Consider the following 110,627-nt stretch of genomic DNA (forward strand, 5'->3'; position numbering starts at 1 on the left):
GGGCCGGGCGAGGCCCCGCCCGCCTCCATCAGCGGAGCTTGAACACTTCCTTCCAGACCTTTTCGTACTTCGTGTACTGCTTGAGGTCCTCGACGCCGACGGCGTAGATCACCTTGGGGCGGATGGGGTCTCTGGGCTCCACCTTCGGGTGCGCCGGGGTCCGCCCGCCCTTGGAGTAGACGGTCTGCCCTTCGACCGAGGCGGCCCAGCGGTTGAACAGCCAGGCGGTGTTCGGGTGCGGGGCATCCTTCATGACCGCGACCGCGATGATGCCCGCCGCCCCTTCCGTCAGCATGTAGTCCACGGGCGCTCCCTTTCGCTTGCGCCCCGGATAATGGTGCGAGTAGCAGGTAAAGCACGCCGCCGCCTGGCCCGCGACCAGGAATTCCGCGAGCTGCGAGTGGCCCCTGTGGAACTCGACGTTGTTATCGGCGATCCTGGCCAGCACCGCGCGCGCCTTCTCCAGGCTCTTGTGCTTGTGCGTGAGCGCGATCAGGATCTCGTAGTCGCGCGGCTCGGCGATCAGCCGGCCCTTCCAGCGGGGGTGGGCGAAATCGTCCAGGCTCTTGGGCTCCTCGTCCTTCTTGACCAGGTTGGTGTTCCAGGCGCCGACGAAGAAGATCAGGTTGTTCGCCGTCCAGAAGGACCCCCTGAGGTTGTCGGGGTAGTCGGCGGCCTCGGGAGGAGTTTTCTCGAGGATCAGTCCCTGGGCCTGGACCTTGTTGATGTCTTCGAGGCCGAACTCGAGGACGTCCGCGATCGTCCGGCCGCCCCGGGCCTCCGCGATGGCCCGCGCCGAGAGCTTGTCCGACGTGGCGTCGACATGATTGATCTTGATTCCCGGAAAGCGCTTTTCGAAAACCGGATAGATCTTCTCGGCGTTGATCTGCGCGAGCGAGCAGTAACAGTTGAGCACCCCGCCTTCCTTGAGCGCCTTCTTGTACAGCTCGTCGATGGTCTCGGCGGGCGCGGACGCGGCGAGCGCGGCGCGGACGCCGAGGGTCGCAAAAAGGAACAGCACTCCACTGGCTTTAGCGAACATCGGGCGACCTCCTTCCGTTTTCTTGTTCATCCCTGGCTATTTCCTGGCTCACTTCATGGCGCGCTACGGCCGTCCCCGCAGGTCCGGGCTCATGCCGAGAAACTCCGCGACCAGGCGCGAATACTGGTCGTAGCCGCCGGCGGCGGAGAATCCGACCACGATCCGGACGGTCTTGCCCCGGTAGAAGTCCGCGACCGTTCTTTCGTCGAAACGCCGCGCCGCGCCGTCCGTTTCGGCGCTGGGGAGCATGCCGCATGCCGCGGTCGAGGGCCAGAAAGAGCGCAAGACCGACCCGAACGCCGTTACCCGTTGCATGGTTGCTGCCTCCGTATACGAATTTGGTCGGAGAAACAAGAGGTCATTTCATTTTCCCGCCGGATCCTCCCTCCAGCGGCCTCGCCCGGTTCCCGCGAGCCTCCAAAGTTTTAGACGCGGTCGGCGAACGCCGATTCATCGGTCCCGCGGGCTCCCACTGGATGGCGAGAAAGGCACGGGCGGCGGGGCCTGCGGGAGAATTCCGCCAGCGCATATCACAAACCGGACGAAAATAAAGCCCTCCGGCGACCGCGGGCTCGTTTCCTCACCCGTCGCCGACGGCCGCCGCAGCAATGCCCCGAGAAACATGACGGGAATCCGCCTTGACGGATGCGAAAGCGAAGTGCTACTTTCGGCCCGTTTCGACGGCCCGCTCGACGGAACAGCGGCACGTCCGAAGAGATCAAGGGGGACATCATGCCGAAGCGCATCATGAAGGCGGTCGTTGCACTCGGGTTGGCTCTGGGCATACCTGCCGCTGGCCTGGCCCAGGAAAAGTTGCGGCTGGCGTGGGCGGGCTTCAGCCCGACCAACAGCCCGATCTGGGTGATCGAGGAGCGAAAGCTCCTGCAGAAGCAGGGCGTTCAGCCCGAGATCATCGCCATCAGCAACAGCCCCACCGTTCTTCAGGCGCTGCTTGCCGGCGAGATCGACGCGGCCAGCATCTCGGTGACGACGCTTACCAGCTCCCGGCTCCAGGGAGCCGATACCGTGATGATCGTCGGCGTGGTGCCGACTTTCGTCGATCACATCGTGTCGCTGTCGAGCATCACGAAGGTCGAGCAGCTCAAGGGGAAAGTGGGCGGCGTCAACCGGCTGGGAAGCACCTCGGACCTCGGGCTGCGGCTCGCTCTGCGGCGGCTCGGCGTCGATCCGGAGAAGGACGTCAGGATCCTTCCCGTGGGGGGAAACCCCGAGCGGTTCGCGGCCTTGTCCAAGGGGCTCACGCAGTTCACGATCATGCCCGAGCCTTTTCTGACGCAGGCGGAGCAGCTCGGCTTTCGCAACCTCTACAACGTGGCCGACCTCAAGATTCCATTCTGGTGGAACGGGATTCTGAGCCGCGAAGCGATCGTCAAGGCAAAGCGGCCGCTGCTGCTCAAGCTCACGCGCGCCATGATCGAAGCGATCCACATCATCAAGACCGAAAAGGAGTACGCAAAGAAGCTGTTCAAGAAAAATCTCGGGGTGGGCGACCCCGAGGGTCTGGAGCGCGCTTACCAGGACTATTCGAGGGTCTTTCCAGAAGCCCCCTACCCGACCCCGGAGGGCGTAAAGACCATGCTGGACGATCTGGCGCCGCGCAATCCCAAAGCCTCGGCGGCCGATCCCAGGGCTTTCGTCGATCCCAGCCTGGTCAAGGAATTCGAGGCCTCCGGGTTCATCAAGCAGCTCTACAAGAAATAGCCGAGGATCGACGGACCCGGCGCGCGCTTGCCGGGCGCTCCTTGCCCGTCCGCGGCACGCGTGCTAGCCAGTTAGTCAGCAGTGAGCGGGCGCCGCCGCTCCGCGGTATGGCTTGAACGCAGCCCGGCGGCTGAACGGTGGAGCCGCCTGAACACTTCAGTCGATTGAACGCGCGCGGTCCCTGCGACCGGGATATATGGTCCGCATTCTGAACATCGACGAGCCCATCGAGCAATAAACCCGGAGGATCTATGCAAGTCATTTCTGTTTTGTTCGCGGCCGCCGTCTGCCTGGCGGGCGCCTTTTTCGGCGGACAGGGATCGTCGGAGGCCCAGGAACGGTTGCGAATCGCGTGGGCGGGAGACAGCCCCGCCAACAGCCCGATCTGGGTCGTGCAGGAGAAAGGGCTGCTCAAGAAGCACGGCCTGCACGGCGAGGTGATCCGGATCACCAACAGCCCCACGGCGGTGCAGGCTCTGCTCGCCGGCGAGCTGGACGTGATCGTCACCTCGGTGACGACGCTTGTCAGCTCGCGCCTCGCCGGAGCGGACATCGTCATGATTCTGGGGATGGTCCCCACCTTCGTCGACCACATCATTTCCATTCCCTCCATCGAACGCGTGGAGCAGCTCAAAGGGAGGACGGGCGGCGTCAACCGTCTCGGCAGCACTTCCGATCTCGGGCTTCGGCTCGCGCTGAGGAGGCTCGGCGTGGACCCGGAAAAGGACGTCAAGATCATTACCGCGGGCGGTAATCCGGAAAGGTTCGCCGCGCTGTCCAAAGGAGTCGTGCAGTTTTCGATCATGCCCGAGCCTTTCGTGCGGGAGGCGGAAAAGCTCGGCTTCCGCGACCTGCTGGACATCGGCTCGTTGAAGATCCCCTTCTGGTGGAATGCGGTGCTCACCAAGGAAAGCACGGCCCGGGCCCGCCGGCCCGTCATGCTGCGCTTCGCGCGCGCCATGATCGAGGCGGTCCACTCGATCAAGACCGAAAAGGAAAGCAGCAAGGCGATCTTCAGCAAGAACCTGCGGCTGACCGACCCCGAGGGGCTGGAGCGCGCCTATCGAGCCTACAACGCGGTCTTTCCCGAAAACCTGCTGCCGACGCCGGAGGGCGTGAAGACGTTGCTCGAGGATCTGGCGCCGCGAAATCCCAAGGCCGCGACCGCCGATCCGAAGACGTTCGTCGATCCCAGCCTGATCCGGGAAATCGAGGGGGCGGGCTTCATCAAGCAGCTTTACAGGAGAAATTAATAATAAGGAGCTCGCCGTTCGCAGACATCCGTCGAAAGCGGGCCGGGAGCGGCCGGCCCTGCCGCGCGCGGGATACGCAATGGCGATCGACAGGGAGTGCGAGGGGCGGCCCCAGCGCAGCGGCGACGAAGGGTTGCCGCTTAGAAGGTTCGGAAACGGTTGAGGGGAGGTCCAGATGGCCGACGAAACCGAAGAGCATCCGATGCTCCGCCCGGGACGGGGCAGGCTTCAGGGCAAGGTGGCGCTGATCACGGGCGCCAACAGCGGGATCGGGCGCGCGACGGCGCGTTTGTTCGCAAGAGAGGGCGCCCGCGTGCTTTGCTGCGACATTCAGGAGGAGATCGCGCCACGCGTCGACGAGCTGATCGAGCGCGAGGGCGGCCAGGCCGTGTTCATGCGCGCCGACGTCACGCGGCAGGAGGATTGCGACCGGATGGTCGCCGCGGCGCTGGAGACCTTCGGCGACCTCGACATCCTGTACAACAACGCGGGCGGCGGGATCCGAAAGAAGCTCCACGAGCATACCGACGAAGAGTGGAGCTTCATTCTCAACCTCAACCTCAACGCCATGTTTCGCGGCGCCCGGGCGGCGCTCCCGCATTTCATCCGCAAGCGCAGCGGCAACATCGTGACAACGGCATCGACCTTCGGCCTGCTCGCCTCGCCCGATTATCCCGGCTATTGCGCGACCAAGGCGGCGATCATCAACCTCACGCGGCAGATGGCGCTGGACTACGGTCCGTACGGCATTCGCGTCAATTGCGTCTGTCCGGGAGCCGTGGAGACGCCTCGATTCCGCGGCTTTCCGCCGCGGCGAACGCTCGACGGCATGACCGAAGAGCAAAGGGAGAGGCTCGGCAGCAGCAACAAGGCGCTGCTCCGCATGGGGCGGCCCGAAGAAATCGCCTACGGCGTGCTGTTCCTCGTTTCCGACGAAGCTTCGTTCGTCACGGGCCACGCTTTGGTGATCGACGGCGGACAGACGATCGACGCGTAGATCTTCGCGCGCGCAGCGATCGCGGCGGGAGTCGACGGCGGGAGTCCGCGCAGCCTGTCGGAAAAGGCTTCCGCCCGGCGCCGATCGAGCTCCAGGGGCTGCGTGTCGTGCCCGGTGATCCTTCACGCTCGGCGAGGTCCCGGCGGCCGCTCAAAAAACGTTCGCGCTGTTCGACGGCTTCACTCCGTCGGCCTTCAGGGCTCTCGTTGCACTTTGGCGCGCAGCCTTTCCAGGAACTGCTCCGGGAAAGGCTCCGCTCTCAGCTCCTGCGCTCGTTTGGCTTTGGTCCAGGCCTCTTCGTATCTCTGCTGGGCGTAAAGCGAGATCGCCCATTCGCGCCAGCTCATGCCCAGGCCGGGATCGGCCTCGGCGCTTTCCGTAAAGCGCTGGTTGGCGGCGACGAAGTGGCGCGCCCGCTCGAGCTGCCGGTCCTCCCCCAGGCGCACGGCGTACTCCGAATGGAGCGCTCCGAGATCGGCCAGCAATCTTGCCCGCTGCTTCGGGTCGTCGATCAGCTCGCGCGCCCGCTCGAGCTGATCGATCGCTTCCCGCACCTTGCCGCGCTCGTTCAGGACGGCGCCCTCGCCCCAGTAGGCCTGATAGTTGCCGGGGTTGAGGATGCGGCTCTGGCGAAACCGCTCCATGGCGGCGTCGAGGGCGCCGCGGCGAAACGCGTCCCATCCCAGGCCCGCCAGGGCCCGGCTGGCGGCGGCGCGGCTGCCGTACTGGAGCACGGCGCCACGGATGAGCGCGTCGTCGTCGCGTTTGGCCTCTTCCGCCTCGCGGGGGCCGGCCTGCGGCGCTGCGGCGGGAGCGACCTGCGCGGCCCCGGCGTTCGACCAGAGCGCCAGGGCGATCACCCCGGGAATGATTTTACGCTGGACAAGGAGCATCGTACCCGGCAGAAGAGCTGCGATCGGGACCCGATCATAGCACACCGTCGCGAATTGGCCAGATCGGCGCGCGGAGCTTGACAGTTTTTCCGCTTCGAGTCTATGGTTGCCGCAGCTTCGAGCGAGGGAAACGACATGATCGACGGGCTCAAGGACAAGGTTGCGATCGTCACCGGCGGCGGGCACGGCATCGGGCGGGCCTACTGTCTCGGCTTCGGCCGTGCGGGGGCGCGGGTGGTGGTGGCGGACATCGACGGCCCGGCCGCGACCAGGGTCGCAAAGGAGGTCGGCGGCGAAACCGGAGCGTCGGCGGTCGCGGTCACGGTCGACGTCTCCGACGAAGGCTCGACGCAGGCGATGGCGCGCAGGGCCCTGGAGGAATTCGGCCGCATCGACATCCTGGTCAACAACGCCGCTGTCTTCGCGACGATTCCGATGAACCGCGGCGGCATCGAGTCGATCGATCCCGCCGAGTGGGACCGCATGATGGCCGTCAATCTGAAAGGGCTGTTTTTCTGCTGCCGCGCCGTGCTCCCCGCGATGCGGAAGCAGAAAGCGGGCAAGATCATCAACATCTCCTCCGGCACCGCTCTGAACGGCAGCCCGGGCAGGATCCACTACGTGGCTTCCAAGGCCGGCGTGATCGGCTTTACCCGCACGCTCGCCCGCGAGGTCGGCGACGACAACATCAACGTTAACGCGGTGGCTCCGGGATCGACGCTGTCCGAGGAAAATCCGACCGAGGAGATCATCAAGTACCGTCAGGCCCGTTTGGGCGACCGCGCCCTGAAGCGCGTGCAGGTGCCGCAGGATCTGGTCGGCACGGTCCTGTTCCTGGCCTCGCCGCTCAGCGACTTCATGACCGGCCAGACGCTCTCGGTCGACGGCGGAGTCGTGTTCCTGTAACGGTTCCGCCCGGCCCGCCCCCATGCCTTACGAGCACCGCACGGTTTTCGTCGGCGACATCAAGACTCATTTCCTCGAGGCGGGAAGCGGCCAGCCGCTCGTGCTCCTCCACGGCGGGGAGTACGGCGCCTCCGCCGAGATCACGTGGCGCGCCAACATCGATTTCCTCGCGCGCCGCTTTCGCGTGATCGCCCCGGACATGCTCGGCTGGGGCGGGACCGACAAGATCTACAGCTTTTCCGATCCGGCGGGTTTTCGCATCAGGCATCTCAAGCGGCTTCTCGAGACCCTCGGGGTCGAGGGGGCGTTCTTCGTCGGCAGCTCGAGCGGCGGGGGAACGATTCTGCGCGCCGCGGTCATGGAGCCGCCACCCTTCCAGATCCTGAAAATGGTCACGATCTGCGGCAACGCCAGCGTCTTCAAGACCAACTTCCAGGCGGACCTGGAGAACTACGTCCCGTCGCTCGAGAACATGAGGAAGATCGTCGCCCTGCTCTACCACGACCCGAAATGGCAGACTCCGGAGAACGTCGAGGAGCGGTACCAAAGCTCCATCGTCCCCGGGGCGTGGGAGGCGCTCTCCGCGGCGCGGCTCCGAAGCCCCGTGCATCAGCCGCGCTCGACCGTGGAAGAGTTCGTGCGCAGCCTTTCCCGGCTGCGGACCCCGCTCCTGATCATGTCCTGCGAGCACGACCCGCTCAACCAGCCGGACTGGGACGTGCGCTTCCAGGAGATCGTTCCCGGGTCGAAAGTGCACCGGTTCAGGAACTCCGCGCACGAGCCCCAGATCGAGGAGACCGAGGAGTTCCACCGCGTGCTGCTCGATTTCCTGGAGGGATAGAATCGGGCGCGGAGGCGAGGCCGCCGCCGCCCGGGCTCAGCGTTTCGGATCCAGGAAACCCAGGCGCTCCGCCATCGGCGTCTGCGGAAAGACCCAACCGCACTTCTTGCAGGTCCTCACCCGGGGGTCGGCGTTGAAGGCCTGGTAGATGCGGGAGACCTGCGCCGCGATATTCCCTTGCGTTACGGTTTCGGCGAGGACCTCCTCGTCGCAGCGCTCGCAGAACCACTGGAAGCGTTCGCTTTCGTCGTCTCGCCGCTTGCGCTCGATGACGAGGCCCCAGGTGTTGTCCGGGCGCCGGGGCGAGTGGGCCAGGCCGGACGGGCACAAAAAGACCTCTCCCTCCCGGATCGTGACGACTTCCCGCGCCCGGCCGGAGGGCTTGAGGTGCAGCTCGATGTCTCCTTCGATCTGGTAGAAGAACTCCTCCCCGGATTCGACGTGGAAGTCGAGCCGCGTGTTCGGCCCCCTGAGGATCATCACGATGAAGTCGCTATAATGCGCCAGGACGCGGTTGGTCCTGGCCGGCGGATCGAAGAGCGCGCGGTTCTCCGCCACCCAGCGCTTGAGATGGACCGGCGAAAGAAGATCCATGCGGGCCTCGCTTTTTCCGGCTCAGCGAGCGAGTTTCTCGCACTCGCGGGCCACTCCGTCGGTAAGAGCCCACCAGATCCCGAGGCCCTTGCGCAGCGCCCTCAGCACCCGGACCTGGAGCTCGTGGGTGGTCGCGAAGCGCTCCACCAGCTCGTAGCCTATGTTGCTGTGCCCGGTGTCCGCCTCGCCGTGCTCGGCGAAGAACTCGATGTCGCGCTCCGCGAGACCGTAGTGGTTCTTGAAGGCGCGGAAGAAACGGCCGCCGGTCAGCTGGTTGGAGAATTCGTTGCAGCAGTTGGTCGAGGCCACCTGCTCGAGGATATGCGGGCTCCTGAGCGCGATGTCGAGCCAGCCCGTCCGCGCCAGGACCGTCGTCGGCAGGAAGTCCTCTTCCCGCTCGCGGCGCTCCAGCTCGGCGGCCGGGATGCCGATGCTCTCGCCGAAACGCAGGAACAGCGCCCGATGGCCGGGAACCGGACGCGGGCTCCCCTCGAAGTACTGATAACCGACTTCGGAATGGATGACGTCGACGAACTTCTTGTGAATCTCCGGATCGTGAATGCCGGAAAGCTGGCAGCGGACGAGCTTCGCCGTGTTGATCGCAACGTTGCAAGCAAATATCCCCCAGGCCTCCCTGGCCCACACGCGGATCGCCTCCAGGGGAAGCTTGCCGTCGTAGAGAGCCAGGTAGAAAGGATGGTGCAGCCGGGCGTGGCCCTGCTTGACCTCGTTGATCAGGAGCTGGCAGAACTCCTTCGGAGGCAGTGGCCTGCCGTTCGATAACGCCTGTGCGGACATGAAGCACCTCGGAATCCCCGCCGCCGGCGCGGCCGGCGGGACAGCTCACGATCGATTTTTCCTCCTGTCGAACCCGAACTTGTGAGCGTTGCAGGCAACCTCGACGCGGTTGCCGTCCGGGTCGAGAAACGCGATTGAGCGGTTGCCCGCCACCTCCAGGTCCTCGGGCCCGCTCACGATGGCGACCTTACGCCTCCTGAGAAGGGGCTCCAGGGCGTCCACCTCCCCCGGACTCTTCACGTAGATGCAGAAGTGGTGCAGCTTGGGCACTCCCCCACCCGCCGGGTGGCTGGCTCCCGGCGGCAGCTCCATCAAGGCGATGTCGTGATGCTCGCGCCCGAAGCTCAGAAACGTCATCCGGGTGCGCCGGTTGCGGGCGGAAACCTTCATGCCGAGCACCGCTCGATAAAACCGCTCGGACCGCTTGAGGTCGCGCACGTTGAAAACGATGTGCCCCAGCGTCGCGCCCTTCACCCCCATTGCAAGCCGCTACTAAACAACGCCCCCTTTCTTCTGTCAAGCGGGCGCGCTGTTGACAGCAGCCGGTGCAAGCTTGTATTTGGCTATGCAGCCGCCGGCGGCGGAAAAGAGGTGCCCCACGCGATGAAGCACGCTTCGGCTCTGGCCTGGACGCTCGCGGTCCTGCTGCTGCCGCTCCCCGCGGCCTCCCAGGATCCCATTCCCTTCGTTCCCTCGCCGATGATCGTGGTCGAGAGGATGCTCGAGCTCGCCGAGGTCAAGAAGGACGACGTGGTATACGATCTGGGAAGCGGAGACGGCCGCATCCTGATCACGGCGGCGAAGAAATACGGCGCGCGCGGCGTGGGAATCGACATGAACCCCGACCTGGTCCGGGAGGCGACTCGCAAGGCGAAAGAAGCAGGCGTGGGCCACCTGGTGGAGTTTCGCGCCGGCGACGCTCTGGCTGTCGATCTGTCGGAGGCGACCGTGGTGACGCTGTACATGTTCAAATGGTTCAACAACGCGATACGACCCAAGCTGCAGAAGCTCCGGCCGGGCGCAAGGGTCGTCGCGCACGATTTCGACATCGACGACTGGCCGCCGACCCGGGTGGTTTACGTCAATCCGGGCGACGATCCTTCCGGGGAGCTGTACGACTCGCGCACGCTTTTTCTGTGGAAGATCGGCGCAACGCCTCCGGCGGTCCCCTGAGCGGACGGAGGAACCAAGATGGCGGATCTCGACCGGCTGAAAAGCGAGCTCGATCACATGGCGAACGCTCAATTCGAGAGCCCGGAGTTCCGGCGCCTCTTCTCGGTCCGGCTCACGCCGGAGCGGGCGCGCTTTTACATCATCCACAACGCGCTCTACACGAAGAATCGCAGGGACTGCTGGGGCTTCGTTCTCGGCGCGGCCCCGCTCGACGTGAAAAAGCTGATCTGGAAGCACGAGGAGGACGAGCTCATCAGCGACCGGCGCGAAGGGCTCGACCACTACACGCTGGTCGTGCGTCAGGCGGCGAGCGTCGGCGTCAGCGCGGAGGAAATCGAGCGGGCCGAGCCGATTCCGGGCGCGCGCGCCGCGCATTACGCCTGGCTGTTTCTGGCGAAGGACCGCCCCTGGCTTCAGGCTTTCACCAGCTCCACGATGCTCGAGAGGCGGAACAACGGGCGGATCGTCAAGGGCGGCGGCCTTTCGGCGCGCATCGCGCGGAAGTGGGTCGAGGAGCTGGGAATCCCTCTGGAAGAGGCGCCGTCCTCGAAAGTGCACTCGGTCGCGGACGTGGAGCACTCCGACATGATGTGGGGGGTGTTCGAGAAGCACGCGCGGACCGACGAAGCGCAGCGCGAGGTGCTGGCAGCCGCCCGCGAATGCATGGAGATCGATCGCGCCTACCGCGGCGCGCTCGCCGCCGCGATGGAGGCGATCGGTTGACCCGGGGCTCGCCTCCGGCAATCCGGCGTTTCAGCCCTCCCGCCCGAACAGGCAGTAGAGATAGCTTTGCGCGACCCCGGCGGGCGTGCGGTGAACCTCCCGAACGTGGCGCTCGAGCTCGAGTTCGGAGCCCATTTCTCCTTTCAGCTCGTCCGCCCCGTAACGCCGCACCGGCAGGCCGCTGCAAACGGGCGCCGCATCCGGGTGGGTGAGACAGTGGAACACGGCCCGGTCGTGCCACAGCGCGTAATAGCCGGCCGGCAGGTCCATCGCCGTAATGTCGCCCTCCAGCCATGTAACCGCGTCGGCCCTCTCTCCCAGCCGGGCTTTCGCCAGGGCGAGCGCTTTCGCCGACAGATCGACGACCGTGACGGCGCTGTAGCTGGCTTGCCGCAGATCGTCGACGAGCGTCGAGGCGCCGCCGCCGACGTCGATGATGGGGGCGGAAGAATCGAGGCCCAGCTCTCGGATCCAGCCGAGCGAGGTCTGCAGATGCGGCTCATACCAGCCGAGCTTTTCCGGCGCCGTATTCTCGTAGAGGCGTTCCCAGTGCGCTTTCGTGCTCATTGCGACCGCGCGCGAAGGCAGGGCCTGACGCAGTCTCAAGAGGAGCGCGCCTGGACGAGCGCTTCGCGGATCGCGTCCGATTCGAGCCCCAGCTCCAGGGTCTCGATCAGCTCCTCGTAGCGCGCGGGAGGGATCAGCGCCCTGAACTCGGGCTCGAAGACGTGATAGGCGGGCAGCTCGAGCGCGATTCCGGCGAGCGGCCCGGCGTAGGTCGGATCGCCGCGCGTCACGGTTTCGAACTGGATCAGCGCGGCGTCCGGGGTCGGCGCCCCGAGAAGCACCGCCAGCGCCTCACGCCCGTGCTCTTCGGCGAGCTGCTTGATTCGACCTTGAACCTCAAGGTCCACCGCTCCGGCGGCGGTTCAAACGAAGCACTGAGTGTTCGAGTAGACCACGTCCGCGCCCAGGCCGTCGATCGCCTGCTCGATCGTGTGGGCGGGCACCCCGTCCCGCTCGCCCAGGATGATGAGTTTCTTCCCGCGAAGCTCCATGTTCACTCTTCTCTCCCGCGAAGCCTCAGGGATGCCGCTCCAGCAGAACCGACATCCCGTCGCTCAGCTGCGTCATCTGTCCCAAAAACAGGCTCGCCCGCGCAAAGAGCAGGCAACGCCGGAGGCTCCCTCGGGTCAGCCCCCGCAGGGCGTGCGGCACGTAGCACAGGGCGGAGGCGATGTGGCCCTGCGTTGGCGCATATCCCGGCAGCCCTTTCTGTTCCACGAACGGCGCGATTTCGCTCCGGGCAATCTTCCCCGCCTTGGCCAGCACCGCGCCGAGCATCCGGTAATTGCGTTCGGCGACATCCCCGCCGTTGGCCGGGATCGTTACCTCGGGATTATGCAGCTCCGTGACAAACTTATCAATCGCCGACGGCTCGAGGCCGAGCCGTTCGAGCGGCTCGAGGACGAGATTCCTGAGCTGCTGATCGAGTGAAGCGCCCGCGGATACCGGATGGCGGCCGACCGAGTCGAGGTTGACCACGGGGCTGTGGCCGTCGTCGCGGCCGATCCAGACGGCGACCGCGGCCTGCACGTCTTCGAGCACCGGCATCTGCTTGTCCAGATGGTAGAGGAACTTCATGCCGAGCTTGGGCAGCGACGAGCCGCCGGCAACGACCACGTTTTGCGCGACCCCGGCCTGCACCAGCGCCGCGGCAGTGACGATCGCGGGAATCGGCGCGGCGCAGAAGTCCTTGATGTCGAATCCCGAAGCCTTCTCGCAACCGGCGAGTTCCGCGATCGCCTTGGCAAGATTCCCCCCTCCGCGCTGGTAGCGGTCGCCGACCGCCTCTTCTGAGCAGCCGAGCACGAGGTCAACCTCGCTTTTCCCGAGCCGGCCGTCGCCCGTGAACAGGCCGTTGACCGCGAGCGCGGCCGAGACCTTGCCGCAGAGGTTCTCGAGCAGGACCGAGGCGGAAAGCGACGCGTCCTCGGGGTGCCCGTCGGCGATCCAGCCTACCGGATCGGGGCTCGCGCCCGCAAAGAGCGGGAGGCCGCCGCCGCTCTCGATCCTGGCTCTCAGCGTGGCCGCATCGGCGAGGGGGGGCTCCGAGGCGGGAAAGTCCCCGCGAATCATCGCCTCTGCGGGCGTCGCCGCCAGGTCCCCCCAGAAGCGATCGAGAAGGCAAACGTGCTTGAAAGGGTCGGCGAGCGCGAGCAGCGCGAGAAAGCGGGCCTCGTCGACCATCTCGCCGAAGGCCTCCTCCCGCGGCTCCTCGCTGCGGCGAAACCACGGGCGCGGAGTCTCGCGCAGCGCGTCGGCGCCTCGGGCCCCCACGAACACCAGGTTGGGAAGATAGCTCTGCGCCTCCCGCGGGGAGCGAAGCCTTCGGTAAAGCTCTTCCAGCTTCGCCGGCTTCGCCGCGATCTCGCGCGCCGGCTTCGAGCCGTAACGCACCATCCCAGGCGTATGGATGAGGACGGTGCTTGCCGCCCTGACGACGGGGGTTGCGCTCGACATCTGCTCAGTTGCTCCTGCCGCTTCGCGGCGGCTCGATCGTTCGCAAGCTCAAAAGTGCAATGTAAAGGAACTCTGTACTAATACGCTTTGCAAATCCATTTTTCCCCGCCCCAGTTGTCCACGCCGCCGACGATCATGTCGCGCGCGTCCAGCGTCAAACGACCTCGGGCGTCCGCCACGGGCGCGCCGGGATAGCTCAGGATGCGGACCTCTTCGTACGGCCCCACGACCCTCTCCGCCTCGTCCAGCTCGAGCCAGCGGTCGCGGCTGCCCGTGCTCACCGTGGCGTCCGCCTCCGGCAGGTAGAAGAGCAGCGGCGAGTCGATGCCGTCCTTGCCGCCGTACTCGTAGGTCACCAGAACGGTCCTGATGCCAAGTCGCTCGCACGCGCGCAACGTCAGCATGACGTCGACGAAGGCGTTGCCCGAACCCAGCCACGCTACCAGGGCGCCATCCGCGCCGGTCGCGGCGGCGAGCTGGGCGGCGTTGTGCGCGATCACTTCCTTGCCGTGAAACGTTTCGTAGCGAATGCGCTGCAGGATCATCCCGGCGAAATTCAACCGGCGGCCGTGCTCGCGGCAGAGCCGCAGCATCAGCGGATGGTTCTGCCAGTCCCACGTGACCGGAAAATAGGCGATGCAGCGCGTCGCGTTGACGGCGACGGCGCCGTCGAGCAGCTCGTTGGGATGGACCAGCGTGGCGAGCGACTCCCGTATCGGCATGCCGTAATAGCTCACCCCCGAATGCGGGTTGTGGTCGTCGGTCAGGCAACCCTGGATCAGGGCGACGTTCGGCAAACCGGCGCGCCGCTCGGACAGGTCGAAGATCTCGACGCCCGCCGGCTTTGCCCCGATCGTCGCTTCCGCGAGTCGGCGTGCGACCTCGAGCTCCGCCCGCTGAATCGCCGCGTGGGCGTCCAGCTCGGAAAGCCTCTCGCGCAGCCGCATGATGAGCACCAGGTGAAGCAGCCGCCCGAATTTCGAGCTCTCGGCCCCCGGCCCCCACATATCGAGTAGCGCACTTCGCTGTACGCCGAGCCCGGCCCTCACGGTCCCCTCGTAAGCCGCGGCGGCGGTTACCGCCATTCCCGAAAGGCGGTGCGTTCGGCCCGCGCCCACGCCCTCCACCGGCCCCAGGATGCCCGGGAAGACCTGCCCGCTTCCTGAAACCTTCACGCGCGGCTCGACGACGTCGCGGATGCCGGTGATCCGGACCCGTTCGCCGGGGCGGACCACAGCCAGAGAAGCCCGCTCGAGGCGCTCGTCGCCGAGCAGCGTGCTTTCCAGAGCGCCTTCGTCGATCTCCAGGACGCCGGCGGCGTAATGGAATCGCTTTCCGCGGCGGATTTCGTGAACGGGGTAGTCGGCCAGCTCGAGTCGCATGTTTTTTGCAGGTTCGAGGTTCCCGGTTCGAGGTTCGAGATTCGAGATTCGAAGCCCTCGGGCTCGGAACACCGGGTCTACCGCTGACCGGGGGCCTCCCCGGCGGCGCCTGGCGAAAAGATCGTCGGCCTGTCCACCGGAGCTTCGAGCGCGGAAAGCGCCGTCCGGACGATTTGCAGGCGCAGACGCGCGTCGAGTTCGGCCGGCAGGCTCGGATCGCCGCACGGATGAGGGATGCTCACCCCCTTCACGATTCGGTTGGCTCTCACCTGTTCGGCGACGGGATACATGGCGGTGACCATCGCCACCGGAAGGCCCTCTCTTTCGAGCTCTTTGCTGATCACAGCGCCGCTGCGAGTGCAGGTCCCTCAGGTGGCGACCAGGAGAACGCCTTCGACGCCGTCCCTTTTCATGTCGGCGGCGATCTCCCGCCCGACCCGGCGCATGACGGACGGCGAGCCCTGGTTTCCCGGGATAACGTAATAGGCGGGATAGAGCTTTCCCGGCCCGATCGCGCCCTCGGCCTCGAGCGCGCGCAGCGCGTCGAGCGGCATGCCGTAGTGGGGATTGCCGTTCATGTAGACGACGTTGTATCCGCCGTGAATCGCTTCCCATTTGCCGCTTTCGAGCGCCTTGAGCTCGGCGAAGCTGTACTTCCGCCAGTGCGTGTTGCGATAGGTCTTGAAGCGATCCGGATTGCCCCATGGAACCACGCCGCTCGTGGTGATCACGGCGATCTTCCGGTCCCGGAGGCGCTCGAGCGGCGGCGCGGGTGGTGTCTCTTCCCATGCCTCGACCGGGATCTCGGTCGCGAACGGCTTTCCGGCGAGCTTGGCGAGCAGCATTTCGACGGCGCGTTCCGCCCCGGTGCAGTCGGTCGTTTCGAGCCGGCGGATGCCGCGCGGGATATAGCCCTCCTCGGCCGCCGGACCGATTGCCTCCCCTCGCCCGAGGCGGAGCGCGAGCCGCGCCATCGCTTTCAGTGCCTCCGTCATTCCCGCCGCCGTTTCGGCCGTGCGGAGGCAGAAAAGGCGCGGGTTGGCGAATTCCCGATAGGTCGCAACCGCCGGATTCTCCTCGTGCACGGCGGTCACGCAGGGGATTTGCAACGCCGCCGAAACCGCGTTGCCGATCTCGACGCAGCTCACGCCGTAGCGGCCCGCGTTGAAGGCCGGCCCGGCGACGACGACGTGCGGCCCGAGCGAGCGGACCGCCTCCACGATCGCCGCAAGCGCCTCGTCTCGATGCTCATGAAAGTAGTTGTCGCCATAGTAGATCGTGCAGAGGATTTCAGCCCCGCCCGTGAGCTGCCCCTGAAGACCCCGGGCCGCGCCCGCGGCGCCTTCGAGCTTTCCGACGGGCAGGTCCGCCTTCGCTTCGCCGCCGATCCCGGCAAAGAACTGATTGACGACGTGGACCACGTGGATCATCGCTGCCCTCCCCCGGTAAACGCCCGGGAGTCGTCGTTGTTTCCTCTCGCTCCCGGCCTCATGGATAGCACGTTCCGCTCTTTTTCAGTAGGCCCGGCAGGTCCAGGACTCCGTCCCCCAGTTGTCCACGCCGCCGACGACCATGTCGCGCGCGTCCAGCGTCAGCTCGCCGAGCGCGGCGACCACCGGCGCCCCCGGGTAGCTCAGGATCGAAAATCTCTCGTAAGGACCCACCACCCGATCGGGCGAAGGCAGCTCGAGCCAGCGATCCCGGCTGCCGGTGCTGACGATCGCATCCGCCTCCGGGACGTAGTACAAGAGCGGTGAATCGACGCCGTCCCTGCCCCCGAACTCGTAGGTCACGAGGACCGTTCGAATCCCCAGCCGCTCGCACGCGCGGAGGGTCAGCATCAAATCGACGAAGGCGTTCCCCGAGCCGATCCAGGCGATCAGCGCGCCATCGGCGCCGAGGGCGGCGGCCAACCGGGACGCGTTGTGGGCGGCCACTTCCTTGGCGTGAAAAGTGTCGAACTGGATCCGTTCCAGGACGACGCCGAGAAAATTCAGCGACCTTCCGTGGTGGCGGTACAACTCGCGGGCCAGGGCGTGATTCTGCCAATCCCAGGTGACGGGAAAGTGGCCGACGGCGCGGGTCGCGGCGATCGTGACGGCGCCATCGAAAAGCTCGTTGGGATGGACGAATGTCGCGAGCGAGTCGCGGATCGGAAGCCCGTAGTAGCTCACTCCCGAGTGCGGGTTGTGGCTGTCGGTGAGACAACCCTGGATCAACGCCACCTTGGGCAGCCCCGGCCGCCGCTCGTCGAGCGTCAGAGTCTCGACCCTCGGCGGCTTCAGTCCGAGCGTGGTTCCGGCAAGGCGCCGGGCGACCTTGAACGCCGCGCCCTGGATCGCCGCGTGCGCCTGCAGCTCGGAGAGACCCTCGCGGAGCTTCATGATTACGACGAGTCCCGAGAGGCGGCTGAAGCGCGACGCCTCCGCTCCCGGCCCCCAGAAATCGAGAATTGCGCTCCGCTGCACGCCGAGGCCGGCCCGAACGATGCCCTCGTACTCGGCCGCGGCGACCACCGCCATGCCGGACAAGCGGTGCGTCCGCCCGCGACCCACCGCCGCGACCGGGCCGAGCGTGCCGGGAAACACCTCCCCACCGCCCGATGCCTTCACTCTCGGTTCGACGAGGTCGCGAATTCCGGTCACGCGGACCTTCTCTCCCGGGTGAACGACCGCAAGAGAGACGTCCTCGAGCCGCTCGTCCTGCCTCGTCAGCTCGAGCAGCTCCCGCTCGGCGACTTCGAGGGTCTCGCCGCAGTAATGAAACCTGTCGCCCAGGCGAATCCGCTTTACGGGAAAATCGGCCAGCTCGAGCAGCACGGGGCTCGCCTCAGAACAGTCCTTCCTTCTCCAGCTTCCGCACGATGCGGTCGTCGACGATGTTCTCCGCCCTGAGCTGGCGGATCCTGTCGTTGCCGGCCCCCAGGAGGCGGATCGCGTTACGAATGCCGTCGGTGTTCGGATAGATCCTTCTTTCGTAGAGGGTCTTCATCAGCTCGTAGCCCTCCTCTGCGTCCTCGAAGCGCTTGAGGCGCAATCCTTTCCAGAGGCTTTGCATCACCGCCTTCTTGTTTTCGGGCCTGGCGATGAACTGCGTGGCCAGCGCCATCGCCCGGAGCACCTTCTCGACGACGTCCGGCGAGGAGCTGACAAAGCTCCGGCGCACGAGCACTCCCGTGCTCTGGTACGGAATCCCCAGCGTCGCGAGGTCGGCCAGCACGTTGAAACCCTGGCGCTTGAGGATGGAAGCGAAGGTATAGCCGAAGTACGATCCGTCGATCGCCTTGCTGGCGAGCGACTGAGCGAGCACAGCCTCGTCGCCGACGATGCGCAGGTTGAGCCGGTCGCGTTTCGGGTCGATGCCCCAGTGCTCCAGAACCAGCATCGTGATCATCCAGATCCCGCCGCCGATGCTCTGGACCCCGATGTTTTTTCCCCTGAGGTCGGCGGGCGTCCTGATGTGCGGCGCGGCGACGAAGGCACCGGTGAGGCGGTTGACCAGCCCGGCGACAAAGACGGCATCGAGGCCTCCCGCGATCGCTCCCAGCGTGGCGCCCGTGCCCGAGCCGAAATAGAACTGCGACTCTCCGGCGGCGAGCGCCGACAGGGCGACGGAGCCTGTGCGGACGTAGACGAGCTGCGCGTCGAGCCCCTGCTTCTGGAAAAATCCCTGGTCCTCGGCGACGAGAAGCGCCCCCGCCGTTCTCTCGTTGAAGCTCGCGTAGGACAGCACCGCCTTCGAAGCCCCCGAGGCGGGGGAAACGGCGAGCAGGACCCAGAGAGACGCCGCGGCCGGAGCGAATTTTCCTGGAAACATGGCTGCCTCCCGTCTGGCTGGCGACGCGGGCTCGGAAAGAGAGATGTCTGTTCGCCCGTCAGCAAGATGCCCGCGGCGGCACCTCGAAGGAAGCGGAAGACCTCGATCTCGACCTCATCGCCTTTTCGAGCCTTATACCGGCGTGCGCGACGAGGTGTCAACGGCGCGCGGGGTTCCAGCCCCCGGTTTGACTCCTGCGGGGGCCATTTGCTACTGCTCGAGGCGCCGGCGCAGCGCCAACGCGCCGGGAATTGCTTCCCGCGGAGGCTTCATGCAAATCGCCATAGGACTGCCGAGCCGCGTCGCGTCGGCTTCGGGCGACGTCATGCTCGAATGGATCGGGCGCGCGGAGCGCGGGCCGTTCTCCAGCGTGGCCGTAACCGATCGCGTCGTGTCGCAGTCGCTGGAGCCGCTTTCCCTGCTCGCCGTCGCCGCCGGCGCGACGCGGCGCCTCCGGCTGATGACGAGCGTGGTGATCGGGCCCACGCGGGAAACCACGCTGCTCGCGCGCCAGGCGGCGACGATCGACGTCCTGTCGGGCGGCCGTTTCACCCTCGGCGTCGGCATCGGCGTGCGTGAAAACGACTACCTCGCCACCGGCTTCGATTTCCACCGCCGGGGCCGCCGCTCCGAAGAACAGTTTGCGACCCTGCGCCGCCTCTGGGCGGGCGAGGCGCTGTCGGGGGAGACCGGGGCGATCGGACCGCGGCCCTGCAGGGCCGGCGGTCCGGAGCTCTTGATCGGCGGCTACGTGCCGGCGATCGCGCGGCGCATCGCGCGCTGGGGCGACGGCTACATGGCCCCGGGCGGCGGCGACCCGGAGATCCTGCTCCAGATGTGGCGGCGAATCGAGCGGGAATGGCAGGAGGCGGGACGGACCGGCAGGCCGCGCTGGGTGGGCGCGAGCTACTACGCGCTCGGCCCGAAGGCCGCCGACCACGCCGCGGCTTACATCAACGCCAACTACGGCTACAGTCCCGAGCTTGCCGCCCGGCGGCTGCGCACCCTGCCCGCTTCGACGGCGGCCGTGAAGGAGGCGATCGAGCGCCAGGCCGACATGGGCGTCGACGAGCTCATCCTTCGCCCGTGCGCGGACGATCTGGAGCAGCTCGATCGCCTCGCGGAAATCGCCGGTCGCGTTTCGTAGTCGGAGCGGGTACCGGAAGAGTCCGGACAATTAAATGATTTCCGGTCTCCGGTCCCTGCTTCTTGTCGAGCCCGGCTCACTGTTCTGACAATCAACTCCGTTGACATGCCATTCTCGCCAGCGTTAGCAGGTCCGGGACTTCGAGGTCCGGGTGCGCCCGGGCGGGAGGGGTGGCGCCGGGGCCCTGCTTGCCGCGACGGCGGTTGACCCAGACGGCGGAAAGGCCGAGAGCCTTTGCGGGCGCGATGTCGTGGAAGAGGCTCTGCGCGACGTGGAGGATCCTGCTCGTGGGCAGACCGATTCTCTGGAAGGCCGCCCGGAAGTTGTTCAGCGAAGGCTTGTACGACCGCACCTGCCGTGCGGTGACGACCCAGTCGAACCGGGCCTGGAGCTTTTTCGCCGAGAGCTCGAAGAGGTCGTCGTCGATGTTCGAGATGACGGCGAGCTTGTACTTTTTCCCGAGCGCGTGGAGCGCGTCGGCGGAGTCGGGAAACGCCGGCCAGTCCTTGACCGATTCGGAGAAGCGCCGGAGCTCGCTTTCGTCGGGCGCAAAACCCAGCCTGGAGCCCATCCCCCGGAGCACATTCTTCAACACCTCCCTGTACTCCCGGTATTCCCCGCCCTCGATCCCGGACTCCAGCTCGCCGTAGAGCGCGAGAACCTCCTCGGCGGCGGCCCGGACGCCGTGCCCGGCCAGAATGGGCTGCAGCGCCTTCCAGAGGCCGGTCTCCCAGTCGACCAGCGTGCCGTAGCAGTCGAAGGTCAGCACTTCGAAAGCGTCGAAATCCAGCATGGATTGTCCTCCGCGCCCGGAGAAGGCGCGCCGCTTTTCATTCCCTCCGGCGCCGCGTTCCAGAATACCGGGCCGGACGTTCGGCGCAAGACCAAGGCGCCACCCTCCCTGTCTCCGCCTTGATTCGATTCCGGCCTTTGGCTACTGTTCGGCTGAATCACGGAAAACGACGAAAGGAGCCGGCTCATGGGTTACAGGCTCGAGCACGTGGCGATCAACTGCAAGGACCTCAACGAATCGATCGAGTACTTCCAGAAATTCCTCGGCGGCAAACCGACCGCGATCCGCAAGGGCTCGGCCGGCTACGGCTTTTGTTTCATGACCATCGACGGCGCTCCTGCGATCCAGCTCATGGAATCGAACGGCGAGACCGGCGTGCATCATTACGGTTTCGTCGTCGACGACATCGATCACGTCGCTTCCGAGTTCCGGCGCAAGGGCGCCGAGATCGTCCGCGAGAACCGCGACGCTTCCGGGAAGCTCACCACGATCTTCGTCAAGGATTGCAACGGCCTGCAGATGGAGCTCAGGACCGCTCGCTGACAGCGGCCCGCGTCCGGGGTTGTTGACTTTCTCCGGAGCCGGCTCTAATTTGGACCTACAAGGTCATAGATCGAAGTCAGGAGGAGCCATGGCCAAAACGTTCCAGGAGATCATGGCCGAGGCGCGTAAAGAAGTACCCGAGGTGACCGCGCAGCAGGTAAACGATCTCTTGAAAAGCAACGGCAAAGCCCCCGTTCTGGTTGATGTCCGCGAAAAGGACGAATGGCGGGAAGGACATCTCGAAGGGGCGATCTCCCTGCCCCGGGGCTTTCTCGAGATCAAGGTCGAATCGACCATTCCGGACAAAAACACGCCGATCATCGCCTACTGCGCGGGCGGTGTGCGCTCCCTGCTCGCCGCCAAGGTACTGAAGGAGATGGGGTACCGGAACGTCTCCTCGATGGCCGGGGGATATGCGGCGTGGAAGAACGCCGGATACAAATGGGTCCAGGATTTCCAGTACACGCCCGAGCAGCTGATCCGCTACAGCCGCCATTTCCTCCTGCCGGAAGTGGGTGAAGAGGGTCAGGCCAAGCTGCTCCAGGCCAGGGTGCTGCTGGTAGGCGCGGGCGGGCTCGGGTGTCCGGCCGCCTTTTACCTCGCTGCGGCCGGCGTAGGCACGCTGGGCATCATCGACAACGACGTCGTCGACATCTCGAACCTGCAGCGGCAGATTCTCCACACCAACGACCGCGTCGGCAAGCCGAAAGTGGAATCGGCCAAGCTCACGCTCGAGGCCTTGAACCCCGACGTGACAGTGGTCCCCTACCAGGCGAAGCTCACGTCGGCCAACATCATGGACATCATCAAGGACTACGACATCGTGGTGGACGGCTCCGACAATTTCCCGACGCGATACCTCGTCAACGACGCGTGCATTCTCGCGAAGAAGCCGAACGTCCACGGAAGCATCTTCCAGTTCGAGGGCCAGGCGACGGTCTTCTACCCGGGCAAGGGCCCCTGCTATCGCTGCCTCTATCCCGAGCCGCCGCCCGCCGAGATGGCGCCGAGCTGCGCGGAAGCGGGCGTCCTGGGCGTGCTCCCCGGACTGGTGGGCGTCATCGAGGCCCTGGAGACGATCAAGCTGATCCTCGGCAAGGGCGATCCGCTGATCGGCAAGCTCGTGTGCTTCAATACGCTCACCATGGAGATCAACACGCTGAAGCTCCGGCGCGATCCGGAATGCCCGATGTGCGGCGATCGGCCGACGATCCACGAGCTGATCGATTACGAAGAGTTCTGCAGCCTCCGCCACTGAGCCGGCGGCGGGGGGAGGAGACAAACCGGGGATGTAGCGCCGCCCGCGCCGTGCGCGCGACGGCGCGGCCTAATCCTCCGGGAGGCCTACCGCCCTTCGCAGCTCGCGCACCTCTGCGGGAGTAAGCCGGCGTATCGCGCCCGGCTCGAGCCCTCCGAGGGCGACCGGGCCGACGCGAATCCTGATCAGCTTCTCGACGAAATAGCCGAGCGCGGCGAACATGCGCCGCACCTCGCGCTTCCGGCCTTCGCGCAGCTCGATCTCCACCCATGCGTTCTTCTTCAGCCGTTCGACCACACGGACCCGCGCCGGCGCCGTCATGCCGTCCTCCAGGCGGATACCTTTCCGCAGCCGTCCCAGCTCCTCTTCGGTCGGGCAGGCGCTGAGCTTGACCCGATAGACCTTGGGCACGCCGTAGCGGGGATGAGCCAGCCGCTGCGCCAGCTCGCCGTCGTTGGTCAGGAGCAGCAGGCCCGCGGAGTTGAAGTCCAGGCGGCCCACCGGGTAGACCCGCTGCTTTTCTCCGAGCCCGGACAGCAGAGCGGTCAGGTCCGGCCTGCCGCGCGGATCGCGCAGGGAGCTGACGAATCCGGGCGGCTTGTGGAGAGCGAAATAGAGCCGGGCGGGCGCGGGCCGGATCCGTTTGCCGTCGACCTTGATGCTGTCCTTTGAGGGGTCGGCGCGGGTGCCGAGCTCGCGAACGACCCGCCCGTTGACGGTGACCCGCCCGTCGAGGATCCACTGCTCCGCTTCCCGGCGGGAGGCGAGCCCGGCCCGCGCGATGATCTTCTGCAGCCGCTCCATCGATGAAGGGAACCTGTCACTCTTCGTCGGGCTCGGCGGGAACGTCGTCCCCCACTCCCTCGGGCGGGGCGATTTCCTCCAGCTCCTTGAGCGCGGGGAGCTGGCTCAGGTCCTTGAGGTTGAAAAGCTCCAGGAACTCCTGCGTCGTGCCGTAGAGGAAGGGGCGCCCGGGAACGTCCTTGCGGGCGATCGCGCGGATCAGGCCGCGCTCGAGCAGCGTGGCGATCACGCCGTCCACGTCGACGCCGCGGATCGCCTCGATCTCCGCCTTGGTGATCGGCTGGCGATAGGCGATGATCGCCAGCGTCTCGAGCGTGGCGCGGCTCATGCGAGCGGGCCTCCCGCGAAGGAACTTCTTGACCCAGTCGGCGTTGACTCGCGGCGTGCGCAGCTGGTAGCCGCCGGCGACTTCCACGAGGCGGATGCCGCGCCGCCCGCCTTCCAGCTCCGCGGCCAGCTCCTCGAGCGCGGCGCGGATGGCCCCGCCGTCCACGCCGTCGAGCGCTTCAGCGAGCCGCTGCAGCGTCACCGGACCGTCGGCGACGAAGAGCAGGCTCTCGAGGATCGATTTCAGCTCCTCACGTTCCATGCCGCTCTTCCTCGCCCGCTGCCTCCATTTGCGCCGCCGGCTCGATCAGGATCGGCGCCGCGATCGCCTCCTGGAAGATCCGGATGACGCGCATCTTCACCAGCTCGAGCATCGCGAGAAAGGTCACGACCACCTCCATGCGGGAGGCGGCCGCATCGAAGCAGGACTCGAAGAGGAGCCTCCCCTCCCGCCGGAGCCGGTCGAGCAGCAGCGTCATCTTCTCCCGGACGGTGATCTTTTCGAGCACCACCTCGTGCACCGCGTCCTTGGGGAGCCGCTCGAGCACGCGCTGCAGAGCGGCCACCAGCTCGATCACCGAAAGTTCGCGAAAGCCGGGAGGGCCGACCTCCTCGACGGGCGGAGCGGCGCGCGTGAAGACGTCGCGAGCGAGGATCTCGCGCCGCTCGAGCTGGTCCGCGGCCTCCTTGAACCGCTGATACTCGAGCAACCGACGCACCAGCTCTTCGCGCGGGTCGTCGCCCTCCTCCTCGTCCGGCTCCTCCTCGCCGGCCGGCAGAAGCATGCGCGATTTGATGTGAACGAGCGTGGCGGCCATCACCAGGAACTCGCCGGCGACGTCGAGGTTCAGGCTCTGCATCAGCTCGAGGGCGGCGAGATACTGCTCGGTGATCGTGGCGATGGGAATGTCGGTGATGCTGACTTCGTTCTTCTTGATCAGGTGGAGCAGCAGATCGAGGGGGCCCTCGAAAATCTCCAGCTGAACCCGCGTGCTCACAAGCCCAACGCCTCACGGACCTCGGCCATGGTCTCCGCCGCCTTCTTTTGCGCCGCCCGGGTGCCGTCGGCCAGCACGTCCCGGACCGTGTCGGGCCGGGCCTCGAGCGCGGCGCGCCGCTCGCGGATCGGCTGCAGCTCGTCGATCACGTGCTTGATCATCACCTTCTTGCACTCCAGGCAACCGATGCCCGCGGTCCGGCAGCCGCGGGAAACGTAATCGATCTCGTCCTCCGTGCAGTAGATCTTGTGGAGCTGGAACGCGGGGCATTTCTCGGGCTCGCCGGGGTCCGTGCGCCGTACCCGGGCCGGGTCGGTCGTCATCCGGCTGAGCTTCCGGTCGACTTCCTCCGGCGGGTCCGACAGGAAGACCGCGTTGTTGTAGCTCTTGCTCATCTTGCGGCCGTCGAGGCCGGGAAGCTTCTGGGTCTCGGCGAGGAGCACCTCGGGCTCGGGGAAGATCGGGCGGTAGAGCTGGTTGAAGCGCCTGACGATCTCGCGCGTGAGCTCGACGTGCGGCGCCTGATCCACGCCGACGGGGACCCGGTTCGCCTTGTAGATGGTGATGTCGGCCGCCTGCAGGACCGGGTAGCCGAGAAAGCCGTAGGTCGAAAGATCCTTTCCCGTGAGTTCCCTGATCTGCTCCTTGTAGGTCGGGTTGCGCTCCAGCCACGGCACCGGCGTGATCATCGAGAAGATGAGGTGCAGCTCGGCGTGCTCCTTGACGAAAGACTGGCGGAACAGCGTGCTCCGCGCCGGGTCGAGCCCGACGCTCAGCCAGTCCCTGACCATCTCGACCGCGTTCTCCTCGATGCCCTGGGGCGTCGCGTAGTCGGTGGTCAGCGCGTGCCAGTCGGCGACGAAGAAGTAGCAGCGGTAGTCGCCCTGGAGGCGCACCCAGTTTTTCAGCGCGCCGTGCAGGTGGCCGAGATGCAGCCGCCCCGTGGGGCGGGCGCCGCTTACGATCGTGTCCATGAGATCAATCCGTTTCTACAGGAGACCGAAGAAGAAATCCACCAGAAAACCGACCGGCGGCCCGATGATCCGATCGAGCATGTGCGTCATCAGCAGCAGGATCACGATCAGGAAGCCGAACGGCTCCACCCGCGCCAGCGTCGAGGAATGCGGCTCGGGCAGGAAGCCGACCAGCACCCGGCCGCCGTCGAGCGGCGGCAGCGGAATCATGTTGAAGACGGCGAGCACGACGTTGATGACGATGCCGTTCCGGGCCATCAGCACGATCGGCGAGAAGAAATCGGCGAGCGCGGAATCGTGCGCCCCGGCGAACAGCGGCAGCGTCGCCTTGAGCAGGAAAACACACGCCAGAGCCAGCAGCAAGTTGGTGGCCGGGCCGGCGGCGGCGACCCAGATCATGTCCCGCTTGGGGTTGCGCAGGTTGAAGAAGTTCACCGGCACGGGCCTCGCGTAGCCGAAGAGGAAAGGCGCCTGCGCCACGATCAGCAGAACCGGGATCAGAATCGTCCCGACGGGATCGATGTGGGCGAGCGGGTTCAGCGTCAGCCGGCCCATGCGCGCCGCCGTCGGGTCGCCGAAGCGATAGGCGACCCAGCCGTGCGCCACCTCGTGAAAAATGACGGCGGCCAGCACGGGCAGCGCCCAGATCGCGATCTGTCTGATGGTATCTTCCAACGTCGGCAACCGCAGCCTGATTTCCACCATGAATACGGCAAGGCGCCCCAAAACACAAGTTTTCCGGCGCGCCTCGCTACCCCGAAGCGGGATCGCCGCTCCCGCGTTCGCGCGGGTGGTGGCGCCGGTGGGCCTCCTTCAGGCGCGAGGCGGTCACGTGGGTATAAATCTGCGTCGTGGAGATATCGGCGTGGCCCAGCATCGACTGCACGGAGCGCAGGTCCGCGCCCCTTTCGAGGAGGTGCGTCGCGAACGAATGTCGCAGCGTATGCGGCGAGATCTTCTTCTGGAGGCCGGCCGCGCGCGCGTAACCCTTGATGAGCTTCCAGAATCCCTGCCGCGTGAGCGGCCGCCCCGAGCGGTTGATGAAAAGCGCGGAGCTGCTCCTTCCCTTGAGAAGTCGCGGTCGGCCTTCGGCGAGGTAGCGGAGCAGCCGCTCCTTGGCCCATCGGCCGAACGGCACGGCCCGGACCTTGGAGCCTTTTCCCTGGACGACGAGATAGTCGCCCTCCAGGTCGAGCTGCGGCAGGCGGAGCGAGATCAGCTCCGAGACCCGGAGCCCGGAGGCGTAGAGCAGCTCCAGCATCGCCTGGTCGCGCAGGCCGAGCGGCCGGCGCGGGTCCGGCTGGTCCAGCAGCAGGCGGATCTCTTCTTCCGAGAGCGCGTGGGGCAGCTTGCGCCCGGCCGCGGCGGAGCGGAAGGCGAGGCGCGGCAAGGCCGCGATGGACCGCCGCTCGGCGAGAAAACGGTAGAAGCGGCGGATGGTGACGATCTGGCGGGCGATCGATCGCGGGCCGAGCCCCCGGGCCCGCGCGGCGGCGGCATAGGCGCGGACCTCCGCCGCGCCGGTGTCGCTCCAGGATGTGATCCCGTTTCGCGCCACGAACGCCGAGAACTGGGCGAGGTCGCGGCCGTAGGCTTCCAGCGTGTTGCGCGCCAGCCCCTTTTCCACCTCCATGGCGGCGAGGAAGGCGTCAACGGGCGGGCTGAGCGAGTCCTTCATCGGGTTGCGGCGCCAGCGTTTCGTAGAGGGACCGCCGGATCGCCTCCAGGCGCCCGGCATCGTGGATCTTTTCCCCCCGCTCGTCGGTGACGTAGAAGACGTCGGCGACCTGATCGACGTTCGTGGAGATCTTGGCGACGTGAATCGAGAGGCCCAGGCGGTGGAGCGCGTAGGTGATCGTGAACAGGACGCCGATCCGGTCCTCGGTGTAGACCTCGACGATCGTGAAGCCGTCGGACGCCTCGTTGTCGATTTCGATCGAGGTCGCGACCTTCGGCACGCGCTTGCGGAACAGCGCCGAGCCCGGCGACGACGCCACCAGACGCGCGACGTCGATTCGCCCTGCGAGCACCCCGTCGAGCGCCGCCCGGACGCGCTCCCATTTCTGCGCGTCCATGACCGGCTCGGACCTCCCCCGGTGCGCCACGCGGAAAACGTCGAGAATACGGCCGTCGCTCGCGGTGAAGATGCGGGCGTTGAGGATGTCGAGGTTCATCGCCGCGAGGACGCCCGTGATGGCGGCGAAGAGGCCCGGGCGATCCATGGCGCAGACGACGAACGAGCTGCAGTCTTTTTCGGGGAAATGTTGCACGGCGGTCACGGCGCCCTTGCCGGTGAACTGTTCCATCAGCTCGAAATGGGCCGCGATCTCGTCCTCCGGGGTGGCGAGGAAATAGCGATCCGGCATCGTCTCGAGGAAATGGCGGACGCGCTCCTCGGGGTGTCGCTCCTCGAGCCGGCGGCGCAGCCGCCGGGCGGTCCGCCGCAGGATCGCCTGGACGTTTCGCCGCGGCAGCTCGCCCTTTTCCATCTCCTCGAGCACGTCCAGGGCCTTCACGTACAGCTCTCCCAGGAGCGAGGCCTTCCACGGATTCCAGACGTCCGGCCCGACCGCTTTCACGTCGGCGAAGGTCAGGAGGTAGAGCATCTTGAGATTCCGGATGCTCCCCATCGTGCGGGCGAAGCCGATGATCGTTTTTTCGTCCTCGAGATCGCGCCTGAACGCGGTGTGGGTCATCAGGAGGTGGTGGCGCACGAGGAACTCGACGAGCGCCGTGTCGTCGACGTTGAGGCGCATGCGCCGCGCGATCTGCCGCACCATGCGCGCGCCGATCTCCGAATGGCCGCCCCCGAACCCTTTGCCGATGTCGTGGAACAGGAGCCCGAGGTAGAGCAGCTCGATCTTGTCGGCCTCGCGGGCGAGCTGCGTCAGCAGCGGGAGCGAGTCGTTGTAGGCGCCGCTCTTGAGCCGCTCGATCTCCTGGATCAGGCGCAGCGAGTGCTGGTCGACGGTGTAGACGTGATAGGCGTCGTGCAGCGCCATGCAGAGCAGCCGTCCGAATTCCGGAATGAACGCTCCGAGCACGCCGCAGCGGTGCATTTCGAGCAGCGTCTCGTAGACGCGGTCCTTCCACTTCAGGATCTCGAAGAACGGCAGGTTCGCGGCCGCCGAGCGGCGGAACTTCTCGTCGATCAGGTCCAGGTGGTCCCGCAGGAGCTCGCGGGTTTCGTGGCTGAGCTCGCAGCGGCTTTTTTGGAGGTCGGCGAAGACGCGCATGAGATTCCCGGGCTCCGCCCGCAGGATCTCGGGACGGGTGACCCGGAGCTGCCCCTTGTGGACGACGACGCCGTCGCGCAGCGTTTTCGCCAGGGAGTAGGCGCCGCCGAGGAACGAGCGCTGGCTCTCGGTCAGACGGTGGATGATCAGGGAGGTGACGCGGCTCACCTCCGACGCCTGGAGATAGTACTGCCGCATGAAGACCTCGACGCCTTTGAGCTTGCCCTCGCCCTCGTAGCCGAAAGCCCGGCTTACCCGCTCCTGGTCGTCGAAGGTAAGCTGGTCCTGATGCTTGCCGGCGGAAAAATGGAGCTCGTTGCGCACGCGCAACAGGAAGTCCTGGGCCTCCTTGAGCTTGCGCACGTCGGCCGCGGAGACGATCCCCTTGCGCACCAGGTCGTCGAAATCGCGCGCATTTTCCTTCACCCGCGCGATCCAGCGCGCCGTGTGAATGTCGCGCAGCCCGCCCTCGCCTTCCTTGATCTCCGGCTGGAGCATGTAGACCGAGCCGCCGTAGCTCGCCCGCCGGGCCCGGCTCTCCGCCAGCTTTTCCTGGATGAAGCGGTAGGCGCGGCGCCGCGCGAGCTTGTGCTCGACCGCCGCCTCGAAGGTCTGATAGAGCGCGAAGTCGCCGCACAGGTAGCGCGCGTCGAGCAGCGCCGTCTTGACCTTAAGGTCGAGTGTGCCCAGGCGGATGCAGTCCGCGACGCTGCGCGTCGCGTGCCCTACCTGGAGACCGGCGTCCCACAGCGCGTAGAGCAGCTTTTCCGTCACGGACTCCACGTAGGCCGAGGGTTTCCAGGAATGGAGGAACAGGAGGTCGATATCCGAATAGGGACAGAGCTCGCCGCGCCCGTAGCCTCCCTGCGCGACCACGGCGCAGTTGGGGCTGCGGGTCGGGTAACGCGCCAGGAATTCCTCGCTGATGGCGGAAAAGAGATGACGGATCAGATGGTCCATCATCGTCGCGTACGCGGAGGCGATCTCGGTGCCGCCGGCGCCCGCGCGGTGGCGCTCCCACAGAGCGGCCCGGCCGGCCTTGACGAACGCCCGGGCGAGCGCCGCCGGGTCGGCGATGTCGCGGGTCTGCTCGAGAATCGAGTGGGACAACGCTACGGCGTCCATGCGTCGGAATCCCTTCACAAGGTTTTCATCGCCGTGGCCGTCTCCCCGTACTTCCGGATCCCGTCGTACAGGGCGTCGACGAGCGCGTCCTGATAGGAATCCCGGGCCATCAGCCGGCCCTCGTCCCGATGGGTGATGAAGAACAGCTCCACGAGCACGCTGGGCATCCGCGCTCCGACGAGCACGTAGAACAGGGCCTTCTTGACGCCGAGATCCCTCACCTCGCCCATCTTCTTCGACATGCCGGCGACCAGCGACCCGTGCATGCGATGAGCGAGGGTGATCGAGTCCTCGAGCTTCATGTTCTGCACCATGTCGCTCAGGATGAACTGCAGGTCGGAGACGTTCTTGCGCGAGGTGCCGTTCTCGCGCGCCGCCAGGCGGATCGCCGCCTCGTCGGTGGTGTTGTCCAGGTAATAGGTCTCGAGCCCCCTCGCCTCGCCGTTGGGGCTCGCGTTGGTGTGCAGCGAGATGAACAGGTCCGCGTTCTCGGCGTTGGCGATCGCGGTCCGATCCTCCAGGCTGATGAAACGATCGTCGTTGCGGGTGAGGATCACCTCGACGCCCATCTCCTTTCTCAGCTTCCGCGCGAGCTTCTTCGCGACGCTGAGAACGACGTCCTTTTCCGCGATGCCGCCGAAACCGATCGCCCCGGGGTCCTTGCCGCCGTGCCCGGGGTCGAGGACGATCTTGCGGATGCCGGCGATCTCCGATGCGCCGTTGCCTTTCGGCGCACGCGCCGGCGCGAGCTTTTTCGCCGCCGGCGCCGCCGCAGGGCCGTTGCTGTCGCCCTTGCCATGGATGTCGACGACCAGCCGGTAGGGGTCGGGCAACAAAAAGGCCTGGTGCGATACCACGCTGCTGGCGTCGAGCACCACGCGCACCACGTCCGAGCTGAACTGTCCGACGCGCACCTGACGCAGCAACCCGTCCCGGACCGGGATCGGCTCTCTGGACCCCGCCCCGAGCTGCGCTCCGAAGATGTCGATATAGATCCGCGGCGGCAGGCCCCGGGCCGGGTCTTCCTTCAAGCGATGCGTCTCGTAAAGAACCGCACGCGAGAGATCGATGGTGACCCGGGTGTAGTTCCTGGACGAAAGAAAGCGCACGGCGCCGACCGTGGCCCGCTCCACCGGACCCGCGGCTCCCGCCCGGGCGGGAGCGGGCTCTTTTTCGCCCGCGGGCGGCGGCGCGGCTTCGTCGGAAAGCGCGGCGCCCCCGAGAAGCGCGGCCAGGGCGAAACCCGTCAGCGCCTGAAGCAGCAACCCGTGCGCCTTCTTCGTTTTCACCGTTTCGCTTCCTCGGACAGCCGGTGGAGCAGGTTCAGCGCGTCGAGCGGCGTGAGGCGCGTCACGTCGAGCTTGCGCAGCTCCTCGCGCAGCCGGCGGTCGCCGGTGTCGAACAGCGGCATCTGACGTGGCGCCTCGTGGGGCCCCGGCGCGGCTCCTGAAGGTTCCGGGATCTCGCTCGTGGCCTCGAGCCGGCGCAGGATCTCTCTCGCCCGGTCGATCACCGGCGCGGGGAGGCCGGCCAGGCGCGCGACGTGGATGCCGTAACTGCGGCTGGACGCTCCTTCGGCGAGGGTTCGCAGGAAGATGATCTCGCCCTGCCACTCGCGCACCGCGAAGTTGTAGTTCTTGATCCGCTCCTTGCTCTGCGGCAGGTCCGCCAGCTCGTGGTAGTGCGTGGCGAACAGGGTTCTCGGGCGGGCGTCCAGATCGTGCAGCCACTCCGCGACCGCCCAGGCGATCGACACCCCGTCGTAGGTGCTCGTGCCGCGGCCCACCTCGTCGAGGACGATCAGGCTCCGGCGCGTCGCGTGACGGAGGATGTTCGCGGTCTCCTTCATCTCGACCATGAACGTCGACTCTCCCTGAGCCAGCGCGTCGCCCGCGCCGATGCGCGTGAAGACCCGATCGACGAGCCCGATCGCGGCCTCGCTCGCCGGCACGAAGCTCCCCATCTGCGCCAGGATCACGATCAAGGCGACCTGGCGCATGTAGGTCGACTTGCCCGCCATGTTGGGCCCGGTCAGCAGCACGATCTGCGTCGTCTCCGGGTCCAGCCGGCAGTCGTTGGGCACGAAGGCGCCGCGGCCCATCGCTTCCTCGACGACGGGGTGGCGCCCTTCGCGGATCGACAGCGCAAGCCCGTCGTCGACCTTCGGGCGCACGAAGTGGCGCGACAGCGCCACCTCCGCCAGCGACACCAGCGCGTCCAGCTCTCCCAGGGCGCCGCTCGTGGCCCTGAGCTCGGCGTAGCGCGACGCCACCTGCTCGCGCACCCCGGCGAACAGCGCCTGCTCGAGCTTCTCGATCAGGCTTTCGGAGTTCAGGATCTTCGCCTCGTGCTCCTTGAGCTCCGGCGTGATGTAGCGCTCCCCGTTGACGAGCGTCTGCTTGCGGAGGTAATTCGGCGGTACCGCCTTGATGTTCGCCCGGGTGACCTCGATATAGTAGCCGAACACCCGGTTGTAGCGCACCTTGAGCGAAGCGATCCCCGTTCGCTGCCGCTCGGCCGCTTCGAAGCGGGCGATCCACTGCTTGGCGTGCGCCCGAGCGCCGCGGATCTCGTCCAGCTCGGCGTCGAAGCCTTCGCGGATCGTGTTGCCGTCTTTCAGGGAGAACGGCGGCTGGTCCACGATGGCGCGTTCGAGGAGGGCGACGACGTCGGGAAGCTCGGCGAGGCGCGAACCGATCGAAGCCAGCAGGCGCGACGGCGCCCCCTCGAGCCGCCGACGAAGCACGGCGACGCGCCCGAGGGCTTCCTTCACCGCCGCCAGATCTTTCGGCGAGGCGCTTCCGGAGGCCACCCGCCCGGCGAGCCTTTCGAGGTCCTGGATCCCGCCGAGCGCGCTCCTCAGGTCGCGGCGCAGATCGAAGTCGTCCACGAGCGCCTGCACGGCGTCCTGGCGCTCCTCGATCGCCGCCACGTCGAGAAGCGGATAGAGCAGCCACTGGCGCAGGCGGCGGGCTCCCATGGGCGTCACGGTCCGGTCGATGAGCCCGAGCAGCGATCCACCGCGCTCACCGCGGTTGCTGGCGACGAGCTCGAGGTTGGCGCGGGTGGTCTCGTCGACCACGAGATAGCGGGACGCCTCGTACGGCTCGATCTCCCGAAGCACCTTCAGCGCTTCCGGAGCGTTGGCTTCCAGGTAGCTTTCGATCGCCGAGGCGGCGCGGAGCGCCTCGGGGCCGCTCCCGGACCGCAGCCGGCGCGCGGCGCCGTCGGAAAAAGAGGCTTCGGGCACGGCGGTGAGGTGCGCGCGCGGGAAAGCCTTCTGCAGCCGGCTCCGCAGCGGACGGTCGCGGTCGGCCACCAGGATCTCGCTCGGCCGGATACGGGCGATCTCGTCCAGCAGCGACTGCTCTTCCGCCAGCCCGGTGCAGCGGAACTCTCCGGTGGTGATGTCGGCCGCCGCCAGCCCGAACCGCTCCTCGCGGCGGAACACCGCCGCGAGGAAGTTGTTGCCGCGCGCGTCGAGGGATTCGACCGCCGTGACCGTCCCGGGGGTGATGACCCGGACGACCTCGCGCTGCACCACGCCCCGGGCGGTCCTGGGATCCTCCACCTGCTCGCAGACCGCGACCTTGTGGCCCGCTTCCAGAAGCTTCTGAATGTAAGGTTCCGCCGAGTGATACGGCACCCCGCACAGCGGCACGGCGGCCTCCTCGCTCTTGTTGCGCGAGGTGAGCGCGATGTCGAGGATGCGGGAAGCGCGTTCGGCGTCCTCGAAGAACATCTCGTAGAAATCCCCCAGGCGAAAGAACAGTATCGCGTCCCGGTACCGCTCCTTGATCCGGAGGTACTGCTGCATCATCGGGGTGATTTTGGCAGTTTCCATGCGAATCACGCCGCACCGGAAGCCTTGGCGCCGCAAGGCTGCGGGCGGGTCCGCCGGCGCCGGGCGGTGCCGGCGGTCTGGCGCACCTGCAGGCTGAGATCGCGCACCAGGCTGCCGATGCCGAGCGAGAGGATGAACCGGCGCTTCATCGCCTCGAGAATCTTTTCGCGGTCGTCGGTGATGACGAACAGCTCCTCTCCGTCGGTGAGATATCTGAGCGTTTCCGTCTCCCGGGCCCCGGCCGGCGGATAGCGCCGCAGCGGCGACAGGCAGCGGCGCACCTTCTGCGGGCTCAGGCCGCGCCGGCTGAGGTCCTTCATGACCTTGAGACAGATCAGGTCGTGAAACGAATAGAGCCGCCGCGTGCCCCGGCCGCGCGCCAGCCGCACGGACGGCCGGATGAATCCCCGCTCGTCCCAATACTGGATCTGGCGGAGCGAAACGCCGACGATCCGGCTTGCGGTCTTGCTGTCGTACGCTTCCATCGTGTCCGGCACCCGGGGGTTGAAAACAACCGTGTTTTCATGACCCTAAACCGGATGCGCCGGGCATGTCAAGACGAGATCCGCGCCGCGGCCTTGACGAAAAAAGCGCGGCCGGCGTATGCTCGGCGGCGCGAGAACGCTTCTCCTTGCGGAGGCTTCCATGACGATCAGTCACGCGCGGGGCAGGGCCCTGCACCTCGCGACCCACTCCGGCTGGTACCGCTTCGAGCCGGAAAATGGCGGCTGGCGGCAAACCGGTCGCGCCCTCACCTACTGGAATGCGACCTGCCTCCAGGTCGACCCGGAGGATCCGGCCCGCCTGTTCGTGGGAACCGAGCACTCGGGGCTCTTCGTGACCGAGAACGCGGGGCGCGACTGGCGCCGGGCGGAGCCCAACGTGCCGAGGCTCACGACGACCTCGATGCTCGCTTTGCCGGGAAAGCTCCTCGTCGGCACCGTTCCGGCGGCGCTCTATTGCGGGGCCGGCGGCGCCTGGACGGAGCTGGAGGGCGTGCGGCTGGCGGCCCGCGGCGCGCTCTTTCCCCCGAGTCCCGAGCTGGGGGCGCGCACGCGATTTCTCGCTTCCGAGCCGCGACCGGAGCGGCGCCTGTACGCCGGCATCGAGGTGGGCGGCATGCTGATCAGCGACGACGGCGGGCGCCGGTGGCGTCCCGCCAACGAAGGGCTCGAAGATCCGGACGTGCACGAGATCCTCGCAAGCGCGCGCTTTCCGGGGCTCGTCGTCGCCGCGTGCGGCGAGGGGATCTTTCGCAGCCGCGACCGCGGGGAGCACTGGGAAAAGGTGACGCCGCCCGGGCCGCGGGCCTACGGCACGGCGGTTGCGGAGGATGGCGACGGCGTCATCTATCTCGGGATCGCGCTCGGCCGGCCGAATACATGGCTCCGGCGGGAACGGGCCGACGCCGCCGTCTTCGCCAGCACCGACGGCGCCGCGTCCTGGCGGCCGGTCGCCGAGGGTTTGCGCGGTGGCGTGCTCGATCTCTGCGCTGGAGTCGACGGGCGCGGGGCGATCGCCGTGACCTCGGAAGGGGACGTTTACGCGGTCGACGCGCGCACCTGCAGGCGCATGATCGGCGATCTCCCCTGCATCAACGCCGCCGCCGTTGCGGCCTGACGCCTCCACGGCGAGCGGCCGGCGCCCTCAGGCTCGTCCCAGGCGCTCGTAGCGACCCTGGAAGAAGAGCAGTGGTCGCCCTCCCGACGCGCCGGTGCGAGTGATCTCGCCGATCAGGATCGTGTGGTCGCCGCCGTCGTGCGAGCGCACGACCTTGCACTCGATGTGCGCCATGGCGCCGTCGATCAGCGCCGCCCCGTTGTCCGCCGGCCGCCACTTGAGTCCGGCGAACTTGTCGACTCCCTTGGTGGCGAACCGGCGCGATATCTCCTCCTGCTCCTCGCTCAGGACGTTTACGTTGAAGACCTTGGATTCCGCGAAGCAGAAGTAGCATTGAGCGGTCTTGTCGACGCTGATGACCACGAGCGGCGGGTCGAGGGAAAGCGACATGAAGGCGTTGGCCGTGAGACCATAGTGCCGGCCCTCCTTGTCGCGGGTGGTGATGACGGTTACGCCGGTCGCAAAATGGCCCATGACGCGGCGCAACTCCTGAGGCTCGATCGTCACGTCGTTCGCCATCGTGGAAGCTGCTTTCATTGGTAGCAGACCGGTTCCGCCGCTGTCAAACCCGAGGTTGTCCCGGCGGGTCCGCGAGCTGGACGGCGGGCTCGCGAAAGTGATAAGTAAGGACGGAAAGGAGAACGCGCGATGGCAGTGCAGGAAACCACGCCCGGCAGTTCTTTCGATCGCTACATTGCGAGGATCAGGGCTCTGTGGGGAAACGGCAGGGATCCGGAGCTCCCGTTTCGGGTCAAGTCGCTGATGGAGGAGCTTTTCGCGTCCACGTCCCCGGACGAGCCGTGGATGGCGCGCCTGATTCGGGAAGCTCCGCTGTCGCGCGAGCTCTATCGGGACCGAGAGCACGGCTTCATCCAGATGGGTCACGTTCACCGCCAGGGCCACGGGAATCAACCGCACGACCACGGTCCCTGCTGGGTCGTGTACGGCGCGTACAGCGGGGTCACGGAGATCACCCGCTATCGGCGGACCGACGACCGGTCTGTGCCGAGCGCGGCCGTGCTCGAGGTCGACCGGGTCGACCGGCTCACGCCCGGCGCGGTCCAGCCCTACTTGCCGGGAGAGATCCACTCGACCCGCGCGGTCGAAGGGCCGGCGGTGGTTTTCCGCTTCCTGAGCTACGACCTCGACCGGGTCGAGCGCTACCGTTACGACCTCCGAAATGGAACCGTCGCCCGCGTTTGACCGGGCGGCGGCCCATTCCCGCAACGCACGGGCGTAGGGGCATGCCAGGAGAAGAGATCTTTTTCGAGCAGATTCGTTCGGCGGGTTGTCTTTCGTATCTGCTGGGCTGCAAGGCCGAACGCGCCTGCGTGCTGATCGATCCCGAGCTCAGCAAGGCCGAGGACTACGTCGGGCTGGCTCGCTTCTTCGACGCCTCGATCCTTTACGCGATCGACACGCATACCCACGCGGATCACAATTCCGCATGCAAGGTCCTGCGCGAGCGCCACGGCATCCCGGTCGTGATGCACCGGCTCGCCGAGGCTCCCTACGTCGACCTTCGCGTCGACGACGGCGACGAGATCCGCTTCGGGCGCCAGGCGCTCACGGTCCTCTACACGCCCGGCCACACCCCGGACGCGGTCTGCCTGCTGTTCCGCGACCGCATCTTCACCGGGGACACGCTGTTGATCGGCGGTTGCGGCCGCACCGATCTCCCGGGAGGCGACGCGGAACAGCAGTTCGACAGCCTGCGCCGGCTCGAGGCGCTTGCCGACGACGTCCGCGTGTATCCGGGGCACGACTATCGCGAAGCGGTCTCCACGCTCGGCGAGGAAAAGCGGCAGAACCCGCGGCTGCGGGTCGCCTCGCGGGACGAGTTCGTCCGTGTGATGACTGCGCGCAGGCCGCCGCTGCCTCGCAAGATCGCGCAGGCGCTGGAATGGAACCGCACGCCGATCCAGGGCACGCAACGCGGAAGCGGCGAAGGAATCTGACCCGCTACTCCTCGATCACGTAGGCTTCGGGCGCCGGCTTGTAGGAGCGCGGCAGCCAGAGCGGCCGGCGCAGGCCGCTCGGCCCCGGTGCCGGCCGGGTTTTCGCGATCCAGCGCTTGTAGACTTCGTGCGCCTTGCGGGTGTCGACGAAGACATCGCCGTAGCGGTCTTCGGGGCCCGGCTTCGCGACGCGCACCTTCTGGTGCCAGCAGTGCTGGCCGCTGATCCAGTCGGGCTGCACCGGAAAGGTCAGGTTCTGGTGCACGCCGGCGTCCTGCCAGAAGATCCGCGCGGAGTCCGGGTCATCGCTCGCAAACGGCCGCACGCCGTGGATCTGGCGCATCATCCACTTGCCATCGCCCATCCGCCTGAGCTCGACGAGCGCCGTCGACCACCGTTCGCCGCCGATGTCCTCTTGGAGCCGCCAGCGGCCGAGATGGTGCGAGCAGGCGATCACGCCGGGTTTGATCCCTTCGGTGACCCAGACACGATCGACGAAATAACCGATCTCGGTGTGAACCTTGAGCAGGTCTCCGGTCCTGACGTCGAGATTCTGCGCGTCCCGGGGATGGAGCCAGAGCGGGTTTCGGTGCGAGATCTCGTAGAGCCACTTGGCGTTGCCCGAGCGGGTGTGGATCAGCGTCGGCAGGCGAAAGGTGGGCAGAAGGAGCATCTCCCCCGCGTCGACGTCGATGCTGTCGCGGTGCACGTGGCTCTTGATGTAGCCCGGGATCGCGTACTCCGGCCACTTCCATTCTTTGAGCGTGCGCGAGAAAAACTCCAGCTTGCGCGACGGCGTCGGAAAGCCCGCGACCGGCCGCCCGTCGACCTCGACGCCGATCGGGGTCCCGTCCCTGGCCAGGACGCCCGTGGCGGCGCTTCGCGTCGCGCCCTCGACCTCGCCCGGGGCGAGAGGCTTCTCGTGCGCCGCGTAGACCTTTTCCTCCACGAGAAACGCCCCGTATTTCCGCATGTAGGCGAGCGGCGTCAGCCCTTCGCGGGCGGCGGCCTCGGGCAGGCCGGGGACGCTGTGCTCGAAGATCCAGCCGTAGTAGTCGTCGACCGTGAGCTTCTTTCCCGGCTCGTACGGCGACTCGAAGTACTTGCGGATCCCGAGAGATCCGTCGGGGTCGACCCGCCACGACAGCTCGATCCAGAACTCGTCCTCTTCCCACACCTCGCCGATGCCCGCTTCCCGGTGCGCTTCGTAGGTGAAGTCGAACCTCTTTCCCTCCTTTTCCAGTGCGACCCGGACCACGGGCTGCCGGAACGCGATCCAGCGCGCCGCCTGCGTCTCCTGGCTCATCAGGTCGTGGCGCTCCGGCCCGTGCCCCATCGGCAGCACGTAATCGGCGAACCAGGCGGTCTCGCTCCACGTGGGTGTCAGGCAGGCATGGCGCTCGATCTTGCCCTCGTCACAGAGCGCCTCGATCCAGCTCATGCCGTCGGGGTTGGTCCAGACGGGATTGTAGACGCGGGTGAAATAGACCGCCAGCCTGCCGCGCCCCTCCTTGAGAAAATGGGGCAGGAGGAAGCTCATCTCGAAGAACGCCAGCGGGTACTCGCGCGGCAGGAGCAGCTCGTTCCACACCTTCGGCGGCGGGGGCATGAGGGGCGGCTGAGGGACGAACTTGTGCCACGCGTTGGGTGCGGTCCCGCCCGGCGCGCCCACGGCGCCGGCGAGGACAACGAGGAACTGGAGCGCGCGCGCCACCTGCCAGCCTCCGAGATTGCCGGCCGCCGCGTTGCGCCAGACGTGCGCGGAGACCGCGGGAGCGGCCTTGGCGATCTCGCGGGCGACCTCGGCGATCACGCCCGCGTCCACGCCCGCCTCGCGCGCGGCGAATTCCGGCGTGAACGGGGCGTAATTTTCCTTGAGGAGCGCGACGAAGGTATCGAAGCTCCGGGGCTTTTCCGGATGCTCCTCCGCGAGATATTCCTCCCAGTTCACCCAGCGGCGCAGGAAGTCGCGGTCGAAAAGATCCTCGCCGAGAAGCACGTTGCACATCGCCAGCAGGACCGCCGCCTCGCTTCCCGGCCACGGTGAAATCCAGTAGTCGGCTTTCGAGGCGGTGTTCGACAGCCGCGTGTCGATCACGCAGAGCTTCGCGCCGGCCTGCTTTCCCTCGATGATCCGCTGCGCGTGCGGATTGAAGTAGTGGCCGGCCTCGAGGTGCGAGCTGAGCAGCAGGATGAAGCGCGCGTTGGCGTGGTCCGGAGACGGGCGGTCGATGCCGGACCAGAAAGCGTAGCCGGCTCGCGCCCCCGCGGAGCAGACGTTGGTGTGGCTGTTGTGCCCGTCGATGCCCCAGGCGTGAAGGATGCGCTGGTGGTAGACGAGCTCGTGGCCGGGCCGGCCCACGTGGTACATGATCTCGTTGCGCCGTCCCTCGGTGAGCGCCTTGCGGATACGGGAGGCGAGGTCGTCCAGGACCTCGTCCCAGCTCACGCGCTCCCACTTCCCTTCGCCGCGCGGCCCCACCCTTTTCAGCGGGTACCGTATGCGCTCGGGATCGGTCACCTGGTTCAACGTCGCCGGCCCCTTGGCGCAGGCGCGTCCTCGACTCCCCGGGTGCTCGGGGTTGCCCTCGAAGCGGCGGATGCGACGGGTGTCTTTTTCGACGAACGCCAGGAGCCCGCAGGCGGCCTCGCAGTTGAAGCAAACCGTCGGGATCACGCGGTAGCGCTTTTCGACCTTCCGGGGCCAGTGCGCGGTGTCGAACTCGACCCAGTCGTCCCAGGCGGAAACCGGAGGGTGTGTCGACAGGGCGGCGGGCTCCAGGCCGGCGGCGGCAGGATTCAAGGGTTGGCGCGGGTCACTCATGATCGGATCCTTTCAGCTCAGAGGCATGGCCTGCCCCGCCTTGATCCAGAGGTGCTCGTAACTCCACACGCCGACGAGCGCGAGGACGGCGGCGACGATGTTGGGGAGCGGCGAAGCCGTGGGCCAGAGCGTGAGCGCGATCGGGAGCAACCCGCCCGCGGCCACCACGACGAGCCAGAACGGCTTCCACAGAGCACCCTTGACGAGCAGGTCGGCGGCGCGGCGTGTCCCCTCGCCCCCGTGGTCCATCAGCAGATCGACGAAGGCGATGGCGAGAGCGGCAAGCAGGGAAACCACCAGCGCGTTTCCCAGCCAGTGAAACGCGGCGCCGCCCATCAGCGGCAAGGGCACCACGAGCTGGGATGCCCCCGCCAGGATCAGCGCCGCCGAGCCCGCGACGAGCGCCTGGGCGAGCAGGTGCCAGAATTTCAGCGGGCTCTGCCAGAAATCGCGCCCGCGGGCCTGCGCGAAGAGAAAGGCGGAGTAGCAAGCGGCGGCGACGGCGAGCACGGCCGCCGGCCAGAAGACAGCGGGCGGCGCGAAGCCCCGGCGAAAGCCGTAAGCAGCCCAGACAACCGCTGCCGCTGCGTAGGCCGCAAGAACATAGCCGCCGAGCACCAGCCACGAGCTGCGGTTCGGTCGCGTGAGGATGTAGAAGAAGCGCGCCGGCTTCTTCAGATCGGCGATCAGCAACCCGAGAGTGAGCGCGAGGAAAACCAGCGCAATCCCCGGGCTCACCAGCGCAAGCACCGGTGCGTCCGGTTGCAGGCCCGCGTTGGCGAGCAGCGCCGAGACGAGCAGCACGCCGGCCGCCACCGACTTGCTCCAGAGGTAGGCCGAGATCTTGGCGCCCCACGGCGTGGCGTGGGGCACGTCATAGACCTCGCGCGAGGTCTCCACCGGGGCGGCTCCGGCACCGGCGGCCCGCAGCGCGTAGAGGTCCTCCCCCGGATTCTTTTCTCCCCAAAGATAGCCCTCCTGCGGCGCCATGCGCGACGGTTCGAGCAGATCGCCGTCGACGCCGACGTAATAGAGCTTGGGGCGCGTTCCCTTCTCGGGTTTGCGCACGGCGACCTTCTCGGTCGCGATCCGCCGGCTGATCGCGCTCGCCGGGTCGTCGAGGTCGCCGGAGAGGATCGCCTGCGTCGGGCAAACGGCCTCGCAGGCCGGCTTGTAGCCCATTTCGATGCGGGAGGCGTCGAAGTTGCATTTGGCGGCCGTGTTCCGCTCCGGGTCGATGTAGAGCGCGTCGTACGGGCAGGCCTGCATGCACGACTTGCAACCGATGCAGCGCTCTCCGTCGAAGTCGACGATTCCGTCGGGCCGCCGGAAAAGCGCAACCGTCGGGCAGATCTCGATGCAGGGGGCGTCGTCGCAGTGGTTGCAGCGCAGGACGGCGAAGTGGCGCCGGGTGTCGGGATAGCGGCCCTTTTCGACGTACTTCACCCAGGTGCGGTTGACGCCCAGGGGAATGGCGTGCTCTTCCTTGCAGGCCACCGTGCACGCGTGACAGCCGATGCAGCGATTCTGGTCGATGAGAAATCCGTAACGCATCAAGAACCTCTCGCCCCGCCCGGCGCGACGCAACGCGGGGCCGCGATCGTGAATAAAACGCCGGAGTGCTGGAGCGTTTGTTGCGGGCCCTGGAACCTCGCGCGGAGCGGCTCTGCGCGTCCGACGGTTCCGCCGAACGCCCGAGCCCGAGATCACGCCGCGCGCGTCGGGAAAGCCGGCGGAACGATCTGCTCGACCCTTCTCCCCGCCCAGTCGCGGGCGGGCCAGTTGTCCCACGCGCGCGTGGCGGCCGCCTGGGCCTCGGCGAACAACTCGTCGTCGTCGATCCGCGTCGAGCGTCCTCCCTCCACGACCACCTCGCCGTCCACCACGACCGTCTCGACGTCGGCCCCGCTGCCGTATTCGACCAGGGCGTTGATCGGGTCCCGCACCGGGCCGTAGCGCGCGCTGCGCAGGTCGACGATGACGAGGTCCGCTTTGGCCCCGGGCGCGAGGCGGCCGAGATCCTCCCGCCCCAGCGCGTCGGCCCCGCCGACGGTGGCGGCGTTGAAGACCTCGGCCGGACGGGCGGCGGCGGCGTCGCGGTCGACGAGCCGGGAGAAGAGCGACGCGTACCGCATTTCCGCTATGATGTCCAGGGGATAAGTGTCGGTACCTAGACCGAGCTTCACTCCGGCGCGAAGGTAGCGCGCGAAGGATTCCATGGCGAAGCCCATCTTCGCGCACTTGTGCGGGCAGTGGCCCACCGTCGCGCCGCTTGCGGCCAGGAGCTCAAGCTCGCTCGCCGGATAGTCCACGCGCGAGTGGCCGCCCATGAAAACCATGTGGCCGAGAATAGTCCGCGGGCCGAGAATCCCCGTCTCGCTGAGGTATTCGATCACCGGTTTGCGGTAGCGCTGCAGGATCTGCAGGAACTCGCGCAGATTTCCGCCCGCGTGGAGGTGGATCGGGACGTTCAGTTGGCGCGCCGCGGCCACGGTTTCGCGCAGGAGCGACGGCTCACAGGTCTCAGCCTGCGCCGGGTTGAGAATGCCCTGGAGCCGGCCGTTGTGCGCGCCCCGGTATTTCTGGATGAACTCGACGGCGCGCTCGAGCCCCGGCCGGCCGCGGTCCGCCCGCTCCTCGTAGTAATGGCGGCCCTCGGCGTCCGTGAAGATGTCGCTGCTCCGGTACGGCGGGCTGAAGAAGACGCGGCCCCCGAGCCGCCCGACGATGCTCGCGTAGCCTTCGAAATCGCCGGGCCCGCCGCCCGGGTCGAGCACCGTCGTGGCTCCGTTTCGGAGAGCGGTGTAGAGCGCGTACTTCCGACCGATCGCGACCGCCGCGGGAGGCGGCGGCGCGGCCTTCTCCTTCACGGGGGCGCCGAAGACGAAGTAGTTCGCGCAGAGATAGTCTTTCCGCGTGACGTCGGGAAGCAGGTAGTCCCCGACGTTGAGCTGCGAATGGACGTGGAGGTTGACGAAGCCCGGGCAGATGAGCTTCCCGGCCGCGTCGATCACGCGGTCCGCCGGCCGGGAGCGGTCGATGCCGACCGACGCGATCCTGTCTCCATCGATGTAGACCGAGCCGTTCGGGATGAGCTCGTGGCCGGCCCCCGACCAGGCGACCACGACGCCGCCGTCGATTCGTAGTGACATACCGTCTTTCCTCGAGTTGGGTTGAGAGCTTTCTTCCGGCTTACAGGGTGGGGGTGTCGTCCTGCTTCCCGTGAAGCGCGTACCAGTAAATGCTGTTCATGTAGCGCCAGCGGCGGATCGTCGCCTGCTCGACGGCCTCCAGCGCCAGCGCCTGCAACTCGCGGGTGTCGCAGTACTTCTCGACGATGGCGAAACCCTTGGCGCCGTGGATTTCGTCGGCGTGGATGTGCTCCTCGAAGAAGCGGATCTCCCGCGCGCGCGGCGCATAGCCGTAATGGCGATGCAGGGCCGGGACGAGCTTCCTGCAGATGTCGAGGAACTGCGACTCCAGGCCGATGAACATCCCGGCCACCGCGGCTTGCCAGGGCCTCTGGTAGACCATCCGCCAACCCCAGTTCTGCAGCCCTTCGGTCCCGGGCAGGACCGGCGCGGTCTCGACGCTGTCGCGCTCCAGGCCGCTCGCCGCGACGTAGTCCTTGAGCATGTCCAGATGCCGGTCCTCGGGATTCTCCTCGTCGCCGAGATTTTCGAGCAGATACGCCTTGACGTCACGGTGGGGGATCTGGGAAGCCTCGTACGCCATCCAGTTCAGATATTCGCTGACGAAATGGTAGTGCTGCTGGCAGTAAAGAGCGGTCTGCTCGCGGGTGAGCTTGCCCTGCGCCCACAGCTCGAAGAACGGATGGTTCTTGCTGTGCCTGCGGTCGCGCGTCGCGACCAGCTGATCGTGAAAACTAGCCGCCATGACTCCTTCCCTTCGCTTTTCGTGACCGCGTCATCCCTCGCCCCGTTCGAGCGTTTCCGCGACCGGCTTGAGCCGCATGTCGAGAATGGCAAGCTGCCCGGCGGCGACCGCTCTCAGCCCCCGCTCCACCGCCTTTCGAACCTCGGCCGGCTCTTCGATCGTCTCTCCATAACCGCCGAAGACGCGCGCCAGCAACGCGTAATCCGGACAGGGCGCGATGTCAAGCCCGGCGAAGCGGTTCGCCCTGACCGCCCACCCCTGCGGGTAATATTTCGGAACCCCGGTTTTCTGGGATAAATAGCCCTGGTTGTTGAACATGATGATGAGGATCGGGAGCTGGTGCTCCTGGGCCGCGCCGAGCGCCCCGGGCACCGGGTCGTAGTTGAACGCCCCGTCGCCGATCAGGCAGACCACGGTCCGTTTGGGGTTTGCCGATTTCACGCCGAGGGCGGTGGGCAGCCCGGTGCCGAGACCGCCGATGCAGCCTGCGAAAAACGACCCCGGGGCAAGCCCGTCCAGATAGCGGTGTACGGCGAGCCGGTGCGTGATCGTTTCCTCGACGACCATCGCGTCCGGAGGAAGCGCACGGCTGATCTCGTGCGCCACCCAACGCGTGTCCATCGGCTTGGCGGCGCAGAGCGCAGCCGCCTCTTCGCGCCAGCGCCGGCGCCGTGCCTCGTTGCGCTCCTTCCACGCCTCCGCCCGGCGGGCCCGCTCGGGTTCTCCGGGGGAAACGCGTTTCCTCAGGGCCCGGAGCAGCTCCTCGAGCGACCTCTCGATCTCGCCCGTCAGGCAGAGGTCGGCGGCGAACCCGTGATAAGGAAGCTCCGTCCGCAGCGGATTCTCGTCGAGCCATGCCACCCGGGCTCCCGGCCGCTCGGGCCGGCGCGACGCCGGATGCCAGGGGGCGATCGTGGCGAGCGCGAGGAACGCGTCCCCTTCGCGGAGGTATTCGGCGGGCGTATAACCGGCGTGCAGCGCATGCGCACGCGGAAAATTGATGCAGCCCGTGCTGCGGGTCTCGACGACGCCGGCGCCCAGAAGCTCGGCGATCTCGACCAGGCTTTCGACGGCGTGCGGCGTCCGGCCGGCGTCTTCAGCGATGATGATCGGATTTTCCGCGCGAGCGAGCATCTCGGCCAGCTCTTCGATCCCTTTCGGATCGGCCACCGGCGCGGGCGCCTCGATCCGATCCGAGGCGACGTCCCGCGTCATCGGCGCGAAAAGGTACTCCATCGGAATCGACACGAACACGGGGCCGCGCGGCGCCGCCATGGCGATCCTGCAGGCGCGCTCGATCGTCGCCGGCAGGATCGACCGGGCGTTTACGCCGAAGCTCCACTTGACGGTGGGCTCGACCAGGCGCGCCGGACCGCCCACGTCGGCCAGGTGGCCGAGCCATTGACCGCCCACGTCCGGCCCCTCTTCCTCCCCGAAGCCCACGGACTCGCCCGTGAAAACGACCATCGGCACCTGTTCGTGCAGCGCGCCGCGCATCGCCATCGTCGCGTGCAGCGCCCCGACCGTGGTGTGGATCATGACCGCCGGCAGTTTTCCGGTTGATTTCGCGTATCCGCTGGCCATGCCCACCGCGACCTCCTCGTGCCGCGTGCTGAGATAAAGCGGGATCCGCTCTGCGCCCGGCTCGGCGAGCGCCTCCCAGACCGGCGACCACTCCGAGCCCGGCGAGGCGAAGATGCGCTCCACGCCCATTCCGCCCAGGACGCGCAACAGCGCCTGTGCTCCCGTCAGCCCCTTCGTTTCGATCATGCGTTACTCCCTCGCGATCTTCCGGGCGGCCGGGGTTCCCGCCCGCCGGCCCCGACCGCTGCTCAGTTCAGGTTGTAGAAACGCCTGGCGTTGTTCACGAGGATATCCTTCTTCGCGTCCGGGGAAAGATCCTCGCGGCGCCAGACGATCACGGCCGATTCCGGCCAGCTCATGTCCCAGTGCGGGTAGTCCGAGGCGTACATGAGCGTCTTCGAACCGATCTCGCGTACGACGTAGCCCATCATCTTTTCCTCGGGCTCGCAGCCGTAATAGATGTTTCCGCCCGTGAGGTACTCGCTCGGCTTGCGCTTGCACAACGGCGCTTCGACCTTGCCGCGCTTTTCCCACTCCTCGTCCATGCGCTCCATCCAGTAAGGAATCCAGCCGCAGCCGATCTCCAGGTAGCCGATTCTCAGGTTCGGAAACTTTTCCGGGATACCGGCGAAAATCATCGCGGTGAGCTGCCGCAGCACCGGGAACGGGTGGCCGGTGGTATGGAGGCAGATGAACTGGTCGAAGATCTCGCTTCCCGGCTCGTCGCCCCCGAACGCGTGAATCGCGATGGGCGTGTTGAGGCGCTGCGCCTCCTCGTACAGAGGATAGAATTCCGGCGAGCCGAGATTCTTGCTGTGCGCCTGCGCCGCCAGCATGCCGCCGCAAAGCCCGAGCTGAGTGACGGCGCGGTTCAGCTCCCGAGGGCATTCCGCCGGATTGTTGACCGGGAGGTTCGCCACCGCCTTGAGCCGCGGCGACGCCTTGCAGTACTCGGCGATGTAGTTGTTGTAGGCCCGGCACAGCGCGGCGTTGAACTTCGGATCGCGGATGCGGCCGATGCCGAGGCCGCTGGTCGGATAGATCACCGCGGTGTCGATCTCCTGGCGGTCCATGGCGGCGAGACGTTCCTCCACCTTGGCTCCCGAATGGCCCAGCGTGCCGCCCAGGTTCCGGTCGTAGGTCTCGCGCGGCAGGAACGGCGCGGTCTGATTCCGGTAGGGAGCGTCGAGATACGGCCGGATCGCATCGTCGGTATCCCGCGCATGAGCGTCCGAGTCCAGCACTTTGAGAGCATCCCGTAATTCCATTTCGTTTCTCCTCCTCCTTAGAGACCGCAGGCCGGTCAAGCATGCGCCGCCGCGGTGCCGCCGTTTCCGGACGGGCGCAGGGCGGTTTCCGGGACCCGCAGGCCGTAGAGGGTCGCTACGTTGCCGCTCAAGAGCCTCACGCGGTCCGCGGCGGGAAGATGGCCGAGGTCGCGGGCGATCACCTCGCGCGAGCGCGGCCAGGTCGAGTTCTGGTGCGGATAGTCGTTCGACCACATGCAGTTCGCGGTCCCCCACCACGAGAAGAGCCGCCCGCCCACGCGGTCGTTGAAGAACGTGGCGAAGACCTGGCGCGCGAAGTATTCGCCCGGCTCGCGCGCGATCGGAAGGGTTTCGCGGTGACGGTGGCGCCGATAGGCCTTGTCGCACTGGCCGAGCCAGAACGGCATCCAGCCGATCTCGTTTTCCACCGACACGACCTTGAGCCTGGGATAGCGCTCGAGCACCCCAGAGAAGATGATGTCGAAGAGCGCGTCCTCGATCTCGCGGGTCTGGTTGACGCCGATCCGGTAGCGCGCCATTCCGTGGGCGGTCTGCCGGTGCATGCTGTCACCGAATCCCGTCAGGATATGGAGGTGCACCGGCATCTCGAGATCCTGCGAGGCGGCCCAGAAGCGCTCGTAGTGCGGCGACGTGAAGGGAAGCTCGGGGTCGGGCGCCTGCCAGATCATGCTCCCCACCATGCCGTTCTTCTTGCAGCGCTCCAGCTCCGCGACCGCGTGATCGACATCGTACATGGAGATCAGAGCGATCCCGAAAAGCCGGTCGGGAGCGCCGGCGCAGAATTCGATCAGCCAGTCGTTGTAGGTCCGGAACAGCGCTTCCTGAAGCGCGGCGTCCTTGATGCAGTAGAGCCCCAGGCCAAGGCTCGGATAGAGAACTTCCGCCGAAACCCCGTCCTGCTCCATGTCTTTCATTCGCTCGGCCGTATCCCAGCCGCCTGCGCGCGCGACCGCGAAGCCGGCCCGGCGGAAGTGCTCGATGTTCTCGGCCCTCTGGCCGGCCATGAAAAGACCCCCGACCGCCTGCGCCGGGATCTCGGGAGACCCGAACATCCAGGCGTCCCGCCCCTCGTCGAAATAGAGCCTGGGCGCGCGGTCGCGGAGCGCCGGCGGCAGCCTTTTTTCCCACAGGTCGGGAACCTCGATCACGTGGGAGTCCGCCGATATGATGATCTCCTCCATGGCGCGTCTCCTATTTTTTCGCCCACAGCTGATCGAAAAAGCCGCTCTTCTCCATCTCGTTGACGAAGGAGTTGTCGATCATTTCCTGGGGTCTCACGTTTTTCGCCCGCGCGTCGGTCGCCGTCACCTCGTCGAGGATCGCCTGCAACGCTTCGGGCTTCAGGACCAGCCGGGGCTCGAGCGCCTTGATCTCGGCGTTGTAGGCCGCGTCGAGGATCGTTCGGTCGGTGAGGCGGAGCTGTTTGCCGAGCACCTTGTAGACGAACTCCCTGTCGGTATGCAGGATCCTGGCCGACTCGGCCATCGCCCTCATGAAGCGGGCGATCACGTCCCGCTTCCTGGCGATCACCGAGCGCTTCGTGACGAACGCGGTCGCCGCATAGGGGATCTTGAGATCGGGGCCGTACACCACGTAACGGTACCCTTCCGCCAGGGCCTTGGCGTCGGAGGGGGCGGTCAGCGTGGCGACCTCGATGCGCTTGCTCAGAAGCGCCGCCAGGCTCTCCGGGTCGCCGCCGGTCTGGATGAAGCTGAAATCCTTGCCCGGGTCCATGCCGTAGCGCCGCAGCGCCTGAACGGTGAAATAATGGGTGTTACTGCCGATCCGGCTCACCCCGATTTGCTTTCCCCGGATGTCCTCGGGGCGCCGGATGTTCCCGCCGGCGAGGATGCTCTGCGTCATGACGTTTTTCACGCCGCCCACGAACACCAGATCGGTGGCTCCCTGGATGTAGGCGCGGACGTTGCCGATCCCGCCCGTGAGAGTCATTTCGGCGTCACCGCTCAGGATGGCCGCTGTGACCACGGTCGACGACGCGATGAAAACCAGACGATGATCGATTCCGTACTTGTCGAAGATTCCGGCGGCCTGGGCGATCCACGGCATGGACTGTGACATCACGCGTGCCGAATGAATGGTGAAGAGCCTGTCTGCCGCGCGCGCGCCCGTCGCCAGCAGGCACCCGAGAAGCAGTCCGCTCAGGATTCTACGGATTGACATCGAAGAGGTCCTCCTTAACCTCAAGAGGTCGATATCGCCTCCTATCCAGTGAATTCGTGGCTGCACAGACGCCGTATCATGGCGTCTGGCGGCCGAGCTATGCCGTTCGCGTCGGTTCAATCGTCGAAATTTCAATCCAGGAACGCGAAACCGGAAAACCGCAAGCCGCCGTCCTCCAGGTCTCGGCCCATTTCCGCTGGATGTCTGCCTGCCATGAAGCTCCCTGGCACGTCGCGTTCCGTCGAGCCCCCTTCTTCTACTCCTTTACGGAAGCGATTGTCAAAACGGACGGCGATGGGCTCCCGTAGCTCGCCGGGACCGGAAGCGGGGAACCATGGACTACGGCATCTCCGTCGTGCCTGGGGATCGCCTATCTCCAGAAGCGCTCTCTCCAGCGCGGCACGGCGTCCGGGTTGACGACGGTCTCGGGCACGCGGCCCTCGAGAACCGCGAGAATGCTCTGTGCGGCCATGCGCTGGCCCGCTTCGAGGGAGCCGGGATTGTTGCCGATGATATGCGGCGTCAGGATCAGGCGGGCCGGGTCGACGCGGCGCAGGGGATTGTCCGGCGGCAACGGCTCTTCCTCGAAGACGTCGAGGGCGGCTCCGGCGATCAGCCCATCGTTCAAGGCGCGGCAGAGATCCTGCTCGTGAAAGACCTGTCCGCGCGAGGTATTCACGATATAGGCGCTCGGCTTCATCATGCGGAGCTGCTCCATCCGGAGCATCCCGCGGGTCTCCCGGGTCAATACCACGTGCACCGTGACCACGTCCGATTCCCGCAACAGCTCCTCCAGCCCCACCTTGCGCACGCCCACCGACGCCATCGTTTCATGGGAGACATAGGGATCGTAGCCGATCAGCTTCATCTCCCAGCCGCCGAGCCGTCTGGCGACGGCTTTGCCGATGCGACCGAGCCCGATGATTCCGGCCGTCTTTCCGAGCATCAAAGCGCCGCGGTTCTCGGGCTCCTTCCATCCCCCGCCGCGCAGCCACGCCTCGTTGAGCTTCAACCGCTTGAAGAGCGCCGCGATCAGGCCGACCGTAGCCTCCGCCACTCCGAGGTAATTCTCCGGGGTCGGGCTGTTGCAGCACAGAATCCCCAGCTCGGTGGCGGCTTCGACGTCGACGGTCTCGATGCCGATGCTCGACTTCACCACCGCCTGGACGCGGGGGCAGGCGGCCAGGACGTCTCGGCCGATGAAGTCGCGTCCCGCGGGATAGATCGCGTCGCTGTCGCCAACGAGCGCGATCAGCTCGCGCGTGTCGTAGCGAAAGGAGCGAAAGTCGTCGGCGGACTTGCCCAGCACCAGCTCGCAACCGGCTGCACGCAGGAGATCCTCAGCCAGCTTCAGGCGGGCTGGCCCCGTTACGCAGACCTTGCGACCCCGAACGCTCAAGCCGCCGCTCCCTCGAGATTGTAGAGCCGTTTCGCGGCCCCGGCGAAGAGCCAACGTTTGGCTTCGTCGTCCAGATCCTCGCGCCGGGCCAGATGTTGGATGTTCTCGGGAAACTCGGAATCCCAGTGCGGGTAGTCAGACGCATAATAGACCGTCCGGTGGCCGAGGAGACCGGCTGCCGCCCCGACGAGCGGCTCGTAGTCCTCGGCATGGAAAAAGATCCGCCCCTCCTTGAAGTACTCGCTCGGCTTGCGGCGGCAGTTCGGCGCCTCCACCCTGCCCCGTTTCTCCCACTCCTCGTTCATCCGGCCCATCCAGTAGGGGGCCCAGCTGCAACCTGCCTCCATGAAGGCCACCCGCAGCTTTGGGAAACGGTCGAAGACGCCGCGGAACATGAAGCTCGTGAGCTGCATCATCTGCGCGAAGGAATGCGACAGCGTGTGCACTTCGATGAACTGATCGAACAGGTCGCCGGCGAAGTAATGAGGGCCGCGAACGGTGGCGTGGATTCCCACCATGCAGTCGAGCCGCTCCGCTTCCTCGTAGATCGGCCAGTAGCTCTCGTGACCGAGGGGGAGGCGCAACCCGACCGCGGGCAGCATGACGCCGACGAGCTTGAGCTCCCGGATCGCGCGGCCGAGCTCCTTGACGGCCTCGGGCACGTCCTGGAAGGGAACCAGTGCGACCGCCTTCAGGCGGGGGCTCACCTTCTGGAACTCTTCCGAGACGAAGTCGTTCCAGGCTCTGGCGTACGCGACCGCGACATCGGGCTCGCGGATCCAGCCGATGCTGAGCCCGTTGGTCGGGTAGAGCACCGCCGTCGAAACGCCGCCCCGGTCCATGGCCTCGAGCCAGCTCTTTGCGTCGCGCGCCCGGGTGCCGAGCGTACCGGATAGCGAACGGTCCCAGCTGTCCCGCGGCGTGAGCGTGGCCGCGCGCTTGCGGTAACGCTCCTCCATGTAGGGCTTGAGCTGGCTGTCCTCTTCGGTGATGTGTCCATCGGCGTCGATCACCTCGTAGCGTTCCGCCATGGCGCGCTCCTCCCCGGCGCTTTTTTCTGTGTTTCGTCTACTCTTCAAGGGACCGCGCTGTCAAGCCGCGCCGCAGGACGTGGCTTGACGGTTGCGGATCCGGGCGGTAGTCTGCGGCCGTCGCCGAACAATAGACGGTATCCTGTTCCCGGCGCTCTGTCTCGAACCGCGAACCGCCGCGTGGCGGCACGGCACCAACGGTTTGAGCGCCTGAACGATTTGAAGCCTCGATGGCGATCGCGGTTCGAGCGAGCCCGGCCACGATGCTCATGTACTGGCGAGCTCATTCAGTACCCGGACGGCTCTCGGATGGCTAATCTCTATTACAACGACCGCCTCATCATCGCCCACGCCTCCCTGCATCCGAGCAGCAAGCTCTGGAGCGCGGGCGCCGAGATCACGTGGAAGGTCTCCGGCTCGCGGCGCTCGCACACCATCGGCGGGCTTGGCGAGCGCTTCCGGACGGCCGAAGAGGCCGAGAAGTTCGCGATCGATCTGGCCAAGGCGTGGATCGACGCCAATCCGTAGGTCGAGCACGGCGGGAACACGCCGCAGCGAAACGCGACGGTCGATCCGGCGCTCCCTCCAGGGCGGCACGGCCGGCCTGATGCGTCGGCCCCGCCGCGAAGCGCCCGTGTTTTTTCTCCCGGTCGGCGTCAGTCGGCGGAACAGGAGAAGGGGCTCCCGACGCAACTGACGATCTTACTCCAGTTATCCGCGAGCCTCGCTCCCACGTCCGTGTTCTTGACCCCGAGCCAAACGACCAGTGTGACGAAAAAAACGATCAAGGTGTATTCGACCAGCCCCTGTCCTTTTTCCGTTTTTCGCACGTCCCGCGCGGGCGCCATCGCTCACCGTCTCCTTCTGCGAAGTTGTTGTCTACACGCCGAAGACCGTCACGGCACGGACCGTGCCGATTCCGATCCGAGGAATGCCCAAGGAGTTCGCTCGTCCATCGACGTCGACCGAAAGAGGTCCGAGACGTGGACAGTAACGATTTCCTGTTTTCTGTTTTTTGTTGACCTCCCGTCCTTTGAACTATCGAACCGTCCCCTAGCGGCGCGAATCTCCGCGGCATCGGTCGCTCCGTCTTCGGAGCCGCCGCACTGCCCGCATGACGGATATCGCGCCCTCGCGAACCACCCTACTTCGGTACCAGCACTTCCTTCAGGCGCGCGACCTGCCTGGAGTCGAGGTTGAAAAGGCCCTTGACGATCCTTTCCATCTCGTCGCCCGTGACCGGGTCCACCTCGAGCTTGGCTTTACGCGCTTCCGCGAGGAACTCGGGATCCTTGTACGTTTCAAGGAAGGCGCGCCTCAACGTTTCCACCCGCTCTCTGGGGGTCCCGGGGGGCAAAAAGTAGGGGCGCGTAACCGTCGCGATGTCGTGCACCGCGTATTTGAGAAGGTCCTTGGCGTCCTGGGTTTTGGCGTAGTCGATCGCCAGGGGCACGTGAGGCAACTCCGGGTGTTTTTTCGGCATCGCCTGGATCACCACCGCCACCTCTTTCGAGTCCAGCCCTTTACGCCAGGTGGACTTGATCGACTCCCACGCCCAGCAGCCGCCCGCGAGCTCCCCGCTTTCCGCGGCCAGCCGGATGTCCGACGTGCCCTTGTAACCGTCGACCACCTGGATCGGCAGCTTCAACGCCGCCTTGAGGGTTCGGGCGACGTCCGAAGCGGTACCGCCCGGACCGACGCCCCCGAGCTTCACCGGCTCCCTGGCGGCGAACCACGCATCGACGGTGGTGACGCCGGAGGTCCTGCTGAGGGCGCATACGGGATGATCGACCGCAGGGGCGCCGAGATACTCGAAACGGCGGCCGTCGAATTCGATACCCTTGGCTCCCATGATCTGCTGCAGGATCAGCCCGCCGATGTTGTTGCCGATCGTCAGGCCGTCCGGCCTGGCGCTCTGGTACATGAAGTTCGCCTGGATGATGCCGCCCGCTCCCGTCATGTTCTCTACGACCACGGAGGGGCGCCCGGGAATGTGCTTACCGAGATGGCGGCCGATCGCCCTGCTGTAGGTGTCGAAGCCTCCGCCGGGGCTGAACGCGACGATCAACCGGATGCTCTTCCCCCGGTAGAACGCTTCTTGTGCCGGTGCCGGCACGGCCGCAAGCGCTGCACAGCAGCCAGCGGCGGCCAGGAGGCGCCGCAAATGTACTTTCATGATCTCTCCTCGCGGTTTCTGTCAAATTTTCGCCGGCGGTTTCCTTTCCTATTCGAAAACCGGCGACCGTGTCAAATGCAAAAGGCCGCGGGTACCGCCGACGTTCGCTTCGGCGATCCACAGCGGAATTCACAAAACTTGTGGATAAGTTGTTCACAACCCGGTGTTCGCCGGAGCGGGCCTCTGCGATGGAAGCGGCTGCGCTCGGAATGCCCAAATAATTGGCGATGCAGATGTAGAGAAATCAAAGGGTTACAGAGGTTTTAAAGCTCTCCTCGGAGCGGGCGAAGGACGAAAACCCCGTCTCGAGGCGGAAACGGCGCAGAGGCCCGCTCGGGCGGCGCCCGGAGCTTTACGTTAACGAAAAATTTTTGCGGCGCCGTAGCTTTTCGCGAAGCGCTGAAGTATGTTGGGTGCGAAGTAATGTACGCCCCCCGAAAGGAGAGCGACATGCGTCCCAGTGCCTGGGATTTTCAGAACCGGTTGACCGCCATATTGAACAGCGCCCGGCAGAACGGCCAGCCCTACATCGATGTCGAATCCGATCAGCTTCACCGCCAGGTCGACGCAAATCTGAACGCGAACCAGACGATGCCGGTGTGTTGGGACGTGATGATCCGGATGATGCGCGCGGGCGACGCCGTGCTGCGGGAACCCGCGAATGGACAGACCGGTAACCTGGTGATCCGCTACAACATCCGGGCGGCGCGGCGGGCGTGACGCAGGTCCGCGCGCCGGTTCTCGCGCGCCACGGCGCGGCGGCTCATTCGGCCTCGCCCGGCTCGATGCTCAGCACCCGCACCTCGAAGTTCAGCACTTTTCCCGCCAGCGGGTGGTTGAGATCGAGGACCACGGTATGATCCTTGATCTCGTGAACCCGCACGGAAAAATCCTCGCCGTGCGGCCCGCGAGCGCGCAGCACGGTGCCGACGATCAGGCCGCTCGCGGGAATCTCGTCTCGCGGCACTTCCTTGAAGTAATCGGCGTGCACGGGACCGTAGCCGTCCTCGGGCTGGACCCGCAGGCGCCTCTTTTCGTTGATTTCCATCCCCGACATCCCGTTCTCCAACCCGGGGATGATCTCATGCCGCCCGTGCGTGTAGGTCACGGGCTCCTCCCCCACGTTCGTCTCGAGGACGTTTCCCTCCTCGTCCGAGAGCGTGTACTCGAAGCTCACGACGGAACCGTCTTTGATCATCTTTCTCTCCTTCCTGCAGGAGCGTCCTGCTTCGGATACGCTTAGAACGACGCGGACGGAATGTCTGTGCCGTTCGGGACGAAGGGTCGCGCCGGGGTGCAACCCGATTCGGGGAGCCGGAGGCAGGCGCCGCCGGCCTTTGGCGTTTCGGCGATTGTTTTGATCGGCGAGTCTCGCTTTGAAATTTGCGAACGGTCCCAGCGTAGGCCTTTCGCGGCGTTTTGTCAACGCTTGGCCCGCCAGGCACAGGCAAAAAACGATCGTTTGACAACGGGCGCCGGACCGCGTATAGTGCATCATCTTCTTCAGTATACGGCCTTCTGATGAGGAGCATGCGATCGCGAAGGCCGGATTCGGTCTCTCCTTGCGAAAAGAAACCTAACGGACACCGACCAGAGCTCGGTTTCCTCGCGAAACTCCTGTTCTGCTCCAATTAGCTTCTAGTCTCAGGGTACAGACGCCTTAATTCTCTCTTTCAAGGAGGAGAACATGAGTAACAAATTGTACGTCGGCGGTTTGCCGTACTCGGTAACGAGCGACCAGCTGCAGGAAATCTTCGCCAGCCACGGGACGGTGGAATCCGCCGCGGTGATCGCGGACAAGTTCACCGGCCAGTCTCGCGGCTTCGGCTTTGTCGAGATGAGCAGCGGCGCGGAGGCGCAAAGCGCCATCCAGGCGCTCAACGGAACGGAGCTCGAGGGACGCACGCTGACGGTCAACGAAGCGAAACCGCTGGTCCGGCGGGATGCCGGCCGCGACGGCCGGACCCACGGAAACCGCAGCGGGCGCAACCGCTGGTAGTCTCCTAAAAGCAGCAAAAAGGGGCAACGGGTCGGTTTGCCCCTTTTCCGTCGGGATTGCGCCTGGTCCTTCCGCGGCGCGTCGGATCCCCAGTTCTGGCCAGTCATGGGAACCGATATTCGGATCGGCACCTGCGGATACGCCTATCCCGGCCCGCCTCCGAAGGGCTGGTTCGGCGCGTTTTATCCCGAAGGAATGCCGAGCCGCTGGGACCCTCTCGAATACTACGCGCGGATCTTCACGACCGTCGAGATCAACTCGAGCTTTTACGGGCCGCCTTCTGAGCGGACCGCCGCCGCCTGGGCGAGCAAGACCCCGCGCGATTTCCTTTTCACCCTGAAGCTCTGGCAGAAGTTCACGCACCCTTCGAGAATCGGGCACGGTTCGTCCGCCGGGTCCTGGGAGCCGGTCGGTCCGGCGGATGTCGACAAGATGCGCGCCGCCCTTGACCCCCTGCAGGACGCCGGCAAGCTCGGCGCGCTGGTTCTGCAATATCCTCCGAGCTTCGACCGGGCGCCGCAGAACCTGGAGCGCCTGGAGTCCACGCTCTCGCTGTTTCCATACTGTCCCAAGGCGATCGAGCTGCGCCACAAGAGCTGGAGCGACGAGCTGGAGAAGACCCGCGAGATCGTCGAGCGCCATCGCGCGGCCTGGATCGTAATCGACGAACCGAAGTTCGCCGCTTCGATCCGCCAGCCCTTCGAGCCGGTCGGTTCGTTGTTTTATTTTCGCGCCCACGGCCGCAACGCCAGGACATGGTGGCGCCACTCGGAAAGCTGGGAGCGCTACGACTACTGCTACTCGCGCGCCGAGATCCGCCAGCTCGCGGCGAAGATCGCAAACGCCTCGTCGCGCCCGGGCCTGCGCGCGTCCTTCGTGTTCTTCAACAACCACGCGCGCGCCAGCGCGGCGGCCAACGCCGTCATGATGGCGCAGGAGCTGGGCGTGCCGCTGAGGGCCATGCCTCCCGAGGCGATGCTCGCGCAATTCCCCGAGCTGATACCCGGCGGGAGCGGCGTTGACTTGGCCGGACGCCGCCGTTAGAATCCGCGACGTGCTCCGCGAGGCGGAGCCGACGCGCAAGGAGCCGCTATGATTCTCTCACGAAACGCCGACGTGCGGGCTTTGACGGTCAAGACGATCGAAGGAAAGCCGATGCGAGGCGAGCTGCTCGTCAAGCCCCTGATCAAAGGCGACGAGATGACGCTTCTCGAAATCCACTACGAGCCCGGCGTCGGCGCCCCGCTTCACGTTCACTCCCACGAGTCGCTCGCCTATGTGGTCAAGGGCAAGGTCAAGATGACCGTGGGCCAGGAAGAATACATTCTGGGCCCGGGGGACGTCTGCCGCCATCCGCAGGGCGTGCCCCACGCAGTCGAGGGGCTGGAGAACTCGATCGTCGTCGAGATCAAGTCTCCGGCGCCCGAGATCGCGAGCTTCCTGGGCACTTGAGATCGACTTCGGCTCGCCGCGGGCCGACGAGGAGTCGCGCATGGCCGGACAGGCAAAGTACATCATGATCGCAAGCATGGACGTGGACCCCGATTACGAGGCGCTGTTCAACGAGGTGTACGACCGGGAGCACGTTCCCTATTTGAGCCAGGTCCCGGGAGTTGTTTCGATCAAGCGCTACCGCCGCGAAGAGCTGACGATGAACATCGGCGGGGAGCGCAAGACGATCCGACTGGAAAACGAGCCGAAATATACGGCGATTTACGAGCTCGAAAGCCCCGAGGTCCTGACCAGCAAGGCCTGGGACGAAGCGGTCGAGAAGGGACGCTGGCCGTCGCAGGTGCGGCCGCATACCAGGAACCGCCGGCACGTGCTGCTCAAGCTCATGGACTGACCTTCGCGCCGCGTTCCAGCGCTCTTTCGATCTCCCCGCCGATCCTGTCCCCCTCTTCCCCGCGGACGTTCTTTTCGTAGAGCGGGAAAAGCTGGCGTTCTTCCGCGCGGATGTGCCGCTCGAGGAGGTCTCCGAGGTCGAACAGGCGCCTGGCCGCGTCGCCGGTTTCCTCGAGCGCCTCGAAGGCGGCGGCGAGTCGCCGGTGCTCCGCGACGAGCCGGTCGATCAGGGCTCCGCTGTCGGCCGCCCGCGCGCGCAGCCAGGGGAACAAAACCTTCTCCTCGGCGCAGAAATGAGGGACGAGATTGCGCTCGTAGAACTCGCGCGCCTCCCGCACCCGCTGCCGCACCCCTTCGGCTCCCGCCGGGCGGATCTGTCCGAGCGCCTGCTTGCGGCAGCGAAGCGCCAGCGCCAGACCGTGGTGGTGGTCGTGCGAGAGCGGTATCAGGCTCGGATGACGCATGACGCCACAGGGGCCGGTCAAATGACCCGCTTGGCCCGAAGGTCCGCGACCGCGGCGTCGTCGTAGCCGTGCGCTTTGAGGACTTCTTCGGTGTGCTCGCCCAGGACGGGCGGCGGCCGGTCGATACGCGGCGGCGTGCGGCTGAGGTCGACCGCGCTGCCAACCATTTTTACCCTGCCCATCCGCGGGTGCTCGACTTCCACGGGAAAGCCGTACTCCCGCACCTGGGGATCGGCGAAGACCTCGTCCAGCGTGTTGAGCGGGGCCGCGGGAACGTCCGCGGCCTGGAGCTTCTGCAGCCAGTCCTCCCGGCGGCCACCGCGAAAGATCTCCTGTAGCATCTCCGACAACGCGTCGTGGTTTTCGATACGGCCCTTGCGATCGCGAAAACGGGGATCGTCGGCCCACTCCGGCCTGCCGGCCACCTGAAACATGGCGCGCCAGAACTTGTCCGGCGAGGACATGTGGAGGACGAACGGCCGCCCTTCGGAGTCGACAAACGCGAAGACTCCGGCGGTCCTGGTCCGGTGAGCGCGTCGCGGCACGTGTCCGGTCTCGAAATAGCGCGCGGCGTTTTCGCCGACGAACGAGATCGAAGCGCGCAGCAACGACGTCTCCACCCGCTGTCCTTTGCCGGTCGCCATTCGATGCACCAGGGCGGCGAGGATCCCGTAACAGGCGTAGATCCCGGTGAGGTGATCGGAAAACGAGATCCCCATACCCTGAGGCCTGTCCGGATCCGTGAGCAGGCTGAGGAGCCCGCTTCGCGCCTGACCGATCGTGTCGTAGCCGGGCAGGTCCCGGTACGGCCCCTTTTGCCCGAACCCGGAAATCGAGCAATAGATGATCTCGGGATTGACCTCGCGCACGTGGTCGTAACCGAGGCCGCGCTTGTCCATGGTTCCGGGGCGGAAATTCTCGATGAGGACGTCCGCGCGCGCCGCGAGCTGGAGCGCCACCGCACGGGCCTCATCCCGCCGGAGGTCGAGCGTGACGCTCTTCTTGTTGCGGTTGAGGCTGCAAAACGTCGCGGAGTAGTTGCGATCGCCCCACCCCCGGAACGGGTCGCCGCGCTCGGGTTCCTCGATCTTGATCACCTCCGCGCCCATGTCGGCCAACAGCTGGCCGGCAAAAGGCCCCGTTACGTAGCTTGCCATCTCGATGATCCGTATCCCGGCGAGCGCTCCGCTCATACGATGCTCCACACAAGTAAGGTGGGGTCCGTGGCTGCCGGCTGGCGCGTCCCGTTCGAAGAAGAGCCGACCCGGAACCCAAGGCCGCGGACCCGAATCATCAGTGAGTCCGTAAGAGGCTCGCCCAAGCGGTCCCGTTTCGATGCCTGGGCGCCAACGAGCTCACAAATAGCTCTTAGCTAGCCGCGCCCGGCGTCCGAAGTCAAGGATGGGTGTCGCCGCCGGAGCCGCGGTCCGGCGCAAGGCGATCTTCGAGACCCAGGCGCCGGCCGACGAAGGCGGCCGCCGGAGGCAGGACGACCGCGAGCAGCCCGAGAAGAACCCACGGTCCGGGATCCCCGGAGGCAAAAGCGGCTTCGAGCTGGACGCTGGCAAAGGTAAGCGCGAGCCAGCCCGGAATGCGACCCAGCAGGCTGGCGCCGAAAAAGTCGGCGAAGCGTATCCCGGCGGCGCCGACGAAAAGGTTCACCAGGGTAAAGGGCGCGACAGGCAGCAGCCGGAGCACGAGGACCGTGAGAAAGCCGCGGCGTGCCGCGTGGCGGATGACGGACTTCAACCGCGGAGCGGTAAAGCCCTCCAGCACTTCCCGGCCCGCGAGCCGCCCGATGGTAAAGGCGACTGCGGCGCTGACGAGCCACCCGGCCAGCGCGTAGAGATTTCCCGCGATCGGCCCGAAGGTCATGACGGTCGCGAGGGTCAGAGCCGTCGCCGGAACGAACGCGAGGCTGGCGAGGACGTAGGCGCCGACGACCACGTACGCGGCCGCCGGATCATTTCGGATCGACTCCTGCCACGCGGCGATTGCCGCGGGATCGATCCAGGCGGCGAGCGGGGTCCAGCGCCAAAGCAGGAAGAGCAAAAGGAAAAGGAGCGCCGCGCCCGCACGCTTGCAGCGGCCAGCGAAGGCAGGTTCCGGCGTAATCGGAGCCGGCCGTGAAAGCGATTGATCGCGCATGTGGTTTCAGGTTAAAGGGTCGGCCCTGTTGGCGCAAGCCTTCCACGGGAGCCGCTGTGCGGTTTCCACTTCTTCGCGTCGATCCCGGATTCAGGTTGCCGTCGACGCGGGCACCCTGGCCGCACCGCCTCCCCTGCGCAGCGGAGGCGACGATCGGGCCACTTCGATTAAACGCCGGTGCTCGATTGAACGGCGAAGCGGCGATAGGTCGACGAACGTTGCAATAATTGACTGCGGGCAACCCCCGTGTTACGAAGCAAAAACTTCGCGAGGAAGACACGTGGGGCTGAAATTCGAGGAGTTGAGATCGCTGGATCTGCGCCGATGCGCCAGCGCAGGAGATATCGTCGCCGCGATGCGCCACTGCGCCTTCGGAGCGCGCATGCTGGGAGAGATGGCGACGACTCTGCACCAGTTGATCCTCGACCGCGAGCGGCCTCTGGTGATCTACGACGGCCTGCCGGATTCCCCCCTGGGCCGTCTTCTCGCGCGCTTCGTCGAGCGCGGCTGGTGCCGCAAGATCCTCCGGCCCGAACAGTACGCCCGGCGCGCAAGCGGCAAGGAGACGGTGCTGGTGGTCGGCGGATTCTCTGAACGGCACGCCGACGCGGTCTACCGCAAGCCCTCGCGCGCGCTGTTCATCAATCAGTTCGATCTCGCCCGCCCCGGCCAGATCCGGGACGGCTACTTTCCCGACGCGGTCTTCGCCGATCCGCGGCTGGTGCTTCCGGTGATCGACTGCGCGCTTACGGAATGGCTGGACGGGCGGCGCTGGTCGGCGGGTCGGCTGCTCGCGAGCCTCGGCGCCTACGGCGGCGTCGCTTCGCAGGTCGCTCGGGCGGCAACCGCGCTGCAGCGGATGGTGCAGGATCGCGACTGTCTCCGCTTCCTGACCGTCAGCGGAGCGATGACGGTCGGCAAGATGGACCTGGTGATCTGCGACATGATCGAGCACGGTTTCATCGACGCGATCACCTCCACGGGCGCGCTCATGGCTCACGGCCTGGTGTCGTCGATCGGGCTCAAGCACTACAAGTACGATCCGTCCTACGACGACACGACGCTGGCGCGCCACCGCCTGAATCGCGTGACCGACACCCTGGAACCGGAAACCAACCTCGACAGCGTCGAAGAGGTGATCGGCAAGGTGATCGAGCCGATCGACGGATCACGCCCGATCAGCCCCGCGATCCTGAACCGGCACATCGGGCGATACCTCGCGCGCCGGTTTCCGCGGGAGCGCGGCATCCTGAAGTCCGCCTACCAGCACGGCGTTCCGGTCTTCGTTCCCGCCTTCGTCGACTCGGAGCTGGGAAACGATCTCTACATCCACAACCTCAAGCGCCGCCGGCGCGGCCGCAAGCCGATCCTGATCGACCACGAGATCGACAGCAGGGAGCTGATTCGCCTGGTGACCGGGGCGAAGCGATTCGGCATCTTCACGATCGGCGGCGGCGTGCCGCGCAACAACGTCCAGAACGTCGCCCCCTTGATCGAGATCATCAACGAGCGGCTGGGAGCGATCTATCCGGAGCGCCGCTTCCACTACGGCATTCGCATCTGCCCCGACCGGCCGCACTTCGGCCATCTGTCAGGGTGCACCTATTCGGAAAACGAGTCCTGGCGCAAGGCGGCGCCCGACGGCGTCTACGCGGAGGTGCAGGCGGACGCGACGCAGGTGTGGCCGTTTCTCGTGAAATTTCTGATGGACAACACCGCGGGCTCCGGCCGGACCGCCCGCGACGGCGAAAGGAGGAAGAAACCGTGAAGCCGCGGGCCATCCTGGTGTTCGTCTTCTGGACGCTTTTCCATGCGGACGCGCGATCGCAGGAAATCGTCGACATCGCCCACAGCGCGCTCTCGGCATCCCAGGCGATCCTGTTCGTCACCCGGGACGCCGGCATCTTCAGGAAGTACAACCTCGAACCGCGCATCATTTACATCGTCGGCGGGCCCACCAACACGGCGGCCTTGATCTCGGGGAGCGTCGACTTCAACATCTTCGCCGGCCCGGCCTCGGTCGCCGCCAATCTCGGAGGCGCGGATACCGTGCTCCTCATGACGTTCGTGAACACCCTCGAGCACGCGGTCTTCACGCACCCGTCGATCACGAAACCCTCCGATCTCAGGGGCAAGCGGATCGGCATCGCCCGGCCCGGCTCGGCTGACCACTACGCGGCGACCGTCGCGTTGAGAAAATGGAATCTCGATCCGGAAAAATCGGTGAACCTCATCTCGATCGGCGGTCCACCCGACCGCTACCTGGCGCTCCAGGCCGGGCGCGTGGACGCTATCCTCATCCAGCCCCCGCTGACGACCCGGGCCCAGAAGGCAGGCTTTCAGCGGCTCGCCGCTCTCGTCGACTTCGGCGTCGACTACGTCGGTACCTCGCTCGGCACCACCCGCGCCGTGATCCGGAAGAAAGAAGAGCTGGTGCGCCGCGTGGTCTCGGCTTTCGTCGAGGGCATTCATTTCTACAAGACCAACAAGGAAGCGAGCCTCAGGACGATCGCCAGGCTCATGAGAACCCAGGACGCGGAGGCTCTGGAGGAAGCCTACAGCGCGTATGCCGTGAAGTTCATGGCGCGCGTTCCCTACCCGACCACCAGGGGAGTGGAAGCCGTGCTCGAGGACCTGGCCAAGAACAACCCGAAGGCCAAAGGCGCGGACCCCCGCCGATTCGTCGAGCCGCGATTCTTAAAGGAGCTCGAGGACAGCGGCTTCATCAGCCGGCTCTACGGGAAATAGTCGCCGGAGACCCTCGGCTTCAGCGCGCGGGCTCGACGTCGAGCGCCGACCGTTCGGTGCCGACCGCGATCCGGTCGTGCACCTTGCGGATGCCGGATACCCCATGGGCGGCGCTCACGGCTGCGGCCCTCTGACTGTCGGATGCGACCCGGCCGCTCAGGTAAGCCGTGCTCCCGGTAACCGACACCTCGACACCGCGGACGGCCCGGGCATGGATCGCCTTGAGGATCTCGAATTCCAGCCGCTCGTCTCCGCGCTCGAGGTCGACTCGCGGGGCGGATTCGACGGCAACCCGGTCGATAACCGACGTGACAGCCGGCACCGCGCGCACCGCCCGCAGCGCCGCCTGCTTCTGGCGTTCGGTCGCCACGCGCCCCTCGAGACGGGCGATGCCGTCCTTGACGGAGACCCTGACCCCTTCGATCGCCCGGTTCGCGATCGCGCGCCGCGCCAGGTCCTCCGCGGAAGCCGAGCCATCGTTTTTATCGTCCGCCGGGAAAGGCCGGGCTGGGGCCCCACGTTCCGCAGTTGAATCCTTCGGCGCCGCGACGGCTGCAGAATCGGACAGCGACTCCGTCGGGATCTCGCGTTGGGCGGGAACAGGGGCCTGGTGTTCCGCTTCCCGAAGCGTGCTCGCGCCGGGCGGAACAGAGAGCGGCGCGTCGCGGTCGACTCTCGCCTGCGCCAGGCGCCGGCTGAGATCGGAGAGCGCGGAGTCGAAGCTCGGATAGAGCATGGCGCCTGCGACCGCGGTCGCGACCGCCGCAGCCGTCCCGCTCCAGAGCGCCGCACGGTCTCCCCGCCGCCGCCGGCCGGCGACCGTCGCCTCGAATTCCGGGAACTCCCTCCTTCCCTCCCCCGCCTCCACGGAGAGAAGAGAGGTTGGCGACGGCTGCGTGTCGGCCGGAGCGGCTTTTTTCGCACCGGGAAGCAGGCGAAGATCGACGGCTGCCTCCTCCACCATCGCCCGGCTCACTCGCTGCCGCGTTGTGGCGTACCCGGTGACCAGTGCCTGATCGCAAAGCAGGTTGATCAGCCGCGGCACCCCGCGGCTGTATTTCCACACCGCGCGGACCGCCCCCCGATCGAAAAGCGCTTCTCGCCCGCACCCGGCCCGCCTGAGGCGCATGCCGATGTAGCTGTCGACTTCCGCTTCTCCCAGGGATTTCAACCGCAACCACAACGCCACCCGCTGCCGCAACTGCCGCATGTCCGCTCCCGCCAACCGCTCCTCCAGCTCCGGCTGTCCCGCCAGCACCATCTGCAAGAGCTTTTCCTTTTCTGTCTCGAGATTGCTCAGCAGGCAGAGCCCCTCCAACGCCTCCTCGCTCAGCTCCTGCGCCTCGTCGATCAAAAGCGCCACCCGCCGACCCCTGCGCGCCCGGGACGCCAAATATTCCCGCAAACAGCCCCATGCCGCCCTCCACCCTTCGCCCATGTTCCCCAACCCAAGCTCCCCTCCTATCTCGCGCAACAACTCGTGGAATCCGACCTGGCCGCTCACCCCGCTCACGCAGGCCACATCGACGTCCTCTGCCAGCGCTCCCATCAGCCGCCGCAACAGCATCGTCTTGCCCGTCCCGACCTCCCCCACGAGCACCACGATCCCCTTGCCTTGCTCCACTCCGTAGCGCAACCCCGCAAACGCCTCCCGATAGATCTCGTTCTCGTAATAAAACCCAGGGTCCGGCGTCACGCTGAACGGCCGCTCGCGAAAACCGAAGTACTCCAGATACATCCCGGCCTCTCACCCGGCGAGCTTGTCGCCCTCCCCGGACGGAGCGCTCGCGCTGGCCCGCGCCGCAAGCACCGAAGCTCCCGGCGGGCGGCGTCGACCGTGGCGGCCGGTGAAGAGCGCGTGCAGGGCGCGCATGCTCCCCGGGTCGCAAAGCAGCCTTCTTTTCTCGGCCGCGGTAAGCGTCTCCAGTCCCAGCCTGAGCGCTTTCGACAGCAGTCCCCGATTCAGCGGCCGCGGAACGCTTCCCGCCCGGCCGCGAAGACGGAGGTGAAGGGCGTTGGCGTACGGATCCATGACGGCACGGGCGAATCCGCGGGCATCGGCCCGCTGCGCTTGCAGCTCCGCCAGAGTCTTCTCGAGGTCGAGCAGAACGGGCGGCGGCGCCGATTCTTCGGGAATCACGAACAGGCGCCAGCGCCTGAAGCGGCGGCCCAGGGCGACGCGGCTCGAATAGACGGAGAGCGTCGCCGAGAGCAACAGCGAGGCCGCTACGGGCGCGAGCCACCAGCCATAGAGCGTATTTACCCGCGTCACGATGCCGATCCAGAGAAGGGAAAAGAGCATCGACGTCCCGTGGTAGCGGAGGGCTTCCCCCCAGCCGATCTCGCAGTCCTCGCGCCGCTGGCTCCCCCACGCGATCCGGCGACCGAGGAGCGTGGCGACGACGAACTTGCTGTGGAACCACATCCGGACCGGCGCGAGCATCATCGAGATCACGATCTCCAGCGCCACGCTGGCGCAAAGCGCCGCGGCTCCCCCGAAAAGATCGGCGCGGCGCTGCCGGACGATCAGCGCGAGGGCGAGGAGCTTCGGGAGCAGCAGGAGCACGGCGGTCGTGCCGACCAGCGCGATCGCCCACTGCGGATTCCACCGGGGCCAGAGCGGAAACAACGCGGGCTGCGGCGAGAAGTAGCTGGGCGGCAGGAGCGCGTCGGCGGTGATTTCGGCGGTGCACAGCACGAGAAACAGGAACCACAGCAGCGCCGAAACGTAGGACATCACGCCCATGAGGAAGACGTCGCGATGTCCGCCCCGGATTCCGTCGCCCGCCAGCAATTTCAGGTGCTGCAGGTTTCCCTGGCACCACCGCCGGTCGCGCTTCAGCTCGTCGAGCAATGTGGGGGGCGTTTCCTCGTAGCTACCGGACGGCTCGCAGAAAAGCCACACTTCCCAGCCCCCACGGCCGATCAGCGCGGCCTCGACGAAGTCGTGGCTCAGGATTTCCCCGCCGAGCGGAGGCTTTCCCGGCAGGCGCGGCAGGCCGCAGTGAGCGATGAACGGCGCGATGCGCAGGATCGCGTTGTGGCCCCAATAGCAGCTTTCGCCGAGCTGCCAGAAATAAAGGCCGGCTGCGAGCATCGGCCCGTACGCCCGGTTGGCGAACTGCTGGACGCGGGCGAAGAGCGATTCCCGGTTAACGGTAGCGGGCAGCGACTGGAGAATGCCGACGCGCGGGTTGCGCTCCATCGTCCGCGCCATGCGGACGATGGTCTCGCCGCTCATCACGCTGTCCGCGTCGAGGACCGCCATGTAGTCGTAATCCCTTCCCCAGCGGCGCAGGAAATCCGCGATGTTGCCGCTCTTCCGCTTGATCCTGGCCCTGCGGTGCCGGTAGAAAAGGCGGCCGGAAGCTCCCAGTCGGCGGCACGCACGGGCCCAGGCGAGCTCTTCCTCCACCTGGATGTCCGGATCCGAGGTGTCACTGAGCACGAAAAAGTCGAAGCGGTCGATCTCTCCCGTGGCTTCGAGCGAGCGATAGACGGCTTCCAGGCCCGCGAAAACGCGCTCCACGTTTTCGTTGCAAATCGGCATCAGAACCGCCGTTCGCGAGCGCAGCGGAGCCCGCTCGCTCCCGCGCTCGAGCCCCGCCGTCACCGTCCGGGTGCCGTGTTTCCACAGCGTGGCGAAGCCGGCAACGGCCGTCCAGAAGCCGAGCGAGATCCAGGAGAACAGAACACCGAAAAGCGTAACGAGCATCAGCTCGGATCGGTCGAGCCATGGATAGGGAAAGGTCTGCGTCAGCGACCAGCTGGCGAGAACCGTCTGCGATGAGATCAGAAGCGCCAGCATGGCCCGCCGGCGCCGGACGCGCCGCTGCCAGTGGGGTCTCGCCTCCGGCGCCGCCGGCTTCTCCAACGGCGTTCGGAGCGTCGCACGGGCGAGCGCGCGCCACAGGCGCCGGATCGGGTTTCTCTCCATCCGGGGCGGGGAAATCGATATCCGGTGGATCGCCGGCATCGAGATCGGCCTGGGTTTCCTTCGCTCCCCGGAGTGCGGTTCGCCGTGGCGCTGGCCGTCGCTCGTGAGCGACCATGGCTCGATGCCGGTCCGGCGCGAATCCCCGTGACAGCGGAGCCAGCGTTCGGCCGCACGGCCGTCACGCCACACTCCGAGATTGTCCGACCGGTTGCGGCTGTCCGAACTGCCCATGAACCCCTGCTTCTCCTTGAACTATGGATCGACCCGGTACGCCCAGGTCTCGGTCAGCGTGTCGCCGCCGTTTTGCAGGAACGCGCGGAGCTCGAGCGGCTTGTCGCCGGGCGGCCTGATTTGAAACGCCGCTCGCCAGCCGCGCGTGACCGGGTTCTTGAAGACGTTCTGCTGGACGAGCTGGCCGTCGGCTCCGACGCTGATGACCGCCCGAACCGGAGCGCCCGCTGAAAGCGCCCGCAGTTTCCCGCCGTCGAAATCGACGACGAAACGCAGCAGATCCTCCCGGTCGCCTCTGCCGATACGCGTGGCGGTGGCCCGGCCGGAAGACGGTTCCAGCGGGTCCTCGCTCTGGAACTGGATGCGATAGGCGAAGTCGATCGGCTGGCCCACCTGCGGCAGAGACTTCGGGATCCAGTAGGCGACGATGTTGTCGTTGATTTCCTTCGGGCTCGGAATCTCGACGAGCTTGACGTATCCGGATCCCCAGTTGCCGATCGGCTTGATCCAGGCGTTGGGGCGCAGCTCGGGACGGGTTTCGAGGTCCTCGTAGCTCTGGAATCGCCGGTCACGCTGGAGCAGCCCGAAGCCGCGCGGGTTGTCGACGTGGAAATAGCTCACGCGCAATCGTTCCGGGTTCACGAGCGGCCTCCAGATCCACTCGCCCGTGCTGGAGGCGATCAGCAAGCCGTCGGAGTCGTGGACCTCGGGACGCCAGTCGCCGGTCCGCGCCTTCTCTTCCCCGAAAAGGAACATGCTGGTCAGAGGGGCGATTCCCAGCTCGCGCACCCGCCTGCGCTCGAAGAGACGCCCCCGCACCTCGACGACGGTTCGATCGCCGGGCCGTAACACGAATTCGTAAGCTCCCGCGAGGCTCGGGCTGTCGAGCAAGGCGTAGAGGCGGATTCGCTGCGCCGACCTGGCCGGGCGCTCGATCCAGAATTCCCTGAAACTGGGAAATTCCTCGCCGGTCGGAAGTCCGGTATCGATCGCCAGGCCGCGGGCGGAAAGCCCGAAGACCTGATGCCTCGCCACTGCGCGAAAATAACTGGCGCCGGCGAACACCAGCACGTGATTCTGCTCGCTCCGTCTGTAGAACGGGTAAGTGATGCGAAAGCCGGCAAACCCGAGGTCGACGGGAACGCGGCTGCCGAATTTATTGCGGCCGTAGTCGAAAAGCTTCGGGGAAAACGGCACCTTGTAGACGCCGTTTTCGTTCAGGACGTTGATGCCCACGCTGTGGGTGTAATAGAGGCCGGGGTGGATGAACTGGATCTGAAAATTTCCCCCGGAATCGCGCCACAACGAGTGCTCGGTCCGGAAACGAATGTCGCGGTACTCGTCGTAGGTCACCTGCTTCAGGAAATCGGGGATCTGCTGCGGCGGCCGGAACGCCTCCGCGGCAAGCTTCCGGGCGATCCGCGACACCTCGTCGAAGCCGAAACGGGCGTTGCCGAACGCAGGGGGCGCAAGGAGAAAGAGCGCCAGGCTCAAGCAGGACGCGCGTTTCCTGATCACTGCGTGAAAAAAAGCGAAGCCGGAACTCCAGCGCCGTTGCGGCCGGCTGGCGGCTTCAGGAGAATTGGACGCCATAAAAGATAAGTCCTTTTTGCGTACGGGCAAGCCCCATGCCATCGGCGGGAGGCCGGGTAAGCTACCGAAACATGGTTCTTGTGTTGCGGCGGGCGGCGCTACGGCACCCTCGATGCAGGGGTTGCCCTACAGGCACGGAGGGAAAATCCGCGAAATCGGGAGCGGTCGCGCTGACTCGGTCCTGACGGAACAACAACCGGGACAGGCGGAACGTGTGACGCAATCCGGTTACGGCCGCGGCGATCCTCGCGGAGTCCGTCGAGATTTCTCCACTGCCGAAAGAACCGAGCTTCGGAGCCGGAGCGCGGCAAAGGGAGAGGAGGTCTTCCGCCCGCCGCTCGAGTCGTTGCGGGAATGGCCAGGGGAGGCGCGGAAGCGATCCCGAAGCCGGCGCGCTCGACTTCCCACCGCGCTGCGAGAAGTGCGGCTTTTGAGGCGCTGCGCACGATTTCGCGCAAAGGAACAGCGCCGTGCGGCACGGCGCCTCTCGATCCGCCTGGACAAGCGGCCGGAAATCCTCTACAGAATGAAGGCGCACCTGAGGGCACAGGAGGGGCACGCTCGTCGCGATGCGGCAGGATTTGATCCGCAAGGGGTGGTTTCCCGCGTTCCTTTTCCTTCTCCCGATCCTGCTCTACGCCGGCTGTACGACCGGCGTCATACCCGCCACGGGGGAAAAGCGTTATCTCGGCTACAGCTGGGAGCAGGAGGTCAATCTCGGCCGCAAGGCGAGCAAGGAGGTGGCCGCGGCCTTCGGCCTCTATCGCGACCCGGGGCTCGAACGCTATGTCGAGGAAGTCGGACGACGGGTCCTGGCGCGAAGCCATCTCCGGCGGCCGGAAACGGACCCCGAGATTCGCAACACCCCGGTCACCTTCCAGATCCTCGACAGCCCCGTGATCAACGCCATGGCGCTTCCCGGAGGGCACATCTACGTCACCCGCGGAATGCTCGCTCACTTGAACAGCGAGGATCAGCTCGCCTCGGTTCTGGCGCACGAAATCGGCCACGTGAGCGCCCGCCATGCGTCGCGCCAGGCGTGGCAGCAACAGCTCGGACAGGGGCTTCTCCTGGGAGGCGCGCTCATCGGCCAGATCGTCGGCCTGCCCGCAGAACAGATTCTCAACCTCGGAGGAGCCGCGGCGCAGCTGATCTTTCTCCGCTACAGCCGCGAGGACGAGCTGGAGGCGGACCGCCTCGGCGTGGAGTACACCTCGCTCGCCGGATACGACCCGACCGCGGTCACGGGACTCTTTGAATCCCTCGATCGAATGCAGGAGAAGGAAGGTCAGGGGCTGCCCAATTTTCTGTCGACGCACCCCAATCCAGGAGACAGGATCGCCCGAATCCGGCAGTGGAGCAGCGGCCGGCGGAGCGAGCGCCCGCGGGACGGCCGGTACTTCGACGCGATCGACGGCATGGTGTTGGGGGAAGATCCGCGACACGGGTTCGTCGAGCGCGACGTCTTTTACCATCCGGATCTGCGCTTTCGCTTTCCCGTCCCGCGTGGCTTCCGCGTCGTGAACCAGCCTGCACAGGTGATCATGGTCGAAGGCGCCAGGCGCGCGATCCTCGGCTTTGCGTCATCCCCTGAAAAATCGCCCGAGGCGGCCGCTGCGCGATTCGCCCGGCAAGGCGGACTGCGTGTTCTCGACAACCGCCGAGCGCGCTCGAACGGGCTTCCCGCCGTCGCCCTGCTGGCGGATGCGAAGATGCAGAACGGGCGGGTCGCGAGGCTGCTCGCTTATTTCGTCGAGTTCGGCGGAAACGTCTACCATTTCGTCGGCTATACCTCTCCGGAAGCTTTCGGCGCGTTCCGGGGCGTATTCCTGCGGACGATGGAGGGCTTCGGAGAGCTGCGAGACCCGGCCATGCTGAGCCGCCAACCCGTGCGCCTCGCAACGCTGCGCGTCTCCCGCCCGGCACGGTTTCGCGCCTTGATCCCCCGGGGCGCTCCCGGCGAAATGACCCCGGAGGATCTCGCCATTCTGAACCAGGTGCGGCTCGACCAAATGATCGAGCCCGGCACGGTGCTGAAGTTTCCCCGTTCCTTTTGATCCCCGGCGGCCGCCCCGTCGAATGGAATCCGCCGCGCGATGTTGTATGATGGAGCGGGCCTGCGCCTTCCGGCCTTCGGCGTCCGGCCAACGGAGCGTCATCCGGCCGATGCCGAGCGCCGGTCGAAACTCATGGCATCCCATTCATCCGAGAGTGCGACCCTGTCGCAGGGAGCCGACGGGACGGTCCGCTGCTCCGGCGCGTGGAAGGCGGGCAACGTGCCGGAGCTGGAGCGCCGGGTCGCCGCGCTGCGGCCGCCCGCCGCCGGCGGGCAGATCTGGGAGATGGGCGGGATCACCGCGATGGACACAGCGGGAGCCTGGCTCGTGCGCCGCTCGATTCGCCGTTTGGAGCAACGCGGCGCGCGCGTGGAGCTTCGCGGCCTCCGTCCGGAGTTCGACGAGCTGATCCGCTGGGTGTCGCGCAACGGCTCGCCGGAGGATACCGCGGCCGGCAGGCGGAAAGCGGGTCTCGTCGAAAGCCTGGGCCGCCTCGCGTGGGAGATTCAGGCCCAGGCCTTCGGCTTTCTCTCGTTCCTCGGACAGAGCATGCTGGTGCTGGCGCGGCTCGCCGTTGCGCCGCACCGGATGCGCTGGCAGGCGTTTTTTTACAACCTCAAGGCCGGCGGACTGGAGGCGATTCCGATCGTGGGTTTGCTTTCGTTCCTGATGGGAATCGTCATCGCGTATCAGGCGGCGGTGCAGCTGCGGCCGTACGGGGCGAACGTCTTCATCGTCGAGTTCGTGGGAATCGCCATGCTCCGGGAGATCGCCCCGGTGATCACCGCGATCATCGTCGCCGGCCGCTCCGGCTCCGCTTACACGGCGCAGATCGGTACGATGGAAGTGACCGAAGAGGTCGACGCGCTGCACACGCTGGGAATCGGGCCGCTGGAGCTGCTTGTCGTCCCGAAGGTGCTCGCGCTCGCGCTGGCGCTGCCGCTGCTGACGGCGTTCGCCGACGTGACCGGCGTGCTCGGCGGAATGGTCGTGGCCAGCACGCAGCTGAACGTCCCTTTCGACGTGTTCCTCGACCGCTTCAAGAGCGTCATCTCCCTCACCAATTATCTGATCGGCGTCGGCAAAGCCCCCGTCTTCGCGTTCATCATCGCGATGATCGGGTGCTACCAGGGATTTCGGGTGAGCGGCAGCGCCGAAAGCGTCGGCCGCCATACCACGATCAGCGTCGTTCAGGCCATTTTTCTCGTGATCGTCTTCGACGCGCTCTTTTCGATCCTCCTCAGCTGGATGGGGATCGGGCTCTTCGCGTAACGGCCATGGATTCGAACGGACGGGAAGCGGTCGTGGAGGTCCGGGACGTCAGCACCCGCTTCGGCGCCGCCGTGGTTCACGATCGCATCAGCCTGACGGTGTACCGCGGCGAGATCTTCGCAGTGGTCGGCGCCAGCGGCAGCGGCAAGTCCATGCTGCTGCGCGAGATCATCATGCTGCGCCGGCCGGACGCCGGGTCGATCCGGCTGCTGGGCCGCGAGGTGACGACACTGCACGAGACGGATGCGCTCGATCTCAAGCGTCGCATCGGCGTGCTCTTCCAGCACGGCGCGTTGTTCAGCGCTCTGACGGTGGCGGAGAACATCGCCGTGCCGCTCCGGGAGCATACCCGCTTGAGCGCGGACTTCATTCGCGAGATAGTGGCGATCAAGCTCGACTGGGTACGCTTTCCGCGCGACAGCGTTCACAAGTACCCGAGCGAGCTGAGCGGAGGCATGCTCAAGCGGGCGGCTCTGGCCCGGGCCATTGCGCTGGATCCGGAGCTGATTTTTCTCGACGAGCCCACGGCCGGCCTGGACCCTGCCAGCGCGTCGGCGCTGGACGAGCTGATCCGGCAGCTGAAATCGATTCTGGGCCTCACGGTAGTGATGGTGACCCACGATCTGGATTCGCTCTGGCAGGTCGCGGACCGCGTCGGCGTTCTCGGCGACGGGAGAATCCTTCAGGTCGGCACGATGGAGGAGCTGTCGCGGTCGGACCACCCGGCGGTGGCGGAATACTTTCGCGGCGTCCGCGGCCGCGCGGCGCGGGAGCAGGCATGGAACCAAAGGTAAGCTACACCCTGGTCGGCGCCTTCGTTCTGGTCTTCGGAGCGGTGCTGATCGTCATCGTCCTGTGGCTGGTGAAAAAAGGGCCGCAGGTTCGCTACCGGGATTATCGGGCTTATTTTCGGGAGTCGGTGTCGGGATTGAACGAAAACGCGGCGGTGAAATATAAAGGAGTCAACGTCGGCAGGGTGAAGGAGATCCGGCTCGACCCGCAGGATCCCGAACGGGTCCGGCTCACCCTCGAGATCGACGCCGGCGCCCCGATCAAGGAAGATACCGTGGCGACGCTGGGCAGCCAGGGATTGACCGGTTTGGCGTTCGTCGAGCTTTCCGGCGGGACGCGCGAGGCTCCGCTGCTGGAGGCGCGGCCCGGCGAGGACGTTCCAGTGATCCGGACGCGGCCGTCGCTGTTCATGCGGCTGGATCAGTCGGCCTCCACGCTGCTCGCAAACCTCAACCGGGTCGCCGAGAGTATGGCCGAGCTGACCGACGAGGAGGGTCGCCGGTCGCTCAGGCAGATCGTCCGGGATGTCGGCCATCTGGCCGCCGGCCTGAAGGAGCGCGAAAAGCAGCTCGGGCAGCTCTTCGCCAGCGCGGACCGGACGCTCGAGAGCGCTCGCGAGGTCACGGCCGAGCTTCCGGCCCTGGTCGCGCGCGTGTCGCGTGCGGTCGGCGCGCTCGAGGAGATGGCGGAGCAGATCGGCCGGACCGGCAAAACGGTGGACGCGATGGTTGCGGGGAGCCGGGAAGACGTCCGGCGCTTCACCAACGAGACGCTGGCAGAGACCGGCGTTCTCGTCGCCGATCTGCGCCGCCTGACCGAACGGCTGCAACGAATTGCACGCGAGGTGGAGCAAAATCCGAGGTCGCTCCTCTTCGGCCGCCGGCCGCCCCCGCCGGGGCCGGGGGAATAGGATGGGGTCGCCCGAAATCCGCCGGATCGTTGCGCTCACCCTGGCCGTCGCCTGGGTCTCGGCCTGCGCGGTTTTTCCCGAGGCACCGAATCGCCCGACCAGCCGTTACCGGCTCGCCCTTGACGGCGCCAACCCGGTGTCGTGGCCGCAGTGCCCGTCTCCCGCCGGCGTCCTGGTCGTGAGCGCGCTGCGCGACGAAGCCGCAGTAGCCTCCAACGGGATCGCATACCTCCTGCGGCCGCACGAGGTGAAATACTACGCCTACAGCCAGTGGGTGGAGGACCCCGCGCGCCAGCTTCTGCCTCTCGTGATCCAGGCCCTCGAGCGGACCAACTGCTGGACCACGGTCACGCACGCGGAAAGCGGGTTGCGCGCGGACTATCGGCTCGACGCGGAGATCCTGCAATGGCAGCAGGAATTCTTTCCCACACCGAGCCGGGTGCGGCTCGCCTTTCGCGCCGAGCTGGTGGCGCCGTCGGAGCGCGCCATCGTCGCCTCCCGACGTTTCGAGCTGGTCGAGGAGGCCGAAACCGGCGACGCCTACGGGGCGGTCATCGCGAGCAACCGGGCCGTCAACCGCTGGCTGCTGGCGCTCGCCGAGTGGGCGAAGGCGGCCGCTTCGCAGAGACGCTGAACGCAGCCGTGGCGTGGGCTTATCTCGTGATCGCCGGCATCCTGGAGGTCTGCTGGGCGATCGGCCTCAAATACAGCGACGGCTTCGCGCGGCCGTGGCCGTCCGTCGCGACCGTGGCGGCGATGGCCGCAAGCTTTTATTTTCTGGCGCTGGCCGTGAAGGCGATTCCGGTGGGGACCGCCTACGCCGTCTGGACGGGGATCGGCGCCGCGGGCACCGCAATGCTGGGCATGCTGCTCTTCTCCGAGTCGGCGGCGCCCGGGCGCTGGTTGTCCATCGCGCTGATCGTCGCGGGAATCGTCGGCCTGCGGCTGAGCTCCGAGTAGCCCCGCACCACGAAAGAGGTGACGAACGCCTCGACGAGGGCCGCCAGCAGCAGCAACGGCACGATCACGCTCCAGAAGAGCCTGAGGCCGTTGCCGAGATCGTTCGTCAGGCTCGACTCGAAGCTTCCGAAAAGGCGCTTCAGCGCCCGGCTCCCGATCAGGATGCCGGCGCTGGCGCCGAGCAGAACCGCGGGAAGCTCGAAGATCCCGTGCGGCGCGATCGCGAGCAGCGACAATGCCACCCCGCGCGCCTGGATCGAGGCGTAGAAGACGAAGCCCAGCGCGAAGCCGTTGAGCAGCAGGAAGCCGACCGGGAGAACGGCGCCGGCGAAGCCGAGCACGAGCACGAGCAGGGTCTTGAGGCCGTTGTTGAGGAAGATCGCGAGCGCGAGCGCGGGCTTCGGCAGCGCCCCCAGAGTCCGGGCGAAGACCCGGAGCGATTCGCGAAACGCAGATCCGAACTCGAGCGTGTGCGCCGCCGCCAGCGCGCCGATGATCGCGCCCGCCGCCAGCAGCGAGACGCTGATCTTCAAGTGGGGCTGGAGCTGCCGAAGATAAGCGCGTTGTTCCGGCCGGAGCATGGTCCCGCGATGATAGCAGATCGCTCCCGGGAATTCACCCGCTCCCGCCGCTTGACAAGAGCCGGCCCGCTCCATATGGTTCGTGGCCGAAGGACAGGCCCGCCATGGTGATCGATTGCCACGCCCACGTCATGCCCAAGAGCTGGTTCGATCCGAAGTCGCCGCCGTCGATCTTCGATCTGGACCGCCTGTTTCGCGAGCAGGACGAGGCCGGGGTCGACCTCACCGTCTTCGGCAACAACTGGATCCGCTCGCCGCAGGGCGCCGATCCGCTGCGTGTGGTCAAGGAGTTCAACGAGCACGCCGCGGAGCTGACCTCCAGGCACCCCAGGCGACTCCTCGGCCTCGCCTGCTCGGTGCCGTTCGACGACGGCGAGATTCTCAAGGAGACCGAGCGGGCGATCAAGCAGTACCGGCTGAAGGGCATCATGATCAATTCCAGCGTCAACGGGGAATACCTCGACTCGCCGCGCGCCGAGCCGTTTTTCGCCCTGGTGTCCGAGCTGGACGTGCCGCTCTTCGTGCATCCGCCGAAGTTCACGATCGGCAACGAGAAGATGGAGATCTTCAGGCTGCCGGAGATGCTCGGCCGTCCGTTCGACACCACGCTGTCGCTCACGCGCTTCATCTTCAGCGGCGGCTTCGAGCGCTTTCCGAACCTGAAGATGGTTTGCGCTCACGTGGGGGGCGCGCTCCCGATGCTGCCGGGGCGCTACGGCTTCGGATACGAGCTGAGAAAAGATTCGACCTTCGGGCCGTGGGAGCCCGACGTGATGACCCGTCCCCCCGCCTCTTATATCGAGCAGCTCTACTTCGACACGGTCTGCTATCACCCCCCCGCCGTGCAGTGCGCTATCGATACGGTCGGCGTCGATCACGTGGTATTCGGCAGCGACTCTCCGCCGGTCCCGCTCCCGCTCGCCCGGGCCGTGGATACGGTGCGGCGGCTCCGCATTGCGGAAAGCGACAAGCAAAAGATTCTCGGCGGCAACGCGGCCCGGTTGCTTCGCCTGGCGGTCTGAGCGGCGTTCTCCTACCAGCCGGCGGCGGCGACTTCGGCGATCGCCTGCAACGCCCGCTCGATATCCTCGCGATCGACGTCGAGGTGCGTCACCATGCGCACCCGCGTGCGATCGACGGGGCCGCCGAGAACCCTGCGCTCGGCGAGCCGCGCGAGGAACTCCGCAGCGGTGAGCCCGGTCTCGCCCACGTCGTAGAGCACGATGTTGGTCTGGACTTTACGCTCGTCGATGCGGATGCGCGGCAGCCGCGCCAGGCCGGCGGCGAGCGCCCGCGCGTTCTCGTGATCGATGTGCAGCCGCTTGGGCCCCTCTTCGAGCGCCACCAGACCGGCCGCGGCGAGCACGCCGACCTGGCGCATCCCGCCGCCGAGCATCTTGCGCAGCACGCGGCAGCGCTCGATGAAGTCGCGCGACCCGACGATCATGGAGCCGACCGGCGCGCCGAGGCCTTTGCTCAGGCAGAACTGAACGGAATCGCACTTGCGCGTCATCTCGGCCACGTCCTCGCCTAGATAGACGGCGGCGTTGAAGATGCGCGCCCCGTCGAGGTGCACCCGGAGCCCGGCCTCGTGAGCGCGATCGCAGATTTCGTGCACGAGCGGAGTCGGATAGACTGTCCCTCCGGCCATGTTGTGCGTGTTCTCGAGCGCCACCAGGGCGGTCTGCGGCCGGTAATAGGCCTTCTCCCGGATCGCCGGCGCGATCCGCTCCCACGTGAGGATGCCGTCCTCCCCGGCGACGACCCGGGGCAGCACGCCGGCGATCGCCGACATCGAAGCCATCTCGTAGTTGTAGACGTGCCCGGCGGCTTCGCAGATCACCTCCTGCCCGCGCGTGGTCTGTGCCATGAGACAGACGAGGTTTCCCATCGATCCGGACGGCACGAACAGCCCCGCCTCGCGGCCGAAGATCTCCGCGGCGCGCGCCTGGAGGCGGTTCACCGTCGGGTCTTCGAGGTAGACGTCGTCGCCAACCTCGGCTTCCGCCATGGCGCGCCGCATCGCCGGCGACGGCCTGGTCACCGTGTCGCTTCGCAAGTCGATCACTTTCTCGCCCATACTCCCCTCCGGAGCCCGGGCCCCGCGGCGGCCGGTCGCTAACGCACGCCGTCTTCGATCTCCCGGATGACCTCCTGCGCGAGCGACGGCCGGACGAACGCGTTGTAGATCGCGTCGTTCTGCAGCCACATGATGTCGGCCCGCTGCCGCACCGCCTCGCGCATCTCGTGCTGCAGGTGCGGCTCCATGCAATAGCGCCGGATCACGTCGATGACCATGCGCCCGTGTCCCTCGTCGTGGTACTCGTGCGCCCGGAAGAAATCCAGGCTCTCCCTGGGAATCCACGGATAGTGGCGCTCCAACGCCTCGCGCTCCTCGCGCATGCGCTGCGGCCCCCCGCCCTCGAAGACCAGGCCCGTGCCGATCGCCACCGCCCAGTGGCTCTGCTGGACCAGCGAAACGTACATCTCGAGAGCCGCCCGGACGGCCGGCAGAGGCTCGTAGCTCAGGATGTCGTCGCGCGCGATTCCCAGCCCTTCGGCGAACCGGACCCAGAGCTCCCGGTGGCTCGGATACTTGCCGCCGAAGAGGTCCTCGCCTTCCTCCTCGACCATGTTCTCGAGCAGCATGCGACGCAGCTCGGGAACCGGGCACTTTTGATAACGGATGCCGAAGAAGCGATGGATGTTGCGGAACTCGTGGAACTGGTTCATCGCCCACGCTTGCAGCTGCTCTCGCGTGAGCCTGCCCGAAAGCAGCAGCTGGCGGACGGGATGAACCCGCGGGTGGCGCTCCCGCAGCGCCCGCTGGAGATCCTCGATCAGCTCGTCCGGCTGTAGCAAAGCGGTCATAACTCCTCCTCCGGCCCAGGAATCCGTGGTATCCGGCGCCCTCAGCCTAGCGCTGAACCGCCGCCGCAATCAACAGGCCCCGGGCGCCGCGCGCGGTTGTCTTTGGTCCCGTCGTTGACTAACATAGAGCCGTGGTTTCCGTGTCGCTGCGCGGCCTGACGAAACGGTACGGCTCCGTCACCGCGGTCGACGGAGCGAACCTGGACGTCCGCGCCGGCGAGCTGCTCGTGGTCGTCGGCGAGAGCGGCTGCGGCAAGACGACGACGCTGCGGCTGATCGCGGGTCTGGAGCAGCCCGATGCCGGCACGATCTTCATCGGCGGCGTGCCGGTGAACGATGTTCCAGTCGGGCGGCGCGGTGTCCAGATGATCTTCCAGAGCTACGCGCTCTGGCCGCACATGAAAGTCTTCGACGAGAAGCGCTACACCAACCTGACGCTGCCCCTCAAGGTCCGGAAATGGCCGGCCGAGCGGATCGCCGGGTTCCTCCGCCCCCTGGCCGAGAAGCTCGGCATCGACCGGTCGTTCTTCCTGAGAAAGCCGCCGGAGCTTTCCGGCGGCGAGCAGCAGCGCGTCGCCCTGGGGCGCGCCATGGCGACGTCGCCGCGCATCCTGCTCATGGACGAGCCCCTGAGCAACATCGATCCGCCCAACCGGCTCAAGATGCGCGCCGAGATCGTCAGGTTTCACCGCGAGCACCGGCTCACGACCGTCTACGTCACCCACAATCTGGCCGACGGGATCGCGCTGGCGGACCGCATCGCGGTCATGCGGCTGGGCCGGTTCGAGCAGGTCGACACGCCGGAGAACCTGCTGCGCCGGCCTGACACCCAGTATGTCGCCGACTTCTTCGAAGCGGAGCGCCTCAGGAAGCGGCCGGTCCTCGAAGGAGCCTGATGCGTCCCGGGCTCGCGGCGTCGCTGCTCCTCGCTGCGCTCGGCGCCGCAGCCACCGCGGCCGGGGCCTCCTGCCGCGACCCGGACGTCGCCGGCGGATTTCCACGGCAGGCTCATGCCGCGAGCCCCGACGCGCTGATCGAGTACTTCGGCCACAACTTCTTCCAGATCACGAGCAAGCGGGGCACCCGGATCGTCACCGACCCGCTGGCCCCCGGGATGCACCCGACTCCGGCGCTGAGGCCCCACGTGGTCACGATCGGCCGCGAGCACCCCAACCACAATTATGTCCAGCTGGTGCAGGGCAATCCGGTGATTCTTCGGGGCCTGGTCGACTACGGCGCGGAATGGAACAAGATCAGCACGACGGTGGGGGACGTGCTGATCTACTCGCTGCCGATCTACCAGCAGCAGTTCGGCAACGCACTCAAGGGCGCCGCCTTCGTTTTCGACCTGGGCCTCCTCTGCATCGCTCATCTGGGCGACCTCAGCCACAAGCTCGCGCCGAGCCAGCTCAAGGCCCTGGGGAAGGTGGACGTGGCCATGATTCCGATCGGCGGCACCTTCACGATGCCGCCGGCGACGGCGCGGGAGGTGCTCGATCAGCTGAAACCCAAGATCGCCATTCCGATGCACTACCGCGAAGACATGGCGCTGCTGGGCATGTTCCTGGAGGGGCTGCCCCACCGGCGCCTTGGAACCCACAGCTTTCCCGTGAGCAAGAGCGCTCTCCCCGCCCGCACCGAAATCGTCGTGCTCAGCCCCTGGGCCGGGAGGGAAGACCGTTGAGACGGCGGCCGGCCGTCAGATCTTGAAAGCCTCCAGGGTCTCTCGGGCGAACAGCTCGTCGAGAACGAGCGGCGCCGCGACAAGCCCTTGCTCGTGCAGATAGCCGTTGAGGGTTTCGAGATTCCGGCGGTTGGGCTCGAGGCCGTAGGGCCAGTAATCCTCCCCCATCAGGTCGCGGATCTCCTCGTATTCCGCCGCCGTCCACGGCAGGCTCACGCGCAGCACGTTGGTATCGTAGAGCTCGCGCATGCACCGATCCTTCGCCTCGCAAAACGCCTTGTAGAGCGCTTGCGCCACCCAGGGAAAAGCCTCGTAGACGGCCCGGCGAACGACGACGACGTGCATCAACGGGAACAAGCCGGTGCGCCGGTAGTAGTCCATCTCCGCTCGCTTGTAGTCGGGAAACAGCCGGCGTACCTTCGGGGAGCCGGCGACGAAGCAGCTCGGCATGCGCGGCGACATCATGGCGTCGATCTCGCCCGTTTCGATCATGTCGTTGAGCGTGCGGTCCGGAATGCTTTCGATCCGGATGCGCGGAGGCAGCTCGAAATCGACCCGATCCTTGCGGCCCGGATGCTCTTCGCCCGCCTGGACCCAGAAGATCTCCTCCGGCGCGACGCCGTACTCGTGCTGGAGCAGGCCGCGCAGCCACACGGCGGCGGTCATGCTGTACTCCGGTACGCCGACACGCTTGCCGCGCAGGTCCTCGGGACGCGTGATCCCGCGCTCGGCGTTCACGAAAATGCAACGGTGGCGAAACGTCCTGGAGGGGAAAACCGGGATCGCCACGAAAGGCCGCCGGCCGCGTCCCGCGGCGATCAGCAGCGCGCCGAGCGAGAGCTCCGACGCGTCGAACTCCTCGTATTTCATCATGCGCCAGAAGATCTCCTCGACCGGCATCACCAGGTAGTTGAGGTCGATCCCTTCGGGTTTGACCGCGCCTTCCCGCAGGGGCCGCGTGCGGTCGTAGTCTTCGCAGGCGAGGGTCAGCAGGATCCTTTTCATGGCGCCGCTCCCGACGTCACGAACGCTGCGCTTCGTCGACGAGCTTCACGAAATGCTGCAGCTCGTTCACGAGCCCGCCGTGCCTCTTCTGGGCCAGCGTGGCGGCGAGATAGGCGCTGCCGAGGCAGATCCCGGTCGCTCCGGCCTGGACGTAGTCCTTGACGTTGTCGAGGCCGACCCCGCCGGAGACCATGAAGCGCATCTCCGGGAACGGGCCGGCCATCTGGCGAAGGAAGAGCGGTCCGCCGACGCAGTCCGCCGGGAAGATCTTCACGAGGTCCGCTCCCGCCCGGTGCGCCGCGAGGGCCTCGGTCGGCGTGGCCGCGCCGGGGATGCAGGCGGCGCCCGCTTCGTGGCAGACCGGGACCAGCTCCAGCTCGAGGGTCGGGGCGACGATGAACTCAGCCCCCGCCTCGAGAGCCTGGCGCGCCTGCTCCTTGGTGAGCACGGTTCCGGCCCCCACGCGAAGCTGGCCCTGGCGCGCCAGTGTCCTGATGATGTCCAGCGCTCCGGGGACGCTGGAAGTGATCTCGATGAACTTCACTCCGCTTTCCGCCACGGCCCGGGCGATGGCGAGCGCGTCCTCGGAGGTCCGGGAGCGCACCACCGCGACCAGACGCCGGCGTTCCATCTCGCGCACGATCTCCCCTCGTTCCATCACGCAAAAACTCCTAGCTGAGGCTCAGCCCTCCGTCCACGATCAGAGTCTGTCCCGTGACGAAGTCTCCGCCCGTGATCAATCCCAGGATCGCTGCGGCGACGTCGTCCGGGCTGGCGATGCGCCGGAGCGGGTAGGCGTTTGCCGCCTTGGCCACGACCTCGCGGTACTCCGCGCCGAAATGTCCGCTCATCCAGGGCGTGTCCGTGAAGGCCGGTGCGACGCAGTTGACGCGGACGCGCGGCGCCAGCGCCACCGCCAGTCCCCGCGTGAGGTAGATCAGGGCCGCCTTCGCCGTACCGTAGGCGAGCGAGGAGATCGTCGGCGGGGCAAGGATTCCGGAGATGGACGAGACGTTGACGACCATTCCTTCGGCCTCCGCCAGGAGCGGCGCGGCGGCGCGCGTGGCGCGAAACGCTCCCTTGACGTTCACGTCGAGGATCTCGTCCCAGATCTCGTCAGTAAGCCCGTCGAGATCGGAGAGCGCCACCCAATGCGTGAGCCCCGCGTTGTTGACCAGGACGTCGAGCCGGCCGAAATGATCGCGCACCCGATCGACCATCCGTCTCACTTCGTCGTCGCGCTTGAGGTCCGCCTGTACCGCCAGCGATTTCACGCCGTCCCGCTCCATCCGGGCGGCGAGGTCCACGGCTTCCCTGGCGGACTTCCGGTAATGGATCGCCACGCCGGCGATTCCCGCCGCGCAGAGCATGCGCACGACCGCTCCGCCGATACCACCCGCGCCCCCGGTCACGAGAGCCACCCTGCCGTCGAGTTTCATGATCCGCTCCAGGGGCGGCCAAGGCCGCCCGTCTTCAATGTGCCGCCGCGCGGTTCAGCAGTCGGAAAGGCCGAAGGTTCTGTCGATCGACACGAAAAACGGGACCTGCCAACCTGGAACTTCGAACGCTCTTTATTTCCGCGCCTCTCGCCGCCGCAGCGCGGCGGTTTCCTCCTCGTCGATCGTCCAGTCCTCCGGTAGCCGCACGAGCGCGGCGGGATCGCCGCGATAGCGGATCGCCACGCCGTACGCTTCCCGCGCCTGCTCCGGCGAGACGTACCCTTCGATCACGTCCCAGAGCACCCTGGCCGGCTCGCGCTCGAGCGGGTCGCCGAAGCCCCCGCCGCCGGGCAGGTTCAGATGAACGACGTCGTCGTTCTTGAGATCGACCATCGCCTTGGGATGCAACCGCGTGCCGTCGTGCAGAAAAACCTCTCCCGGCGCCCCCTCCTTGCCCCCGAGCAGGCCGGGCGCCGGGTACTTCGTCCGGTCGGCGATCGAGCTTACGCTCCAGCGCCCCCGCCCGCGCCGCGCGAACTCGGTGCACTGGCCGAGCCCGCCGCGCCATTTTCCCGGCCCGCCCGAATCGCGGCGCAGCTCGCGCTTCTCCAGCACCACGGGGGAAAGGCTCTCGATCACTTCCGCGGGCACGCCCGCCACCCCGCTCGGAAATCCGACCGCGCTCAGACCGTCCTTGGACGGCCGCGCGCCGGTGCCCCCTACCTGGAAGACGGTCAGCGTGAAAGGCGGGTTATCGCCGCGCCACACGCTCAACCAGATCGGGTCCGCCCCCGGCGCCATCAGTCGGCCCGGGAGGGCTCCCGAAAGGGCGGCGAAAATCGCGCTCGGCAGGAAGTGGCCGATCACCTGGCGGCTCGCCACCGGCGCCGGCTCGAGCGCGTTGAGAATGCTTCCCGGAGGCGCGCTGACGCGCACCGGCCTGAAGCTTCCCTCGTTGTGCGGCACCTCCGGGCAGATCGCCGCCTTGATCGCGAAGCTCGCGTATGCGTGGGTGTAGTTGAAAACCACGTTGATGCCGCGCGAGCTCTGCGGCGAGGAGCCCGCGAAATCGATCGCGATCTCGCCGTCGCCGACGGTCACGGCGCAGCGGATGAGGATCGGCTCCTCGAAACCGTCGCTCCAGGTCTCGCTCGTCCAGCGACCGCGCGGCAGCTTGCGGATCTCGCGCCGCACCGCCTCTTCCGAGCGGCGCACGATCTCGTCGGCGATCGGATCGATGCTTTCGAGCCCGAACTCGTCCATCATCTCGAGCAGCGCCCGCCCCCCGGCGTCGTTGCAGGCGGTCTGGGCGTAGAAGTCGCCGATCACCTCGTCGGGTTGCCGCACGTTGGCGCGCACGATCTGCATGAGGATCTCGTTGGGCGCGCCGCGGTCGAAGAGCTTCATGATCGGCAGGCGCAGCCCTTCCTCGTAGACCTCGCGCGCTTCGGCCGACAGAATCCGTCCGCCGATGTCGGCGCTGTGGCAGGTATTGGCGAACAACGCCACCGGCCGGCCGTCCTTGAAGATCGGCGTCGTGATCGTGATGTCGTTGATCTGGCCGGCGGTCATCCAGGGATCGTTGGTGATCAGCACGTCGCCGGGCGCCAGCTTCTCGGGCGGAAAGGCGGCCAGGAAATGCTTCATCGACGTGGCCATCGCGTTGATGTGGCCGGGAGTGCCGCTGATCGACTGCGCGATCATCCGCCCGCGCATGTCGAACAGACCGCAGGCGAGGTCCTGGCTCTCGCGCACGATCGTGCTGAAGGCGGTGCGGATCAAGGCGTCCTGCTGCTCGTTCGCGACCGACAGCAGCCGGCTCCAGATGACCTCCAGCGTGATCGGATCTATCGCTTTAGCTCCCATTTCTGAACTCGACGATAATGTTGAGGTGTCGATCCACGACCGCGTGGCCGCGTGCGCCGATGATCAGCGTCGACTCCCGCTCCTCGACGATCGCCGGCCCTTCCAGGACGGCGCCGGGCGAAAGCGCGTATCGGTCGAAGACCGGCGTCTCGACGAAACCGCCGCGCTCGGGGAAATAGGCGCGCCGCGAGCCCTTGCGGGCGCCCGCGGCCGATCCGCCGCGCGGGAGCTCGATCTCGGCCTCCGGCACCGGGCCGGTTGCGACCACGCGCCAGTTGATGATCTCAAGGGGAACGTCCGGGCCGCGCCTGCCGTAGAGCGCCCGGTAGGCGGTCTCGAACGCCGCGGCGATCTCCGGGACATGGCCCGCGCCGAGCCGCCCGCCCGGAAGCGGCACCGAGACCTCGTGCCCCTGGCCCACGTAACGCATATCGGCGGTCCGCTGATAAGAGATCTCCCCGGGCGCGAGTCCCGAGCTTTCCAGCACCGCTCTGCCCTCCTCGGCCATCTCGTCGAGCAACCGGTTCGCCAGCGCCCAATCCTGGTTGTCGAGGCGGCTGTAGGCGCTGCGCACGAAGTCGAAGGCCAGCGGTGCGGAAAGCAGGCCGAACGTCGAGCCGACGCCGGCGCCGAACGGCGAGATCAACGCGGGGAGGCGAAGAATCTCGGCGACGCGATAGCCGTGCACCGGCCCGGCCCCGCCGAAAGCGTAGAGCGGCATGCGGCGCGGATCCTTGCCGCGCTCGCCGAGGTGCGCGCGCGCGGCGTTGGCCATGTTCTCGTTGACGATCTGATGGATGCCCCAGGCGGTTTCCTCGGCGCTTTTCCCCAGGGCGGCGCCGAGGCGCGCGAGGGCGGCGCGGGCGCCTTCGTGGTCGAGCGCCATCCTGCCGCCGAGGAAGTAACCGGCGTCGAGATAACCCAGAATCAGATCGGCGTCCGTCACCGTCGGCTCGGTTCCTCCCCGGCCGTAGCAAACCGGTCCCGGATCGGCGCCGGCGCTTTCCGGCCCGACCTTCAACAGGCCCAGAGAGTCGACGCGGGCGATGCTGCCGCCGCCGGCGCCGATCTCGATCATGTCGATTACGGGAATGCGGATGGGCAGGCCGCTCCCCTTGCGGAAGCGGTAGACGCGGTCGACCTCGAACTCGTGAGCCTTCAGCGGTCGCCCGCCCGCGATGGCGCAGAGCTTGGCGGTCGTGCCTCCCATGTCGAAGGACAGCAGATCGCGATGGCCGCAGCGCGCGCCCGCCCGGGCCGCCGCCAGCGCCCCCGCGGCCGGGCCCGACTCGAGAAGGCGAACGGGAAAGCGCGCCGCGGTCTCGCGGGTGGCGATCCCGCCGCTCGACAGCATCACGAAGAAACTCCCCCCAAAGCCGATGCGATCGAGGCGCCGCTGCAGCTCGGCGAGATAGGAGGAGACCCGTTCCTGGACGTAGACGTTGGCGAGGGTGGTGCTCGAGCGCTGGAACTCGCGGATCTCGGCGACCACCTCGGAGCTGAGCGAGACGCGGATCTCGGGCGCCACTTCCGCGATGATCTCGGCCGTGCGGCGCTCGTGCGCCGGGTTGCGAAAGCTGTTCAGATAGGAGACCGCGATCGCCCGCACGCCCCGGTCGCGCAACTCGGCGACGAGCCGCCGCACGAACTCCTCGTCGAGAGGTCGCAGCACCGACCCGTCGGCGGCCACCCGCTCGGGGACGTCGAAGCGCAGGTGGCGCGGCACCAGGGGCCTGGGCAGCTCGAGGTTGAGGTCGTAGAGCTCGTAGCGGTGCTCCCGCCCGATCTCGACCGCGTCGCGGAAGCCGCGGGTGGTGAGCAGCGCGGTGCGCGCCCCCTTGCGCTCGATCAGCGCATTGGTGACCAGCGTGGTGCCGTGGATCAGGACCCCTCGCTTCCCGTCGCGGCCCTCGGCCAGCGCCGGCCCGAGCACGTTTTCCACGGCCAGGCTCGGGTCACCGGGGGTGGTGAGCGTCTTTCCGATGACCGCCCGCCCGTCCTCGCCGACGAGCAGCATATCGGTGAAAGTACCGCCGATGTCGATGCCGACACGAAACATGATCGCTTTCCCGCTGCGCGATATGCGATATCACTTCCCCGGAGGCCGGACGCGCGCTACCGAATGCTCCGGACGCGGGGCGGAAGGGATTTTCACGACTGGGCGAACAGATCCATGACGCGTTGTGTCTGATGCGCCGCGGCCGGCCGCAGCAGCGGGAGCTTGACGCCGGCGTCGCGATACTCCTGAACCCGCTTCTTGACCTCGTCGGGCGTTCCGCTCGCGGTCATCCCTTCCACGTAGGAATCGGGAACCGCCTTGATCAGGGCCTCCATGCCGCCCGCGGCGTAGGCCTTTTCGAAGAGCGGAATGTCCTCCTTGCGGATGTAAGGCTCGCCCACGCGCATCTTCGGGCCGGCGATGAACTTGATCTGGACGGGGTCGAGCTTGGTCGCCACTTCCCACCGCACAGCGTCGAGCGCCTTCTTGTGGTCGTCCTCGACCGAGCAGTTGATGATCTGCGCCACCTCGAAACGCGAGAAGTCGCGTCCGGCCCGCTCGGCGGCCTCGCGGACGATCTTCAGCGCGTTGACGGTGTACTCCGGCGAGCAGACGGCGTTGAGCACCACGCCGTCGCCGATCTCTCCCGCCAGCCGCAACCCCACGGCGGCGGTCGCCGGAACGTACAGCGGGATGCTCGCCCGGACCGGCTTCCAGCCGAGACCGACGTTGTCGAACCTCACGTACTTGCCGTGGTAGGAGACCTTTTCCCCGGTCAGCAGGAGCCGGATCGACTCGATGTACTCCCGGAGCACCTCGGGCGGCGTGGCGCCGACGTCCGTCGGCAACGCGTGCACCAGGGCGTGGCTCCGCGTGCAGGCGCCGGGCGCGAGCGTCATCCGCCCGCCGGTCAGCTCGTCGAGCGTCGCCAGGGACTGCGCCATGACGACCGGCCCGCGCAGCCGGACGATTTGCGTGGAGCCGAGCTTGAGCCTGCGCGTGGCCAGGCCGATCGCCGCCAGCGACGTCACCGAGTCCCGCATGAGCTCGATGGTCTCCGAGAAGAAGGCCATCTCGAAGCCGCGCTCTTCCGCCTGCCGCATGACGTCGGCCATTTCCCGCACGTCGGTGAACTTTCCGTAACCCAGCGCGTATCCGACTCTGGCCATTCGCTTCTCCTTCTCGACGGACGATAGCTCGAAGCTTAGCCGAGCGACCGGGCAGCGTCAAACCGCGGCGGGCGGCCGGGCCGGCGGACGGAGCGGCTCATCGGTAAAGCTGCTTGTAGAAGCCCGAAGCCTCCAGCTCCTTGACGAACCGGTCGTCGTAGAAGCTCTCCGGCTTCGCGCTCTTCGCCCTCGGGTTGCGCGGCGCGATCTGATTCAGCACCTCCTGCACGCCTTCGCGGGTGTTGTAGGGGATGCGCTCGACGTAATCCAGCGCATACTGATAGACCGCGTCGACCACCTTCGGATCGGTGGCGCGGGCGAAACGGCGGATCGCCCTCCGGCTCAGCTCGGGATCGGAGAACAGCCGCGCCACTCCTTCCGAGTAGGCTTTCATGAAACGGCGGATCAGGTCCTCGTTGGCCTGGATGAAGGAGCGGCGCGCCATCCAGGCGTCGTGCGGGAAGTAGATGCCGGCCTTGCCCATGTTCAGCAGCACGCGCGCGCCCGCCTCCTGTGCCCGCAGATTCGCCGGACTGGAGAAAGGCGCCGCGACGATCGCCCGCGTCTTCAGAGCCGCGGCGGCCGCGAAGAGGTCTCCCATCTGGATCAGCGTCACGTCCCGGTTCGGATCGAGGCCGTGCCGGTGCAGCACGTAGCGGATCGTGAAGTCGGTCGACGAGCCGAAGCGGGTCACCCCGACCGCCTTGCCGCGCAGGTCCTCGATGCTCTTGATCTCCGGCAGCGCCATGATGTAGAAAGCCGGCACCTTCGCCAGCGCTCCGATCATCACCACGTCCGCTCCCGCCAGCGCGGCGTCGACCGCCGCGTTGCCCGCCGCCGCGGCGAGCGGGAGATCGCCCCCGAGCATCGCCTGAACCATCTTCGATCCGGAAGTGATCAGGATCAGCCGCGGATCGATCCCGTGCTTGGCGAGAATGCCGCCTTCTTCAGCGACCCACAACCCGGCCTTGATGCCGGTGATCGCCGTGTAGCCGATCGCCAACGTCTCCGCCGCCGGCCTTCCCGGTACCGAGAGCATAGCTACGAGGAGCAGGAGCGTGCACGCTCTTTTCGCCATACGCCGGAGCCTCCTTGACAGTTTTCTGGTTCCCGGTTCCGGGCTTCCTCTCGTCCCGGTCTTCGGTCGCCCGTCCGTTTTTCCGTAAAGGAGTACTACACACCCGCCCGCGCACGGTGTCAAACGGTCGGTTGTGCCGCCCTCAGCCCGCCCGTCGGGCGGCGCGGGCGCGATACGCCGCGGCGAGGGCGTCGAGATGGCGCTCGAGCTGCTCGTAGCCCGCGTCGCGCGGCAGCTCTTTCAAGCCTGCGATCAGCTCTTTCAAGCTCTCCGTTTCGCGGTACAGCCCGGCGATGCGGTCGTAGTAAAGATAGTACGCGAGGTCGTGGCTGAGCTTCGCCTCGACGGCGGTTTCGGCGTGCTGGTCCCGCAGCTCGCGCCAGAAGCGTACCCGGTAGACCGGAAGCGCCTCGACCAGTCCGAGCAGCCGCGTCTTGACCCGCTCCGGGTCGTCCTCCTGCACCCCGCGCACGACCTCAGCCGCGAGCAGGTTCAGCTCCCGCGACAGCCGCCTGTCTTCCTCCACCGCCGCCACCGCCCGCCGGGCGTTTACTTCGTCTCCGAGGCTGCGGAAGAACTCCACCGCTGCAAGCGCCGCCAGTGGCGTAACGACCGCCTCCTCGATCTCCCACGGGAGGTCGAAGTTGGCGTCACCGTGAAGGTCCTCGTGCAACACGACCACCACGCGCCGGAGCAGGCCCTCGCGCGCGAAGGCCGACGTCGCGCGCGAGCGGGCGTCGGCGAACTCGTTCCCCTGCCGGTAGTAGACGCTGTAACGGTCAACGCGGTAGACCTGCTCGAGCCGGCGAGCCTGCGGCGGCCCGGAAAGCGCGATCGCCAGGCGAACGTCGACCGGCCGCCGGACCGCGATCGTTCCGGCGCGCTGCAGCCAGAACCAGACGATCGAAGGCGCGTCGGCGTCGTCGGCGGCGCGGCGCAGCGCATCCGTCGGCACGATGCCGATACTCCGCGCGAAAGTTTTGACCTCCTCCGCCATGCGCACCGTCCCGCGCAGGCCGGCGTATCGTTCAGGGGAAAGATCCAGGGCTGCGCACGACGCAAGCCACAGAGCGGCCCCCAGGCAGCCGAGTCCTCGCCCGGCGGCCTTCGAGCGGAAAGACGACCCGAAAAGGCGGCTCACGCGGCCCCCCTAGGCGGCGAAGAGCGAGGCGATCGGCACGCTCCGCGGGATGGCGCCGGTTGCGACGAGCATCTCCATCTCCGCCTGGAAGATCTGTTGCTCCTCGTCGGTCCAGGTGAACTCGATCCGGGGGTAGCGCGCCGAGGCGAGCAGGGCGTCCCGGTCGCCGCCGTAGCGGCGCACGAAGGCTTCCCCGATCTCCTCGAGATGGCGCTCGCTGTAGGCGAACGAGTCGCGAAACGCCCGAAGCACCGATTCCTTCGATTCCGGATGGCGGGCGAGCCACTCTTCGCGCACGGCCACCATATGCTTGATCATCTGTTCGAAGCCGGTCAGGCGCATCCACGCCTCGCCGTCCGTGTAGAGGCAGCGGACGTCCGGCGCCGATTCGCCGCGAAAGAAAAATTGATCCAGGAGCACCACCGCGTCGACACGCCCGCTCCGCAGCGCCTCGAGCAGCTCTTCCTGGGGCCGGGCTTCCCAGCGCAGGGTCGCGTCGTCGACGCCCCACGCGCGCCGCAGCAGATAACGATGGATCGCATGCGGGCCCTGGTGCGTCGCGATGAGGGCGCCCGCGAGGTCCTGCGGCTTGCGGATCGGACCGTCGCGGCGCACGAAAACGCCGTTGCCCTTGAGCGTCGATTTCCACTCGGTCGCAAGCCCGACGATCGGGGCGCCTTCGAGCTTTCGCCGGAGAAAATTGGCGACGTAGAGATTGGCGACATGGACGTCGCCCCGAATCAACGCTTCCTCGAGGGCGCGGCTCGGAGGATCCGGTACTTCGACCACCTCGATGCGCAGCCCCGGCGGGCGGACTTTCCCGGCCGCCAGCGCGTAGTAGGTCCTGAACATGCAGAAACGGTTGCGGTAATGCGCGACCGTCAGCTCCATATCTTTCTCCGGGCCGGGACGACCGCCGCGCGAGGTTTGGTGCAGATATCCAGCGCCGCCAGCGCGTACACCTTCGTGCAGTTTACCATGTTCTCGATGCCCACGCCGCGGCGCAGGCCGCTCGGGGTGTCCCACTCCGCCGGCGCCTTGGTTTCCGTCGGATCGACCAGGTGCGTGCCGAAGCCCGGGCCGTAGGTGATGCTCGGAACCCCGTACGCGGCGATGCGCGAGCCGTCGCTCGTGATACCGTAGCGGACCGGCTTCGAATAGGGAACCGGCGTTCCGAAGACTCTCTTGTGCGCCCGCTCCATCGCCTTGACGACGTATTCGCTCTTCGGAATCTCGTAACCGTCGGTCGAAAGATAGAGATCGACCCGGACGTCGAGAATGTCGCCGTCGCGCCTGCGCACTTTTTCACACACCTGCTCGAGCTCCCTCCGGATCTCCATCGGCGGGGTTCCCGGCAGGGTCTTGACGATGACGAAGAGATCCGTAGTTGGCCGCGTTCCCGGCTTGAACGGATTGCCCCCCTCGATTGCGCCGATCTGCACGGTGGGCAGCATGAACTTGTGCGTGTACTTGCGCTGGTACTCCTTTTCCCAATCCTGGATCGCCTGCGCCACCCGCGCGGCGGCGAGCACGAACCGGGTGGCCTTGCCGTCGACGCTCACCCGGGCCCACACGAGCCCGGCGTTGCCGATTTGCAGGTGCAGCCCCGTCGGCTCCCCGATGATGCACATATCCGCAGTGACGCCGTGATCCATCATATAACGAGCGCCGATTCCCGCTCCCCGATAGCTCTTTCCCTGGAACCTCCCGATCGGGGCCTTCTCGATCTCGCCGACGACACCGGAAATGATCACGTCGCCCTTAAGCCGAACCCCCGCGCGCTGGATCGCGGCCACCGCCTCGAGATAGCACGGGAAGGCCGCTTTCATGTTGACCAGCCCCCGGCCGTAGACCCGGTCGTCCTCCACCTTGGTCTCCTGCGGGCTGTCGAAGTGATCCAGGTGCGCGCAGAACATCAGCGTGGCGCCGCCGCCGGTGCCCTTGAGCCTGCCGATCACGTTCGGCCGCCCCTCTTCGACCTCCTGATACTCGACCTCCATGCCGAGCTCCGCGAATTCCCGCCCGAGGTATTCGGCGAACTCTTTCTCCTCGCCTGTGAGGCTCACGATGTTGGCGGCGTTGCACGCAAGCTCCACCAGACGCTGCCGGTCGACCTGTTCGAGGACCTGCTCTTCCATTCCCTGCTCCTTCCGTTCGTTGCCGAGATTGCGTTCATGTTCTGTAACACACCCGCCGATGGCTGCCAACGAGCGGAGTTGACGCGCGACGATCTTTCGCTTAGTAAAATGGCTTGCGGTTTTGGGTTCCTGGCCTTCGGGTCGAACTTTTTGAACCCTGACCGGCCGCAAAGCGGCCCCGTCGGACGCCGCGCAGCGGTCGGATCGGTACTTCCGTGCGGATCGCGCTCGACATCGACGGCGTGCTCGCCGATTTCCTTTCCCCTTTTCTGCGGCTGCCGGCTTGTCGCGCCGGCGCGGCCGGGCTCTGAGGAGGGTTCCTGCCATGTACGGATGGCGCGCAAAGATCGGTCACGTCGCCCCGTCGCGCGGCGACACGCTGGTCTACGAGTTCTACCGGATGCTGCCGGAGGGCTTCATGCTGCTCAACAGCACGGGGACGATCCGGCAGCTGGTCGATGCCGACTTCGACCGCCAGCTCGAGCGCATCGAGGAGGCGACGGCGGACCTCGTCGAGAACAGGTGCGACGCGATCATCATCGGCGGATCGCCGCTCTTTACCAGGCTCGGCTACGGCAGCGACACCGCGATGGGCCAGAAGCTCACCGCGAAATTCGGCGTGCCCGTATCGCCCGGGATCACCGGCGAGGTGGAGGCCCTGCGCACCCTCGGGATCCGCAAAGTCGTGGTCGCCACGCCGCACGAGGAGACGCTCAACCTGAGAATGAAGGCGTTTCTCGAGGCTTCCGGCTTCGAGGTGCTCAAGATCGAAGGCTACGGCGTGCGCAAGAACGCCGACCTGACCGACATGCCGGTCCATGCCGCCTACCGGATCGCCAAGCGCCTCTACGAGCAGGCGCCGGCGGCCGACGGCGTTTTCGTGCCGTGCCCTCGCTGGCCCACGATCGCGGACGTCGATCTCCTGGAGCGGGAGATCGGAAAGCCCGTGGTGACGAGCTGCCAGGCCTACATCTGGCACGCGCTGCGGCTCGCGCGCGTGAAGGAAAGGATCGCCGGCTTCGGCCGGCTGATGGCGACGCTGGCCGGTTGACGGCCGCTCGCCGGCTAGCAGTTTCTGCTTGCTAGCTCCCGCTTCCCTGTCTCGAAGCGCGAGGGCTGAAGTGTCCGCTATTTTCGTCCGCCGAACACTTCCTTAAGAAGCCCGGTGACCCGCGCTGCCGGATCGGTGCGGATTTTCCTCTCCTCCTGCGCCACGACGTAAAACAGCCCGTCAATCGTCTTTTCAGTGACATAGCGGTTGATGTCGAAACTGATGCTTTCGGTGAACGGGATCTCTCTGTAGCGTGCGAGCAGATCCTCGTACCGGCGAACGACGTTCGTCTCCTTCATCGCCCGCTCGACGGTGGGACGAAACGCGGCGTAGAGCTTTTTGGAGGTCTTTGCCCTGAAGTAGTCGGTGGCGGCGGTGTCGGAACCCTGCAGGATCGAGCGGGCGTCCTCGAAGGTCATCTCGCCGATCGCCTCCCAGAAAATCTCCTTGGCGAACGGCACCGCCTTCTCTGCGGCCCGGTTCATGCTCAAAACGAATTCGTCGAGCTGCGGTCCATAGCCCACGAATCGCAGCGGCGTTTCGATCGCGCGGAGCTGAGCGGGGAGGAGGATCTTGATCGCTTGGTTGGCGAAGAAACCGTCGGTCCGGCCCGTCTGCAGCACCGCGTTTTCGGTGCCGATTTTGAGCGCCTCGCGCAGCCCCGCGCCGATTCTCGCTTCCCCGCGAGCCGTCGGCGGAGCGTCGAGACCCTTGAAGATTTCTCCCAGCTGCGCGGCCGTGTTCCCCGAAGGCGCGAGCAGCGCCGCAACGAGCGCAAGGCCCGCCGCCAGCGTACTTGGCGGCCGGAAGCCCGCGGGATCGCAGCTCAAGGAGACCTCGGTCGTTCCGGAGCGAGGCCGTCAACGGCGGCGGCGAACAACACGTCGGTCAGGAGATTGAAAACCTCCTGCTTCGCCTCCCCGGGCGCAAGCTGGTAGGCCGTTCGCAGCGGATGAAGCGCTTCCCGCCACTGACGCAGGCTCAGGTGCGACCGCCCGAGGTACAGATAGGCCTGGGCGAAGTTGGGATCGTCATGAATGGCTTGCTCGAAATAAGGGATGGCTTCGCGGAACTGCCCCCGGTTGAACAGAGCCACTCCCTGCTGGAAGCTCGCTTGCGCGGGGTGGAAAAGGTCGATCGCGGCACAGCCTGCGAGCCACAGGAGGAGAAACCCGGGCGCCAGAACGGCGGGCTTGGCGCGCATTTCTTCGTTTCCCCCGGGAGGTCGTCCGGGCGACGGGCCGACGCGGCTATTCGCCCTTTGCGAACGCCGCCTTCAGCATCGATTCCAGCTCGCCTCGCTCGTGCAGCTCGTGCAGGATGTCGCAGCCGCCGATGAACTTCCCGTCGATGAAAACCTGCGGGATCGTCGGCCAGTTGGAGTAGCGCTTGATTCCCTCGCGAATCCGCGGGTCGGCCAGCACGTCCTCGGTGGCGAAGGGATAGCCGTACGATCGAAGGATCTCGACCGTGTGGGCGGAGAAGCCGCACTGAGGGAAATCGGGCGATCCCTTCATGTAAAGCATCACCTTGTTTTTCTTTACCTTCTCGTCGATCTGGTTGAGGATGTCATCCGCCATCATTTCCTCCCGACGCCGCCTCAGCGGCCGAGCTTCTCCCACTGGGACGGCGTAAAAAGTTTGAGCGTCAGCGCGTGGATACGCTGATCTTGCATCGGGTCGCGGAGCGCCTCGTTGACCATCCGGTGCTGCTCGAGCAATCCCTTGCCCTCGAACGCCGGGGACACGATCAGGAGCTGCCAGTGGTCGCCCCCTCCGGTGAGATCCTGCAGCTCGATGGTCGACACCGGAAAGGCTTTTTCCAGCGTATTCTTGATCTCTTCGGCGGTGATCACGCCCGAATTGTACCGGGTCGCGACCGCCCTTTCAAGCGAGCGGCGCTCTCAGGACGAGCCGGGCTGAGGATCGAAGTCGCTGCGGACCTTTTTCATCATTTCTCTCAGGTCGATTCGCAGCTCGTCGAGCGTCGGCCGGCCCACGTACCAGTAGCCGCAGTACAGGTTGTGGATCGTGAGATCCGGCAGCAGCGAAAAGGTATAGGGGATCGCCGTTACCCCGCGGCTCCTGGACGTCTCGGTCATGTCGAGCGACCGAACGATCTTACGGTCGTGGTCGCTCAGAAACGGAAACTCGGCTCCCAGCCCGGCCCGGAATGCCGCGCTGACCTCGGGCGGGTCCACGCTGGCGACGGCGAGCCTGCAGTAGCTGACCGCCAGCTCCCTCTGGAACTCCACTAAACGGCGCAACTGCACCTGGCACTTCGGTCACCAGTAGCCGCGGTAGAAGCAGAGAATCAGGGGGAAATTGCCGGCCAGCTCCGACAGCCGGACGGACCGGCCGTCGTGGTCGACGAATTCCAGATCGGGAAGCTGCCCGCCGATCGAGTACTTCATGGGAACCTCCGCGCTTCTTTTCGCTGCGCTGCTTTTACCGCGGGCGACTCCGGGCCGTCAAATCCCCGTTTTCCGCCAATCGCGCGCTTCGAGCGCCTGCCCGGTCACAGCGGCAGAGGCGTCCGAGGCAAGATAGACGAAGACCCCGGCGATCTCCTCCGGCGCCGGGAGCGACAACGGATCCTCCTCGGGATAGGCCGCGGCGCGCATCGCGGTTCGTGTCGGGCCCGGATTGACCGAGTTCACACGAACGCCGTATTCGCGAACCTCCTCGGCGACCATCTGCGTCAACCCTTCCAGCGCGAACTTCGAGGCGCAGTAAGCGCCCCAGCGGGGCTTGCCGACGCGTCCGACGCCGGAGGACACGTTGATGATCGAACCGCTGCGGCGCGGAATCATGATCCTGAGGGCCTCCTGAATCAGCAGAAACGGCCCCGTAAGATTCACCCGGAGCACCTCTTCCCACGCCGCCCGCGGGTACTCCACGATCGCGACGCGCGGTCCGAGCAGGCTCGCGTTGTTGACCAGGATGTCGAGCCCGCCGAAACGCTCGCGCGCTGCGCGCATCAGCTCGTCGACGTCCTCCGCCCGGCCGACGTCGGCGCCGACGGCGATCACCGTCGCGCCTGCGCCGCGAAGCTCCGCTTCCGCCGCCCGCAGCGCCTCCACGCCCCGCGCACAGATCAGGACCGCGGCTCCGGCGCGGGCGAAGGCAAGCGCCACCGCCTTGCCGATGCCCCGGCTGGCGCCGGTGACCAGGGCCGTTTTGCCGGCGAGCGGTTTTTCGATCTCGCTTCCCATGCGAGGCATGCTATACCATAATCGCGGAGCACTCGGAATGAACGCGCATCACCGGCTGGTCCTCTACATGCTCCTCGCGCTGCTGCTCACCTGCGCCGTCAGCCCGTGGATGGCGGCGGGAGCCGACTGGTTTCTTCGCGATTCGGCCGACCGCTATCCCTTCTCGCGCATCTTCAACCGCACCTTCATGGTCTCCGGTTTCGTCCTGTTCGTCGCCGGGCGGAAATTTCTCCGCGTCGGCGGCCTCGCGGGGATTGGACTGGAACGCCGGCCCGGGGCCGCGGCCGAGATCGCGACCGGCTGGTCGCTCGCCACCGGCTCCGTGGCGGTGCTGGTTGCGGGGCTCGTTGCCTTCGGTATCTTCACCCCTTTCTTCCGCCTGGCGCCCGGCGAGTCCGTTCGCCGCGTCGCCGACGCGCTTGCCTCGGGTTTCTTCGCAGGGTCGCTCGAGGAGGTCTTCTTTCGCGGCATCCTGTTCAAGGGGCTTCTGGCGTCCGGAAAAACCGCGCGCGCCTTCGTGCTGGCCAATCTTTTCTACGCCCTGATTCATTTCGTGAAGCCCGGCGAGCGCTATTTTCTCGATCGTCCCGACCCGTGGGCGGGCTTCCGGCACCTGGCCTACACTTTTTCCCCGTTTCTCGATCCCGCGGAGCTGTTGCCGGGAGCCGTCGGGCTGTTCCTGATCGGCCTGGTCCTGAGCTACGCCTTTCTGCGGAGCGGCGCGCTCTACCTGTCGATCGGCCTCCACGCCGGGTGGGTCTTCGGTCTCAAGATCATCCGTGTCTTCGGCGACTACCGCCGTGACGATCTCGGGTGGCTCTTCGGCGAGACCGATCCCAAGCTCGTCAGCGGCGTCGCCGCCTGGATCGGCATCGCCCTCGTCGGCGCCGCGGTCCACTACCTCACCCGCCCCGGCGCAATCGATCGGCACGCTCGAGGAGGGGCTTGAGCTTTTCCGCGATCCGTCCGGCGATGAGGCGGTAGCCCTCCGCGTTCGGATGAATGCGGTCGGAGCGGAGCGCGGGATCGGAAAGGATGCCGCTCATGACGTCGGGCACATAGAGCGCCCCGAGCTTTTCCGCCACCTCTTCGAAGAGATCCGCGTACTCGTCCGCGAACAGGCCGAGGCGGATGCCCGCGACAACCACCATCGCGCCCCGCTCCTGGACCCGGGCGACGATTGCGGCGAGATTTTTCTTCGTTTCCGCGAGCGGCACCTTTCGCAGGAAATCGTTTCCCCCGAGGAGCACTACGACCACCCGCGGGTCATGCTCGAAAACGTCCTGCTCCACGCGCGCCAGGGCTTCTCCCGAGGTGTCCCCGCGCCGGCCGGTGTTCACCACCGCCATGCCCAGCAGGCGCCCCAGCTCCGACGGATAGTCCCGGCCCGCTTCGGCGCCGACGCCTTCGGTCAGGCTGTCGCCGAAGCAGACTACCGTCCGTCCCGCCGAGCGGAGGTTGCGGATCGAGCCGTACGGATCGCCGCCGCACCCGAGCAGCGCGCATGCCAGCAGCAGCGCCGCGGCCGCTATCCTACCGTTCCTTGAGGACGACGCAGTGCTCCGGGCGGGCGGCCGCATAGATCGGTTGATTCAGGGCGTAGCGCTGGGACGGCGGCGCGAGCACCCGCAACGCCACCGGGGAAGAGGGCAGCTCGATCGTGTAGTCGATGGCATCGCCGAAGTAGATCGACCGCCGGATCACCCCGGAAAAGACGTTATAGCCGCGGTCCTCCAGCTGCCGGGCTTCCGATTCCCCGGCTGCCAGCACGATGTTGTGGGGGCGCAGGCAGACGATGCCCTCGCCGCCGCTCGGCCCGCCGTTTCCCGCGACGCGGACGCGCCCGCCGTTGCCGAGAAGGAGCGTGTCGGCTCCCTCGAAGCGCCCGCTCAGGATGTTGGTCTTGCCCACGAACTCGGCAACGAAACGCGTCTTCGGCCGGTCGAAGATCTCGGTCGGGGCCCCTACCTGGATGATCCTGCCGGCGTTCAGCACGGCGATGCGGTCCGAGGTCGCCATCGCCTCGGCCTGGTCGTGGGTGACGTACACGGTCGTGATGCGCACCTCCTCGTGCAGCCGGCGGATCTCGAAGCGCATCTCCTCGCGCAGGTTCGCGTCGAGGTTGCTGAGCGGCTCGTCCATCAGCAGGATCTGCGGCTCGACGACCAGGGCTCGGGCGAGCGCCACACGCTGCTGCTGGCCGCCCGAGAGCTCCGCCGGGTAGCGGTCCTTCAAGCTCTCGAGCCGCACCAGCTTCAGGAAACGTTCCACCCTGCGGTCCATCTCCCGGCGCGAGAGCTTCTTGAACTTCAGCCCGTAAGCGACGTTCTGCGCGACGGTCATGTGCGGCCAGACCGCGTAGCTCTGGAAGATCATCGACATCGACCGGCGCTCGGGAGGCACCAGGACCGAAGGCGAAGAGACCAGCCCGCCGCCGACGCGGATCTCGCCGGCGTCCGGCTGGAGAAAGCCGGCGATCAGGCGCAGCGTCGTCGATTTGCCGCAGCCCGACGGGCCGAGCAACGACACGAACTCGCCGTCGGCGATCTCGAGGTGCAGATCCTCGACCGCGGCGGTTTCCGCGAACCTCTTCGTCAGTCCGGTCAGCGTTACAGTCGCCACGGCGTCACTCGCGGCCGCCCGCCAGATCGCGGCCCGCCGCCCAATGCACCGCCAGGATGACGGCGAAGGAGACCAGCAGGAGAAAAATACCGAGGACCGAGATCGCGCCCACGAGCCCCTCTTCCTTGAGGTCGAAGATCACCACCGACACGACCTTGGACGCCGGCGAGAACAGGAGGATCGACGCGCTGAGCTCGCGGATCACGCCGATGAAAATGAAGCACCAGGCGGCGATCAGGCCCGAGCGCGCCAGCGGCGCGGTCACGTCCTTGAGCGACGTCAGCCGGTTCGCGCCGATGATGCGGCTGGCGTCCTCGAGCTCCGGGTGGATGCTCTTGAAGGTCGACTCCGCCTGGGAAAAGCCGATCGGCATCTCCTTGGTGAGATAGGCGACGAAGAGGATCCACACCGTGCCGTAGAGGACGATCGGCGGCCGCGTGTAGACGATGAACAGCGCGACGGCGAGCACGATCCCGGGGATGACCAGCGGCGCCAGAGCGAAGAACGACAGGAAGCGGGCGCCCCGCAGGATGTTGCGGTTGGTGATGTAGGCGACCAGCGTCGCCAGCAGCGTTCCCGCCGTGGCGGTGAGGACGCCGAGCTTGAAGGTGTTGAAGATCGCCCGCTGCGTGTCGGTGTACTGGAAAAGGACGAACTTGAAGTTGTTCAGCGTGAAGTTGTCCCAGTCGAGCGGCACCGCCCAGGCTTTCGAGAACGCCGCCTTGAGCAGGATCCAGTAGGGCAGGAAAATCGACAACGAGAGGACGCCCCCAACCAGCAAAAAGGCCGGGACGCGCGCCCATCCCAGCCGCACCAGCCGCCGCTGCCCACCCTTGCCGCCCACTGTGCTGAAGCCGCGCCGCCCGAGGATCTTCTTCTGCAGCGCGATCAGAGCCATCGTGGCCAGCAGGAGCGGCACCGAAAAGGCCGCCGCCAGGTCGAGCCGCGGCGGATACTGGAAGAACGTCCAGATCTGGGTGGTGATCGTGTGAATGCCGGCGGGCAGCCCGAGGATCGCCGGCGCGCCGAACAGCGACAGGGAGTGGAGAAAGGCGACGATGAAGCCGCCGAGCAGCGCCGGCAGCGCCAGCGGCAGAGTGATCGTGCACGCCGTCCGCACCTTGCTCGCGCCCAGGATCACCGCCGCGTCCTCGAGGTCCGAGGAGATCAGCTCGCAGACGTTGGCGATCATGGAAAAAACGTAAGGGAAGCTGTAAAGGGCCATCACGAAGATGAGCCCTTCGAGGGTGAAGATATTGAAGAGAAAGCCGTCGCTTCCCGTGAGTGCACGGTAGAGCTTGTTGAGCGCTCCCGCGTTCGGCCCGGCCAGCAGCGTCCACGCGAACGCGCCCAGGAACGGCGGCGTAACGAACGACGCCATGACCAGGGCGCGCACGCACCGCTTCAGCGGAAGGTCGGTGCGCGTCACCAGCCACGCCATCGACCCGCCGGCGGCCACCGCGATGATCCCGACCCAGAACGAGACGACGATCGTGTTCCAGATCGCCTTGAGGAACGCGGCGTTGGTAAAGACCTCGACGTACTTGCGGAGCGTGATCCCGGTCTCGTCCACCAGGCTCGTGCTCACCAGCGAAGCGAGCGGGAGCACCATGAGAAAGACGAGCAGCAACGCGACGCCGGCCCACACGGGCAGCGTCGCGTCGCGCGTCGCGAGCCCGAGCCGCACGGCGGCCCGTGCCCGGCCGATCGTTTCCGTACCGGCGATCGACATCGGTCAGCCTCTTACGCGCCGAAAAACTGCGTGAACCGCTTCTTGATCTCGGCGTTTCTCTTCTCGAGCTCGTCGGGATCCGCGTTCAGGAGCTTGAGGTCCTTCAGTTTCGGCTTGTCCGGCGGATAGGTGACGGCCGGATGACCGGTGTACAGCCCCTCACGATCGGCGAGCAGCTGTTGCGATTCGCGGGCGAAGATGAACTCCATGAAGAGCTTTGCGGCGTTGGGGTGCGGAGCGTCCTTGGCGACGGCCACCGGGGAGACCACGAGCGGGACTCCCTCCGCCGGGTAGACGATCTTGATCGGATTTCCCTGCTTGAGCGTCTTGTAATAGAAGTACTCCGCCCCGTTCACGCCGATCGGGCGCTCCCCCGACGCCACCACGCCGGCGGGATCGTTGGCCGACTGCACCAGGTGCAGGCTGTTTTTCGCCAGATCGCGAAAGTAGTCCCAGCCGTAGAGGTTCACCAGAGCGAGCACGTGCGTCATGATGATCCCGCTGTACCCGGGATGGGCGCTCACCATCCTGCCCTTCCATTTCGAGTTGAGCAGGTCTTTCCAGGTCTTCGGCGCGTCTTTTTCGGGCACGACCTTCGGGTTGTGCGCGATCACCGAGAGCGTCGCCCTCATTCCGAAGTAATAGCCGTCCTTGTCCTTGAATCCGGAGGGAAAAGGCTCTACCCCGCGCGGCGTGTACTTGAGCAGCATTCCCTTTTCCTTGAGCAGCACGAAATGGCCGGCGTCGGACGTATGGATGATGTCGGCGTTCTTGATGCCCGCTCCGGCCTCCTGCATCACCCTCTGCAGCACGCGCTGCGACCCCGTGCGATGGACCTCGACGTCGACGCCCGGGTATTTCGTGCGGAACGCGTGCGCGATCGCGGTCGAGGAAGGGATCGCCAGAGAGGTGTACCAGACGACCTTGCCCTCTTTTTTCGCGGCCTGGACGAGCGCGGCATCCTGGGCGAAAGCGACCGACACGCCGCCGAGACACCAAACGGCCGCCAGCGCGGCAACGAGCCTCATCATGGATTCTTACCTCCTTCCTGTGAGCATGGATCCCCTGAGCCCAATCCTCCATAGCCGACAGGCTTCGATGACGCAAGCGCCCCGCCCGCCCCGTCTCACCCCGCCCGCAGCAGCTCCGTCAGCTCCCGGATCGACGAAAGCTCCTCCAGCGAAGAGACGGCGGCGATGATTCGTTCCGCCCTCGATTCCGGCAGGGCGAGGCGAGCGTTCGCGCGGAACTTCTCCTGCAGCTCTTCCGGCGGCAGCGGCCACTCGGGTCCGCCCCGCGGGTGCGGCTGGTTTTCCTCGAGGACCGTCCCGTCGTCGAGCACGACCCGCACGTGGCCCGAGAAGTGGCGGGGGTAGTCGATCGACGGGTCCAGCTCGTAGCGGACCTTTGCCGCGAGCGCGAGAATTTGCGGATCGCGGATCGCCGCTTCGGAGAATTCTTCCAGGCCGGCTCTTCCACGCACCAGGATCGCGGCGATGCTGTACGGCAGACTGAACTTGGCGCCGTAGGAGGTCGCCGGCCGCCGCTTGCTTTCCAGCGGTTCCCAGAGCCGGTGCACCGGCCCTTCGGCCGTCCGGCAGACGATCTCCGCGATGCGTGCCGGGACGAGACCGTGCTTCTGCCGGAGCCTCAGAGCGCAATCCATGTAGGGATGGGATATCGAGCCGCAGGGATACGACTTGAACGTCAGCCGCGGGGTTTCCCAGGCCCGGCCGAGCTCCGCCAGCCCTCGAAAATCATAGTCGTCCGGACCCCCGAAGCAGCGATAGAAGCCGTGGCGGCCCTCGAAGACCGTCGCCGGTCCGCGAAAACCCTGAGCCGCGAGCCAGGTCGCGATCACGCCCGCGTGGGCCGACCAGCCCGGGTGGAGGCGCTTGGTCCAGGTCCCGTCGGCGAGATACTCGATGATGCCCGAGCTCTGGCTCCCGCACAGCCCGAGGGCATCGACCCATTGCGGCTCCGAGAGGCGGTAGAGCTTCCCCGCCGCAGCGGCCGCGCCGAAGGTGGAACAGACCGCCGTCGGATGAAAGCCGCGCGCATGGAACCTCCCCGGCGCTACCAGACCGACCTTGCAGAGCACCTCCGTCGCGGCGATCGCCGCTTCCAGCACGGCGGCACCGCTGGCGTCCACTTCCTCGCCCACCGCCAGAGCCGTCGTCACCGCGCAGCATCCCGTGTGGACGATCGCTTCCTCCAGCGTGTCGTCGTAGTCCAGCCCATGGGCGAGAGTCCCGTTTGCCAGCACGGCGTTGGGCGCCGCCGCCCGGATCCGCGACCCGATCACGGTACTGTGCGGCGCCCCGCCCAATCGCTCGGCGACCCCGCAGACCATTCTCCCGAAGTCCATCGTCGACGAGGCCAGTGCAACGCCGAGCGTGTCGAGGAAAACGAGCTTCGCCTTGGCCGTAACCTCAGGCGGAACCGCGCCCAGCTCGAGCGAGGAGACGAAACGGGCTATCTGCTGCGAACAGGTCTCCATGCCTGAGCTCTCCTCTGCGCCGGCCGTGCTCTGGGCCGCTCGCGCCCTCCGGCGACGGCGCGCAGGAGCGGATCGATCGGGCCCCCGGACTTCAGCCGCGTGACCGCGTCGATCGCCTCATCGATGCGAGGCTTCGGCAGCACCAGGCGCGCGCAGTCGCGGAACTTCTCGCACAACTCCTCCCATGTCATCGGTTTTTCGGGATGTCCGCGGGCGACATCGTATCGGCCCTCGATGACGGTGCCGTCCTTCAGATGAACCCGCACCCGCGAGCGAACCTGATCGTAGCCGAGCGCTTCCAGCTCCTCGTCGACATAGAGTTTCACCCGCCGCATGAGATCGACGACTTTCGGGTTCCGGACCTTGGCGTCCCTGAACTGCGCGATTCCGGCCTTGCGCTCCAGCACCCCGATCGCCATGCAAAACGGGATGCTGAACTTCCCCTCGAGCGCGGTCTTCGGCATCGGGTAAATGAGCGCGTTCGGAACGTTCGAGTTGGTTCCCACCTCGATCGAAGCGATATCCTCGGGACGAAGGTCGTGCTTCTTGACGAGATCGAGGATCAGATCCTGGGCCGGGTGCGAGAGCGAGCCCGACGGATAGGGCTTGATCGAGATCCCCGGCTCGACCAGGAAGTAGGGACGACCGAGCCTTCCCGAGATCTTGGCGGCGTCGTAGCCGCCCGCCATGGCATTGTAGAATCCCCTGGGAGCCTCGAGGATGTTCGGCGCCGCGGTGTGGCCGGCGCGTGCCAGCAGCGCCGCCATGGCGCCGTTTTCGGCCGCGCGTCCGGCATGGAGCGGCTTGGTCATCGTGCCGAAATTTTCCCGCAACCCCCCGGCCATGCTCGCCGCGATTCCCAGAGTCCGGGCGAGCGCCTCCGGTCCCAAGCCGAGGATCCTGGCGCACGCCGCCGCGGCCCCGAGGCCCCCGATGGTCGCCGTCGAGTGAAACCCCGACTGATAGTGGCGCGGGTTGATCGCGTCGGCGATCCGGCACTCGACCTCGACTCCCAGAACGTATGCCAGCAGGAGGTCCCGCCCTCCCGCCTTTTCCCGCTCGGCCAGCGCAAGGGCCGCCGCCAGAACGGGCGTCGTCGGGTGGGTGAGCAGGCCGTAAACCGCTTCTCTGGACGTCGAGAGCTGGGTGTCGTCGTAATCCATCGCATGGCCCGCCACACCGTTTACCAGCGCGGCCATCGGGGCCGGAGCTTTCCAGCCGTGCCCCAGGATGCTCGCCTCCTCTCTTCCGCCCATCTCGCGGACGTACGCCTGGATGATGCGCGCCCCCTTTTCCGTGGAACCCGCCAGCGCCACACCCAGACCGTCCAGGATGAAGCCTTCCGCCAGTCGGATGACCTCCGCAGGGAGATCGCGGTACCTGGTCCTGGCGACGAAATCGGCTATCTCCTGCGTGATCCCCATCGTTCTCCTCCGGGTCTGCTCGGCCCAGGTCTGCCGCCACGCGGCGCTTCGCCAACAATCAAAAACCGGATACTCTTTATTAGTGGAAGCCTGGTTGCCGCTGGCTTCCCTTTAAATATTAAAACCGGGTGAAAAACAAGAGATTTTCGCCGTTCCGCCATGATGCCTCGGCCGTGCGGCTGTTGACACGGCGAGGGCCCTGGGCTAGCTTACCCGATTGTCTGGGCACCTTATCCAGAGTGGTGGAGGGATCGGCCCTTCGAAGCCACAGCAACCGGTTCCTGAAGAGGGAACGCTGGTGCTAATTCCCGCTCCCGGCAACGGGAGAAAGATAAGGTGAGGGTCGACCTCTTCTTATCTTTGCGATGGAAGAGGTTTTTTTTTGGTACGAGACGGCGATGAGCCTGACCGCCGAGCAGATCGAACGCTACAGCCGCCAGATCATGATTCCGGATCTCGGGGGCGCGGCGCAAATCCGCCTGCGCCGAGCCCGCGTGCTCGTGGTCGGCGCAGGGGGCCTCGGCTCCCCGGCCGCGCTCTACCTCGCCGCAGCCGGCATCGGAGGGCTCGGGCTGGTCGACAGCGACCGCGTCGAGCTGTCGAACCTCCAGCGGCAGATTCTCCACTCGACGGCGGACATCGGCCGGCCCAAGGTCGAGTCCGCACGGGAGCGCCTCCGGCAGCTCAATCCAGAAGTCGCGGTGGAGACTTATCCCCTGCGTCTCGAGGCCGACAATGCCGCGGAGATCTTCGCCGGCTACGACTTCATCGTCGACGGAAGCGACAACTTCGCCACCAAGTTCCTGGTCAACGATCAGGCGGTTGCCCTGGGAAAACCGTTCTCGCACGCGGGAATCGTGCGGCTCCAGGGCCAGACCATGACGGTCATTCCGGGAAAGAGCGCCTGCTACCGCTGTGTCTTCCGGGAGCCTCCTCCGCCGGCCGAGATTCCGGGGTGTCAGCAGGCCGGAATCCTGGGGGCGGTGGCCGGAACCATCGGCTCGATCCAGGCAGCCGAAGCCATCAAGGTGCTCGCCGGGATCGAGGAGGGCCTGCTCACCGACCGCTTGCTCACCTTCGACGCCAGGGCGATGAAGTTCCACGCCGTGGAGGTTCGGAGGGACCAGAGCTGCAGCGCCTGCGGAGGGCTGCGCCCGCAACTGTAAGGCGGGGCTCGAGGCGCCGGTCGGTGGAAGTGAAAGATGTTCTGATTTAAACTGGTCAAGGAGGTTTGATTTTATGGCAGTTAGAGTCCGCGTGCCCACGCCGCTTCGCAAATTCACGCACGGCGCGGACGAGGTCGATGCTCAGGGGAGCACGGTCAAGGCGATCGTCGAGGACCTGGAAAGGAAGTTTCCGGGAATCAAGGAGCGGATCTGCGACGAGAACGGGAAGATCCGGCGCTTCGTGAACGTCTACGTCAACGGCGACGACATCCGTTTCCTGCAAAACCTCGAGACCTCTCTCAAGGAAGGGGACAGCATCTCCATCGTCCCCGCCATCGCGGGCGGCCGCTGAGCCGGAGCGGAGGCATGGCATCGATCAGTCCCGTGCTGCGCCCCGTCCCGGAGGAGAGGCGGGAGCTCAGAAAGGTCGAATCGGTCCTCGAGCTGATCGGCAACACACCGTTGCTCGAGATCCGCAGGATCACCGAAGGATTGCCCTCCGGGGTGCGCATCTTCGCCAAGCTGGAAGGCTTCAACCCCGGCGGCTCGGTCAAGGACCGGGCCGCGCTGCGCATGGTGCAGGAAGGGATTCGAAGCGGGAAGCTGACGCGTGGAAAAACGATCCTGGATTCCACCTCGGGCAACACCGGCATCGCTCTGGCGATGATCGGCTGTGTCCTCGGCTATCCCGTGGAGCTGGTCGTTCCCGGCAACGTGAGCGTCGAACGCAAGCACATCCTGCACGCTTACGGCGCCAAGGTCACTTTCAGCGATCCGCTCGAGGGCTCCGACGGCGCCATCCGCCTGTGCCGCAAGATCTTCGAGCAGAATCCGGCGCGCTACTTCAAGCCCGACCAGTACTCGAACCCGATGAACCCGCAGGCGCACTACGAGACCACTGGACCGGAGATTTACCGACAAACGCGCGGCCGGATCACCCACTTCGTCGCCGGGATCGGCACCGGGGGAACGATCATGGGCGTGGGCCGCTATCTCAAGGAGGTCGACCCGTCGATCCGTGTCATCGCCGTCGAGCCGGACGACGCGCTTCACGGGCTCGAAGGCCTGAAGCACATGGCGAGCTCGATCGTGCCCGCGATCTACCACGAAGAAGAGCTCGACGACAAATTCCCCGTCTCAACGGAAGACGCCTACGCAATGGTCTACCGCCTGAGCCAGGAGGAAGGCGTGCTCGTGGGGCAATCTTCCGGTGCGGCGATGTTCGCCGCGCTCAAGCTCGCGCGCCGGCTGGAGTCCGGCACGATCGTGACGATCTTCCCCGACTTCGGCGACAAATACCTGAGCACCAATCTCTGGGTGGGCTGGCGCGACCGGATGGCGGTCGGCAATCTGAAGTTCGCGATCTGAAGACCGTCCGGGCCGCGGTCAGGGCACCGTGGCCCAGATCGAGATCACCAGAGCGCCGCCCTCGTGCGGCGGCCCTCCGAGCAGGAAGTTCCCTTTGTTTTGCAGCCGGACCGTGGTATCGAGCAGCCGCTTCTGCCCTTCCGTCAGGCTCACCTTGAGAGCGATCTGACGGTTGCGAAAAGCCTCCGGGGTCACGGTCAGGGCGCGGCCTCCCGGAATCTCGAAAACCGCCTTTCCTTTCCACGGCACGTTCTGTGCCTCCTCCCCGACGAGCCGGTAAGAGCGGTATTTCATCACCTTGAGCTGCTTTTCGAGCGGGGCCAGGCGCCCGTCGAACTCGTCGCTCTGATTGCTCGCGAGGATCGTTCCGATCTTGATCTCGACCGCGGGCGCGGCGCTCTCCGCGCCGAGCGCCGGCGCGCCCGCGCCGAGGAGCGTGCTAAAAAGCAGGGCTCGCGTCGCTGTTTTCCACGGGAGCTTCATCGTCGTCTTCCTGGTTCTGGTACAGCCAAATGACCGTGGTTTTCGTTTCGTCCTCGCGGAACAGGCCGACGCTGCGCCCGTGGGCGTTGATCGATTCCACGACGGTGAAGTTGCCGCGGGAACCGGCTCTCCAGCTCGAAAGCAACGGCTCCAGGGAGACGACCCCGATCAGCACCGCGATCAGCGCCGGGACCGCCCAGACCAGCCGCGGCGACGCGAGCGCGTCACGCAAGCTTTCCACGACCCGCTCGCGCCGGGAGCGCCGCTCCGCGATCCTGCCCGCAACCGCGCGCCAGAAGGGGTCGAACGCGGGGCGCGGCGCCCGATCGCGGAGCACGCTCCGGAGCGATGCGTTCAGCCTTTCCAGCCGCCGCCGCTCCGCCTGGCACGCCACGCACTCTTCCAGGTGCGCACGCACCGATTCGCCCTGCGCGCCTCCGATCTCGCCGTCCAGCCACGCTCCGAGCAGCTCCCTGGTGTTCTCGCACGCCGTCATAGGAACCCGCCCAGCTTCTCCTGCAGCTTCTTGCGGGCGTAGTGCAGGCGGCTCATCACGGTGCCCTCGGAGCAGCCCAGAACTTCCCCGATGTCCTTGTAGGACATCCCTTCGATGGTTCTCAGCACAATGACGGCTTTGTGCTCTGGAGTCAAATCATTGATCGCGGCGATCAGCCCCTCCCGCAGCTCCCGGTCGTGGACGTCGGCAAACGGGTCCCGGGCGAAATCCCTCTGCTCCTCGAAAACCCCGTCCATCGACTCGCGGAAGTCGACCGGATTGCGCTTCTGCCGTCGTTGCGAGTCGATCGCCAGGTTGACCGCGATACGATAAAGCCACGTGTAGAAGGTCGAGCCGCCGTGAAAATCCCCGATCTTGCGGTACGCGCGGAAGAAGGTCTCCTGCGCCACCTCGAGCGCGTCGTCGCGGTTTCTCAAGAGGCCGAAAATCACCATATAGACCTTCTGGTGGTACCGGGACACAAGCTCCTGGAAGGCGTCGACATCACCGTCCTGACACCTTCGGACCAGCTCCGGGTCGCTCGACTGCACGATCGCCTTGCTCATTAGACGGCGCGCTCGCGGCATTTATTCAACGAAACGGAAAACAACCTAATAGCAAAACGTTGAAATCTTCGCGAATTCCAATACAATGAAGCCGGTTTCGTGTCGATTCGCGTCCCGCCGACCGCCGGAGAGCGATTATGATCGTGCGCTGCCCCAGCTGCAGGACCACCTACAAGGTATCCGACGACGTCGTGAAGGGGACGAAGCCGGCTTTCCGCTGCTCGCGCTGCAAGCATACCTTTGAGCTGGAGGCGGCCGAGCTGGAAAAGGGAGAGCCGCAACAGCCGTCGCTGCCCGAAATCCCGCAGCCACCGGCCGAGCCCGAGGATCACGAGCTGAGCTTCGCCTTTCCGCCGAAGGAGAGCAAGAGCGAGGCGCCTCCACCCGGCCCGGTCGCGCGCGAGCGGGCTCGCCCCGAGCAGCCGCCCCGAGCCTCTTCGCCCGCCGGCCCCGCTGGGGACGAACAGTGGTCGCTTCCCGACGTCGACACCCGTCCGGAAACTCCGTTCACCATCGCCGGCGAACGCGAAGGCGGCGTCAGAAAACCCGAGCCCGCCCCCGCTGCGCCGGCCGAAGACGTGAGGTACGCTCCGATCCCTCCTCTGCACGAGCGACCGGACGAGCAGCAGGCGTCCACGGGTCCTTATTGGACGCTCTTCGCGCTTCTCGTCATCCTGTTCGCCTTTCTCGCGGCCTACCACCGGAGCTACCCCGCCGCCGCCGAATCGGCGCTCAAGAAGATTCCTTTGCTCGGGCCGGCGCTGGTTCGCAACCATCATCTGAAAAACGGCGTGGAGATCCGCTCGATCCGGGCCGACTATCAGACCATCCAGGGCAACCGGGACGTTTTCGTGATCAGCGGCATGGCCGTGAATTACAATCCGGTGGTGATTCGTGCCATGCGCGTCGGCGGCCGCGTCTACGATCGGGAAGGCAAGGAGATCGAGCAGCAGTCGATGTGGGTCGGAAACGCGATCTCGCGCAAGATCATCCGCGGCATGACTGCACAGGACATCCAGGACCTGCAGCGGCTGAAGCCTTTGAAGACGTTCGAGATCCCGCCCGGGGACTCGGTCCCCTTCGCGATCGTTTTTCTCAAGCCCTCGAAGGAGATCGCCAGCTTCAGCTTCGAGGTCATCGGCGCCGAGGGCGAGTCCTAGCCCGGCGGCGTCTTGCCGCCGCTGTCGTCCCCGTCCGCCTTTTCCTTGGGCGTGACGTCGATCTCGTCCGGCTCGCGGATCGACTTGCGGAACTTGCGGATTCCCTTTCCGAGGCTTTCGCCGAGATCGGGAAGGCGCCGGCTGAACAGCACCAGCACGATCAGAAGGATAACCAGAAGCTCGCCGAATCCCAATCCGAACATCGCCCCTCCGTTCCGAGGATTCTAGTCGTCGCGGCAAGCCTTTGCAAACCGAGGTTTGATCGCCGCGTTGCCCTGCAGTAACATGGACGCGTGGACCGGTCGAGCGCCCTCTCCTTCACGCGCTTTCTAGCGGCATCGCTCCTGCTGCACGCTCTGGCTCTGCTCCTCTTCCCCGCGCCGCGGCCGCTTCCCGCTCCCGCGGCACCGATCACGGTTTCGCTGCTCTCTCCGGCATCCGCGCCACCGCCGGCGGCCAGGGCCCCGAAGTCCTCGGGGGCTCCCGCTGCTCGCGCGGCTCCGGCCCCGACCCGTCCCTCGAAAGCCCCGGCGATCATCGCCCGGCGCAGCTCGCCCATGCTCGAGGAGAGGCCCCCCGCGGCGGAATCTTCCGGTGCGCACGATCGCCGGCCCGAAGAGCCGCCCCCTGCACGCAGGCTGCAGCCGGATGAGAAAATCGAGATCACCGAGCGACCGCTTCCGGCGCTGAAGGAGCTTCTGCCGCCGCTTTCGTGGTCTGCCAGGCGGGGAACGGGACGAGGCGAAGGTCCCGTCCAGCTGGACACGAAGGACCCGCAATACATCACCTATTTCGGAAGCATCAAGCGGGCGATCGAGCTTGTCTGGCAATATCCCGAGCCGGCGCTGCGCTACGGGCTTCAGGGAAAGCTCCTGCTGGAATTTTCGGTGCTCGGGAACGGCGAGCTGGAGAGCGCCCGGATCATCCGCTCCTCGGGGTCGCACCTGCTCGACGAGGAAGCGTTGCGCGCCGTGAAGGCCGCGGCCCCGTTCAAGCCGATTCCGCCGTGGATCGACAAGCCCCGGCTCGACATCGTGGCGAGCTTCGAATACCTCGACAATCGGCGCCTGAACTACCGCTTCGCGCCCCAGGGGCGCTGAAGCTCAACCGGCGTTCTCGCCGCCCCCTTGCCGGGGCGGCTCCCACCGCAGGATCGGCCTTCTCGCGGCCCGCGCCTCGTCGAGCCTGCGCACGGGCGTCGTGTGCGGCGCGTTCTTCACCACCTCCGGGGTGTTCTTCGCCTCCTC

At 66.5% G+C, this 110,627-nt stretch carries 111 protein-coding genes, 1 pseudogene and 1 riboswitch (1 of these 113 running past the window's edge); of the genes and pseudogenes, 37 read left to right on the top strand and 75 right to left on the bottom strand.

Features of this window, described 5'->3' with window-relative positions; all coding sequences use genetic code 11:
* Positions 1 to 28: 28 nt before the first annotated feature.
* Both VNN77_12680 and VNN77_12685 read right to left on the bottom strand, forming a co-directional pair.
* The gene (locus VNN77_12680) at positions 29 to 1,042 is read right to left on the bottom strand and encodes an ABC transporter substrate-binding protein (protein HXG52243.1); all 1,014 of its coding nucleotides are present in this window, start codon (positions 1,040 to 1,042) and stop codon (positions 29 to 31) included.
* Between the two features lie 63 nt (positions 1,043 to 1,105).
* Positions 1,106 to 1,357 carry a hypothetical protein gene (locus VNN77_12685; GenBank protein ID HXG52244.1) on the bottom strand — a complete coding sequence of 84 codons (252 nt, stop codon included), beginning with the start codon at positions 1,355 to 1,357 and terminating at the stop codon, positions 1,106 to 1,108.
* A gap of 417 nt (positions 1,358 to 1,774) precedes the next feature.
* Here VNN77_12685 and VNN77_12690 point away from each other — a divergent pair, with 417 nt between their 5' ends.
* From VNN77_12690 to VNN77_12700, 3 genes are all read left to right on the top strand, one after another.
* Positions 1,775 to 2,764 (top strand): ABC transporter substrate-binding protein, encoded by a 990-nt coding sequence (locus VNN77_12690; GenBank protein HXG52245.1) that lies wholly within the window; start codon positions 1,775 to 1,777, stop codon positions 2,762 to 2,764.
* 251 nt (positions 2,765 to 3,015) lie between these two features.
* The gene (locus VNN77_12695) at positions 3,016 to 4,017 is read left to right on the top strand and encodes an ABC transporter substrate-binding protein (GenBank protein ID HXG52246.1); all 1,002 of its coding nucleotides are present in this window, start codon (positions 3,016 to 3,018) and stop codon (positions 4,015 to 4,017) included.
* A gap of 175 nt (positions 4,018 to 4,192) precedes the next feature.
* Positions 4,193 to 5,014 (top strand): SDR family oxidoreductase, encoded by an 822-nt coding sequence (locus tag VNN77_12700; GenBank protein HXG52247.1) that lies wholly within the window; start codon positions 4,193 to 4,195, stop codon positions 5,012 to 5,014.
* A 194-nt stretch (positions 5,015 to 5,208) separates the two neighbouring features.
* On the opposite strand, the gene VNN77_12705 is transcribed toward VNN77_12700, so the two are convergent.
* Entirely contained in the window at positions 5,209 to 5,907 is a 699-nt protein-coding gene (locus VNN77_12705; protein ID HXG52248.1) for a hypothetical protein, read from the bottom strand.
* Between the two features lie 135 nt (positions 5,908 to 6,042).
* On the opposite strand from VNN77_12705, the gene VNN77_12710 reads away from it, so the two are divergent.
* Both VNN77_12710 and VNN77_12715 read left to right on the top strand, forming a co-directional pair.
* The gene (locus VNN77_12710) at positions 6,043 to 6,813 is read left to right on the top strand and encodes a 3-oxoacyl-ACP reductase family protein (protein HXG52249.1); all 771 of its coding nucleotides are present in this window, start codon (positions 6,043 to 6,045) and stop codon (positions 6,811 to 6,813) included.
* A 22-nt stretch (positions 6,814 to 6,835) separates the two neighbouring features.
* Positions 6,836 to 7,654, top strand: coding sequence for an alpha/beta hydrolase (locus tag VNN77_12715; GenBank protein ID HXG52250.1), 819 nt, complete (start codon positions 6,836 to 6,838; stop codon positions 7,652 to 7,654).
* A gap of 36 nt (positions 7,655 to 7,690) precedes the next feature.
* Here the strand turns inward: VNN77_12715 and nbaC are convergent, their stop codons facing one another.
* From nbaC to VNN77_12730, 3 genes are read right to left on the bottom strand one after another with little or no spacing between them, the layout of a single operon-like run.
* Positions 7,691 to 8,248: a 3-hydroxyanthranilate 3,4-dioxygenase gene (gene nbaC / locus VNN77_12720; protein HXG52251.1), complete on the bottom strand. Its 558-nt coding sequence runs from the start codon at positions 8,246 to 8,248 to the stop codon at positions 7,691 to 7,693.
* A 21-nt stretch (positions 8,249 to 8,269) separates the two neighbouring features.
* Positions 8,270 to 9,046: an iron-containing redox enzyme family protein gene (locus VNN77_12725; protein HXG52252.1), complete on the bottom strand. Its 777-nt coding sequence runs from the start codon at positions 9,044 to 9,046 to the stop codon at positions 8,270 to 8,272.
* Positions 9,047 to 9,091: 45 nt separating this feature from the next.
* Positions 9,092 to 9,526 carry a VOC family protein gene (locus VNN77_12730; protein HXG52253.1) on the bottom strand — a complete coding sequence of 145 codons (435 nt, stop codon included), beginning with the start codon at positions 9,524 to 9,526 and terminating at the stop codon, positions 9,092 to 9,094.
* Between the two features lie 123 nt (positions 9,527 to 9,649).
* On the opposite strand from VNN77_12730, the gene VNN77_12735 reads away from it, so the two are divergent.
* Together VNN77_12735 and VNN77_12740 are read left to right on the top strand one after the other, a co-directional pair.
* On the top strand, positions 9,650 to 10,219 hold the full coding sequence (locus VNN77_12735; GenBank protein ID HXG52254.1) for a class I SAM-dependent methyltransferase: 570 nt from the start codon (positions 9,650 to 9,652) through the stop codon (positions 10,217 to 10,219).
* Positions 10,220 to 10,237: 18 nt separating this feature from the next.
* Positions 10,238 to 10,942, top strand: a complete 705-nt coding sequence (locus tag VNN77_12740) for an iron-containing redox enzyme family protein (protein ID HXG52255.1) — start codon at positions 10,238 to 10,240, stop codon at positions 10,940 to 10,942.
* Between the two features lie 30 nt (positions 10,943 to 10,972).
* Here the strand turns inward: VNN77_12740 and VNN77_12745 are convergent, their stop codons facing one another.
* The 7 genes from VNN77_12745 to VNN77_12775 all read right to left on the bottom strand — a co-directional run bounded on the left by VNN77_12745 (position 10,973) and on the right by VNN77_12775 (position 18,663).
* Positions 10,973 to 11,509, bottom strand: coding sequence for a class I SAM-dependent methyltransferase (locus VNN77_12745; GenBank protein ID HXG52256.1), 537 nt, complete (start codon positions 11,507 to 11,509; stop codon positions 10,973 to 10,975).
* Between the two features lie 35 nt (positions 11,510 to 11,544).
* Positions 11,545 to 12,000: a glycine/sarcosine/betaine reductase complex selenoprotein A gene (gene grdA / locus VNN77_12750; GenBank protein ID HXG52257.1), complete on the bottom strand. Its 456-nt coding sequence runs from the start codon at positions 11,998 to 12,000 to the stop codon at positions 11,545 to 11,547.
* Between the two features lie 25 nt (positions 12,001 to 12,025).
* Positions 12,026 to 13,465 (bottom strand): glycine/sarcosine/betaine reductase complex component C subunit beta, encoded by a 1,440-nt coding sequence (grdC, locus tag VNN77_12755; protein ID HXG52258.1) that lies wholly within the window; start codon positions 13,463 to 13,465, stop codon positions 12,026 to 12,028.
* Between the two features lie 77 nt (positions 13,466 to 13,542).
* The gene (locus VNN77_12760) at positions 13,543 to 14,847 is read right to left on the bottom strand and encodes a glycine/sarcosine/betaine reductase component B subunit (protein ID HXG52259.1); all 1,305 of its coding nucleotides are present in this window, start codon (positions 14,845 to 14,847) and stop codon (positions 13,543 to 13,545) included.
* A gap of 77 nt (positions 14,848 to 14,924) precedes the next feature.
* Positions 14,925 to 16,277: a glycine/betaine/sarcosine/D-proline family reductase selenoprotein B gene (locus VNN77_12765; protein ID HXG52260.1), complete on the bottom strand. Its 1,353-nt coding sequence runs from the start codon at positions 16,275 to 16,277 to the stop codon at positions 14,925 to 14,927.
* 84 nt (positions 16,278 to 16,361) lie between these two features.
* A complete protein-coding gene (locus VNN77_12770) occupies positions 16,362 to 17,666 on the bottom strand; it encodes a glycine/sarcosine/betaine reductase component B subunit (GenBank protein HXG52261.1) in 1,305 nt (434 codons plus the stop codon).
* 10 nt (positions 17,667 to 17,676) lie between these two features.
* Positions 17,677 to 18,663, bottom strand: a complete 987-nt coding sequence (locus VNN77_12775) for an ABC transporter substrate-binding protein (protein ID HXG52262.1) — start codon at positions 18,661 to 18,663, stop codon at positions 17,677 to 17,679.
* Positions 18,664 to 18,934: 271 nt separating this feature from the next.
* On the opposite strand from VNN77_12775, the gene VNN77_12780 reads away from it, so the two are divergent.
* Entirely contained in the window at positions 18,935 to 19,810 is an 876-nt protein-coding gene (locus VNN77_12780) for an LLM class flavin-dependent oxidoreductase (protein ID HXG52263.1), read from the top strand.
* Positions 19,811 to 19,901: 91 nt separating this feature from the next.
* Here VNN77_12780 and VNN77_12785 read toward each other — a convergent pair whose 3' ends face one another.
* Positions 19,902 to 20,603, bottom strand: coding sequence for a haloacid dehalogenase type II (locus tag VNN77_12785; protein HXG52264.1), 702 nt, complete (start codon positions 20,601 to 20,603; stop codon positions 19,902 to 19,904).
* Between the two features lie 186 nt (positions 20,604 to 20,789).
* On the opposite strand from VNN77_12785, the gene VNN77_12790 reads away from it, so the two are divergent.
* Together VNN77_12790 and moeB are read left to right on the top strand one after the other, a co-directional pair.
* A complete protein-coding gene (locus VNN77_12790) occupies positions 20,790 to 21,146 on the top strand; it encodes a VOC family protein (protein HXG52265.1) in 357 nt (118 codons plus the stop codon).
* An 88-nt stretch (positions 21,147 to 21,234) separates the two neighbouring features.
* On the top strand, positions 21,235 to 22,404 hold the full coding sequence (gene moeB, locus VNN77_12795) for a molybdopterin-synthase adenylyltransferase MoeB (GenBank protein ID HXG52266.1): 1,170 nt from the start codon (positions 21,235 to 21,237) through the stop codon (positions 22,402 to 22,404).
* Between the two features lie 69 nt (positions 22,405 to 22,473).
* Here the strand turns inward: moeB and VNN77_12800 are convergent, their stop codons facing one another.
* From VNN77_12800 to VNN77_12845, 10 genes are read right to left on the bottom strand one after another with little or no spacing between them, the layout of a single operon-like run.
* The gene (locus VNN77_12800; GenBank protein HXG52267.1) at positions 22,474 to 23,208 is read right to left on the bottom strand and encodes a pseudouridine synthase; all 735 of its coding nucleotides are present in this window, start codon (positions 23,206 to 23,208) and stop codon (positions 22,474 to 22,476) included.
* A gap of 16 nt (positions 23,209 to 23,224) precedes the next feature.
* Complete coding sequence (gene scpB / locus VNN77_12805) at positions 23,225 to 23,797, bottom strand: SMC-Scp complex subunit ScpB (protein HXG52268.1); 573 nt, start codon at positions 23,795 to 23,797, stop codon at positions 23,225 to 23,227.
* Positions 23,787 to 24,533: a segregation/condensation protein A gene (locus VNN77_12810; GenBank protein ID HXG52269.1), complete on the bottom strand. Its 747-nt coding sequence runs from the start codon at positions 24,531 to 24,533 to the stop codon at positions 23,787 to 23,789. Before VNN77_12810 ends, scpB begins: the two co-directional genes overlap by 11 nt.
* Positions 24,530 to 25,507 carry a tryptophan--tRNA ligase gene (gene trpS, locus VNN77_12815; protein ID HXG52270.1) on the bottom strand — a complete coding sequence of 326 codons (978 nt, stop codon included), beginning with the start codon at positions 25,505 to 25,507 and terminating at the stop codon, positions 24,530 to 24,532. Before trpS ends, VNN77_12810 begins: the two co-directional genes overlap by 4 nt.
* A 15-nt stretch (positions 25,508 to 25,522) precedes the next feature.
* Positions 25,523 to 26,212 carry a site-2 protease family protein gene (locus VNN77_12820; GenBank protein ID HXG52271.1) on the bottom strand — a complete coding sequence of 230 codons (690 nt, stop codon included), beginning with the start codon at positions 26,210 to 26,212 and terminating at the stop codon, positions 25,523 to 25,525.
* A gap of 46 nt (positions 26,213 to 26,258) precedes the next feature.
* Positions 26,259 to 27,185: a site-specific tyrosine recombinase XerD gene (xerD, locus tag VNN77_12825; GenBank protein HXG52272.1), complete on the bottom strand. Its 927-nt coding sequence runs from the start codon at positions 27,183 to 27,185 to the stop codon at positions 26,259 to 26,261.
* Complete coding sequence (gene glnD / locus VNN77_12830; GenBank protein ID HXG52273.1) at positions 27,157 to 29,868, bottom strand: [protein-PII] uridylyltransferase; 2,712 nt, start codon at positions 29,866 to 29,868, stop codon at positions 27,157 to 27,159. The genes xerD and glnD overlap by 29 nt, the downstream gene beginning before the upstream one ends.
* Positions 29,869 to 29,882: 14 nt before the next feature.
* Complete coding sequence (locus VNN77_12835; GenBank protein ID HXG52274.1) at positions 29,883 to 31,157, bottom strand: N-acetylmuramoyl-L-alanine amidase; 1,275 nt, start codon at positions 31,155 to 31,157, stop codon at positions 29,883 to 29,885.
* Positions 31,154 to 33,712 carry a DNA mismatch repair protein MutS gene (gene mutS, locus VNN77_12840; protein HXG52275.1) on the bottom strand — a complete coding sequence of 853 codons (2,559 nt, stop codon included), beginning with the start codon at positions 33,710 to 33,712 and terminating at the stop codon, positions 31,154 to 31,156. The genes VNN77_12835 and mutS overlap by 4 nt, the downstream gene beginning before the upstream one ends.
* 5 nt (positions 33,713 to 33,717) lie before the next feature.
* Positions 33,718 to 34,197 (bottom strand): MerR family transcriptional regulator, encoded by a 480-nt coding sequence (locus VNN77_12845; protein ID HXG52276.1) that lies wholly within the window; start codon positions 34,195 to 34,197, stop codon positions 33,718 to 33,720.
* 160 nt (positions 34,198 to 34,357) lie between these two features.
* On the opposite strand from VNN77_12845, the gene VNN77_12850 reads away from it, so the two are divergent.
* Positions 34,358 to 35,332, top strand: coding sequence for a hypothetical protein (locus VNN77_12850; GenBank protein HXG52277.1), 975 nt, complete (start codon positions 34,358 to 34,360; stop codon positions 35,330 to 35,332).
* Positions 35,333 to 35,359: 27 nt separating this feature from the next.
* Here VNN77_12850 and VNN77_12855 read toward each other — a convergent pair whose 3' ends face one another.
* Positions 35,360 to 35,869: a flavin reductase family protein gene (locus VNN77_12855; protein ID HXG52278.1), complete on the bottom strand. Its 510-nt coding sequence runs from the start codon at positions 35,867 to 35,869 to the stop codon at positions 35,360 to 35,362.
* 111 nt (positions 35,870 to 35,980) lie between these two features.
* On the opposite strand from VNN77_12855, the gene VNN77_12860 reads away from it, so the two are divergent.
* Both VNN77_12860 and VNN77_12865 read left to right on the top strand, forming a co-directional pair.
* Positions 35,981 to 36,535, top strand: a complete 555-nt coding sequence (locus VNN77_12860) for a hypothetical protein (protein ID HXG52279.1) — start codon at positions 35,981 to 35,983, stop codon at positions 36,533 to 36,535.
* Between the two features lie 41 nt (positions 36,536 to 36,576).
* Positions 36,577 to 37,290 (top strand): MBL fold metallo-hydrolase, encoded by a 714-nt coding sequence (locus VNN77_12865; GenBank protein HXG52280.1) that lies wholly within the window; start codon positions 36,577 to 36,579, stop codon positions 37,288 to 37,290.
* A gap of 4 nt (positions 37,291 to 37,294) precedes the next feature.
* Here the strand turns inward: VNN77_12865 and VNN77_12870 are convergent, their stop codons facing one another.
* The 10 genes from VNN77_12870 to VNN77_12915 all read right to left on the bottom strand — a co-directional run bounded on the left by VNN77_12870 (position 37,295) and on the right by VNN77_12915 (position 51,495).
* A complete protein-coding gene (locus VNN77_12870; GenBank protein HXG52281.1) occupies positions 37,295 to 40,114 on the bottom strand; it encodes a molybdopterin-dependent oxidoreductase in 2,820 nt (939 codons plus the stop codon).
* 12 nt (positions 40,115 to 40,126) lie between these two features.
* Complete coding sequence (locus tag VNN77_12875) at positions 40,127 to 41,668, bottom strand: 4Fe-4S dicluster domain-containing protein (protein ID HXG52282.1); 1,542 nt, start codon at positions 41,666 to 41,668, stop codon at positions 40,127 to 40,129.
* A gap of 152 nt (positions 41,669 to 41,820) precedes the next feature.
* Positions 41,821 to 43,266, bottom strand: coding sequence for an amidohydrolase family protein (locus VNN77_12880; protein HXG52283.1), 1,446 nt, complete (start codon positions 43,264 to 43,266; stop codon positions 41,821 to 41,823).
* Positions 43,267 to 43,306: 40 nt separating this feature from the next.
* Entirely contained in the window at positions 43,307 to 44,011 is a 705-nt protein-coding gene (locus VNN77_12885) for an iron-containing redox enzyme family protein (GenBank protein HXG52284.1), read from the bottom strand.
* A gap of 30 nt (positions 44,012 to 44,041) precedes the next feature.
* Positions 44,042 to 45,781 (bottom strand): thiamine pyrophosphate-binding protein, encoded by a 1,740-nt coding sequence (locus tag VNN77_12890; protein ID HXG52285.1) that lies wholly within the window; start codon positions 45,779 to 45,781, stop codon positions 44,042 to 44,044.
* 62 nt (positions 45,782 to 45,843) lie between these two features.
* Positions 45,844 to 46,863: an amidohydrolase family protein gene (locus tag VNN77_12895; protein ID HXG52286.1), complete on the bottom strand. Its 1,020-nt coding sequence runs from the start codon at positions 46,861 to 46,863 to the stop codon at positions 45,844 to 45,846.
* A gap of 35 nt (positions 46,864 to 46,898) precedes the next feature.
* Positions 46,899 to 48,065 carry an amidohydrolase family protein gene (locus tag VNN77_12900; protein ID HXG52287.1) on the bottom strand — a complete coding sequence of 389 codons (1,167 nt, stop codon included), beginning with the start codon at positions 48,063 to 48,065 and terminating at the stop codon, positions 46,899 to 46,901.
* 10 nt (positions 48,066 to 48,075) lie between these two features.
* Positions 48,076 to 49,065 carry an ABC transporter substrate-binding protein gene (locus tag VNN77_12905; protein HXG52288.1) on the bottom strand — a complete coding sequence of 330 codons (990 nt, stop codon included), beginning with the start codon at positions 49,063 to 49,065 and terminating at the stop codon, positions 48,076 to 48,078.
* A gap of 370 nt (positions 49,066 to 49,435) precedes the next feature.
* The gene (locus tag VNN77_12910) at positions 49,436 to 50,464 is read right to left on the bottom strand and encodes an NAD(P)-dependent oxidoreductase (GenBank protein ID HXG52289.1); all 1,029 of its coding nucleotides are present in this window, start codon (positions 50,462 to 50,464) and stop codon (positions 49,436 to 49,438) included.
* Positions 50,461 to 51,495 (bottom strand): amidohydrolase family protein, encoded by a 1,035-nt coding sequence (locus VNN77_12915; protein HXG52290.1) that lies wholly within the window; start codon positions 51,493 to 51,495, stop codon positions 50,461 to 50,463. Before VNN77_12915 ends, VNN77_12910 begins: the two co-directional genes overlap by 4 nt.
* A gap of 309 nt (positions 51,496 to 51,804) precedes the next feature.
* Here VNN77_12915 and VNN77_12920 point away from each other — a divergent pair, with 309 nt between their 5' ends.
* Entirely contained in the window at positions 51,805 to 52,023 is a 219-nt protein-coding gene (locus VNN77_12920; protein ID HXG52291.1) for a hypothetical protein, read from the top strand.
* Positions 52,024 to 52,151: 128 nt separating this feature from the next.
* On the opposite strand, the gene VNN77_12925 is transcribed toward VNN77_12920, so the two are convergent.
* A complete protein-coding gene (locus VNN77_12925) occupies positions 52,152 to 52,343 on the bottom strand; it encodes a hypothetical protein (protein ID HXG52292.1) in 192 nt (63 codons plus the stop codon).
* 296 nt (positions 52,344 to 52,639) lie between these two features.
* Positions 52,640 to 53,671 carry a tripartite tricarboxylate transporter substrate-binding protein gene (locus VNN77_12930; protein HXG52293.1) on the bottom strand — a complete coding sequence of 344 codons (1,032 nt, stop codon included), beginning with the start codon at positions 53,669 to 53,671 and terminating at the stop codon, positions 52,640 to 52,642.
* Positions 53,672 to 54,121: 450 nt separating this feature from the next.
* Between VNN77_12930 and VNN77_12935 the strand changes: the two genes are divergently transcribed.
* Positions 54,122 to 54,391 (top strand): hypothetical protein, encoded by a 270-nt coding sequence (locus VNN77_12935; GenBank protein HXG52294.1) that lies wholly within the window; start codon positions 54,122 to 54,124, stop codon positions 54,389 to 54,391.
* A gap of 43 nt (positions 54,392 to 54,434) precedes the next feature.
* Here the strand turns inward: VNN77_12935 and VNN77_12940 are convergent, their stop codons facing one another.
* Positions 54,435 to 54,869, bottom strand: coding sequence for an FKBP-type peptidyl-prolyl cis-trans isomerase (locus VNN77_12940; protein ID HXG52295.1), 435 nt, complete (start codon positions 54,867 to 54,869; stop codon positions 54,435 to 54,437).
* 489 nt (positions 54,870 to 55,358) lie between these two features.
* Between VNN77_12940 and VNN77_12945 the strand changes: the two genes are divergently transcribed.
* The 4 genes from VNN77_12945 to VNN77_12960 all read left to right on the top strand — a co-directional run bounded on the left by VNN77_12945 (position 55,359) and on the right by VNN77_12960 (position 57,516).
* Positions 55,359 to 55,670, top strand: a complete 312-nt coding sequence (locus VNN77_12945) for an RNA-binding protein (protein ID HXG52296.1) — start codon at positions 55,359 to 55,361, stop codon at positions 55,668 to 55,670.
* Between the two features lie 105 nt (positions 55,671 to 55,775).
* Positions 55,776 to 56,714 carry a DUF72 domain-containing protein gene (locus VNN77_12950; protein HXG52297.1) on the top strand — a complete coding sequence of 313 codons (939 nt, stop codon included), beginning with the start codon at positions 55,776 to 55,778 and terminating at the stop codon, positions 56,712 to 56,714.
* Positions 56,715 to 56,762: 48 nt separating this feature from the next.
* The gene (locus VNN77_12955; protein HXG52298.1) at positions 56,763 to 57,122 is read left to right on the top strand and encodes a cupin domain-containing protein; all 360 of its coding nucleotides are present in this window, start codon (positions 56,763 to 56,765) and stop codon (positions 57,120 to 57,122) included.
* 40 nt (positions 57,123 to 57,162) lie between these two features.
* Positions 57,163 to 57,516, top strand: a complete 354-nt coding sequence (locus VNN77_12960; GenBank protein ID HXG52299.1) for a hypothetical protein — start codon at positions 57,163 to 57,165, stop codon at positions 57,514 to 57,516.
* Here the strand turns inward: VNN77_12960 and VNN77_12965 are convergent.
* The 3 genes from VNN77_12965 to VNN77_12975 form a co-directional block, all read right to left on the bottom strand.
* On the bottom strand, positions 57,506 to 57,979 hold the full coding sequence (locus tag VNN77_12965) for a hemerythrin domain-containing protein (protein ID HXG52300.1): 474 nt from the start codon (positions 57,977 to 57,979) through the stop codon (positions 57,506 to 57,508). The genes VNN77_12960 and VNN77_12965 overlap by 11 nt on opposite strands.
* Positions 57,980 to 57,996: 17 nt before the next feature.
* Positions 57,997 to 59,172 (bottom strand): CoA transferase, encoded by a 1,176-nt coding sequence (locus VNN77_12970; GenBank protein ID HXG52301.1) that lies wholly within the window; start codon positions 59,170 to 59,172, stop codon positions 57,997 to 57,999.
* A 202-nt stretch (positions 59,173 to 59,374) separates the two neighbouring features.
* Positions 59,375 to 60,031, bottom strand: a complete 657-nt coding sequence (locus tag VNN77_12975) for a VTT domain-containing protein (protein ID HXG52302.1) — start codon at positions 60,029 to 60,031, stop codon at positions 59,375 to 59,377.
* A gap of 376 nt (positions 60,032 to 60,407) precedes the next feature.
* Here VNN77_12975 and VNN77_12980 point away from each other — a divergent pair, with 376 nt between their 5' ends.
* Complete coding sequence (locus VNN77_12980) at positions 60,408 to 61,895, top strand: deoxyhypusine synthase family protein (protein ID HXG52303.1); 1,488 nt, start codon at positions 60,408 to 60,410, stop codon at positions 61,893 to 61,895.
* Positions 61,892 to 62,875 (top strand): ABC transporter substrate-binding protein, encoded by a 984-nt coding sequence (locus VNN77_12985; protein ID HXG52304.1) that lies wholly within the window; start codon positions 61,892 to 61,894, stop codon positions 62,873 to 62,875. Before VNN77_12980 ends, VNN77_12985 begins: the two co-directional genes overlap by 4 nt.
* A 19-nt stretch (positions 62,876 to 62,894) precedes the next feature.
* Here VNN77_12985 and VNN77_12990 read toward each other — a convergent pair whose 3' ends face one another.
* Genes VNN77_12990 through VNN77_13000 form a run of 3 tightly spaced genes read right to left on the bottom strand, consistent with a single transcriptional unit; the run spans position 62,895 to position 68,537 of the window.
* A complete protein-coding gene (locus VNN77_12990; GenBank protein ID HXG52305.1) occupies positions 62,895 to 64,613 on the bottom strand; it encodes an AAA family ATPase in 1,719 nt (572 codons plus the stop codon).
* A 9-nt stretch (positions 64,614 to 64,622) separates the two neighbouring features.
* Positions 64,623 to 67,043, bottom strand: coding sequence for a glucans biosynthesis glucosyltransferase MdoH (gene mdoH / locus VNN77_12995; protein ID HXG52306.1), 2,421 nt, complete (start codon positions 67,041 to 67,043; stop codon positions 64,623 to 64,625).
* Positions 67,044 to 67,064: 21 nt separating this feature from the next.
* Positions 67,065 to 68,537, bottom strand: coding sequence for a glucan biosynthesis protein G (locus VNN77_13000; protein ID HXG52307.1), 1,473 nt, complete (start codon positions 68,535 to 68,537; stop codon positions 67,065 to 67,067).
* Between the two features lie 668 nt (positions 68,538 to 69,205).
* On the opposite strand from VNN77_13000, the gene VNN77_13005 reads away from it, so the two are divergent.
* The 6 genes from VNN77_13005 (at position 69,206) to sugE (ending at position 74,627) form a co-directional block, all read left to right on the top strand.
* Positions 69,206 to 70,693 carry a M48 family metalloprotease gene (locus tag VNN77_13005; GenBank protein ID HXG52308.1) on the top strand — a complete coding sequence of 496 codons (1,488 nt, stop codon included), beginning with the start codon at positions 69,206 to 69,208 and terminating at the stop codon, positions 70,691 to 70,693.
* Positions 70,694 to 70,825: 132 nt separating this feature from the next.
* The gene (locus VNN77_13010; protein ID HXG52309.1) at positions 70,826 to 71,965 is read left to right on the top strand and encodes an MlaE family lipid ABC transporter permease subunit; all 1,140 of its coding nucleotides are present in this window, start codon (positions 70,826 to 70,828) and stop codon (positions 71,963 to 71,965) included.
* Positions 71,966 to 71,970: 5 nt separating this feature from the next.
* Positions 71,971 to 72,759: an ATP-binding cassette domain-containing protein gene (locus tag VNN77_13015; GenBank protein HXG52310.1), complete on the top strand. Its 789-nt coding sequence runs from the start codon at positions 71,971 to 71,973 to the stop codon at positions 72,757 to 72,759.
* A complete protein-coding gene (locus tag VNN77_13020) occupies positions 72,744 to 73,667 on the top strand; it encodes an MlaD family protein (protein HXG52311.1) in 924 nt (307 codons plus the stop codon). The genes VNN77_13015 and VNN77_13020 overlap by 16 nt, the downstream gene beginning before the upstream one ends.
* Before the next feature lies 1 nt (position 73,668).
* On the top strand, positions 73,669 to 74,301 hold the full coding sequence (locus VNN77_13025; protein HXG52312.1) for an ABC-type transport auxiliary lipoprotein family protein: 633 nt from the start codon (positions 73,669 to 73,671) through the stop codon (positions 74,299 to 74,301).
* An 8-nt stretch (positions 74,302 to 74,309) separates the two neighbouring features.
* Positions 74,310 to 74,627, top strand: a complete 318-nt coding sequence (sugE, locus tag VNN77_13030; protein ID HXG52313.1) for a quaternary ammonium compound efflux SMR transporter SugE — start codon at positions 74,310 to 74,312, stop codon at positions 74,625 to 74,627.
* 26 nt (positions 74,628 to 74,653) lie between these two features.
* Here the strand turns inward: sugE and VNN77_13035 are convergent.
* Positions 74,654 to 75,283 (bottom strand): annotated as a pseudogene (locus VNN77_13035) (stage II sporulation protein M).
* A gap of 29 nt (positions 75,284 to 75,312) precedes the next feature.
* On the opposite strand from VNN77_13035, the gene VNN77_13040 reads away from it, so the two are divergent.
* Positions 75,313 to 76,230, top strand: coding sequence for an amidohydrolase family protein (locus VNN77_13040; protein ID HXG52314.1), 918 nt, complete (start codon positions 75,313 to 75,315; stop codon positions 76,228 to 76,230).
* Positions 76,231 to 76,241: 11 nt separating this feature from the next.
* Here VNN77_13040 and VNN77_13045 read toward each other — a convergent pair whose 3' ends face one another.
* The gene (locus VNN77_13045) at positions 76,242 to 77,288 is read right to left on the bottom strand and encodes a GntG family PLP-dependent aldolase (GenBank protein HXG52315.1); all 1,047 of its coding nucleotides are present in this window, start codon (positions 77,286 to 77,288) and stop codon (positions 76,242 to 76,244) included.
* A gap of 38 nt (positions 77,289 to 77,326) precedes the next feature.
* Positions 77,327 to 78,079, bottom strand: coding sequence for an iron-containing redox enzyme family protein (locus VNN77_13050; protein ID HXG52316.1), 753 nt, complete (start codon positions 78,077 to 78,079; stop codon positions 77,327 to 77,329).
* Positions 78,080 to 78,219: 140 nt separating this feature from the next.
* On the opposite strand from VNN77_13050, the gene VNN77_13055 reads away from it, so the two are divergent.
* Positions 78,220 to 78,975 carry an ABC transporter ATP-binding protein gene (locus VNN77_13055; GenBank protein ID HXG52317.1) on the top strand — a complete coding sequence of 252 codons (756 nt, stop codon included), beginning with the start codon at positions 78,220 to 78,222 and terminating at the stop codon, positions 78,973 to 78,975.
* Complete coding sequence (locus VNN77_13060; protein ID HXG52318.1) at positions 78,975 to 79,763, top strand: MBL fold metallo-hydrolase; 789 nt, start codon at positions 78,975 to 78,977, stop codon at positions 79,761 to 79,763. Before VNN77_13055 ends, VNN77_13060 begins: the two co-directional genes overlap by 1 nt.
* A gap of 15 nt (positions 79,764 to 79,778) precedes the next feature.
* On the opposite strand, the gene VNN77_13065 is transcribed toward VNN77_13060, so the two are convergent.
* The 10 genes from VNN77_13065 to VNN77_13110 form a co-directional block, all read right to left on the bottom strand.
* Positions 79,779 to 80,768, bottom strand: coding sequence for an ABC transporter substrate-binding protein (locus tag VNN77_13065; protein ID HXG52319.1), 990 nt, complete (start codon positions 80,766 to 80,768; stop codon positions 79,779 to 79,781).
* Between the two features lie 16 nt (positions 80,769 to 80,784).
* Complete coding sequence (locus VNN77_13070; protein ID HXG52320.1) at positions 80,785 to 81,426, bottom strand: bifunctional 4-hydroxy-2-oxoglutarate aldolase/2-dehydro-3-deoxy-phosphogluconate aldolase; 642 nt, start codon at positions 81,424 to 81,426, stop codon at positions 80,785 to 80,787.
* A gap of 13 nt (positions 81,427 to 81,439) precedes the next feature.
* Complete coding sequence (locus VNN77_13075; protein ID HXG52321.1) at positions 81,440 to 82,207, bottom strand: SDR family oxidoreductase; 768 nt, start codon at positions 82,205 to 82,207, stop codon at positions 81,440 to 81,442.
* Positions 82,208 to 82,339: 132 nt separating this feature from the next.
* Entirely contained in the window at positions 82,340 to 84,073 is a 1,734-nt protein-coding gene (locus tag VNN77_13080) for a hydantoinase B/oxoprolinase family protein (GenBank protein ID HXG52322.1), read from the bottom strand.
* Positions 84,063 to 86,132 (bottom strand): hydantoinase/oxoprolinase family protein, encoded by a 2,070-nt coding sequence (locus VNN77_13085; GenBank protein HXG52323.1) that lies wholly within the window; start codon positions 86,130 to 86,132, stop codon positions 84,063 to 84,065. Before VNN77_13085 ends, VNN77_13080 begins: the two co-directional genes overlap by 11 nt.
* Positions 86,133 to 86,224: 92 nt before the next feature.
* Positions 86,225 to 87,241, bottom strand: a complete 1,017-nt coding sequence (locus VNN77_13090; protein HXG52324.1) for an LLM class flavin-dependent oxidoreductase — start codon at positions 87,239 to 87,241, stop codon at positions 86,225 to 86,227.
* A 97-nt stretch (positions 87,242 to 87,338) separates the two neighbouring features.
* On the bottom strand, positions 87,339 to 88,319 hold the full coding sequence (locus VNN77_13095) for an ABC transporter substrate-binding protein (protein ID HXG52325.1): 981 nt from the start codon (positions 88,317 to 88,319) through the stop codon (positions 87,339 to 87,341).
* Between the two features lie 142 nt (positions 88,320 to 88,461).
* Positions 88,462 to 89,460, bottom strand: coding sequence for a hypothetical protein (locus VNN77_13100; protein ID HXG52326.1), 999 nt, complete (start codon positions 89,458 to 89,460; stop codon positions 88,462 to 88,464).
* Between the two features lie 9 nt (positions 89,461 to 89,469).
* Positions 89,470 to 90,351 (bottom strand): ABC transporter substrate-binding protein, encoded by an 882-nt coding sequence (locus tag VNN77_13105; protein ID HXG52327.1) that lies wholly within the window; start codon positions 90,349 to 90,351, stop codon positions 89,470 to 89,472.
* Complete coding sequence (locus VNN77_13110; protein ID HXG52328.1) at positions 90,342 to 91,598, bottom strand: M20/M25/M40 family metallo-hydrolase; 1,257 nt, start codon at positions 91,596 to 91,598, stop codon at positions 90,342 to 90,344. Before VNN77_13110 ends, VNN77_13105 begins: the two co-directional genes overlap by 10 nt.
* 325 nt (positions 91,599 to 91,923) lie before the next feature.
* Here VNN77_13110 and VNN77_13115 point away from each other — a divergent pair, with 325 nt between their 5' ends.
* On the top strand, positions 91,924 to 92,649 hold the full coding sequence (locus VNN77_13115) for a hypothetical protein (GenBank protein ID HXG52329.1): 726 nt from the start codon (positions 91,924 to 91,926) through the stop codon (positions 92,647 to 92,649).
* 77 nt (positions 92,650 to 92,726) lie between these two features.
* On the opposite strand, the gene VNN77_13120 is transcribed toward VNN77_13115, so the two are convergent.
* The 7 genes from VNN77_13120 to VNN77_13150 are packed head-to-tail and all read right to left on the bottom strand — an operon-like array spanning position 92,727 to position 95,863.
* Entirely contained in the window at positions 92,727 to 93,479 is a 753-nt protein-coding gene (locus VNN77_13120) for a DUF4197 domain-containing protein (protein HXG52330.1), read from the bottom strand.
* On the bottom strand, positions 93,476 to 93,853 hold the full coding sequence (locus tag VNN77_13125; protein ID HXG52331.1) for a tetratricopeptide repeat protein: 378 nt from the start codon (positions 93,851 to 93,853) through the stop codon (positions 93,476 to 93,478). Before VNN77_13125 ends, VNN77_13120 begins: the two co-directional genes overlap by 4 nt.
* A gap of 46 nt (positions 93,854 to 93,899) precedes the next feature.
* Positions 93,900 to 94,229, bottom strand: coding sequence for a Grx4 family monothiol glutaredoxin (grxD, locus tag VNN77_13130; protein ID HXG52332.1), 330 nt, complete (start codon positions 94,227 to 94,229; stop codon positions 93,900 to 93,902).
* Between the two features lie 20 nt (positions 94,230 to 94,249).
* Complete coding sequence (locus VNN77_13135) at positions 94,250 to 94,504, bottom strand: BolA family transcriptional regulator (protein HXG52333.1); 255 nt, start codon at positions 94,502 to 94,504, stop codon at positions 94,250 to 94,252.
* A 48-nt stretch (positions 94,505 to 94,552) separates the two neighbouring features.
* On the bottom strand, positions 94,553 to 94,921 hold the full coding sequence (locus VNN77_13140) for a hypothetical protein (protein ID HXG52334.1): 369 nt from the start codon (positions 94,919 to 94,921) through the stop codon (positions 94,553 to 94,555).
* 12 nt (positions 94,922 to 94,933) lie between these two features.
* Entirely contained in the window at positions 94,934 to 95,062 is a 129-nt protein-coding gene (locus VNN77_13145) for a hypothetical protein (GenBank protein ID HXG52335.1), read from the bottom strand.
* A 57-nt stretch (positions 95,063 to 95,119) separates the two neighbouring features.
* Positions 95,120 to 95,863 carry an SDR family NAD(P)-dependent oxidoreductase gene (locus VNN77_13150; GenBank protein HXG52336.1) on the bottom strand — a complete coding sequence of 248 codons (744 nt, stop codon included), beginning with the start codon at positions 95,861 to 95,863 and terminating at the stop codon, positions 95,120 to 95,122.
* A gap of 37 nt (positions 95,864 to 95,900) precedes the next feature.
* Here VNN77_13150 and VNN77_13155 point away from each other — a divergent pair, with 37 nt between their 5' ends.
* Positions 95,901 to 96,812, top strand: coding sequence for a CPBP family intramembrane glutamic endopeptidase (locus VNN77_13155; protein HXG52337.1), 912 nt, complete (start codon positions 95,901 to 95,903; stop codon positions 96,810 to 96,812).
* Here VNN77_13155 and VNN77_13160 read toward each other — a convergent pair.
* The 6 genes from VNN77_13160 to VNN77_13185 form a co-directional block, all read right to left on the bottom strand.
* The gene (locus VNN77_13160; protein HXG52338.1) at positions 96,766 to 97,443 is read right to left on the bottom strand and encodes an arylesterase; all 678 of its coding nucleotides are present in this window, start codon (positions 97,441 to 97,443) and stop codon (positions 96,766 to 96,768) included. The genes VNN77_13155 and VNN77_13160 overlap by 47 nt on opposite strands.
* A complete protein-coding gene (locus VNN77_13165; GenBank protein ID HXG52339.1) occupies positions 97,397 to 98,485 on the bottom strand; it encodes an ABC transporter ATP-binding protein in 1,089 nt (362 codons plus the stop codon). Before VNN77_13165 ends, VNN77_13160 begins: the two co-directional genes overlap by 47 nt.
* 4 nt (positions 98,486 to 98,489) lie before the next feature.
* Positions 98,490 to 100,217, bottom strand: coding sequence for an iron ABC transporter permease (locus VNN77_13170; GenBank protein ID HXG52340.1), 1,728 nt, complete (start codon positions 100,215 to 100,217; stop codon positions 98,490 to 98,492).
* Between the two features lie 11 nt (positions 100,218 to 100,228).
* Entirely contained in the window at positions 100,229 to 101,248 is a 1,020-nt protein-coding gene (locus VNN77_13175; protein HXG52341.1) for an extracellular solute-binding protein, read from the bottom strand.
* A gap of 95 nt (positions 101,249 to 101,343) precedes the next feature.
* Positions 101,344 to 102,717, bottom strand: coding sequence for an MmgE/PrpD family protein (locus VNN77_13180; GenBank protein ID HXG52342.1), 1,374 nt, complete (start codon positions 102,715 to 102,717; stop codon positions 101,344 to 101,346).
* Complete coding sequence (locus VNN77_13185; protein HXG52343.1) at positions 102,693 to 104,141, bottom strand: MmgE/PrpD family protein; 1,449 nt, start codon at positions 104,139 to 104,141, stop codon at positions 102,693 to 102,695. The genes VNN77_13180 and VNN77_13185 overlap by 25 nt, the downstream gene beginning before the upstream one ends.
* A 227-nt stretch (positions 104,142 to 104,368) precedes the next feature.
* Positions 104,369 to 104,479: riboswitch (SAM riboswitch) on the top strand.
* A 60-nt stretch (positions 104,480 to 104,539) separates the two neighbouring features.
* Here VNN77_13185 and VNN77_13190 point away from each other — a divergent pair.
* The 3 genes from VNN77_13190 to VNN77_13200 all read left to right on the top strand — a co-directional run bounded on the left by VNN77_13190 (position 104,540) and on the right by VNN77_13200 (position 106,675).
* Positions 104,540 to 105,307, top strand: a complete 768-nt coding sequence (locus tag VNN77_13190; protein ID HXG52344.1) for a HesA/MoeB/ThiF family protein — start codon at positions 104,540 to 104,542, stop codon at positions 105,305 to 105,307.
* 73 nt (positions 105,308 to 105,380) lie between these two features.
* Positions 105,381 to 105,659, top strand: a complete 279-nt coding sequence (locus VNN77_13195; GenBank protein ID HXG52345.1) for a ubiquitin-like small modifier protein 1 — start codon at positions 105,381 to 105,383, stop codon at positions 105,657 to 105,659.
* A 14-nt stretch (positions 105,660 to 105,673) separates the two neighbouring features.
* The gene (locus VNN77_13200) at positions 105,674 to 106,675 is read left to right on the top strand and encodes a cysteine synthase family protein (GenBank protein ID HXG52346.1); all 1,002 of its coding nucleotides are present in this window, start codon (positions 105,674 to 105,676) and stop codon (positions 106,673 to 106,675) included.
* Positions 106,676 to 106,693: 18 nt separating this feature from the next.
* Here VNN77_13200 and VNN77_13205 read toward each other — a convergent pair whose 3' ends face one another.
* The 3 genes from VNN77_13205 to VNN77_13215 are packed head-to-tail and all read right to left on the bottom strand — an operon-like array spanning position 106,694 to position 108,220.
* Positions 106,694 to 107,158: a hypothetical protein gene (locus VNN77_13205; GenBank protein HXG52347.1), complete on the bottom strand. Its 465-nt coding sequence runs from the start codon at positions 107,156 to 107,158 to the stop codon at positions 106,694 to 106,696.
* The gene (locus VNN77_13210; GenBank protein ID HXG52348.1) at positions 107,115 to 107,654 is read right to left on the bottom strand and encodes a zf-HC2 domain-containing protein; all 540 of its coding nucleotides are present in this window, start codon (positions 107,652 to 107,654) and stop codon (positions 107,115 to 107,117) included. Before VNN77_13210 ends, VNN77_13205 begins: the two co-directional genes overlap by 44 nt.
* Positions 107,651 to 108,220, bottom strand: coding sequence for a sigma-70 family RNA polymerase sigma factor (locus VNN77_13215; GenBank protein ID HXG52349.1), 570 nt, complete (start codon positions 108,218 to 108,220; stop codon positions 107,651 to 107,653). Before VNN77_13215 ends, VNN77_13210 begins: the two co-directional genes overlap by 4 nt.
* A 137-nt stretch (positions 108,221 to 108,357) precedes the next feature.
* Here VNN77_13215 and VNN77_13220 point away from each other — a divergent pair, with 137 nt between their 5' ends.
* Positions 108,358 to 109,380: a DUF3426 domain-containing protein gene (locus VNN77_13220; GenBank protein HXG52350.1), complete on the top strand. Its 1,023-nt coding sequence runs from the start codon at positions 108,358 to 108,360 to the stop codon at positions 109,378 to 109,380.
* On the opposite strand, the gene VNN77_13225 is transcribed toward VNN77_13220, so the two are convergent.
* A complete protein-coding gene (locus VNN77_13225) occupies positions 109,377 to 109,583 on the bottom strand; it encodes a twin-arginine translocase TatA/TatE family subunit (GenBank protein ID HXG52351.1) in 207 nt (68 codons plus the stop codon). The genes VNN77_13220 and VNN77_13225 overlap by 4 nt on opposite strands.
* Before the next feature lie 90 nt (positions 109,584 to 109,673).
* Here VNN77_13225 and VNN77_13230 point away from each other — a divergent pair, with 90 nt between their 5' ends.
* Positions 109,674 to 110,480 (top strand): TonB family protein, encoded by an 807-nt coding sequence (locus VNN77_13230; GenBank protein HXG52352.1) that lies wholly within the window; start codon positions 109,674 to 109,676, stop codon positions 110,478 to 110,480.
* 3 nt (positions 110,481 to 110,483) lie between these two features.
* Here the strand turns inward: VNN77_13230 and gcvPB are convergent, their stop codons facing one another.
* Positions 110,484 to 110,627, bottom strand: the 3' end of a protein-coding gene (gene gcvPB / locus VNN77_13235) for an aminomethyl-transferring glycine dehydrogenase subunit GcvPB (protein HXG52353.1). The gene runs 1,359 nt beyond the window's last position; 144 of the gene's 1,503 nt are visible here — the last part of the coding sequence; its start codon lies off the right edge, out of view — the gene reads right to left on this strand; it ends in the stop codon at positions 110,484 to 110,486.

The sequence above is a fragment of the Candidatus Zixiibacteriota bacterium genome, from assembly GCA_035574315.1.
Classification (GTDB): domain Bacteria; phylum Desulfobacterota; class Binatia; order UBA9968; family UBA9968; genus DATLYW01.

Excerpts from the sequence above, each read along its gene's own strand:
- VNN77_12680 (HXG52243.1), bottom strand. The coding sequence starts at position 1,042 with ATGTTCGCTAAAGCCAGTGGAGTGCTGTTCCTTTTTGCGACCCTCGGC.
- VNN77_12685 (HXG52244.1), bottom strand. The coding sequence starts at position 1,357 with ATGCAACGGGTAACGGCGTTCGGGTCGGTCTTGCGCTCTTTCTGGCCC.
- VNN77_12690 (HXG52245.1), top strand. The coding sequence starts at position 1,775 with ATGCCGAAGCGCATCATGAAGGCGGTCGTTGCACTCGGGTTGGCTCTG.
- VNN77_12695 (HXG52246.1), top strand. The coding sequence starts at position 3,016 with ATGCAAGTCATTTCTGTTTTGTTCGCGGCCGCCGTCTGCCTGGCGGGC.
- VNN77_12700 (HXG52247.1), top strand. The coding sequence starts at position 4,193 with ATGGCCGACGAAACCGAAGAGCATCCGATGCTCCGCCCGGGACGGGGC.
- VNN77_12705 (HXG52248.1), bottom strand. The coding sequence starts at position 5,907 with ATGCTCCTTGTCCAGCGTAAAATCATTCCCGGGGTGATCGCCCTGGCG.
- VNN77_12710 (HXG52249.1), top strand. The coding sequence starts at position 6,043 with ATGATCGACGGGCTCAAGGACAAGGTTGCGATCGTCACCGGCGGCGGG.
- VNN77_12715 (HXG52250.1), top strand. The coding sequence starts at position 6,836 with ATGCCTTACGAGCACCGCACGGTTTTCGTCGGCGACATCAAGACTCAT.
- nbaC (HXG52251.1), bottom strand. The coding sequence starts at position 8,248 with ATGGATCTTCTTTCGCCGGTCCATCTCAAGCGCTGGGTGGCGGAGAAC.
- VNN77_12725 (HXG52252.1), bottom strand. The coding sequence starts at position 9,046 with ATGTCCGCACAGGCGTTATCGAACGGCAGGCCACTGCCTCCGAAGGAG.
- VNN77_12730 (HXG52253.1), bottom strand. The coding sequence starts at position 9,526 with ATGGGGGTGAAGGGCGCGACGCTGGGGCACATCGTTTTCAACGTGCGC.
- VNN77_12735 (HXG52254.1), top strand. The coding sequence starts at position 9,650 with ATGAAGCACGCTTCGGCTCTGGCCTGGACGCTCGCGGTCCTGCTGCTG.
- VNN77_12740 (HXG52255.1), top strand. The coding sequence starts at position 10,238 with ATGGCGGATCTCGACCGGCTGAAAAGCGAGCTCGATCACATGGCGAAC.
- VNN77_12745 (HXG52256.1), bottom strand. The coding sequence starts at position 11,509 with ATGAGCACGAAAGCGCACTGGGAACGCCTCTACGAGAATACGGCGCCG.
- grdC (HXG52258.1), bottom strand. The coding sequence starts at position 13,465 with ATGTCGAGCGCAACCCCCGTCGTCAGGGCGGCAAGCACCGTCCTCATC.
- VNN77_12760 (HXG52259.1), bottom strand. The coding sequence starts at position 14,847 with ATGCGACTCGAGCTGGCCGACTACCCCGTTCACGAAATCCGCCGCGGA.
- VNN77_12775 (HXG52262.1), bottom strand. The coding sequence starts at position 18,663 with ATGTTTCCAGGAAAATTCGCTCCGGCCGCGGCGTCTCTCTGGGTCCTG.
- VNN77_12780 (HXG52263.1), top strand. The coding sequence starts at position 18,935 with ATGCAAATCGCCATAGGACTGCCGAGCCGCGTCGCGTCGGCTTCGGGC.
- VNN77_12785 (HXG52264.1), bottom strand. The coding sequence starts at position 20,603 with ATGCTGGATTTCGACGCTTTCGAAGTGCTGACCTTCGACTGCTACGGC.
- VNN77_12790 (HXG52265.1), top strand. The coding sequence starts at position 20,790 with ATGGGTTACAGGCTCGAGCACGTGGCGATCAACTGCAAGGACCTCAAC.
- moeB (HXG52266.1), top strand. The coding sequence starts at position 21,235 with ATGGCCAAAACGTTCCAGGAGATCATGGCCGAGGCGCGTAAAGAAGTA.
- VNN77_12800 (HXG52267.1), bottom strand. The coding sequence starts at position 23,208 with ATGGAGCGGCTGCAGAAGATCATCGCGCGGGCCGGGCTCGCCTCCCGC.
- scpB (HXG52268.1), bottom strand. The coding sequence starts at position 23,797 with ATGGAACGTGAGGAGCTGAAATCGATCCTCGAGAGCCTGCTCTTCGTC.
- trpS (HXG52270.1), bottom strand. The coding sequence starts at position 25,507 with ATGGACACGATCGTAAGCGGCGCCCGCCCCACGGGGCGGCTGCATCTC.
- VNN77_12820 (HXG52271.1), bottom strand. The coding sequence starts at position 26,212 with ATGGTGGAAATCAGGCTGCGGTTGCCGACGTTGGAAGATACCATCAGA.
- xerD (HXG52272.1), bottom strand. The coding sequence starts at position 27,185 with ATGAAGGACTCGCTCAGCCCGCCCGTTGACGCCTTCCTCGCCGCCATG.
- glnD (HXG52273.1), bottom strand. The coding sequence starts at position 29,868 with ATGGACGCCGTAGCGTTGTCCCACTCGATTCTCGAGCAGACCCGCGAC.
- mutS (HXG52275.1), bottom strand. The coding sequence starts at position 33,712 with ATGGAAACTGCCAAAATCACCCCGATGATGCAGCAGTACCTCCGGATC.
- VNN77_12845 (HXG52276.1), bottom strand. The coding sequence starts at position 34,197 with ATGGAAGCGTACGACAGCAAGACCGCAAGCCGGATCGTCGGCGTTTCG.
- VNN77_12850 (HXG52277.1), top strand. The coding sequence starts at position 34,358 with ATGACGATCAGTCACGCGCGGGGCAGGGCCCTGCACCTCGCGACCCAC.
- VNN77_12855 (HXG52278.1), bottom strand. The coding sequence starts at position 35,869 with ATGAAAGCAGCTTCCACGATGGCGAACGACGTGACGATCGAGCCTCAG.
- VNN77_12860 (HXG52279.1), top strand. The coding sequence starts at position 35,981 with ATGGCAGTGCAGGAAACCACGCCCGGCAGTTCTTTCGATCGCTACATT.
- VNN77_12865 (HXG52280.1), top strand. The coding sequence starts at position 36,577 with ATGCCAGGAGAAGAGATCTTTTTCGAGCAGATTCGTTCGGCGGGTTGT.
- VNN77_12870 (HXG52281.1), bottom strand. The coding sequence starts at position 40,114 with ATGAGTGACCCGCGCCAACCCTTGAATCCTGCCGCCGCCGGCCTGGAG.
- VNN77_12875 (HXG52282.1), bottom strand. The coding sequence starts at position 41,668 with ATGCGTTACGGATTTCTCATCGACCAGAATCGCTGCATCGGCTGTCAC.
- VNN77_12880 (HXG52283.1), bottom strand. The coding sequence starts at position 43,266 with ATGTCACTACGAATCGACGGCGGCGTCGTGGTCGCCTGGTCGGGGGCC.
- VNN77_12885 (HXG52284.1), bottom strand. The coding sequence starts at position 44,011 with ATGGCGGCTAGTTTTCACGATCAGCTGGTCGCGACGCGCGACCGCAGG.
- VNN77_12890 (HXG52285.1), bottom strand. The coding sequence starts at position 45,781 with ATGATCGAAACGAAGGGGCTGACGGGAGCACAGGCGCTGTTGCGCGTC.
- VNN77_12895 (HXG52286.1), bottom strand. The coding sequence starts at position 46,863 with ATGGAATTACGGGATGCTCTCAAAGTGCTGGACTCGGACGCTCATGCG.
- VNN77_12900 (HXG52287.1), bottom strand. The coding sequence starts at position 48,065 with ATGGAGGAGATCATCATATCGGCGGACTCCCACGTGATCGAGGTTCCC.
- VNN77_12905 (HXG52288.1), bottom strand. The coding sequence starts at position 49,065 with ATGTCAATCCGTAGAATCCTGAGCGGACTGCTTCTCGGGTGCCTGCTG.
- VNN77_12915 (HXG52290.1), bottom strand. The coding sequence starts at position 51,495 with ATGGCGGAACGCTACGAGGTGATCGACGCCGATGGACACATCACCGAA.
- VNN77_12920 (HXG52291.1), top strand. The coding sequence starts at position 51,805 with ATGGCTAATCTCTATTACAACGACCGCCTCATCATCGCCCACGCCTCC.
- VNN77_12925 (HXG52292.1), bottom strand. The coding sequence starts at position 52,343 with ATGGCGCCCGCGCGGGACGTGCGAAAAACGGAAAAAGGACAGGGGCTG.
- VNN77_12930 (HXG52293.1), bottom strand. The coding sequence starts at position 53,671 with ATGAAAGTACATTTGCGGCGCCTCCTGGCCGCCGCTGGCTGCTGTGCA.
- VNN77_12935 (HXG52294.1), top strand. The coding sequence starts at position 54,122 with ATGCGTCCCAGTGCCTGGGATTTTCAGAACCGGTTGACCGCCATATTG.
- VNN77_12940 (HXG52295.1), bottom strand. The coding sequence starts at position 54,869 with ATGATCAAAGACGGTTCCGTCGTGAGCTTCGAGTACACGCTCTCGGAC.
- VNN77_12945 (HXG52296.1), top strand. The coding sequence starts at position 55,359 with ATGAGTAACAAATTGTACGTCGGCGGTTTGCCGTACTCGGTAACGAGC.
- VNN77_12950 (HXG52297.1), top strand. The coding sequence starts at position 55,776 with ATGGGAACCGATATTCGGATCGGCACCTGCGGATACGCCTATCCCGGC.
- VNN77_12955 (HXG52298.1), top strand. The coding sequence starts at position 56,763 with ATGATTCTCTCACGAAACGCCGACGTGCGGGCTTTGACGGTCAAGACG.
- VNN77_12960 (HXG52299.1), top strand. The coding sequence starts at position 57,163 with ATGGCCGGACAGGCAAAGTACATCATGATCGCAAGCATGGACGTGGAC.
- VNN77_12965 (HXG52300.1), bottom strand. The coding sequence starts at position 57,979 with ATGCGTCATCCGAGCCTGATACCGCTCTCGCACGACCACCACCACGGT.
- VNN77_12970 (HXG52301.1), bottom strand. The coding sequence starts at position 59,172 with ATGAGCGGAGCGCTCGCCGGGATACGGATCATCGAGATGGCAAGCTAC.
- VNN77_12990 (HXG52305.1), bottom strand. The coding sequence starts at position 64,613 with ATGTATCTGGAGTACTTCGGTTTTCGCGAGCGGCCGTTCAGCGTGACG.
- mdoH (HXG52306.1), bottom strand. The coding sequence starts at position 67,043 with ATGGGCAGTTCGGACAGCCGCAACCGGTCGGACAATCTCGGAGTGTGG.
- VNN77_13005 (HXG52308.1), top strand. The coding sequence starts at position 69,206 with ATGCGGCAGGATTTGATCCGCAAGGGGTGGTTTCCCGCGTTCCTTTTC.
- VNN77_13010 (HXG52309.1), top strand. The coding sequence starts at position 70,826 with ATGGCATCCCATTCATCCGAGAGTGCGACCCTGTCGCAGGGAGCCGAC.
- VNN77_13015 (HXG52310.1), top strand. The coding sequence starts at position 71,971 with ATGGATTCGAACGGACGGGAAGCGGTCGTGGAGGTCCGGGACGTCAGC.
- VNN77_13020 (HXG52311.1), top strand. The coding sequence starts at position 72,744 with ATGGAACCAAAGGTAAGCTACACCCTGGTCGGCGCCTTCGTTCTGGTC.
- VNN77_13025 (HXG52312.1), top strand. The coding sequence starts at position 73,669 with ATGGGGTCGCCCGAAATCCGCCGGATCGTTGCGCTCACCCTGGCCGTC.
- VNN77_13040 (HXG52314.1), top strand. The coding sequence starts at position 75,313 with ATGGTGATCGATTGCCACGCCCACGTCATGCCCAAGAGCTGGTTCGAT.
- VNN77_13045 (HXG52315.1), bottom strand. The coding sequence starts at position 77,288 with ATGGGCGAGAAAGTGATCGACTTGCGAAGCGACACGGTGACCAGGCCG.
- VNN77_13050 (HXG52316.1), bottom strand. The coding sequence starts at position 78,079 with ATGACCGCTTTGCTACAGCCGGACGAGCTGATCGAGGATCTCCAGCGG.
- VNN77_13060 (HXG52318.1), top strand. The coding sequence starts at position 78,975 with ATGCGTCCCGGGCTCGCGGCGTCGCTGCTCCTCGCTGCGCTCGGCGCC.
- VNN77_13065 (HXG52319.1), bottom strand. The coding sequence starts at position 80,768 with ATGAAAAGGATCCTGCTGACCCTCGCCTGCGAAGACTACGACCGCACG.
- VNN77_13070 (HXG52320.1), bottom strand. The coding sequence starts at position 81,426 with ATGGAACGAGGGGAGATCGTGCGCGAGATGGAACGCCGGCGTCTGGTC.
- VNN77_13075 (HXG52321.1), bottom strand. The coding sequence starts at position 82,207 with ATGAAACTCGACGGCAGGGTGGCTCTCGTGACCGGGGGCGCGGGTGGT.
- VNN77_13080 (HXG52322.1), bottom strand. The coding sequence starts at position 84,073 with ATGGGAGCTAAAGCGATAGATCCGATCACGCTGGAGGTCATCTGGAGC.
- VNN77_13085 (HXG52323.1), bottom strand. The coding sequence starts at position 86,132 with ATGTTTCGTGTCGGCATCGACATCGGCGGTACTTTCACCGATATGCTG.
- VNN77_13090 (HXG52324.1), bottom strand. The coding sequence starts at position 87,241 with ATGGCCAGAGTCGGATACGCGCTGGGTTACGGAAAGTTCACCGACGTG.
- VNN77_13095 (HXG52325.1), bottom strand. The coding sequence starts at position 88,319 with ATGGCGAAAAGAGCGTGCACGCTCCTGCTCCTCGTAGCTATGCTCTCG.
- VNN77_13105 (HXG52327.1), bottom strand. The coding sequence starts at position 90,351 with ATGGAGCTGACGGTCGCGCATTACCGCAACCGTTTCTGCATGTTCAGG.
- VNN77_13110 (HXG52328.1), bottom strand. The coding sequence starts at position 91,598 with ATGGAAGAGCAGGTCCTCGAACAGGTCGACCGGCAGCGTCTGGTGGAG.
- VNN77_13115 (HXG52329.1), top strand. The coding sequence starts at position 91,924 with ATGTACGGATGGCGCGCAAAGATCGGTCACGTCGCCCCGTCGCGCGGC.
- VNN77_13125 (HXG52331.1), bottom strand. The coding sequence starts at position 93,853 with ATGCGCGCCAAGCCCGCCGTTCTGGCGCCCGGGTTTCTCCTCCTGTGG.
- grxD (HXG52332.1), bottom strand. The coding sequence starts at position 94,229 with ATGGCGGATGACATCCTCAACCAGATCGACGAGAAGGTAAAGAAAAAC.
- VNN77_13145 (HXG52335.1), bottom strand. The coding sequence starts at position 95,062 with ATGAAGTACTCGATCGGCGGGCAGCTTCCCGATCTGGAATTCGTCGAC.
- VNN77_13150 (HXG52336.1), bottom strand. The coding sequence starts at position 95,863 with ATGGGAAGCGAGATCGAAAAACCGCTCGCCGGCAAAACGGCCCTGGTC.
- VNN77_13155 (HXG52337.1), top strand. The coding sequence starts at position 95,901 with ATGAACGCGCATCACCGGCTGGTCCTCTACATGCTCCTCGCGCTGCTG.
- VNN77_13160 (HXG52338.1), bottom strand. The coding sequence starts at position 97,443 with ATGCGGCCGCCCGCCCGGAGCACTGCGTCGTCCTCAAGGAACGGTAGG.
- VNN77_13170 (HXG52340.1), bottom strand. The coding sequence starts at position 100,217 with ATGTCGATCGCCGGTACGGAAACGATCGGCCGGGCACGGGCCGCCGTG.
- VNN77_13175 (HXG52341.1), bottom strand. The coding sequence starts at position 101,248 with ATGATGAGGCTCGTTGCCGCGCTGGCGGCCGTTTGGTGTCTCGGCGGC.
- VNN77_13180 (HXG52342.1), bottom strand. The coding sequence starts at position 102,717 with ATGGAGACCTGTTCGCAGCAGATAGCCCGTTTCGTCTCCTCGCTCGAG.
- VNN77_13185 (HXG52343.1), bottom strand. The coding sequence starts at position 104,141 with ATGGGGATCACGCAGGAGATAGCCGATTTCGTCGCCAGGACCAGGTAC.
- VNN77_13190 (HXG52344.1), top strand. The coding sequence starts at position 104,540 with ATGAGCCTGACCGCCGAGCAGATCGAACGCTACAGCCGCCAGATCATG.
- VNN77_13195 (HXG52345.1), top strand. The coding sequence starts at position 105,381 with ATGGCAGTTAGAGTCCGCGTGCCCACGCCGCTTCGCAAATTCACGCAC.
- VNN77_13200 (HXG52346.1), top strand. The coding sequence starts at position 105,674 with ATGGCATCGATCAGTCCCGTGCTGCGCCCCGTCCCGGAGGAGAGGCGG.
- VNN77_13205 (HXG52347.1), bottom strand. The coding sequence starts at position 107,158 with ATGAAGCTCCCGTGGAAAACAGCGACGCGAGCCCTGCTTTTTAGCACG.
- VNN77_13210 (HXG52348.1), bottom strand. The coding sequence starts at position 107,654 with ATGACGGCGTGCGAGAACACCAGGGAGCTGCTCGGAGCGTGGCTGGAC.
- VNN77_13215 (HXG52349.1), bottom strand. The coding sequence starts at position 108,220 with ATGAGCAAGGCGATCGTGCAGTCGAGCGACCCGGAGCTGGTCCGAAGG.
- VNN77_13220 (HXG52350.1), top strand. The coding sequence starts at position 108,358 with ATGATCGTGCGCTGCCCCAGCTGCAGGACCACCTACAAGGTATCCGAC.
- VNN77_13225 (HXG52351.1), bottom strand. The coding sequence starts at position 109,583 with ATGTTCGGATTGGGATTCGGCGAGCTTCTGGTTATCCTTCTGATCGTG.